The 114,467-nt window shown below is 68.3% G+C and carries 98 protein-coding genes (2 of these 98 running past the window's edge); 60 read left to right on the forward strand and 38 right to left on the reverse strand.

What is annotated here, in order from left to right:
• Positions 1–893 carry the 5' portion of a helicase HerA-like domain-containing protein gene (locus G369_RS0103040; protein WP_019652499.1) on the reverse strand. Its footprint begins 628 nt before the window's first position, so only the first 893 of its 1,521 coding nucleotides appear in the window; it begins with the start codon at positions 891–893; its stop codon lies off the left edge, out of view.
• 240 nt (positions 894–1,133) lie between these two features.
• Here G369_RS0103040 and G369_RS0103045 point away from each other — a divergent pair, with 240 nt between their 5' ends.
• Genes G369_RS0103045 through fabG form a run of 10 tightly spaced genes read left to right on the forward strand, consistent with a single transcriptional unit; the run spans position 1,134 to position 10,704 of the window.
• Positions 1,134–1,445 carry a phosphopantetheine-binding protein gene (locus G369_RS0103045; RefSeq protein WP_019652500.1) on the forward strand — a complete coding sequence of 104 codons (312 nt, stop codon included), beginning with the start codon at positions 1,134–1,136 and terminating at the stop codon, positions 1,443–1,445.
• 4 nt (positions 1,446–1,449) lie between these two features.
• The gene (locus G369_RS0103050) at positions 1,450–2,094 is read left to right on the forward strand and encodes a COG4648 family protein (protein ID WP_026346167.1); all 645 of its coding nucleotides are present in this window, start codon (positions 1,450–1,452) and stop codon (positions 2,092–2,094) included.
• Positions 2,095–2,110: 16 nt separating this feature from the next.
• Positions 2,111–3,826, forward strand: a complete 1,716-nt coding sequence (locus G369_RS0103055) for an ApeI family dehydratase (RefSeq protein WP_019652502.1) — start codon at positions 2,111–2,113, stop codon at positions 3,824–3,826.
• The gene (locus G369_RS0103060; RefSeq protein ID WP_019652503.1) at positions 3,823–4,854 is read left to right on the forward strand and encodes a lysophospholipid acyltransferase family protein; all 1,032 of its coding nucleotides are present in this window, start codon (positions 3,823–3,825) and stop codon (positions 4,852–4,854) included. Before G369_RS0103055 ends, G369_RS0103060 begins: the two co-directional genes overlap by 4 nt.
• Positions 4,826–5,470 (forward strand): LolA-related protein, encoded by a 645-nt coding sequence (locus G369_RS0103065; RefSeq protein WP_038113782.1) that lies wholly within the window; start codon positions 4,826–4,828, stop codon positions 5,468–5,470. Before G369_RS0103060 ends, G369_RS0103065 begins: the two co-directional genes overlap by 29 nt.
• Positions 5,467–7,881, forward strand: coding sequence for an MMPL family transporter (locus tag G369_RS0103070; RefSeq protein WP_019652505.1), 2,415 nt, complete (start codon positions 5,467–5,469; stop codon positions 7,879–7,881). Before G369_RS0103065 ends, G369_RS0103070 begins: the two co-directional genes overlap by 4 nt.
• Before the next feature lie 20 nt (positions 7,882–7,901).
• On the forward strand, positions 7,902–8,726 hold the full coding sequence (locus tag G369_RS0103075) for a polysaccharide deacetylase family protein (RefSeq protein WP_026346169.1): 825 nt from the start codon (positions 7,902–7,904) through the stop codon (positions 8,724–8,726).
• A gap of 8 nt (positions 8,727–8,734) precedes the next feature.
• Positions 8,735–9,493, forward strand: a complete 759-nt coding sequence (locus G369_RS0103080) for a class I SAM-dependent methyltransferase (RefSeq protein WP_038113988.1) — start codon at positions 8,735–8,737, stop codon at positions 9,491–9,493.
• Entirely contained in the window at positions 9,490–9,951 is a 462-nt protein-coding gene (locus G369_RS0103085) for a hotdog family protein (RefSeq protein ID WP_019652508.1), read from the forward strand. The genes G369_RS0103080 and G369_RS0103085 overlap by 4 nt, the downstream gene beginning before the upstream one ends.
• Positions 9,952–9,972: 21 nt before the next feature.
• The gene (gene fabG / locus G369_RS0103090; protein ID WP_019652509.1) at positions 9,973–10,704 is read left to right on the forward strand and encodes a 3-oxoacyl-ACP reductase FabG; all 732 of its coding nucleotides are present in this window, start codon (positions 9,973–9,975) and stop codon (positions 10,702–10,704) included.
• A gap of 17 nt (positions 10,705–10,721) precedes the next feature.
• Here the strand turns inward: fabG and G369_RS0103095 are convergent, their stop codons facing one another.
• Together G369_RS0103095 and G369_RS0103100 are read right to left on the reverse strand one after the other, a co-directional pair.
• Positions 10,722–11,414, reverse strand: coding sequence for a P-loop NTPase family protein (locus G369_RS0103095; RefSeq protein WP_019652510.1), 693 nt, complete (start codon positions 11,412–11,414; stop codon positions 10,722–10,724).
• Between the two features lie 128 nt (positions 11,415–11,542).
• Positions 11,543–12,325: a hypothetical protein gene (locus tag G369_RS0103100; RefSeq protein ID WP_019652511.1), complete on the reverse strand. Its 783-nt coding sequence runs from the start codon at positions 12,323–12,325 to the stop codon at positions 11,543–11,545.
• 114 nt (positions 12,326–12,439) lie between these two features.
• On the opposite strand from G369_RS0103100, the gene smc reads away from it, so the two are divergent.
• From smc to def, 5 genes are all read left to right on the forward strand, one after another.
• On the forward strand, positions 12,440–15,955 hold the full coding sequence (gene smc, locus G369_RS0103105; RefSeq protein WP_019652512.1) for a chromosome segregation protein SMC: 3,516 nt from the start codon (positions 12,440–12,442) through the stop codon (positions 15,953–15,955).
• A gap of 18 nt (positions 15,956–15,973) precedes the next feature.
• Positions 15,974–17,077 carry a cell division protein ZipA C-terminal FtsZ-binding domain-containing protein gene (locus G369_RS0103110; RefSeq protein WP_019652513.1) on the forward strand — a complete coding sequence of 368 codons (1,104 nt, stop codon included), beginning with the start codon at positions 15,974–15,976 and terminating at the stop codon, positions 17,075–17,077.
• A gap of 25 nt (positions 17,078–17,102) precedes the next feature.
• Positions 17,103–19,190, forward strand: coding sequence for an NAD-dependent DNA ligase LigA (gene ligA / locus G369_RS0103115; protein ID WP_019652514.1), 2,088 nt, complete (start codon positions 17,103–17,105; stop codon positions 19,188–19,190).
• Positions 19,191–19,316: 126 nt separating this feature from the next.
• Positions 19,317–19,721, forward strand: a complete 405-nt coding sequence (locus tag G369_RS37445) for a hypothetical protein (protein WP_019652515.1) — start codon at positions 19,317–19,319, stop codon at positions 19,719–19,721.
• 45 nt (positions 19,722–19,766) lie between these two features.
• Positions 19,767–20,306: a peptide deformylase gene (gene def, locus G369_RS0103125; protein WP_019652516.1), complete on the forward strand. Its 540-nt coding sequence runs from the start codon at positions 19,767–19,769 to the stop codon at positions 20,304–20,306.
• A gap of 10 nt (positions 20,307–20,316) precedes the next feature.
• Here the strand turns inward: def and G369_RS0103130 are convergent, their stop codons facing one another.
• Positions 20,317–20,712, reverse strand: coding sequence for a DoxX family protein (locus G369_RS0103130; RefSeq protein WP_019652517.1), 396 nt, complete (start codon positions 20,710–20,712; stop codon positions 20,317–20,319).
• A gap of 170 nt (positions 20,713–20,882) precedes the next feature.
• On the opposite strand from G369_RS0103130, the gene G369_RS0103135 reads away from it, so the two are divergent.
• The 4 genes from G369_RS0103135 to G369_RS0103150 all read left to right on the forward strand — a co-directional run bounded on the left by G369_RS0103135 (position 20,883) and on the right by G369_RS0103150 (position 25,731).
• Positions 20,883–21,917, forward strand: coding sequence for an amino acid ABC transporter substrate-binding protein (locus tag G369_RS0103135; protein WP_026346170.1), 1,035 nt, complete (start codon positions 20,883–20,885; stop codon positions 21,915–21,917).
• A 123-nt stretch (positions 21,918–22,040) separates the two neighbouring features.
• Complete coding sequence (locus G369_RS0103140) at positions 22,041–23,045, forward strand: amino acid ABC transporter permease (protein ID WP_019652519.1); 1,005 nt, start codon at positions 22,041–22,043, stop codon at positions 23,043–23,045.
• The gene (locus tag G369_RS0103145) at positions 23,042–24,097 is read left to right on the forward strand and encodes an amino acid ABC transporter permease (RefSeq protein WP_019652520.1); all 1,056 of its coding nucleotides are present in this window, start codon (positions 23,042–23,044) and stop codon (positions 24,095–24,097) included. Before G369_RS0103140 ends, G369_RS0103145 begins: the two co-directional genes overlap by 4 nt.
• 272 nt (positions 24,098–24,369) lie before the next feature.
• A complete protein-coding gene (locus G369_RS0103150; RefSeq protein WP_019652522.1) occupies positions 24,370–25,731 on the forward strand; it encodes a homoserine dehydrogenase in 1,362 nt (453 codons plus the stop codon).
• Positions 25,732–25,734: 3 nt separating this feature from the next.
• Here the strand turns inward: G369_RS0103150 and G369_RS0103155 are convergent, their stop codons facing one another.
• Genes G369_RS0103155 through G369_RS0103165 form a run of 3 tightly spaced genes read right to left on the reverse strand, consistent with a single transcriptional unit; the run spans position 25,735 to position 28,469 of the window.
• Complete coding sequence (locus G369_RS0103155) at positions 25,735–26,133, reverse strand: PPC domain-containing DNA-binding protein (RefSeq protein ID WP_019652523.1); 399 nt, start codon at positions 26,131–26,133, stop codon at positions 25,735–25,737.
• Between the two features lie 6 nt (positions 26,134–26,139).
• Entirely contained in the window at positions 26,140–27,795 is a 1,656-nt protein-coding gene (gene pgm, locus G369_RS0103160; protein WP_019652524.1) for a phosphoglucomutase (alpha-D-glucose-1,6-bisphosphate-dependent), read from the reverse strand.
• On the reverse strand, positions 27,792–28,469 hold the full coding sequence (locus G369_RS0103165) for an HAD family hydrolase (RefSeq protein WP_019652525.1): 678 nt from the start codon (positions 28,467–28,469) through the stop codon (positions 27,792–27,794). The genes pgm and G369_RS0103165 overlap by 4 nt, the downstream gene beginning before the upstream one ends.
• 194 nt (positions 28,470–28,663) lie before the next feature.
• Between G369_RS0103165 and G369_RS0103170 the strand changes: the two genes are divergently transcribed.
• Together G369_RS0103170 and G369_RS0103175 are read left to right on the forward strand one after the other, a co-directional pair.
• On the forward strand, positions 28,664–29,014 hold the full coding sequence (locus tag G369_RS0103170; protein WP_020722936.1) for a hypothetical protein: 351 nt from the start codon (positions 28,664–28,666) through the stop codon (positions 29,012–29,014).
• Positions 29,015–29,153: 139 nt separating this feature from the next.
• Entirely contained in the window at positions 29,154–30,524 is a 1,371-nt protein-coding gene (locus G369_RS0103175; RefSeq protein WP_019652527.1) for a putative bifunctional diguanylate cyclase/phosphodiesterase, read from the forward strand.
• Here the strand turns inward: G369_RS0103175 and G369_RS0103180 are convergent.
• The 10 genes from G369_RS0103180 to map all read right to left on the reverse strand — a co-directional run bounded on the left by G369_RS0103180 (position 30,506) and on the right by map (position 47,341).
• Positions 30,506–34,921 carry a cellulose biosynthesis protein BcsC gene (locus tag G369_RS0103180; protein ID WP_244164269.1) on the reverse strand — a complete coding sequence of 1,472 codons (4,416 nt, stop codon included), beginning with the start codon at positions 34,919–34,921 and terminating at the stop codon, positions 30,506–30,508. The genes G369_RS0103175 and G369_RS0103180 overlap by 19 nt on opposite strands.
• The gene (gene bcsZ, locus G369_RS0103185; RefSeq protein WP_063827399.1) at positions 34,894–36,171 is read right to left on the reverse strand and encodes a cellulose synthase complex periplasmic endoglucanase BcsZ; all 1,278 of its coding nucleotides are present in this window, start codon (positions 36,169–36,171) and stop codon (positions 34,894–34,896) included. Before bcsZ ends, G369_RS0103180 begins: the two co-directional genes overlap by 28 nt.
• A gap of 7 nt (positions 36,172–36,178) precedes the next feature.
• Positions 36,179–38,551, reverse strand: coding sequence for a cellulose biosynthesis cyclic di-GMP-binding regulatory protein BcsB (gene bcsB / locus G369_RS0103190; RefSeq protein ID WP_019652530.1), 2,373 nt, complete (start codon positions 38,549–38,551; stop codon positions 36,179–36,181).
• Positions 38,548–40,716 (reverse strand): UDP-forming cellulose synthase catalytic subunit, encoded by a 2,169-nt coding sequence (gene bcsA / locus G369_RS0103195; RefSeq protein ID WP_019652531.1) that lies wholly within the window; start codon positions 40,714–40,716, stop codon positions 38,548–38,550. The genes bcsB and bcsA overlap by 4 nt, the downstream gene beginning before the upstream one ends.
• Positions 40,717–40,724: 8 nt before the next feature.
• On the reverse strand, positions 40,725–41,525 hold the full coding sequence (gene bcsQ / locus G369_RS0103200) for a cellulose biosynthesis protein BcsQ (RefSeq protein WP_026346171.1): 801 nt from the start codon (positions 41,523–41,525) through the stop codon (positions 40,725–40,727).
• A 2-nt stretch (positions 41,526–41,527) separates the two neighbouring features.
• Positions 41,528–42,058, reverse strand: coding sequence for a hypothetical protein (locus tag G369_RS0103205; RefSeq protein ID WP_026346172.1), 531 nt, complete (start codon positions 42,056–42,058; stop codon positions 41,528–41,530).
• The gene (gene bcsD, locus G369_RS0103210; protein ID WP_038113785.1) at positions 42,055–42,525 is read right to left on the reverse strand and encodes a cellulose biosynthesis protein BcsD; all 471 of its coding nucleotides are present in this window, start codon (positions 42,523–42,525) and stop codon (positions 42,055–42,057) included. The genes G369_RS0103205 and bcsD overlap by 4 nt, the downstream gene beginning before the upstream one ends.
• Before the next feature lie 287 nt (positions 42,526–42,812).
• Positions 42,813–43,847 carry a GGDEF domain-containing protein gene (locus G369_RS0103215; protein WP_026346173.1) on the reverse strand — a complete coding sequence of 345 codons (1,035 nt, stop codon included), beginning with the start codon at positions 43,845–43,847 and terminating at the stop codon, positions 42,813–42,815.
• 28 nt (positions 43,848–43,875) lie between these two features.
• Positions 43,876–46,482, reverse strand: a complete 2,607-nt coding sequence (locus G369_RS0103220; RefSeq protein ID WP_019652535.1) for a [protein-PII] uridylyltransferase — start codon at positions 46,480–46,482, stop codon at positions 43,876–43,878.
• A gap of 34 nt (positions 46,483–46,516) precedes the next feature.
• A complete protein-coding gene (gene map, locus G369_RS0103225; protein ID WP_019652536.1) occupies positions 46,517–47,341 on the reverse strand; it encodes a type I methionyl aminopeptidase in 825 nt (274 codons plus the stop codon).
• A gap of 155 nt (positions 47,342–47,496) precedes the next feature.
• Between map and purL the strand changes: the two genes are divergently transcribed.
• A complete protein-coding gene (purL, locus tag G369_RS0103230) occupies positions 47,497–51,477 on the forward strand; it encodes a phosphoribosylformylglycinamidine synthase (protein ID WP_038113786.1) in 3,981 nt (1,326 codons plus the stop codon).
• A gap of 5 nt (positions 51,478–51,482) precedes the next feature.
• Entirely contained in the window at positions 51,483–51,794 is a 312-nt protein-coding gene (locus tag G369_RS0103235) for a hypothetical protein (RefSeq protein WP_019652538.1), read from the forward strand.
• A gap of 52 nt (positions 51,795–51,846) precedes the next feature.
• Here the strand turns inward: G369_RS0103235 and G369_RS0103240 are convergent, their stop codons facing one another.
• The 6 genes from G369_RS0103240 to G369_RS0103265 all read right to left on the reverse strand — a co-directional run bounded on the left by G369_RS0103240 (position 51,847) and on the right by G369_RS0103265 (position 56,590).
• The gene (locus tag G369_RS0103240; protein ID WP_019652539.1) at positions 51,847–52,632 is read right to left on the reverse strand and encodes a peptidylprolyl isomerase; all 786 of its coding nucleotides are present in this window, start codon (positions 52,630–52,632) and stop codon (positions 51,847–51,849) included.
• A gap of 127 nt (positions 52,633–52,759) precedes the next feature.
• Complete coding sequence (locus tag G369_RS0103245) at positions 52,760–53,038, reverse strand: BolA family protein (RefSeq protein WP_019652540.1); 279 nt, start codon at positions 53,036–53,038, stop codon at positions 52,760–52,762.
• The gene (locus G369_RS0103250; protein WP_019652541.1) at positions 53,035–53,580 is read right to left on the reverse strand and encodes a septation protein A; all 546 of its coding nucleotides are present in this window, start codon (positions 53,578–53,580) and stop codon (positions 53,035–53,037) included. Before G369_RS0103250 ends, G369_RS0103245 begins: the two co-directional genes overlap by 4 nt.
• A gap of 20 nt (positions 53,581–53,600) precedes the next feature.
• Positions 53,601–54,011, reverse strand: a complete 411-nt coding sequence (msrB, locus tag G369_RS0103255; protein WP_019652542.1) for a peptide-methionine (R)-S-oxide reductase MsrB — start codon at positions 54,009–54,011, stop codon at positions 53,601–53,603.
• Positions 54,008–55,489, reverse strand: coding sequence for a protein adenylyltransferase SelO (locus tag G369_RS0103260; RefSeq protein WP_019652543.1), 1,482 nt, complete (start codon positions 55,487–55,489; stop codon positions 54,008–54,010). The genes msrB and G369_RS0103260 overlap by 4 nt, the downstream gene beginning before the upstream one ends.
• A 63-nt stretch (positions 55,490–55,552) precedes the next feature.
• A complete protein-coding gene (locus G369_RS0103265) occupies positions 55,553–56,590 on the reverse strand; it encodes an AraC family transcriptional regulator (RefSeq protein WP_019652544.1) in 1,038 nt (345 codons plus the stop codon).
• 279 nt (positions 56,591–56,869) lie between these two features.
• Between G369_RS0103265 and G369_RS0103270 the strand changes: the two genes are divergently transcribed.
• From G369_RS0103270 to G369_RS0103370, 20 genes are all read left to right on the forward strand, one after another.
• Positions 56,870–58,630, forward strand: coding sequence for a carboxylesterase/lipase family protein (locus G369_RS0103270; RefSeq protein ID WP_019652545.1), 1,761 nt, complete (start codon positions 56,870–56,872; stop codon positions 58,628–58,630).
• A gap of 114 nt (positions 58,631–58,744) precedes the next feature.
• Positions 58,745–60,388 (forward strand): 3-(methylthio)propionyl-CoA ligase, encoded by a 1,644-nt coding sequence (locus G369_RS0103275; protein WP_020722940.1) that lies wholly within the window; start codon positions 58,745–58,747, stop codon positions 60,386–60,388.
• Positions 60,389–60,531: 143 nt separating this feature from the next.
• Positions 60,532–61,761: a branched-chain amino acid ABC transporter substrate-binding protein gene (locus G369_RS0103280; protein ID WP_019652547.1), complete on the forward strand. Its 1,230-nt coding sequence runs from the start codon at positions 60,532–60,534 to the stop codon at positions 61,759–61,761.
• A 198-nt stretch (positions 61,762–61,959) separates the two neighbouring features.
• Positions 61,960–63,192, forward strand: a complete 1,233-nt coding sequence (locus G369_RS0103285) for a branched-chain amino acid ABC transporter substrate-binding protein (RefSeq protein ID WP_019652548.1) — start codon at positions 61,960–61,962, stop codon at positions 63,190–63,192.
• A 152-nt stretch (positions 63,193–63,344) separates the two neighbouring features.
• Positions 63,345–64,298 carry a branched-chain amino acid ABC transporter permease gene (locus G369_RS0103290; protein ID WP_019652549.1) on the forward strand — a complete coding sequence of 318 codons (954 nt, stop codon included), beginning with the start codon at positions 63,345–63,347 and terminating at the stop codon, positions 64,296–64,298.
• Between the two features lie 4 nt (positions 64,299–64,302).
• Positions 64,303–65,622 (forward strand): branched-chain amino acid ABC transporter permease, encoded by a 1,320-nt coding sequence (locus G369_RS0103295; RefSeq protein WP_019652550.1) that lies wholly within the window; start codon positions 64,303–64,305, stop codon positions 65,620–65,622.
• Positions 65,619–66,392 carry an ABC transporter ATP-binding protein gene (locus G369_RS0103300; protein WP_019652551.1) on the forward strand — a complete coding sequence of 258 codons (774 nt, stop codon included), beginning with the start codon at positions 65,619–65,621 and terminating at the stop codon, positions 66,390–66,392. Before G369_RS0103295 ends, G369_RS0103300 begins: the two co-directional genes overlap by 4 nt.
• A gap of 1 nt (position 66,393) precedes the next feature.
• The gene (locus tag G369_RS0103305) at positions 66,394–67,089 is read left to right on the forward strand and encodes an ABC transporter ATP-binding protein (protein ID WP_019652552.1); all 696 of its coding nucleotides are present in this window, start codon (positions 66,394–66,396) and stop codon (positions 67,087–67,089) included.
• 276 nt (positions 67,090–67,365) lie between these two features.
• A complete protein-coding gene (locus tag G369_RS0103315; RefSeq protein WP_019652553.1) occupies positions 67,366–69,471 on the forward strand; it encodes a 3-hydroxyacyl-CoA dehydrogenase NAD-binding domain-containing protein in 2,106 nt (701 codons plus the stop codon).
• A gap of 38 nt (positions 69,472–69,509) precedes the next feature.
• Positions 69,510–70,985 (forward strand): M20 family peptidase, encoded by a 1,476-nt coding sequence (locus G369_RS0103320; protein WP_019652554.1) that lies wholly within the window; start codon positions 69,510–69,512, stop codon positions 70,983–70,985.
• 61 nt (positions 70,986–71,046) lie between these two features.
• Entirely contained in the window at positions 71,047–72,222 is a 1,176-nt protein-coding gene (locus G369_RS0103325) for an acetyl-CoA C-acyltransferase (RefSeq protein ID WP_019652555.1), read from the forward strand.
• A gap of 141 nt (positions 72,223–72,363) precedes the next feature.
• Positions 72,364–74,217, forward strand: a complete 1,854-nt coding sequence (locus tag G369_RS0103330) for an acyl-CoA dehydrogenase (protein WP_019652556.1) — start codon at positions 72,364–72,366, stop codon at positions 74,215–74,217.
• Positions 74,217–74,477, forward strand: coding sequence for a hypothetical protein (locus tag G369_RS0103335; protein ID WP_019652557.1), 261 nt, complete (start codon positions 74,217–74,219; stop codon positions 74,475–74,477). Before G369_RS0103330 ends, G369_RS0103335 begins: the two co-directional genes overlap by 1 nt.
• A gap of 11 nt (positions 74,478–74,488) precedes the next feature.
• A complete protein-coding gene (locus tag G369_RS0103340) occupies positions 74,489–74,791 on the forward strand; it encodes a Dabb family protein (RefSeq protein ID WP_019652558.1) in 303 nt (100 codons plus the stop codon).
• Positions 74,792–74,819: 28 nt separating this feature from the next.
• The gene (locus G369_RS0103345) at positions 74,820–75,617 is read left to right on the forward strand and encodes an SDR family oxidoreductase (protein WP_019652559.1); all 798 of its coding nucleotides are present in this window, start codon (positions 74,820–74,822) and stop codon (positions 75,615–75,617) included.
• A gap of 138 nt (positions 75,618–75,755) precedes the next feature.
• Positions 75,756–76,217, forward strand: a complete 462-nt coding sequence (locus G369_RS0103350) for a PaaI family thioesterase (protein ID WP_019652560.1) — start codon at positions 75,756–75,758, stop codon at positions 76,215–76,217.
• A 56-nt stretch (positions 76,218–76,273) separates the two neighbouring features.
• Complete coding sequence (locus tag G369_RS0103355; protein ID WP_019652561.1) at positions 76,274–77,290, forward strand: NADP-dependent oxidoreductase; 1,017 nt, start codon at positions 76,274–76,276, stop codon at positions 77,288–77,290.
• A gap of 107 nt (positions 77,291–77,397) precedes the next feature.
• Complete coding sequence (locus tag G369_RS0103360) at positions 77,398–79,041, forward strand: isovaleryl-CoA dehydrogenase (protein ID WP_019652562.1); 1,644 nt, start codon at positions 77,398–77,400, stop codon at positions 79,039–79,041.
• 37 nt (positions 79,042–79,078) lie between these two features.
• A complete protein-coding gene (locus G369_RS0103365) occupies positions 79,079–80,017 on the forward strand; it encodes a glutathione S-transferase family protein (RefSeq protein WP_019652563.1) in 939 nt (312 codons plus the stop codon).
• A gap of 81 nt (positions 80,018–80,098) precedes the next feature.
• Positions 80,099–81,004, forward strand: coding sequence for an SDR family oxidoreductase (locus G369_RS0103370; protein WP_019652564.1), 906 nt, complete (start codon positions 80,099–80,101; stop codon positions 81,002–81,004).
• 39 nt (positions 81,005–81,043) lie between these two features.
• Here the strand turns inward: G369_RS0103370 and G369_RS0103375 are convergent, their stop codons facing one another.
• The gene (locus G369_RS0103375) at positions 81,044–81,712 is read right to left on the reverse strand and encodes an FMN-dependent NADH-azoreductase (protein WP_026346175.1); all 669 of its coding nucleotides are present in this window, start codon (positions 81,710–81,712) and stop codon (positions 81,044–81,046) included.
• Between the two features lie 147 nt (positions 81,713–81,859).
• Between G369_RS0103375 and G369_RS0103380 the strand changes: the two genes are divergently transcribed.
• The 3 genes from G369_RS0103380 to G369_RS0103390 all read left to right on the forward strand — a co-directional run bounded on the left by G369_RS0103380 (position 81,860) and on the right by G369_RS0103390 (position 83,607).
• Entirely contained in the window at positions 81,860–82,762 is a 903-nt protein-coding gene (locus G369_RS0103380; protein ID WP_019652565.1) for a LysR substrate-binding domain-containing protein, read from the forward strand.
• 302 nt (positions 82,763–83,064) lie between these two features.
• Positions 83,065–83,313 (forward strand): hypothetical protein, encoded by a 249-nt coding sequence (locus G369_RS0103385; RefSeq protein WP_019652566.1) that lies wholly within the window; start codon positions 83,065–83,067, stop codon positions 83,311–83,313.
• Between the two features lie 21 nt (positions 83,314–83,334).
• On the forward strand, positions 83,335–83,607 hold the full coding sequence (locus G369_RS0103390) for a hypothetical protein (RefSeq protein ID WP_038113999.1): 273 nt from the start codon (positions 83,335–83,337) through the stop codon (positions 83,605–83,607).
• A gap of 10 nt (positions 83,608–83,617) precedes the next feature.
• On the opposite strand, the gene G369_RS0103395 is transcribed toward G369_RS0103390, so the two are convergent.
• Positions 83,618–84,349, reverse strand: coding sequence for a hypothetical protein (locus tag G369_RS0103395; RefSeq protein ID WP_026346176.1), 732 nt, complete (start codon positions 84,347–84,349; stop codon positions 83,618–83,620).
• Positions 84,350–84,446: 97 nt separating this feature from the next.
• On the opposite strand from G369_RS0103395, the gene G369_RS35365 reads away from it, so the two are divergent.
• The gene (locus tag G369_RS35365) at positions 84,447–84,983 is read left to right on the forward strand and encodes a GNAT family N-acetyltransferase (protein ID WP_019652569.1); all 537 of its coding nucleotides are present in this window, start codon (positions 84,447–84,449) and stop codon (positions 84,981–84,983) included.
• A gap of 101 nt (positions 84,984–85,084) precedes the next feature.
• Positions 85,085–85,285 carry a hypothetical protein gene (locus G369_RS0103405; protein WP_019652570.1) on the forward strand — a complete coding sequence of 67 codons (201 nt, stop codon included), beginning with the start codon at positions 85,085–85,087 and terminating at the stop codon, positions 85,283–85,285.
• Positions 85,286–85,350: 65 nt separating this feature from the next.
• Here the strand turns inward: G369_RS0103405 and G369_RS0103410 are convergent, their stop codons facing one another.
• Positions 85,351–86,844, reverse strand: a complete 1,494-nt coding sequence (locus tag G369_RS0103410; protein ID WP_244164270.1) for a serine hydrolase domain-containing protein — start codon at positions 86,842–86,844, stop codon at positions 85,351–85,353.
• A gap of 186 nt (positions 86,845–87,030) precedes the next feature.
• On the reverse strand, positions 87,031–87,957 hold the full coding sequence (locus G369_RS0103415) for a LysR substrate-binding domain-containing protein (protein WP_019652572.1): 927 nt from the start codon (positions 87,955–87,957) through the stop codon (positions 87,031–87,033).
• Positions 87,958–88,056: 99 nt separating this feature from the next.
• Here G369_RS0103415 and G369_RS0103420 point away from each other — a divergent pair, with 99 nt between their 5' ends.
• Both G369_RS0103420 and G369_RS0103425 read left to right on the forward strand, forming a co-directional pair.
• Entirely contained in the window at positions 88,057–88,809 is a 753-nt protein-coding gene (locus tag G369_RS0103420; RefSeq protein ID WP_019652573.1) for an FMN-dependent NADH-azoreductase, read from the forward strand.
• A gap of 252 nt (positions 88,810–89,061) precedes the next feature.
• Complete coding sequence (locus G369_RS0103425) at positions 89,062–91,827, forward strand: diguanylate cyclase domain-containing protein (RefSeq protein ID WP_019652574.1); 2,766 nt, start codon at positions 89,062–89,064, stop codon at positions 91,825–91,827.
• An 18-nt stretch (positions 91,828–91,845) separates the two neighbouring features.
• On the opposite strand, the gene G369_RS0103430 is transcribed toward G369_RS0103425, so the two are convergent.
• Together G369_RS0103430 and G369_RS0103435 are read right to left on the reverse strand one after the other, a co-directional pair.
• A complete protein-coding gene (locus G369_RS0103430; protein ID WP_019652575.1) occupies positions 91,846–92,304 on the reverse strand; it encodes a GNAT family N-acetyltransferase in 459 nt (152 codons plus the stop codon).
• 113 nt (positions 92,305–92,417) lie between these two features.
• Positions 92,418–93,608, reverse strand: a complete 1,191-nt coding sequence (locus G369_RS0103435; protein ID WP_019652576.1) for an MFS transporter — start codon at positions 93,606–93,608, stop codon at positions 92,418–92,420.
• A 93-nt stretch (positions 93,609–93,701) separates the two neighbouring features.
• Between G369_RS0103435 and G369_RS0103440 the strand changes: the two genes are divergently transcribed.
• Positions 93,702–94,664 (forward strand): LysR family transcriptional regulator, encoded by a 963-nt coding sequence (locus tag G369_RS0103440; RefSeq protein ID WP_019652577.1) that lies wholly within the window; start codon positions 93,702–93,704, stop codon positions 94,662–94,664.
• Here the strand turns inward: G369_RS0103440 and G369_RS0103445 are convergent.
• The 3 genes from G369_RS0103445 to G369_RS0103455 form a co-directional block, all read right to left on the reverse strand.
• Positions 94,613–95,383 carry a fumarylacetoacetate hydrolase family protein gene (locus tag G369_RS0103445; protein WP_019652578.1) on the reverse strand — a complete coding sequence of 257 codons (771 nt, stop codon included), beginning with the start codon at positions 95,381–95,383 and terminating at the stop codon, positions 94,613–94,615. The two genes, G369_RS0103440 and G369_RS0103445, sit on opposite strands and share 52 nt — an antisense overlap.
• A 152-nt stretch (positions 95,384–95,535) precedes the next feature.
• A complete protein-coding gene (locus G369_RS0103450) occupies positions 95,536–96,513 on the reverse strand; it encodes a Bug family tripartite tricarboxylate transporter substrate binding protein (RefSeq protein WP_026346180.1) in 978 nt (325 codons plus the stop codon).
• A 118-nt stretch (positions 96,514–96,631) separates the two neighbouring features.
• Entirely contained in the window at positions 96,632–97,873 is a 1,242-nt protein-coding gene (locus G369_RS0103455; protein WP_019652580.1) for a pyridoxal-phosphate-dependent aminotransferase family protein, read from the reverse strand.
• A 121-nt stretch (positions 97,874–97,994) separates the two neighbouring features.
• On the opposite strand from G369_RS0103455, the gene G369_RS0103460 reads away from it, so the two are divergent.
• From G369_RS0103460 to G369_RS0103475, 4 genes are all read left to right on the forward strand, one after another.
• On the forward strand, positions 97,995–98,714 hold the full coding sequence (locus G369_RS0103460; RefSeq protein WP_019652581.1) for a GntR family transcriptional regulator: 720 nt from the start codon (positions 97,995–97,997) through the stop codon (positions 98,712–98,714).
• 5 nt (positions 98,715–98,719) lie between these two features.
• Positions 98,720–101,797: an FAD-binding and (Fe-S)-binding domain-containing protein gene (locus G369_RS0103465; RefSeq protein ID WP_019652582.1), complete on the forward strand. Its 3,078-nt coding sequence runs from the start codon at positions 98,720–98,722 to the stop codon at positions 101,795–101,797.
• Between the two features lie 68 nt (positions 101,798–101,865).
• Positions 101,866–103,101, forward strand: a complete 1,236-nt coding sequence (locus G369_RS0103470; protein WP_019652583.1) for a YbfB/YjiJ family MFS transporter — start codon at positions 101,866–101,868, stop codon at positions 103,099–103,101.
• Entirely contained in the window at positions 103,098–103,634 is a 537-nt protein-coding gene (locus G369_RS0103475; RefSeq protein ID WP_019652584.1) for a methylated-DNA--[protein]-cysteine S-methyltransferase, read from the forward strand. The genes G369_RS0103470 and G369_RS0103475 overlap by 4 nt, the downstream gene beginning before the upstream one ends.
• A 20-nt stretch (positions 103,635–103,654) precedes the next feature.
• On the opposite strand, the gene G369_RS0103480 is transcribed toward G369_RS0103475, so the two are convergent.
• Positions 103,655–104,878, reverse strand: coding sequence for an MFS transporter (locus tag G369_RS0103480; RefSeq protein WP_026346182.1), 1,224 nt, complete (start codon positions 104,876–104,878; stop codon positions 103,655–103,657).
• A 63-nt stretch (positions 104,879–104,941) separates the two neighbouring features.
• Positions 104,942–105,880, reverse strand: a complete 939-nt coding sequence (locus G369_RS0103485; RefSeq protein WP_019652585.1) for a LysR family transcriptional regulator — start codon at positions 105,878–105,880, stop codon at positions 104,942–104,944.
• Between the two features lie 130 nt (positions 105,881–106,010).
• Here G369_RS0103485 and G369_RS0103490 point away from each other — a divergent pair, with 130 nt between their 5' ends.
• The gene (locus tag G369_RS0103490) at positions 106,011–106,877 is read left to right on the forward strand and encodes an NmrA family NAD(P)-binding protein (protein WP_019652586.1); all 867 of its coding nucleotides are present in this window, start codon (positions 106,011–106,013) and stop codon (positions 106,875–106,877) included.
• Here the strand turns inward: G369_RS0103490 and G369_RS0103495 are convergent.
• Complete coding sequence (locus tag G369_RS0103495; protein ID WP_026346183.1) at positions 106,874–107,761, reverse strand: LysR substrate-binding domain-containing protein; 888 nt, start codon at positions 107,759–107,761, stop codon at positions 106,874–106,876. The genes G369_RS0103490 and G369_RS0103495 overlap by 4 nt on opposite strands.
• Before the next feature lie 78 nt (positions 107,762–107,839).
• Here G369_RS0103495 and G369_RS0103500 point away from each other — a divergent pair, with 78 nt between their 5' ends.
• On the forward strand, positions 107,840–109,006 hold the full coding sequence (locus tag G369_RS0103500) for an MFS transporter (RefSeq protein ID WP_019652588.1): 1,167 nt from the start codon (positions 107,840–107,842) through the stop codon (positions 109,004–109,006).
• Positions 109,003–109,623 (forward strand): pyridoxamine 5'-phosphate oxidase family protein, encoded by a 621-nt coding sequence (locus tag G369_RS0103505; protein WP_019652589.1) that lies wholly within the window; start codon positions 109,003–109,005, stop codon positions 109,621–109,623. The genes G369_RS0103500 and G369_RS0103505 overlap by 4 nt, the downstream gene beginning before the upstream one ends.
• A gap of 138 nt (positions 109,624–109,761) precedes the next feature.
• Here G369_RS0103505 and G369_RS39030 read toward each other — a convergent pair whose 3' ends face one another.
• The 3 genes from G369_RS39030 to G369_RS0103520 form a co-directional block, all read right to left on the reverse strand.
• Entirely contained in the window at positions 109,762–109,923 is a 162-nt protein-coding gene (locus tag G369_RS39030; RefSeq protein ID WP_019652590.1) for an HHHH-motif protein, read from the reverse strand.
• Positions 109,924–110,096: 173 nt separating this feature from the next.
• The gene (locus tag G369_RS0103515; RefSeq protein ID WP_019652591.1) at positions 110,097–111,395 is read right to left on the reverse strand and encodes an MFS transporter; all 1,299 of its coding nucleotides are present in this window, start codon (positions 111,393–111,395) and stop codon (positions 110,097–110,099) included.
• Between the two features lie 78 nt (positions 111,396–111,473).
• Positions 111,474–113,342, reverse strand: coding sequence for a M48 family metallopeptidase (locus G369_RS0103520; RefSeq protein ID WP_019652592.1), 1,869 nt, complete (start codon positions 113,340–113,342; stop codon positions 111,474–111,476).
• 228 nt (positions 113,343–113,570) lie between these two features.
• Here G369_RS0103520 and G369_RS0103525 point away from each other — a divergent pair, with 228 nt between their 5' ends.
• Together G369_RS0103525 and G369_RS0103530 are read left to right on the forward strand one after the other, a co-directional pair.
• Positions 113,571–114,284 carry an SDR family NAD(P)-dependent oxidoreductase gene (locus G369_RS0103525; RefSeq protein ID WP_026346184.1) on the forward strand — a complete coding sequence of 238 codons (714 nt, stop codon included), beginning with the start codon at positions 113,571–113,573 and terminating at the stop codon, positions 114,282–114,284.
• A gap of 13 nt (positions 114,285–114,297) precedes the next feature.
• Positions 114,298–114,467 carry the start of a CmcJ/NvfI family oxidoreductase gene (locus G369_RS0103530; protein ID WP_019652594.1) on the forward strand. The gene runs 691 nt beyond the window's last position, so 170 of the gene's 861 nt are visible here — the first part of the coding sequence; it begins with the start codon at positions 114,298–114,300; the stop codon falls past the right edge of the window.

Consider the following 114,467-nt stretch of genomic DNA (forward strand, 5'->3'; position numbering starts at 1 on the left):
AAGTACACGCCGACGCCCTTGGAGCGCACCAGCCGCACGACCAGCTCGATGCGCTCCACCAGCGCCTTGGGCGCCTCGTTGAACAGCAGGTGGGCCTCGTCGAAGAAGAAGGCCAGCTTGGGCTGCTCGGGGTCGCCGACTTCGGGCAGCTGCTCGAAGAGCTCAGACAGCATCCACAGCAGGAAGGTGGCGTACAGGCGCGGCGAGTTCATGAGCTTGTCGGCCGCGAGCACGTTCACCACGCCCTTGCCGCCCACGGTCTGCATGAAGTCGGCGATGTTGAGCATGGGCTCGCCGAAGAACTTGTCGCCGCCCTGGGTCTCGATCTGCAGCAGTCCGCGCTGGATCGCGCCCACGCTGGCGGCGCTGATGTTCCCGTACTGCGTGGTGAACTGGCTGGAGTTCTCGCCCACGTACTGCAGCATCGCGCGCAGGTCCTTCAGGTCGAGCAGCAGCAGGCCGTTGTCGTCGGCGATCTTGAACACGAGGTTCAGCACACCCGCCTGGGTTTCGTTCACGTCGAGCATGCGGCCCAGCAGCAGGGGGCCCATGTCGGAGATGGTTGCGCGCACCGGATGGCCCTGTTCGCCGAAGACGTCCCACAGCGTGACGGGGCAGGCCGCGAGCTCGGGCAGATCGATGCCGCGTTCCTTCAGGGTGGCGGCCAGCTTGTCGCCGATATTGCCCTTCTGGCTGATGCCGGTCAGGTCGCCCTTGACGTCGGCCATGAACACCGGCACGCCGATGGAGGAGAGCTTCTGCGCGATGGTCTGCAGCGTGACGGTCTTGCCGGTGCCGGTGGCGCCGGTGATGAGGCCGTGGCGGTTGGCCAGGCCGGGCAGGAGGTTGCACTCGATCGTGTCGTGCCGTGCGATCAGAAGGGGGTCGGCCATGGGGCGCTCCGGGTCGTATCGAAGCGGGTAGTCTAGGGTGAATCTGCGCTCGTTCTTCCCTCCGGCACGGCCTGCTCCGGGTGCCGATTCGCCCCGCAGTCCGCACATGCTGTGCAACAAGGTGAAATAAGCAGAAAGAGTACGTACTGCGCCGCGGCAGGCTCCGCGTCCGGCCCTGGACGGCACTCCTATAATCCACGGCCCGCACGGTGGTTCAGGAATAAGTTTTAGGAGGTTTTTTTGTCATCGACTGCCCAGCCCCCCATTCCCGCCAACGGCGATGCCTCCGAACAGTCGCCGATCGAAAAAGAGCTGGCCGTGCTGCTCGTGAACGCGCTCAACCTCGAAATGGCTCCCGAGGACATCGTGCCGACCGAACCGCTGTACGGCGAAGGTCTCGGTCTCGACTCGATCGACATCCTTGAAGTCGCGCTCGAAGTCTCGCGCCGCTACGGCTTCCAGCTGCGTTCCGACGACGAACGCAACCAGCAGATCTTCCAGTCGCTGCGCACGCTCGCGGCTCACGTGGCCGAACACCGCGTCGCCACCTGATCCCATGTCCCGATGGCGAATAGCGCTCCTGCTGGTGGCCGGGGTCGCATATGCCGGCCTCTCCCACTGGATGACGCTGTTCCACGCGACTCAGCCGTGGGCAGTGGTGGTGCTGCTCGGCCCGCTCTGGCTCGCCGCGATAGGCCTGGCCGGCAGCTGGTTCGGCCGCTGGGGCGTCGCCATCGCGGTGGCGGTCGGCATCGCAGGCTTCGCGCTCGTCTTCCTGGGTGAGGCGGGCGACCCCAACCGGCTGTACGTGATGCAGCACGTGGCCATCAACGGCGCGCTGTGCGGCTGGTTCGGCTCCACGCTGCGCGGCAAGGGCCTGCCCCTGATCACGCAGTTCGCACAGCGCGTGCATCCGCTGCGCGGCCACATGCTGGCCTACACCACGCAGCTCACCCGCATCTGGACCGGCTTCTTCGCGGTGATGGTGACGGCCTCTATCGTCATCTACCTGACGCGGCCGTTCTCCGACTGGTCGCTGTTCGCCAACGTGCTGTCGCCCGTGATGGTGACGCTCCTCTTCGTGGGCGAACACCTGGTGCGCTACCGGCTGCATCCCGAATTCGAACGCACGCGCCTCGTGGACGCGGTGCGCGCGTTCTATGGCACGTCGTCGGTTGACACCAGCCCCGGCGGCCAATGACACAGGCCCCGCCCGCGTGACGACAGACGACACCCGCTTCCTGCCACTGCTCGCGAACCGCGACCTCGACGCCCCTCTCGCATGGCGCGCGGGCGTTCCAGTGAGCGCTCGCCAGTTCCTGGCCGACGTGGCCCGCTTCGCTCCCACGCTTCCGCCCGAGGGCGACGCCGTCAATCTCTGCGGCGACCGCTATGCCTTCGCGGTGAGCCTCGGTGCCGCGCTGGTGCGCGGCCGCGCGAGCATGCTGCCGCCCGATGCGCGGCCCGACACCATCGCGCGGCTGCTCGAATCCCGTGGTTCGCCGCTTTTCGCGCACACCGACGCCTCGCACATCCAGACGCCGGGCATCGAGCGGCTGCTGCTCGAAGGACTGGCCGGTCCCGCGGGAGATGCCCCCGTGGACGTGCCGCGCATCGACGCAGGCATGCACGCCGCCAGCCTGCTGACCTCGGGCTCCACCGGCGTCCCCCAGCCGCACGCGAAGACCTGGCGCACGCTGGTGGGCGACGTGGCCGTGGCGGTCAAGCGCCTGTGCCGGGTGCTGGAACGCCCGAGCCTGGAGGGACTGACGCTGGTCGCCACCGTGCCTGTGCAGCACAGCTACGGGCTGGAGTCTTCGGTGCTGCTGGCGATGCTGGGCGGCGCGATCTTCGAGAGCGGCCGGCCTTTCTTCCCGGCCGACGTCGCGAAGACGCTGGCCTCGGTGCCGCGTCCGCGCGCGCTGGTGACCACGCCTTTCCACCTCAAGACGCTGCTGCTCTCGGGCATCGAGCTGCCGCCGGTCGACCTGATCCTGTCGGCCACCGCGCCGCTGTCGCCGCAGCTCGCGCTGCAGGCCGAGCAGGCGATGGGCGGTGTGCTGCTCGAGATCTACGGCAGCACCGAGTCGGGCCAGGTCGCCACGCGCCGCACCACCGACAACGAGATCTGGGAGACCTTCGGCGAGATCCGCGTGCACGCCGAGCCCTCGGCCGACGGCGGCCCCGAGCGCTTCGTCTTCAGCGGCGACTTCATGCCCGAGCCCACGCCCATGGCCGACGTGCTCGAGCTGCTGGACGACCGCCGCTTCCGCCTTTTCGGCCGTGCCAACGACCTGATCCATGTGGCCGGCCGGCGCAGCTCGCTGGCGCACCTGAACTTCCACCTCAACAGCATTCCGGGCGTGGACGACGGCGCCTTCTGGCTGCCCGACGAGGTGGCCGACGGCGTGGTGCGGCCGGTGGCCTTCGTGGTCGCGCCCACGCTGTCGGCGGGGCAGATCATCGCCGCGCTGCGCCAGCGGCTGGAGCCGGTCTTCGTGCCGCGCCGCGTGGTGCAGGTGAAGTCCTTCCCGCGCGAAGGCACGGGCAAGCTCACCGTGCGGGCGCTGCGCGAATTCGCGCTGGCGCAGCTGGCCGAGGACGACACGCCGGTCCAGATGGCGCATGCGGTGCCAGACGACCACCCCGTGTTCGCCGGGCACTTTCCGGGCCAGCCGCTGCTGCCGGGCGCGCTCGTGCTGGCCGAGGTGATGGAGGCCATCCGCCGCGTGCCGGCGCTGGTCGCGCGGCTGGGCGAGCATCCGACGCTGGCGGCCGCCAAGTTCCTCGCGCCCGTGCGCCCCGGCGCCGTGCTGTCGATCGAGCTGAATCCCGAGACCGGAGCCTCGCGCGGCGTGCGATTCGACGTTCGCTGCGACGGCGTGGTGGCTGTCACCGGCCGCTGGACCGGCGTGCCAGAGTCCGGCCGATGAAACACACCGACGTCGAGACGCGCGCCGTCGACGAGGCGGCACGCAACGGCCATGCGGAGGCCAGGGCCGAGCGTGGGGAACGCGGCGAGAGCGGCGACTGGGCGCGCGCGCCCGAGCGCAGCAACATGCTCGCGCTGCGCTTCATCGTGATGATGGGGCTGGTGTTCGGGCGGCACGTCACGCGGCTGCTGCTGCCGCCCATCGCCCTGTACTTCCTGCTCTTCGCGCCTGCGCCGCGCCGGCACATCAAGCGCTATCTGTTCCGTGCCATCGGGCCCAAGGCCGGGTGGCTCGACGGCTTCCGCCTGCTGCACGCTTTCGCGTCGACGGTGCTCGACCGCGTCTACTTCCTGCGCGGCCGCATGGATCTCTTCGACGTGAAGATCTCCGGCAACGAGCCGCTCGACGTCGAGCTGGCCAACGGCCGCGGCGCCTTCCTGCTCGGCGCCCATGTCGGCAGCTTCGAGGCGCTGGGCGCCTGCAAGCAGCAGACGCACCAGCGCCATTTGCGCCTGGCGATGCTGATGTATCCCGACAATGCGCGGCGCATCACCGGCATCCTCAACGCCATCGCGGTGCCCGAGCTGCGCCCGCACGTCATCGCCCTGGGCCGCCCGCACTCGATGCTGGAGCTTCGCGACTGGCTCGACGGTGGCGGCATGGGCGGCATGCTGGCCGACCGCACGCTGCCCGGCGGCGAGGACCAGCCCGCGCACCAGCGCGGCAACAACATCGTGCTGCCGTTCCTCGGGCAGCCCGCCGTCTTCAACGACGGTCCCTTCCGCCTTGCAGCACTGCTGCGCCGCAAGGTGTTCTTCATGGCGGGTCTCTACGGCGGAGGCGCGCGCTACGACGTCCGGTTCGATCCGCTGGCCGACTTCGGCGAGCGGTCGTCCAGCCCCGCGGAGCGCGAGCAGCGCATCCGCGCGGCTGTCGAGGCCTACGTCGCGCGCCTGGAGGCGATGTGCCGTGCGTACCCCTACAACTGGTTCAATTTCCATGATTTCTGGCTCGAAGATGCGGCTTGACCGGCTTTGCAGGGCAATGGTGCTCGCGCTGGCCTTCTGCGCCGTGCCTGCATGGGCGGCATTCGACCTGCCCGAGCTGATGACGCTGCTGGCCCGGCAGAAAAGCGGCGAGGCCCGCTTCACGGAACAGCGCTTCGTGCACGGCCTCGAAGGCCCGCTCGATGCCAGCGGCACGCTGAGCTTCGACGCGCCCGACAAGCTGGTGCGCCGTACCTTGTCGCCGCGCGTCGAGACCATGGCGGTCGAAGGCAACACGCTCACGCTCTCGCGCGGCGGGCGCAACCGGACGCTGGCGCTCGACAGCATGCCCGAGCTGCTCGGCCTGGTCGAAGCCATGCGCGGCACGCTGACGGGCGACGGCGCCACGCTGCAGCGCTACTTCCGCAGCACCGTGTCCGGCTCGGCCGCCAAGTGGACGCTCGACCTCACGCCGCTGGACAGCCGCCTCGCCGCGCAGGTGCGCAGCATGCGCATCAGCGGCCGTGCGAGCGACGTGCTGGGCCTTGAAATGGAATTCGTCGGCGGCGACCGCTCGGTCATGAACATCACGCCGGGCGCCGCCGCCCCAGGGCCCGCATCCGCGCCAGCCGGCGCGCCCGGACGCACCGCGCCGTGACGCAGCCGGGGCAGCTGCAGCAGGCGGGCGGACCGCCGGGCAGGGGGCGGAGGGCGGCCGTGCTGCTGGCATGGCTGCTGGTGCTGCTGTGCGGCGTGGTGGTGATCGCGCGCACGCAGATCGGCGCCGATCTTTCGGCCTTCCTTCCCAAGAGCCCCGACATGCGCCAGCGCGTGCTGATCGAGCAGCTGCAAAGCGGTGTCGCCTCGCGCACGCTGATGATGGGTTTCGAGGGCGGCAGCGCGGCGCAGCGGGCTTCGGTGTCCCGCGCGGTCGCGAAGGAGATGCGCGAGAGCAAGCTCTTCGAACTGGTCCAGAACGGAGACGTCAGCGACTGGAGCGACACCGGAACCTGGGTATTCGACCACCGGTATCAGCTTTCGCCCGGCGTGAATCCGGGGCACTTCACTCCGGAGGGCCTGCGCGACGCTATCACCGAGACCTTGTCGATGCTCGGTACGCCGGCCGGCAACGCGATCAAGCCGCTCCTCGACCGCGACCCGACCGGCGAGACGCAGCGCATCGCCATGGAACTGGTGCCCGCAAGTTCGCCGCGCAGCGAGGACGGGGTGTGGATGTCGCGCACCGCGCCGCGCGCACTGATGATCGCCACCACGCGCGCCGCCGGCAGCGACCTCGACGCTCAGGCCGTGGCCATCGCCCGTGTGCATTCCGCCTACGAGGCCGCGACGCGTGCCATGGGCGCCGAGGCCCCGAAGCTCCTGCTGAGCGGTCCGCCGGTGTTCTCGGTGATGAGCCGCGACAAGATCAAGACCGAAGCCATCCACCTCGCGGTGGTGGGCGGCATCGTGATGGGCGGGCTGCTGCTGCTGGCCTTCGCGTCGCCGCGCGCGCTGGTCATCGCCTTCCTGCCGGTGGCGACCGGCGTGGTGATCGGCACCGCGAGCGTGAGCCTGGTGTTAGGCTCGGTGCACGGGCTGACGCTGGGCTTCGGCAGCACGCTGATCGGCGAGACGGTCGACTACGCCATCTATTACCTGATCCAGGCGCGCCAGGTCGGCGCGGGTGCGGTTCCCGGTACCGGCTGGCGTCGCTGGCTCGACCAGAACTGGCCGACCGTGCGGCTGGGGCTGCTGACCTCGGTGTGCGGCTTCGCGGCGCTCGTGTTCTCCGGCTTTCCGGGGCTGGCGCAGCTGGGCGTTTTCTCCATCGCGGGCCTCGTCTCGGCCGCGCTGGCCACGCGCTACGTGCTGCCCGTGCTGGCACCCGATGGCGCCACGGGCATGGGCATGCGCCGCTACATGGCGCAGCTTGCCGGGGCGCTGGTGCGCGGCCTGCCGCGCCTGCGCTGGCCGCTGGCCGCGCTCGGCGTGGCCGCGCTGGCGCTGGTGCTGTGGCAGGGCGGCCACCTGTGGCGCGCCGACCTTGGCGCCATGAGCCCGGTTCCCAAGGCCTCCCAGCAGCTCGACGAGATGCTGCGCAACGACATCGGCGCGAGCGACGGCGGCGTGCTGGTGGTGGCCTTCGGCGACGACGAGCAGGCCGCGCTGCGCCACACCGAGGCCGCCGCCGCGAAGCTCGACGCACTGGTCGACAGCGGCGATCTGGTCGGCTACGAGACCGTCACCCGCGTGCTGCCGAGCCTGGAGGTCCAGTCGGCACGCCTCGCCGGCCTGCCGGACGCGCAGACCCTGCGCTCCAACCTCGCGGAGGCCACGAAGGGGCTGCCGCTGCCGGCATCGCGGCTGGAGCCGTTCGTGGCCGATGTGGAGGCCGCGCGCAAGCTGTCGCCGATACAGCGCGCCGAGCTGGCCGACGGGCCGCTGGGCGCGGTCCTGAATACGCTCATGTACCAGCGCCCCGGCGGCGGCTGGGGCACGCTGCTGGTGCTGCACCCGGGCGCGAAGTTCGACCAGGCCCGGCTCGAGGCCGCGCTGTCGGGCCTGCCCGAGGTGCAGGTGGTCGACGTCGGGCGAGAGCTCGCGAGCCTGTACCAGCGCTATCTGCACGAGGCCTTCGTGCAGGTGCTGCTCGGCGCGCTGGCGGTGGTGGTGCTGCTGGGCATCTATCTGCGCTCGTGGCGCCGGCTGCTGGCTGTTTGCCAGCCGCTGCTCTTCGCGGTGGTGCTCACGCTGGGCGGCATGGCCGTGCTGCAGGCGGCGCTCGGCATCCTTCACCTGGTCGGCCTGCTGCTGATCGTGGCGGTGGGCTCGAACTACGCGCTCTTCTTCGACCAGTTGCGCACCACCGGCACGGCCGACGAGGACACGCTGGCCTCGCTGATGCTGGCCAACCTGACGACGGTGGTGTCCTTCGGGCTGATCGCGATCTCGGACATTCCGGCGCTGTCGTCGATCGGCCGGGTGGTCGCGCCCGGTGCGCTGCTGGCGCTGCTGCTGTCGGCGGCGTTCGCGCGCAGCGTGGGGCCATCGCGGCCCGGGCGCGGCTGATCGGGGGAAAATCCGGTTCCATGTCTTCCGCTTCCGCGTCCACCAACGAATCCTGGCCCTGGCCGCCGGCCATCCGTGCCAGCGCGGCATGGCATGCGGCCGCCATCGGCGCGGGCGTGCTGGTGCCGGGCGCCTTGCCCTGGGCCATTGGCGCGATCGTGCTGAACCACGCGCTGATCACCGGCGCCGGACTCACGCCGCGCAGCAGCCTGCTGGGGCCCAACGTCACCCGGCTGCCAGAGGCGGCGGCGGCGCGGCGCGAAGTCGCCATCACCATCGACGACGGCCCCGAGCCCGAAGTCACGCCGCGCGTGCTCGACCTGCTCGACGCGCACGGCCAGCGCGCCACCTTCTTCTGCATCGCCGAGCGGGTGCTCACGCAGCCCGCGCTGGCCCGGGAGATCGTCGCGCGCGGCCACAGCATCCAGAACCACACGGCGCAGCACCGGCACAACTTCTCGTTCCTCGGGCCGCGCGGTTTCGCGGCCGAGATCGCACGGGCGCAGGACATCCTCGCCGACGTGATCGGCCAGCGCCCGACCTGCTTTCGCGCGCCGGCCGGCCTGCGCAACCCTTTCCTCGAACCCGTGCTGCACCGCCTGGGCCTCTCGCTCGTGAGCTGGACGCGGCGCGGCTTCGACACCCGCGAGGGCGACGCCGCCAAGGTGATGGCGCGCCTGAGCCGAAACCTGCAGGCGCGCGACATCCTGTTGCTGCACGACGGCAACGCCGCGCGCACCGCTGCGGGACAACCTGTTTTGCTGGAGGTATTGCCCTTGTTGCTCGAACGCCTGCGCGCCGATGGACTGCGCTCCGTGACCCTGCCGGAAGGGCTGAAGCCATGAACGCGGCGATGTCGCCTTCACTCTCCACCGAGGCCGCCTGGCGCGAACTGCACGAGGCCGCCACCGTCCCGTACAAGAAGGGCGGCAACTTCGCCTGGCATTTCGCGCGCGGCAAGCTCGGGCGCGACCCGGTGTTCCGCGGGCTGCTCGAGCGCCGTCTGTTCGGCGAGCAGCACCAGCGCGTGGTCGACATCGGCTGCGGACAGGGCCTGTTCGCGAGCCTGCTGGCCTCGATGAGCGCGATGCAGAAGCAGGGCCGCTGGCCGTCGTCGTGGGCGGCCACGCCGCACGGCGCCGACTACACCGGCATCGAGCTCATGCCCAAGGACGTGGCGCGCGCCGAGGCTTCCATCGGCCACCTGGAGCCGGCACCCCGGCTGGTCTGCGCCGACATGTGCAAGGCCGATCTGCCCGACTGCGATCTCGTCGTGATCCTCGACGTGCTGCACTACGTGAACCTCGAGGCGCAGGAAGGCGTGCTGCTGCGCGTGCGCGATGCGCTGCGCCGCGGCGGCAACCCGCACGCGCGGCTGCTGCTGCGCGTGGGCGACGCCTCCAGCCGCCGCGGCTTCGCCATCAGCCAGTGGGTGGACCGCACCGTCACCCGCATCCGCGGCCACAAGGTCTCGCCGACCTGGGGCCGTCCTCTGGCCGAGTGGACGGCGGTGCTCGACCGCCTGGGCTTCCGCGTGCAGAGCATTCCGATGAGCGAGGGCACTCCCTTCGCCAATGTTCTGCTGGTGGCCGACCTGGAGCCGGCTGCTTGACCGCGCCGCAGACGCTCGATCGCGCGGGCATCGCCCTGCGCATTCCGCACAGCGGCAGCATGTGCCTGCTGGAGCGGCTCGAAGGCTGGGACGCCGAATCGATCCGTTGCACCACCACCACCCATTCGCAGGCCGACAACCCGCTTCGCACCGAAAGCGGCCTGCTGGCGCCGAACGCGATCGAGTACGCAGCGCAGGCGATGGCCCTGCACGGCGGCCTGCTGGCGGAAGAGGGCAGCGCGCCTTCGGCCGGCTTTCTCGCGAGTGCGCGCAACGTGAAGCTTGCGGTGGCGCGGCTGGACGACGTGGCCGGCGCCCTGCAGATCGCGGCCCGGCGCCTCTCGGGCGACGACCGGCAGATCCTCTATGAATTCACGGTGCAGGCCGAGGATGGCCGCATGCTGGCCGAAGGCCGCGCCGTGGTGGTCCTGAATACGCCGCTCGCCGCGGCAGCATAAGAAAGAAAGCACGTCGTCGCCATGAGTCTCGAAGGAAAACGCGCCCTGATCACCGGCGCCAGCGGAGCGCTCGGCGCAGCCATGGCACAGCGCCTGGCGCGCGACGGCGCCACCGTGCTGCTGCATGCCAACTCGCGGCCCGAGGCGGTCGAGCAGCTGGCGGCAACGATCGCGGCCGCGGGCGGCAAGGCCGAATGCCATGTGTTCGACCTGAGCAGCGACGAGGCTTGCGCTGCAGCATGCGCTCGCATCCTCGAAGGAGGGGCGGTGCAGATCCTGGTCAACAACGCCGGCGTGCACGACGACGCCGTGCTGCCCGGCATGCGCGCCGAACAGTGGCACAAGGTGATCGACGTGTCGCTCAACGGCTTCTTCCGCGTCACGCAGCCGCTGCTGCTGCCGATGATGCGCACGCGCTGGGGCCGAATCCTGAACATCTCGTCGGTGGCCGCCATTGCCGGCAACCGGGGGCAGGTCAACTACGCGGCCGCCAAGGGCGCTCTCAACAGCGCGACCAAGGCGCTGTCGCTCGAAGTGGCCTCGCGCGGCGTGACCGTGAACGCCATCGCACCGGGGATCATCGCGTCGCCGATGGCGGATGCGGTGTTCGACCCCGCCGTCATCAACCAGATGGTGCCGGTCAAGCGCGCCGGAACGCCGCAGGAAGTGGCGGCGCTGGCCTCGTTCCTCGCGAGCGAGGAGGCCGGCTACATCACGGGGCAGGTGATCTCGATCAACGGCGGGATGATCTGAAGGCCCGGCGAGGCCTCTTACAGAGGCAAGGTGTCGAAGGCTGCGTAGGCCGTCGCCAGCCACGACTTCACGCGCTGGCGCTCCAGCAGGCCCAGCGCATGCGGTCCCTCGCGGTCGTTCACGGCTTTCCAGAAGCTGGTGTTCTGCGCGTCGATCTTGCGCATGCTCGCGTCGTGCAGGCGGGGCAGGGCGATCACGCGGGCGCCGTTGGCCGTGGCCTTCGACAGCGACTGCGATGCGAGCAGCATGCCGAAGTCGCTGCCGCGTCCGTAGTTCTGCACCACGATGTAGTTGGGACGGTTGCCGAAGGTGTCGATCAGCGTGCCGAGCAGGTCGGTCGAGTCCTTGCCGTCGTCCAGCACATGCCAGAAGTTGACGGTGACGCCGATCTCGGCGAAAACGTCGAATAGGTCGGATTCCTTGATCCAGCGCGCCAATGGCGCCAGCGTCTGTGCCGCGAGGTCGACGATCACGCTCTGCTGCGGGTTCGTCTCGAAGCCGTTGACCACGGTGTCGAGGCCCTCGAAGCTGTCGACCACCACCGGAGAGGCGAAGCCTTCGTAGAAGCGGGTGAAGGAGCTGTGCGAGCGATCGGTGTCGAAGCCGGTGAAGGGCCGGCTGTGATCGATGAAGTACTGGGCCAGCACCCGAGCGGTGACCGACTTGCCTACGCCGCCTTTTTCGCCGCCGATGAAATTGATGGAGCTCATGAATTGCTGCTGCCTCGAATGGGTTGAGGAGGGGAGGGCCGGGCCATTCTAGGGGCCGGCTTTCTCCTTCGATTCGTCGCCACTTGCGATCGCGTAACGGCTTGCAGCAAGAGGCGCGCCCGGTGGGCTCACTTGGGCACGAGCGTGAACAGGGGCATGACCACCCCCATCACCCAGTTCTGGCCGAAGTCGAGCGCCGCCCGACGGTATTTCTCGTCGGCCTGCGCGGCCAGCAGGTCGAGGCGTGCCACCACCTTGGAGAGTTCGCGATCGGCCACGAGGTTGCGGCCGCGGTCGCTGATCTCGGTGGCCAGCAGCAGGGGCTGGCCGTCGGGGCCGGTCTTGGAGGAGATGAGCCACAGCGAGATCTCGAAGTTGCGCGCGGCCCGGAAGCTGTTCTCGGCGTTGATGCCGTCGAGCATGGTCTGGTCCCAGGTGTCGCCGTTGGCCTGCTTGAGCATGGTGGCCCAGCCGTAGACCAGCGCGGCCACGCGATCGCCCTGGTAGCCCTGTGGGGTGGTGTCGAAGGCCATGCGGATGGCGTCGATGCCGCTGGCGCCCTTGAGCTCGGGCAGCGGCGGGCCCTTGAGCACCGCGTCCCAGGCGCGCTGGGTGGCTTCCTCCATGCTGGCAGCCGACTTTCGCCATTCGCGCGGGTTGCGCTTGTAGAGCGTGCTCTGCACCCGGCGTATCGACTGCAGGTTGTCGCGCAGCGAAAGGTTGGCGATGCGGTTGGCGCCGGACTGCAGCCACTCCTGGTTGCTGTAGGGTTCGGCGCGCTGGGTGTCGCGCACCGACGAACAGCCTGCAATGCCGAGCAGGGCGGCGAGCAGGACGGCGAGCGAGCCTGCCCTGCGCGCCGTGCGGCGGGCCCGGCGCGCGGCAAGGGGTGAAACCGGGGAATCGTGCATGCCCTGACGTTATCATCCAAGGCTGGGGCGGCGGCCTGCTGCAAGCTGCGGGCCCGTGCAATTTTCCTTACAAATCAATACCTTGGCGCTACTGCCAAGGCAGGCCGACAAGTCGTGCGTCTTAATTCCATCAAGCTATCGGGCTTCAAGTCGTTCGCCGAACCCACCAACTTCATGCTGCCGGGCCAACTGGTGGGCGTTGTCGGGCCCAACGGTTGCGGCAAGTCGAACATCATGGATGCGGTGCGCTGGGTGCTCGGCGAATCGCGCGCCTCGGAGCTTCGCGGCGAGTCGATGCAGGACGTGATCTTCAACGGCACGACCACCCGAAAGCAGGCCAGCCGTTCGAGCGTGGAACTGGTGTTCGACAACGCCGACCACCGTGCCGGCGGCCAATGGAACCAGTTCGGCGAAATCGCGGTGCGGCGCGTGCTCACCCGCGACGGCACCAGCAGCTACTACATCAACAACCAGCCGGTGCGCCGCCGCGACGTCCAGGACGTGTTCCTGGGCACCGGCCTCGGCCCCCGCGCCTACGCCATCATCGGCCAGGGCACGATCAGCCGGATCATCGAATCCAAGCCCGAGGAGCTGCGCCTCTTCCTCGAAGAAGCCGCCGGCGTCTCCAAGTACAAGGAGCGCCGCCGCGAGACCGAGAACCGCCTGGGCGACACGCGCGAGAACCTCACGCGCGTCGAGGACATCCTTCGCGAACTCAACGCCAACCTCGAGAAGCTCGAGAAGCAGGCCGAGGTGGCCGCGCGCTACAACGCGCTGCAGGGCGACGCCACGAAGAAGCAGCACCAGCTGTGGTTCCTCAAGCGCAGCGAGAGCAATGCCGACCAGGCGAAGATCAAGGCCGATTCGGAGCGCGCCATCAACGACCTCGAATCGCGCATGGCCGACCTGCGCCACGTCGAGGCCGAGCTCGAGACCGTGCGGCAGGCCCACTACGGTGCCGGTGACCTGGTCAACCAGGCACAGGGCAAGCTCTACGAAGCCAGCGCCGAAGTCGGCCGGCTCGAGGGCGAGATCCGCTTCGTGGTCGAGGGCCGCCAGCGCGTCGAGCAGCGCCTCGTCCAGCTGCGCGAACAGATGGGCCAGTGGGGCCGCCGCCGCGAGGAGGCCGAAGCCGAGATCGAGACCCTGGCCGGCGCCGGCGTCGATGCCGAGGAGCAGGCCATCATGCTGGCCGCCCAGCTCGAGGAGCACGACGCGCGCATGCCCGAGCTCGAAGAGGCCGTGCAGCGCGCACAGGACGAGGCCAACACTCAGCGCACGACCGTGTCGCAGGTGCAGCAGCAGATCCAGGTGCTGGCCGCCGACCAGCGCAACATCGAGGAGCAGAGCCGCCAGCTGATGCAGCGCAGCGAACGCCTGCGCGCCGACCAGAACGCCCTGGCCGCGCCCGACGAAGCGCGCCTGCTCGACATGCAGGAGCAGTACGCCATGGCGCAGGAGGCGGCGAGCGAATCCGACGCGCGCCTGCAGGAACTGCTCGAAGCCGTGCCGCAGCTCGACGACGACCGCCGCACGAAGCAGCAGGCCGTCAACACCGAGGGCGCCCGCCATGCCGAGTTCTCAGCCCGCCTGGAGGCGTTGCGCGCCCTGCAGGAAAAGGTCAAGACCGACGGCAAGCTGGCCCCCTGGCTCGCCAAGCACGGCCTCGAAGGCCTGCAGGGCCTGTGGAGCCGCATCCACATCGAGCAGGGCTGGGAGAACGCGCTCGAGGCCGCGCTGCGCGAGCGCCTGGGCGCGCTCGAGGTCAGCCGGCTGGAGATGGTCCGCGCTTTCGGCAACGATGCGCCGCCTGCCAAGCTGGCCTTCTACAGCCCGCCGGCCGCAGGCGTGCCCGAGGGTTCGGCAACGCTGCCGCGCCTGTCGAGCCTGCTGCGCCTGAACGATGCCGGTCAGCAGGCGCTGCTGAGCGACTGGCTGCACGGCTGCTACACCGCCGCGAGCTTCGAGGAGGCGCTGGCCCAGCGTGGCTCGCTGCAGCCGGGCGAGGTCATTTACGTGCAGAGCGGCCATGCCGTCTCAGCGCACAGCGTCAACTTCTACGCACCCGATTCCGAGCAGGCTGGCCTGCTGGCGCGCCAGCAGGAAATGGAAAACCTGGAGCGCCAGCTGCGCGCCCAGACGCTCATCACCGAGGAAGCGCGCACCGCGCTGGTCCGTGCCGAAGCCGCCTATGCCGATGCTGCCTCGCGCCTCGTCACCGCCCGGCGCGAAGCGGCCGAAACCCAGTCGCGCGCGCACGAACTGCAGGTCGAGACGCTGCGCATGACGCAGCTGGCCGAGCAGACCCGTGCCCGCAGCCAGCAGCTGGCCGCCGACATCGGCGAAGTCGACGCACAACTCGAGGAACTGCAGGAACGGCGCATCGCCGCCGAGGGCCGCTTCGAGGAACTCGACATGCAGCTGGCCGATGCCCAGGAGCGCCACGCCGAGCTCGACGAACGCGTGATCGAGGCCAACCGTGCGCTGGCCGCAAGCCGCGAGCAGCACCGCAGTCTCGAACGCCAGGCGCAGGAAGCCACTTTCTCGCAGCGCACGCTCGAAGCCCGCCGCGCCGAACTCAACCGCTCCATCGAGACCGCCGCGCAGCAGACCGTGGCGCTGACCGACGAGGACGAGCGCGCCCGCGCGGAACTGGGCCGCCTGTCCGATGCGGCCGCGCAGGCCGGCCTGCAGGATGCGCTCGCGCTCAAGCTCGAACGCGAGACTGCGCTGGGCGCGGCGCGCAGCCAGTACGACGACCTCACGCTCAAGCTGCGCGCGAGCGACGAGCGACGCCTGCAGCTCGAGCGCGAGCTCGACCCGCTGCGCCAGCGCATCACCGAGTTCCAGCTCAAGGAGCAGGCAGCGCGCCTGGGCGTCGAGCAGTACCAGCAGCTGCTGGACGACGCCGGCGCCGACCTCGAGGCGATCGAGAAGTCGATCGAGACCGACAAGGTGCGGCTCACCGGCCTGCAAGGCGAGATCGACCGCCTCAACCGCGAGGTGGCGGCGCTCGGCGCGGTGAACCTGGCGGCCCTGGACGAACTCGCCATTGCCAGCGAGCGCAAGACCTTCCTCGACGCGCAGTCGGCCGACCTGAACGAAGCCATCGGCACGCTGGAAGACGCCATCCGCAAGATCGACGCCGAGACGCGCGACCTGCTTGGCGGCACCTTCAAGATCGTCAACGAGCACTTCAGCCGCATGTTCCCGGAGCTCTTCGGCGGCGGCAACGCCAAGCTCATGATGACCGGCGACGAAATTCTCGACTCCGGCGTGCAGGTGATGGCCCAGCCTCCCGGCAAGAAGAACCAGACCATCCACCTGCTGTCGGGCGGCGAGAAGGCGCTCACGGCCATCGCGCTCGTGTTCGCCATCTTCCAGCTGAACCCGGCGCCTTTCTGTTTGCTCGACGAAGTGGACGCGCCGCTGGACGACGCCAACACCGAGCGCTATGCCAAACTCGTCTCCGCCATGAGCCGCGAAACCCAGTTCCTCTTCATCAGCCACAACAAGATCGCCATGGAAATGGCCGAGCAGCTGATCGGCGTGACGATGCAGGAGCAGGGCGTCTCGCGCATCGTGGCGGTCGACATGGAGTCGGCTGTGTCCATGGTCGAAGCCGCATAAGCGGGGCGGCAACGATCCATGAGCAATCTCACACTCGCCCTGGCAATCTTCGGCGGCCTCGTTCTCGCGGCCGTCATCGGCTACGAGGCCATGATGTCGCGCCGCAATGCGCCGCGGCAACCCGATGCGGTCGACGTCGCGCTCGATGAAGCCGAGCGTGCGCTTGCCGCGGGCGGCGACGGCGTGGAGCCGGTGCTGAACGACGATCCGAACAAGGTGCAGGGCTCCGACCGGCACGAGCCGCTGTTCGACCCCGATCTTCCTGCGCCCAGCAGCGCGGCCGTGCCCCCGGTCGAGCGCCGGGGTGGGCTCGATCCGCTGATCGACGTGATCGCGCCGATCTCGCTGGATGGCCTGGCCTCGGGCGATGCCGCGCTCGCCGCGATGCCGCCCACGCGCCGTGCGGGCAGCAAGCCGGTGGCCATCGAGGGCCTGAACGAACACACCGGGCAATGGGAGCCGCCCGTGGCCGGCCAGCGCTACAGCGCCTTCCAGGTCGGCGTGCAGCTGGCCAACCGCACGGGCGCGCTCAACGAGATCGAGTACTCCGAGTTCGTGGTCAAGGCCCAGGCCTTTGCCGATGCAGTCAACGGAGCCCCGGAATTTCCCGAGATGCTCGACGAGGTGGCGCGGGCCCGCGAGCTCGACCAGTTCGCCAGCGCGCACGATGCGCAGCTGGGCTTCGTCCTGCGTGCGCTGCATGCGGCCTGGAGCCCGGGCTACGTGCAGCAGAACGCCGCGCGGCTGGGCTTCGTGGCGGGCATCATCCCGGGGCGCATGGTGCTACCGGCCAGCGAAGCCGGCCTGCCGCCGATCCTCGGCCTGGCCTTCGACACGCAGGCTGCGCTGGCCGACGACCCGGCCCAGTCGGCCATCCGCGAACTCAGCCTGAGCCTGGACGTGCCGCAGGTCGACCGTGCAGAGGAACCTTTCCGCCGCATGCGCGAAGCCGCCGCCACCCTGGCTCGCGAGATGGACGGCGTGGTCACCGACAGCGACGGCCAACTGCTGCGCGACGAGACCATGGACGTCATCGGCGCCGATCTCGAACAGCTCTACGACACGCTCGACGGGCGCGACCTTGCCGCGGGTTCCCCGCTGGCGCGGCGACTCTTCAGCTGATTTCGATTCCTCCTCGGGAGACACCATGACGACGCGCGACGAAGCGGCACGCGAAGCCGCCGCACTGAGCGAACAGCTCCACCGGCACGCCCATCTCTACTACGTGCTCGACGCGCCGGAGCTGCCGGATGCGGAGTACGACAAGCTCTTCCAGCGCCTGCAGGCCATCGAGGCCGAGTTTCCCGATCTGCGCACGCCCGATTCGCCGACCCAGCGCGTCGGCGGCAAGGTGCTCGAAGGCTTCGTCAAGGTGCGCCACAAGGTGCCGATGCTGTCGATCCGTACCGAGACCGACATCACGCCCGGCGGCGCGAGCGCCTTCGATGCGCGCGTGCGCCGCGAACTGGGCCTCGCCGAGGACGGCCCGCAGGTCGGCTACGTCTGCGAACTGAAGTTCGACGGCCTTGCCATGAACCTGCGCTACGAGAACGGCGTGCTGGTGCAGGCGGCCACGCGCGGCGACGGCGAGGTGGGCGAGGACGTCACGCAGAACATCCGCACGGTGCGCGAGATCCCGCTGCGCCTCAAGGGCAAGGCGCCGCCGGTGGTCGAGGTGCGCGGCGAGGTCTACATGAAGCGCGCGGACTTCGACGCGCTCAACGAGCGCCAGCGCCAGAAGATCGCGGACGGGCAGAAGAACGAGAAGGTGTTCGTCAATCCGCGCAACGCGGCGGCCGGCGCTGTGCGCCAGCTCGATCCCGCCATCGCCGCGGCGCGGCCGCTGAGCTTCTTTGCCTATGGGTTGGGCGAGGTGACGCCCGCCGCCGAAGGCGGGCCCGACTGGCCCACGCAGTTCGACTGGCTGCAGCAGTTCCACGAATGGGGCTTCCCGGTCGCCACGCAGACGGCCCGTGCCACAGGCGCTATCGAACTCATAGCGTTCCACGAGAACATCGGCCGCCAGCGAGATGCCTTGCCCTACGACATCGACGGCGTGGTCTACAAGGTCGACAGCATCGAGCTGCAGCGGCAGCTGGGCTTCGTCTCGCGCGAGCCGCGCTGGGCCGTGGCCCACAAGTACCCCGCCCAGGAGCAGCTGACCGAGGTGGTCGGCATCGAGATCCAGGTCGGGCGCACCGGCAAGCTCACGCCTGTGGCCAAGCTTGCGCCGGTGTTCGTCGGCGGGGTGACGGTGACGAACGCCACGCTGCACAACGAGGACGAGGCGCGCCGCAAGGACGTGCGCGTGGGCGACACGGTGATCGTGCGCCGCGCCGGAGACGTGATTCCCGAAGTGGTCGGCGTGGCGCCGGAGAGCCTGGCCAAGCCCGACGATCAGCGCGGCCCAGTCTTCACGATGCCGCGCAAGTGCCCGGTCTGCGGCTCAGAGGCGGTTCGCGAGGAGGGCGAGGTCGACTATCGCTGCACGGGAGGGCTGTTCTGCGCGGCGCAGCGCAAGGAGGCCATCCTGCATTTCGCGGCGCGTCGCGCGGTGGATGTCGACGGGCTCGGCGACAAGCTGGTCGAGCAGCTCGTGGATTCGAACCTGATCCGGACCTTGCCCGATCTCTACAAGCTGGGCTTTGCCACGCTGGCGGGCCTGGACCGCATGGCGGAGAAGTCGGCGAAGAACCTCGTCGATGCGCTGGAGGCCTCGAAGAAGACCACGCTGCCGCGCTTCCTGTTCGGGCTGGGCATCCGGCATGTGGGCGAGAGCACCGCAAAGGACCTGGCCAAGCACTTCGGCAAGCTGGACTCGATCATGGACGCGACCGAGGAGCAGCTGCTCGAGGTGAACGACGTAGGCCCGGTGGTGGCGCAGAGCCTGCGCACCTTCTTCGACCAGCCGCACAACCGCGAGGTGGTCGAGCAGCTGCGTGCCTGCGGCCTGACCTGGGAAGAGGGCGAGCCGGCCGCCCGGGCGCCGAAGCCGCTGGCGGGGCTGACCTTCGTCATCACCGGCACCCTTCCTACGCTGAGCCGCGACGAAGCAAAGGATAAATTGGAGGCGGCGGGCGCCAAGGTGTCCGGTTCGGTCAGCAAGAAGACCCACTACCTGGTGGCGGGCGAAGAGGCCGGGAGCAAGCTCGAGAAGGCGCGCGAGGCCGGTGTGGAGATCATCGACGAGGCGCGTATGCTGGAGATTCTTGCCAACGGCGTTCCGGCGGCTTGAGTCGTCGGGCGGCAGGGACGCCGACCGGCCTCTTTACCGGCCGTTACGCTGCTTCATCGCAGCGCAGTCAACAGGGTCTACAACCTGACGTTGAAAGCTAATTGAAGGCCACAAGGAGAGTCCCTCATGACCAAAATTCGAGTTCTCGGTGCCTGTGCCGCCATCGGTGGCGTTGCGCTGCTTACCGGCTGCGTCGGCGTTCCAGCCGATCCCTACTACGGCGGGGGCTATTCGTCGGGGCCTTACTACAGCGAGCCCGCGCCCGTGGTGGTGCCGGCGCCGGTCTACATCAACGGCGGCGGCTACTACGAGCGGCGTCCGCGCTATTACGACAGGCCCTATTACGACCGGCCGGCCTATCCGGTCCGCCCGCCTGCCTGGGGTGGTGGTGGCCGCCCAGTGGCTCCGCCTGTGGTGGTGCCGCCTCGTCCGCCCATCGCGGGTGGCGGCCCGGGCTCTATCCCGACCCCGCCTCGCGGCAACGCGCGACTCTGGACTTCGCCCGACTCGAAGAACCAGACCCCTCCCTGATCCCCTCCGGAGGATGGAGTTCGGAGCCATCGCGATAATCCCGCCATGGCCATCCGCGAAATCCTGAAAATGGGCGACCCCCGGCTGCTGCGCATCGCACAGCCGGTGGCCGCATTCGATACCGACGAACTGCACATGCTGGTGCGAGACATGTTCGAGACCATGCATGCGGTCAATGGAGCCGGTCTTGCCGCGCCGCAGATCGGCGTCGACCAGCAGCTCGTGATCTTCGGCACCGATGTCGTGAATCCGCGCTATCCCGATGCACCACCGGTGCCGCGCACCGTGCTGCTGAACCCTGTCATCACACCCTTGGGCGATGAAGAGGAAGAGGGCTGGGAAGGGTGCCTGTCGGTGCCGGGGCTGCGCGGCGTGGTGCCGCGCTTCGCCAGCATCCGCTATACGGGTTTCGACCCCTACGGTGAACCCATCGATCGGGTCGCCACGGGTTTTCATGCGCGCGTGGTGCAGCATGAGGTCGATCACCTGCTGGGCAAGCTCTACCCGATGCGGGTTCGCGATTTCTCGCGATTCGGCTACACCGAGGTCCTGTTTCCGGGCCTCGATGCTGCCGACGACGATTGAGCCCGCCGGCTCAGTTGTACTTGCTGCTCAGCGCGAAGCGGCCGCCGCCCATGAAGGCGAGGCCGAGCGCTGCGGCCAGGAACATGCCCTGCAGTTCCAGCGCCCATCCGCCTTGCTTGCCCAGTGCGCCCAGTTCCTTCGTGTGGACCAGCGCGATCGCCACCACCATGTTGATGGCAACGATCCAGGCTGCGGGCCGCGTGTAGAGGCCGACGATCAGCAGCACCGGCGCCACCACCTCCCCGATATAGACCAGATAGGCCAATGCGCCCGGCAGCCCGTGCTGGGCCAGCATGCCCGAGATGAAGCCGACGCCGCCTTGCAGCTTGGCGATGCCATGCAGGAGGATCAGCACGCCGAGAGAAACGCGCAGGATGAACTTGCCGGTGTCGTCGGATTTGACCATTGTGTGGATTCCCATTGAGTGGTTGGTGAAGGGCCGTATGGTAGTGACCCTGCGGCGCTTCCAGCCAGCCCGTCGAGGCGCATATGCATTCAACCCGGAGTTCTTTGGCAGAGTCAGCCGTCGGCCCGTACACTGCCTTTTGCTTACCGTTGTTGAGGAGAACACCAATGATGAACAAACCATTCCGGCCGGCGCTGCTCGCGGGCGCCTGCCTCGCAGCCCTGGCCTTTGCCGCCCCGGCCTTCGCCGGCAAGACGCTCGATGCAGTCAAGCAGCGCGGCACCGTCAAGTGCGGCGTGACCAACGGCGTTGCCGGCTTCTCGGCACCCGACACGCAGGGCAACTGGTCGGGCCTGGACGTCGACACCTGCCGCGCCATCGCGGCTGCCGTGCTCGGCGACGGCAAGAAGGTCGACTTCGTCCCGCTCAACTCGCAACAGCGCTTCTCGGCCCTGCAGGCCGGCGAGATCGACATCCTCGCGCGCAACACCACCTGGACGCTCACCCGCGACGCCTCGCTGGGCTTCAACTTCACCACCATCACCTACTACGACGGCCAGGGCTTCCTGGTGCCCAAGAAGCTCAAGGTGACGAGCGCCAAGCAGCTCAAGAACGCGACCATCTGCACCCAGTCGGGCACGACCAACGAGAAGAACGTGTCGGACTACTTCCGTGCGCAGGGCATTCCCGTGAAGACGGTGGTGTTCGAGAGCTTCGAGGCCTCGTTCAAGGCCTTCTTCTCGGGCCGCTGCCAGGCCTTCACGACGGACGCCTCGGCGCTGGCCGGCCTGCGCAACAAGGAAGCGACCAATCCCGACGACTACGTCATCCTGCCCGAACTGATCTCCAAGGAGCCGCTGGCGCCGCTGGTGCGCCGCGGCGACGACGAGTGGTTCGCCATCGCCAAGTGGGTGCCCAACGCGCTCATCGAGGCCGAGGAGTTCGGCATCACGCAGGCCAACGCGGACGAGCTCAAGGCCAGCAGCAAGGACCCGGCGCAGCAGCGCCTGCTCGGTTCCGGTGAAGACCTCGGCAAGCTGCTGGGCCTGGACAAGGACTGGTCGTTCCGCGCCATCAAGGCCGTGGGCAACTACGGCGAGATCTTCGAGCGCAACGTCGGCCCGAAGTCGGTCCTGAAGCTGCCGCGCGGCTCCAACAACCTGTGGAGCAAGGGCGGCCTGATCTACGCCCCCCCGGTGAGATAAGAGCTCTCCAGGCTTCGCGCACTTCGTGTCGCTTCGCCAATCCCGTCGCCGGGCGCAACACCAGCGGCCCGGCGCGGCCGGTTCCGCGGTGTTCCTGGCATTGGACCGCTTCTCCACCACGCAATGACTATCCGTAAAAGCGCTGCTCCTTCGTCATCGCGCGGGGTCTGGCTGGCATGGGCCGTCCAGGCCCTGCTGGTGCTGGCCGTGGTGGCCGGAGCGGTCTGGGTGGTTCACCATGCGCTCGAGGTGCTGCGCGCACGCGGCGTGCGTTCGGGCTTCGACTTTCTCACCGAGCCTGCCGGCTTCTCGATCAGCGAAGGCTGGCTCGACTTCGATGCCAGCCAGCCCTTCTGGCGCGCCTTCCTTGCGGGCCTGATCAATACGGTGCGCGCGGCAGTGCCCGCAGCCATCTTCTCTGTCGTGCTGGGCACGCTGATCGGCATCGGCCGGCTCGCGCCGCATGTGCTGCTGCGCGGCATCTGCACCGCTTATGTCGAGCTGGTGCGCAACGTGCCGCTGCTGGTCCAGCTGCTGATGCTGGCTTTCGCGATGGCAAACCTGTTGCCCGATCCGACGGAGCCGGTGCGGCTCCTGCCGGGTGTGTGGCTGAGCAAGGGCGGCCTCAGCGTGCCGTGGCCGATGATGGGCGAGGGCGGCCTGCATTTCGAGCTTCCCGAGCGCGGTGATTTCGGCGTGAGCGGCGGCGCGGCGCTCAGTCCCGAGTACGTGACCATCGTCGCCGGCCTGAGCCTGTATTCGGCCGCCTTCGTGGCCGAGATCGTGCGGGCGGGCATTCTTTCCGTACCGCAGGGGCAGGTGCTGGCCGGGCAGGCGCTGGGGCTCTCGCCGGTGCAGCAGCTGCGCATCGTGGTGCTGCCGCAGGCGCTTCGGGTGATCGTGCCGTCGCTCACCAACCAGTTGCTGAGCCTCACCAAGAACTCGTCGCTGGCGGTGGCCGTGGGCTATCCGGAACTGGTGTCGGTGGCCAACACCACGATCGGTACGAACGGCCGGGCCTTCGAGTGCATCGCGATCATCATGGCGGTCTACCTGCTGCTGTCGCTGCTGATCTCCTTCGGCATGAACCGCTACAACGCGCGCGTCGCATTGCGGGGCTGGCGATGAGGAACGCCGCGCAAGGGCCGATCGCATGGCGCAGCGAGCTCTGGGGTTCGCCGATGCGCGCGCTGGCGACGCTGCTGCTGCTGGCGCTCTTCGCGTGGATCGGCTTCCACGTCGTCGAATGGGGCATCGTGCACGCGGTGTTCCGGCCTGACGCCGAGGCCTGCCGCGCCGCGCAGCACGGCGCCTGCTGGGGCGTGGTGGCCGAGAAGTGGCGGCCGATGCTCTTCGGGCGCTTTCCGTACGAGGAGCAGTGGCGTCCCGCCGTCGCGGTGGTCGTGTTGTCGGCAGTGACCATGCTCAGCGCCTGGCCGCGCAGTTGGCGCTGGTGGCTGGTGCCGCTGTGGGTCGTTGCGCTGCTGCTCTTCGTGCTGCTGATGCGTGGCGGCGTACTGGGCCTGAGCCATGTGCCCACCGGGCGATGGGGCGGCCTGCCGCTGACCATCGGGCTCGCGGTGGTGGGGCTGGCGCTGGCCTTTCCGCTGGCACTGCTGCTGGCTCTGGGGCGGCGCTCCGGCTGGCCGGTGGTGCGCACCCTGTGCGCGAGCTACATCGAACTGGTGCGCGGCGTGCCGCTGATCTCGGTGCTGTTCATGGCCTCGTTCCTGCTGCCGCTGCTTTGGCCGGCCGGATGGCAGCCCGATGTGCTGGTGCGCGTGCTCGCGGGCCTCGCGCTCTTCGTGGCCGCCTATCTCGCGGAGATCATCCGGGGCGGCCTGCAGGCCGTGCCGCGCGGGCAGACCGAAGTGGCGATGGCGCTGGGCTTCGGCCGCTGGCCGGTGCAGCGCGACATCGTGCTGCCGCAGGCGCTGCGCCTCGTCGTGCCCGCGCTGACCAACAACGTGGTCGGCACGCTGAAGGACACCTCGCTGGTCACCGTGGTCGGCCTCTTCGAGCTGACGGGCGCGCTGGGGCTGGCGCTGGGCGGCGACCCGACCTGGCGGCCGTTCTACCTCGAGGGCTACCTTTTCGTGGCCGCGGTCTACTGGGTGCTGTGCTTCGGGCTCTCGCGCTACAGCGTATGGCTCGAAAAGCGGCTGTCGGCCGCACCCTGACCGGGACGCTGCCCGGGTCCTGTACACTCCGAGGCTTCATGTCGAGCCAACGCTTCCCCTTCGCATCCTTCGCAGCCCCCATGGGCCGCATGATGCCGCCTGCCTCCGCGCAGGCGATGGTCGTTGCTCGAATGATTACCACCATTACCACCGCGGCCACCTGAGCACGCGCAGGTGGCCGTTCCGGCAGCCACCTGGTGTATCGCTCTCTCCCCCGAACGAATGAACCCAGCTCTGGCAGCTGGGTTTTGTTTTTTCGTCAGGAGTTGTCCATGTACCGCGATCCCGTTGAATCCCTAGAGCCCTTGCACCACCGCCAGGCGGCCATCCGTACCCTGCGCGTCGGGATGATCGGCATCGGCACCGTCGGCTCGGGCACTTTCCGCGTGCTGGCGCGCAACCGTGCCGACATCGCGGCGCGGGCCGGCCGGTCCATCGAACTGGTGATGGTCGCCGCGCGCAACCTGGAGCGCGCGGCCGGCATCGTGGGAGACAGCGTCGCGCTGACGGCCGACGCGATGCACGTCGCCACGCATCCCGACGTCGACGTGGTGGTGGAAGTGGCCGGCGGCACCGGACCTGCGCGCGACTGGGTGCTGGCCGCCATTGCGCACGGCAAGCACGTGGTCACGGCCAACAAGGCGCTGCTGGCGGTACACGGCGCCGAAATCTTCGCGGCTGCGCGCGAGAAGGGCGTGATCGTGGCCTATGAAGGCGCGGTGGCCGTCAGCATCCCGATCATCAAGGCGCTGCGCGAAGGCCTTGCCGCCAACCGCATCGAATGGGTGGCCGGCATCATCAACGGCACCACCAATTTCATCCTGAGCAAGATGCGCGACGAGGGCCTGGACTTCGCCGCCGCACTCGCGCAGGCCCAGGCGCTGGGCTACGCCGAGGCCGACCCCAGCTTCGACATCGAGGGCATCGACGCGGCCCACAAGCTGACCCTGCTGGCCGCCAACGCCTTCGGCATGCCGCTTCGCTTCGCAGACGCGCAGGTCGAGGGCATCACCGCGCTGCAGGGCGTGGATGTGGCCTGCGCCGAGCAACTGGGCTACCGCATCAAGCTGCTGGGCGTCGCGCGCCGGCAGGCGGCCGGGGTCGAACTGCGCGTGCAGCCTGTGCTCGTGCCTGCCGCGCACCTGATGGCGCAGGTGAACGGTTCGATGAATGCCGTCATGGTGAAGAGCGACGCGGCCGGACTCACGATGTACTACGGCGCGGGCGCCGGCTCGGAACAGACCGCTTCTGCCGTGATCGCCGACCTTGTCGACGTGGCCCGGCTCGACGGTGTCCATGCCGCGCAGCATGTGCCGCACCTCGGCGTCCATGCGCATGCGACCAATGCGCTGGCCGTGCTGCCGCGCGCAGCCGTCTACACCTCGCACTACCTGCGCGTGCCGGTGCATGCGCTCGATCAGATCCAGGCGATCGCCGCCGGCCTCGCCGAGCGGAAAGTGCCGGTGCACCAGGTCGCGCTGGCGGCCGAACGGCCCGGGGTGGGACCTCAGGTGCTGGTGCTGACCGGCCCGGTGGAGCAGGGCGCGCTCGACCTGGCCGTGCATGCGCTGCAGGCGCGCGCCGAGGTGGCGGGGCCGGTCAGCACGCTGCGTGTGGAGTCGCTGGAAGGCTGAGCTTCAGGGCTTCCGGCGCGGGCTCAGTTCGGCATAGCCGGTGAGCGGATCGTGCGTTCGCGCGAACTGCCACTCCGGCAGCACGGCGACGAGGATCTCGGCCGTGGTCCGCACGACGCAGCCCGGCGCCGCGTGCCCGCCGAAGACGCGGCCCTCGGCGTCCGACACGCTGATGTGCAGGTGCGATCCGTCCGGCGACAGGCTGCCCGCCAGCGTGAGGATCTCCAGCTCGCCCTCGATGCGAGCCGGCGTCGGCGCCCCCGCGAAACGGATGCTCGCCCCGTTCAGGCTGCCGATGCCCGAGACGATGAATGCCGCTTCACTGCCGCTCGCAGCCAGGGCCGAGTCGAGCGACGCACGCAGGTCGTCGCCCGGGTTCAGCCGCAGCACCAGCGTCCGCATGCGGCTTCAGTTCCCCGCGAGCGCGCCGTCCACCACGTGCTGCGCTTCTTCGAGGATTTGCGCGAGATGCTCCTCGCCCTTGAAGCTCTCGCCGTAGATCTTGTAGATGTTCTCCGTGCCCGAGGGGCGCGCGGCGAACCAGCCATTCGCGGTGACAACCTTCACGCCGCCGATGGCCGCGCCGTTGCCCGGCGCATGGCTCAGCACCTCGACGATCCTGTCGCCCGCCAGCTCGGTCGACCGGATCTGCTGCGGCGACAGGCTCGACAGCCGCTTCTTCTGCTCGACCGTCGCCGGAGCGTCCACCCGGTTCGAGACCGGCCTGCCCAGCGCCTGCGTCAGCTCGGCATAGCGCTCGCCCGGGTCGCGTCCGGTGCGCGCGGCGATCTCGGCGGAGAGCAGGGCGGGCACCATGCCGTCCTTGTCGGTGGTCCACACCGAGCCGTCCTTGCGCAGGAAGGTCGCGCCTGCGCTTTCCTCGCCACCGAAGGCCAGCGAGGCATCGACCAGCCCGTCGACGAACCACTTGAAGCCCACCGGCACCTCGTGCAGCCTGCGTCCGAGCCGGCTGGCGACGCGGTCGATCATCTGGCTGCTCACCACCGTCTTGCCGATGGCCGCCTGCGCGGGCCAGTTCGGCCGGTGCGTGTAGAGGTAGTCGATCATCACCGCGAGGTAGCTGTTCGGCTGCATCAGGCCGGTGCTGCCGGCGACGACGCCGTGGCGGTCGTGGTCGGTGTCGCAGGCGAAGGCGATGCCGAAGCGGTCCTTCAGCTCGATCAGCTTGTGCATCGCGTCTGGCGACGACGGGTCCATGCGGATGCGGCCGTCCCAGTCGAGCGACATGAAGCGGAAGGTCGGGTCGACCTCGCGGCTGAGCACGTTCAGGCGCTTGAGCTTGTAGCGCTCGGCGATGGCCGGCCAGTAGCGCACGCCGGCGCCGCCGAGCGGGTCGACCCCCAGGTCGATGTTCACGTCGCGGATGGCATCCATGTCGAGCACCTGGGCCAGGTCCTCGACGTAGGTGTTCAGGTAGTCGTGGCGGTGCGTGGTCGAAGCGCGCAGCGCCTGCGCGAGCGGCATGCGCTTCACGCCTTCGAGGCCGTTCGCCAGCATTTTGTTGGCGGCTGCCTCGACGGCCGAGGTGATGTCGGTGCCGGCCGGGCCGCCGTTGGGCGGGTTGTACTTGAAGCCGCCGCTCTCGGGCGGGTTGTGCGAGGGGGTGATGACGATGCCGTCGGCCAGCCCCGTGGTGCGGCCGCGGTTGTAGACCAGGATCGCGTGCGACACGGCCGGCGTGGGCGTGTACTCGTCGTCCTTCGAGATCATCAGCTCCACGCCGTTGGCTGCCAGCACCTCGACCGCGCTGCCGAAGGCCGGCGTCGAAAGGGCGTGCGTGTCGATGCCGAGGAAGAGCGGCCCGTCGATGCCCTTCTGCCTGCGGTAGTCGCAGATGGCCTGGCTGATCGCCAGCACATGCCATTCGTTGAAGGCATCGTCGAAGGAGGAGCCCCGGTGCCCCGAGGTGCCGAAGGCCACGCGCTGCGCGGGCACCGCAGGGTCGGGCCGGCCTGTGTAGTAGGCCGAGACCAGGCGCGGCACGTCGACCAGCAGTTCGATGGGTGCGGGCTTGCCCGCCAGGGGATTGCTTGCTTGGCTCATGTCGATGGGAAGTCGAAGTTGATGAGATCCGAGATGCGCTCGACGGTGATGTCGGCGGGTGCGTAGGCTGCGTTGGCCGCGGTGTCGAGCGCATAGTGGCCCTGCCGCACGAAGACCGTTGTAAGACGCGGTCCCCAGATGGCTTTCATGGCCGAGAGGATGCGCAGCTTGTCGTCGATCATCACGTAGTGCCGCGCGGGATGGTGGTGCTCGACGACGTCGAGCATCTCTTCCTTGTGCACGTAGATCAGCACGCGGCCCTCCGTGGCCTCCCACAGGCCCGAGCGCTGCACCTTGCGCGGCTGCAGCACCACGTCGCCGTCCGAGAGGATCACCGTGGGGCCGTGGCGGCGCAGGTGCTTCAGCGTCTCGTGCACGCCGGGATAGAGCCTGTCGGCGAAGGGGTAGTCGGTGACGAATTCCGAGATCCGCAGCAGCCGCGCATCGCTCATGCCTTCGCGGCTTTCGCTGGTGCGAAAGAGCTGCAGCGCGCCGAGGTAGTCGACGTAGCCCAGGGAGTCGCGAAGCTGCTCGAAGCCGACCCAGTAGCGGCTCGCGCTTTCGGCGCCGAAGGCCTCGTCGAGGCGTGCGTGGAGGTCGGCGATGAAGCGGTCGTTGTCGAGCAGCGTGTTGTCGACGTCGATCAGGAAAACCGTGGCAGGAGGCTGTGTCATGGGGATGGGGCCGAGAGGGCTCGGCCGGGTACTGCACGCGTTGCTTTCAGCATAGCGCCCGAATGCGATGCCGGATCGCGGCCGCGTGATTTAGTTGATGGTTCGCTGCTCGCTGGCTTAACCTTTGACGCAGGGGCGCCCGGCAGCGGAATAAGCTCTCGAGGAACTTTGAACGCGAGGAAGGAGCACGAAAGATGCACATCACGAATGGTCGACGCCGGTCCGCGGCGGTCCTGGGTACCTTGGCTCTCTGCATGGGCCTGGCCGCCTGCCAGTCGCCTCCGGCCGACCGCCCCCTGACTTCGGAGGTGCCCGAGCCGCCGAGCTTCGTCACCCCGCCCGACACCTGCCAGGCGGCGTCGGTGCGATTCGGGCTGGGGCTTCGCATCACGCAGCAGCTGCTGGAGGAAATGCGCCAGCGCGCGGGTGCGAGGATGGCGCGCACCGTTCTCGCAACGGAGCCGGCCGATCCGGCGCAGGACATGATGCGGCTCAACGTGCAGGTCGAGCCCACCGGCCGCGTGGTCGGCGCGTACTGCGGATAGAGCGGCGTACTGGCCGACACCGCGTTGTATACGAAGGTGTTGTGGTGCGCACACGTGCCAGTAACAAATCTTCGCCGCAACGGGTGGATCGGTACGAATTGGGAGAACAATAGCCCGCGACTTCCGGAGTCCCAGTCTTTTGTCGAACCAGCAACCCACCGTTTCACTGCCGTCCTACTACGACGGATCGGCCCGCCTTCCGCCGGACGAGATCCTTCGTCCGCTGATGGCCGACTGGGCGCGCGCCGGCAAGCGGCTGGCGGCGGTGTGCTACGTCGACGTCGATCGCTTCGCCGAACTGAACACGCGCCTGGGCATGGTCGCGGGCAACGCAGCTCTGGAAGAGGTGGCCCGCCGCATCAAGGCCGAGCTGCCGCGTGAGAGCGTGATGGCGCGCGTGGGCGGCGACGAGTTCGCGGCGCTCTTCGCGGGCCTCGGCACCTCGCAATGCGCGCAGGTGCTCGAGCGCATACAGACGGCGCTCGCCGAACCCTGGGAATGGCGCGGCCAGACCGCCAGCATCGACGCGAGCATCGGCGCCATGCTGCTCGACAGCAACGGCCCGCCGCCCGAGACCGCGCTGCGCCAGGCGCAGCACGCGGCCTTCTTCGCCAAGCGCGCGGCCGACGGCAAGGTGCATTACTTCGACGCCCCGCAGGCACGCGCCGACGAGCAGGTGGTGCGCGAGCGCCAGCGCATCCAGGAGGGGCTGCTGCAGGGCGAGTTCTTCCTCGTCTACCAGCCCAAGGTCGACATGTCGCGCGGCGTGGTGGTCGGGGTCGAGGCACTGATCCGCTGGATGCACCCCGAGCGCGGGCTGATGCCCCCGGCGCAGTTCGTGCCGCTCATCGAAGACGATGCCCTGGTCGAGCAGGTCGGCGACTGGGCCATCGCCACCGCGCTGTGGCAGGCGCACCAGTGGCGCCTCGAGGGCCTGCAGATCTCGGTGAGCGTGAACGTGGCGCCGCGCCACATGATGCGCTGGGACTTCGTCGAGCGGCTGGCGCGCCACCTGGCCCAGTTTCCCAAGCAGGGCGAGGGCATGCTCGAGCTCGAGATCCTCGAGACCACCGCGATCAGCCAGTTCGCGAACGTCGCCTTGTTCGTCGAGGCTTGCAAGCTGCTGGGCGTGGGCGTGACCATCGACGACTTCGGCACCGGCTATTCGTCGCTGACCTACCTGCGCCAGCTGCCGGTGTCGACGGTGAAGATCGACCAGTCCTTCGTGCGCGGCATGGTCGACAACAGCCAGGACCGCGCCATCGTGCAGGGCATCATCGCGCTGCTCCACGCCCTGGGACTCACGGCGGTGGCCGAAGGCGTCGAGACGGTGAAGCAGGGCGAGGCGTTGCTGGCCATGGGCTGCACGCTGGGCCAGGGCTATGGCATCGCGAAGCCGATGGCGGCCAAGGAGGTCGGGCCCTGGGTCGCGCAGTATGAGCGCGCGCCGCTGTGGGGCCGCGACGGGAAGCCCGGCGCGGGCCTCCCCGATCAGAGCAGCGGCGTGTAGGGCGAAGTCATCGGGTTCAGCGTGGTGCCCGAGCCGGCGCCGGGCACGCCGATGCTGCTGGAGCCGCCGAACACGTAGCGCAGGTAGACGCTGCCTGTGAACTGCCGGTAGTTCTGCGCGTTGTTGAAGCCCAGGGCCCCGCCCAGGAACATCTTCGGAGCGAGCTGGTACTCCAGCACCGCGGCGAGGTTGTAGGCCAGGCCGGTTTTCGAACTGCTCGCGTAGGTGTTGTTGAAGTTGGAGCTGTTCAGCCCCAGGGCCAGCGCCTGGTAGGCCGCGTTGGATGCAGCCGAGTTGCGCGACGGGTCCGTGGGGAAGTAGGGCGAAGTCTTCTGGGTGAACGACTGCACGCCCAGCGAGGCGTTCAGCCGCCACGAGAGCCGGTCGCTGCGCCCGGTCCAGTCGACCGGGAACGCCACGCTCACGAAGCTCTGCGGGCTGAAGTAGCCGCCTTGCCCGAAGGTGTAGTAGCTCAGGTTCTTCTGGTAGCCCATCAGGCCGATGTTCATGCCCAGCGTGAGCTTGGAACTCGGGCTGTTCAGCAGGTGCAGATAGGCGCCGCCGCCGGTTTCCACGCGCGAATTGCTCTGCACGTTCCTGCCGGTGATGCCGTGCGCCGCGAGGTAGCTGTACACGCCGTAGGTGCCGTCGTCGTAGCCGATGTCGCCGCGCACGCCGGTGGCGACCACGCCGCCCCAGCGCTCGTTGGTGCGCTCGTCCTTCGCGCCGGCGAAGGACAGCACGCTGTCGGTCACGGCGCGGCGGGAGATGTCGGCCTTGTAGTTCCACGAGTCGCCGATGCTGCCCTTGAAGGTCACGTTGCCGACGACGTTGGTAGTGGGAAAGCCCAGCGGCGTGGTGCCGATGCCGGCATCGATGTTCTTGCCCTCGTAGCCCACGTTGAGTCCGACGCCGGCCGCGTTCTGCTGGCCGGGGCTGGCGCCGGTGCTCAGCGAGTTCAGCGCGGCGCTGGGGCCGCCGCCGAAACGGCTGCCGGTGCCGTAGTCGCTCGCGGGCGTGCCGGCATCGAGCACCGTGGGCGTCACGCCCACGACGATCTTGCCTTCGCCCACCGGGAAGCGCGCCTGTATCGGCAGCTGGAAGTCGGAGAGCCGGCTCAGGCCTGCCTCGCCGGCGCGGTTCCGGTACACCGTGCCCGCCGTGAGGCTGATGGCGCGCTGTGATTCGAGCTCCTGCAGCTCGGCTTCCACCGAACGGGGCGCGGGTGCGGTGCGCAGCGGCGCGTTCCAGCCGGATTCCGCACGCGGCGTGTTGGCCTGTGCATAGGCGGCGTTGGCCTGCGGGTAGCCCGGCGCCGGATAGCCGCCCTGCTGTGCCGGCGGAATGTAGACCGGCGCGACCTGCTGCGTGCCGGGTACCGGGTACTGCGGCAAGGGCTGTTGCATCGGCTGCGCGATATAGGCCGAGGCCTGCGGCACGTTGTTCGGGTTCGCCGCGGCATTGCGCGCCGTGCGGGTCGACGACGACTTGGCCGCCGTGGAGCGGCCCTTGGCGTTCGACGCCGGAGTGCCCGAGTTCCAGGGCAGTGCGCCGGGCGGGTAGGCATTCGGCGCCGCTGCTGCCGGATAGGCGGCGTTGGCAGGGTAGGCGGGATAGGCCTGCGCCACCGGGTATCCAGCCGCTGCCGCAGGCGCCTGGTACGAAGCCGGCTGCATCCGCGCCTGTGCGAATGGATTGCCGTTGGCCGGCGGATAGCCGGCCGGCACCGCCGCACCGGGCGCGCCGCCCGTCATGCCTGCGAAGGGGTTGGCCTGCGGCAGCGGCGATGCGGCCATGCCGCCGGGGGCGAAGCCGCCCGATGCCACCTGCCGCTCGGCCTCGACCGCCGCGCGCAGGTACTGCTCGGCCTTGCGGCTCTCGCCGGCGTTGCGGTAGACGCGCCCGGCCGCCGCGAGCACGCGCGACTGGTCGGGGGCCTGCTTGAGCGCGGCCATCACGTAGTTCTCGGCCGAGCTGTGGTCGCGCTGCGCGCTGGCGCTGGCAGCGGCGGCGAGCAGGGTGTCGAGATCGGTCGGGTTGCGCTGGAGCACGCGCTGGTAGAGCGCGAGCGCCTGGCCTTCGTCGCGCGCCGCCGAGTACAGCCGCGCCAGCGCAGCCAGCGCCTGTGGATCGTCCGGGCGCTCGGCGAGCACCGGCGCCATCGCGTTGTAGGCCGCTTCGAGGTTGCCCGCCTCGCGCAGCGAATCGGTCTGGCGCAGCGCGAAGGCCACGCGCAGGTTGTCGAAGTCGGCGCGCTGGCTGGCCGTCATGTTGGTGGCGGCCAGCTGGCGCAGCACAGCCGACAGCTCGATGTCCTGCTTCGTCTTGAGCAGCACCGAGGCGTAGAGCAGCCGGTCGCCCGTGCTCGGCGTGGGCGAGCGCGCCAGCAGCTGGCGGCTCATGGCCAGGGCGCGCGGTGCGTCGCCGATCTCGGCATAGGCGCCCGCGAGCTGGCCCCAGAGTTCTGCCGGCATGTCGCTGCTGAGCGCCGACTCGGCCTGTGCGAGCACGCCGCGCGCGGCGTCCACCTGGCCCTGGCGGGCCAGCGCCTGCGCGCGTGCCGCCTGCTGCTGTGCCCAGAGGCGGCGCTGCAGCGCGGCCATGTCGCGCGTGCGCGAACCCGCGGGAATGCGTTCGAGGTACTGGATGCCCGCTGCCGCGTCGCCGGTCTCGGAGGCGAGCAGGGCGCTCGCATAGAGCGCGTCGGGCATGTCGGGCTGCGACATCAGCAGGCCCTCCATCACGCCGCGCGCCTCGGACACCATGCCACGCTTGCGGTAGAGATTCGCGAGGTCCAGCCGCACCCAGGGGCTGTCGGGCGCGGCGAGCATCGCGTCTTCGAGCGTGCGCTGCGCGCCGGCCGCGTCGCCGGCATCGGCCTGCTGGCGGGCACGGTTGCGCGCCTGCTCGACCTGGATGTCGCGCAGCCCGCCCAGCTGGGTGGCCTGCTCGGGCGTGAGGCGGCGCGACAGGGCCACGGCCTCGTCGGGGCGGCCGGTCTGGCCGTAGACCGAGATCAGCCCGCGCAGCGCCTGCGTGTTCTGCGGATGGCTTTCGAGCACGCGCTTGTAGCCCTGCTCGGCCTGAGGGAAGTCGCCCGCGGCCGCGCGCAGGTCGGCCAGCGCGTTCTGGCCCACCGGCTCGCGCGGATCGATGCGCACGGCGCGCTCGTAGAGCGACTGCGCGCCGCGCAGGTCGTTCTTGCCCTGGGCGGCGCGGGCCTGTCCGACCAGCACCCAGTAGTTGGCGCTCTGCAGCGCCGAGTTCCACTTGCTGCCGCCAGCGCGCACCGCGCGCTCCAGCAGTTCCTGCGCCTCGGCGAAGCGCTCCTGGCGCAGGCGCACCAGGCCCAGTCCGCCCAACGCCTCGGTGTCGTCGGCCTTCGTGCGAAGCGCCTGCTGGAAGCGCTGCTCGGCAGTGCTCGCGTCGCCGCGGTCCAGCGCCTTGAAGCCTTCGCCCACCGGCACGCCGGGCGAGTTCGCGGCAGCGGCCTTGGCGCTGGTGAGGCTCTCGAGCCGAGCGGCCACGGCAGCGTCGGCCTGATTGGTGCTCAGGTATTCCTGGTAGAGGGCAACGTCGGGCTGGCGCGCGTCGAGCCAGATGAGCGCCTGGCGCCATGCGGCGCGGGCGGCATTGGCCACGGCCGGCTGCTTGGTCAGCTCGACCAGCTCGCGGATACCCGCGCGGCGGGTCGATTCGCTGTAGGTCTTCTGCTGCGCCAGCGCGAGCTTGTAGTTGGCGTTCTCCGGATGGTCCTTCACCAGCTGCTCGAGGCCGCGGCGGCCTTCATCGGCGCCCTGGGGCGTGCTGGCCAGCACCTGGTAGTACTCCAGCGCCAGCGCCTCGGGCGGCGGGCGGTTGTCGAACTGGCTGCGGTAGAGCTCCACTGCCTCGGCGGCGCGGCCGGCGCGAGCCGCGGCGCGGGCGCGCTGCAGAGTGCTCTGCGCACCGGCGGGCTGCTGCGCCTGCTGCTGCAGGCGTGCAAGGCGGCTGTCGTTCGGGTTCGCGGTCCGCAGGCGGGTGATCCAGGTGCGCGCGGCGTCGGAATTGCCGCGCGAGAGCTCGACCTGCGCCATGCCGTACATCGCGTCGGTCGACTGGGGCTGCACGCTCAGCAGCTTCTTCCAGCTTTCCTCGGCCAGGTCGGCGCGGCCCTGGGCCTGCCAGTAGTTGCCTTGCTCGATCAGCGCCGCGCTGGCGGCATCGGCCTGCGCATGGGCGGGGTTGGCGGCGTACAGGGCCACGAGCATGCCGAGGCAGGCCGTCCATTGCCGCGATTGGCGCGACGGCACGAAAGCACGCGGGCCGGTGGCGAGGCCGCGCGAGCGCTGCGGCATCAGGTCGGTCGTCAGGCCGGTCTTCATGCCGGTCATTGCGCCGGTCGATTGGGACGGCATAGCGTTCTCCATGAGGTTTGCAGCTGGCCGTGGCGGCCGAATTCATAACGGCCGTCGAGCCACGCCTGTCCGAAAAGCAACAGGCACTGCTCGTAGTACGGCAAGGGCGTCGGTGGCGGCGTGGTTGCGTTGGCGGCGGGAGGCGCCACGCGGCCGCCGGGCACGCGGGTGACCTGGTCGGCCAATGCATCGGTGGCGTCCAGCGCCTTGAGGTAGGGCAGCATCGCGCCCGAGAAGCCCAGCGGCGCCATGCCGCGGATCTGGCCGGTGACGGTGTCGACGTATTCGGGCACCGTGTGGTTCTCGGCCAGCGCCTGGCGCGGGCCGCGCAGGTTCAGCAGCAGCATCTTGCGCGCCGGGTCCTTCTCCGAAAGCATGCCCGCCCAGAGGTAGACGCGGATGGCGTCGTAGCTGCCGATGGCGCCCTTCTGCGGATCGGCGACGAAGCTGCGCGAATCCTGCGACCAGGCGCACCAGTCGGGCGCGAAGCCCTTTGGCGTGACGGCGCCGAACATGCGCAGCGTGTTGTCGATGACCTCGCCCCACGGGCCGGCCGCGTCGGTCTGCTGGAAGTAGCGCAGCAGCTGCAGAGGCATGTAGCTCGGGTTGAGGCGCCACAGCGGCCCGCTCGCCACCGACTTGGGCCAGGGCAGCAGCATGCGCCCGAGGCCGGGCACGTTGATGATCTCCTCGCGCACCGCCTGTGCGAGCACCTCGCGGCCGAGCGAGCGGTAGGCGGCGTCGTTCCAGAGGCGGCCGGCTTCCATCAGCGCATAGGCGATCCACAGGTCGGCGTCGGATGCGGCGTTGGCGTCGAGCACGCCCCAGCCGCCAGCGGGCTTGCGGCCCCATTGCCAGGCCGGCAGCTGCTTGGCGAGGCTGCCGCCCGCGAGATTGGCCTCGGTCCACGCCAGCACGCGCGAGAAGGTGGCGCGGTCGTTGTGGATCAGCGAGAAGAACAGGCCGTAGGACTGGCCCTCGGAAGTCGACTGCTGCTGCGGCGTGTTGAAGTCGATCACCCGCCCGTCGGGCTGGATGTGGCGCGCGGCGAAGGCGGCCCAGTCGGTGGCCGGGTGGCAGGCAGGTGCGGGTGCCGGCGAGGGCGAAGCCGGGGCGGGCGTCGCGGGGGGCGAGGCGGCCGGCGCGGCAGCGGCCAGCCTGGGCAGGGCCAGCACAAGCCCCGCTGCGCCCAGCAGGGCGCGCCGGCTCGAAGGCCGTTGCAGCAGGGGCACTGTTTTCGAACGTTGCATGTATTCCTTACTTACCCTTTGCCTTCACCGACAGCCGGCGGCGGGCGCGCAGCTGCAGGCCCGCGTACGACACGGCCGCGCCCAGCAGCGCCAGCACGATCACCAGCCCGGCCAGCATCAGCGGGCTGCGCGAGAGATTCCACTGCACCCAGGCGATGGGGGGCAGCCTCCCGACATAGTAGGTGTCTTGGCCCAGCACGCTGTTGACCTGCGTGTCGCGCACGATGGTCATGCTGCCCTGCACACTCTTGAGCAGGTCGGGCGTCATCAGCGCGTTGAGCAGCGCGTCCTTCGAGTCGCCGTTGGCGATGGCGGCGACCACGCTGCGGCCGCTGCGAAGCGGCGACTCGAAGCCGGCCAGCACCCCGTCGCGGCCGTCGGCGCTCACCGAGATCTGCATCGAGCCCGGCAGGTCTTCGCGGGTGCGCGCGCCGATCACGAAGTCGATGGCGCTGTCGATCCAGCTGGTGAGCTTGAACTCGGGCGCGTTGCCGTTGCGCTTGAGCGGCATCCTGTCGGCCCACTGGGTGAACAGGGGCTGGTTCTGCAGGTTGCCGATCACCAGCAGGTCCTTGTCGGCCCACTGCTGCGCTTCGGCCGAGCGGCCCACCTTCACGCGCAGCGCGGGGTAGCCGGTGGAGCGGCCGATCTGGCCGAGCAGGCCGAGGAACATCTCGGTGTCGCTGCTGCTGGGCTGGTCGGGCAGGATGACGGCGGTGTCGGACAGGTCGGCCATGCGCGAGAACGGGAAGCCGCCGTTGGCGTACGCGGCCAGTTCCGGCATCGCGATGAAATGCGGGAAGCCCGACACGTCGATCTTCGAGGTCGGGTCGATGGCGCCGCGCACGTTGTCCAGCTGCGGCACGCAGCGCCCGCCGACCGGCTCGAAGTAGTAGTGCAGCCGCAGCTGGCTGCGCGGACCCATGGCCAGCGGCGGCAGGATCACTTCCTTGCGCTCGGCCAGCGTGCCGTCGGGCATCAGCTTCACCGCCAGCGGGTTCCACCAGCGGTCGCCGGCCGGGTTGGCAGAGCGCAGCGGCAGGCCGCCTACGAAGTTCTCGTTGACGTTGACGTTGAGCGTCGACTGGTCGGGCCGCACGCGCGGCGTATAGCGGTATTGCAGGTCGAGCGGAATGCCGCGGCTGCGCCAGGTAAAGAGGTCGGGCGGCAGCTGCAGGTTCACTCGGACCACGTCGGGGTTGTAGCCCGTCACCGAGAGGTCGGCCGCCGTGGCCAGTTCGCCCAGCTGCAGCGGCCGGTCGCTCGGCACCCAGCGCGGCGCGTCATAGGGCTTGCGCGTGGGCGGCTCCTGGAAGGCGGTGATCGAGGCCGTGGCGCCCGCAAAGGCCTTGGCATTGAGCGCCAGCGCGGCTGCGGCGGTGCGCAGGTCGGCGGGCGTGCTGCCCATCACCAGCAGCAGCTTGCCGTTGGGGTCGCGCGGGTTGTCGACGATCGCGATGCCCGGCCCGCGGATGGCCGGCAGCGTGAGGCCCGGAATGCTTGAATCGGGCGTGACGAACACCACCGCGTGGCCCGTGGGCAGGTCGGCGCCCGACACCGGGAAGGTCGCGCCGCGGTAGTCGGCCAGCGCGCCGAACCACGACGAGACCACGCCCGCCGCCTCCAGCACCGGGCCCGAGGCGGCCGTGCCGAACACGAACGGAATGCGCGCGCGGCGCACGTCGCGGCGGTCGAAGAAGGGCTGCGGCAGGGCCGCGAGGTCGTTGACCAGCTTCAGCGGCGCCACCGTCAGCTTCAGCGTGCTGGAGGCGTCGACGCGCGCCCACAGGCTGGTGTGCGCCGGGTCCTCGCACTCGCGGGTGTAGTGGCCGATGAGCTCGACGTTGATGCGGTTGAATTCGGTGATCAGGCGCCGGTCGATCGGGATGTCGGCCGTCTGCGGACGGCCCGCGCCGGCGGTGGGCACCGGCAGCGTGGCCACCAGCACGTCGTTCACCGTGACCTTCAGGTGCGAGAGCTCCGGGATCAGCGAGGGCGAGTAGGCGTAGTTCAGCCTGAAGGAGGCGGCGGTCACCAGCTCGTCGGCGCGCACGTTGAACGGAATGCCGACCGTGCCGCTGATGCCGCGCAACTGCACCGCGTAGTCGATGCCCAGCTGCGTGAGGTTGAACTCGCGCACGGCGCCGCCGGCGGGCGCGGCTGCCGCCACGGCCTGCGGGGCAGCGGCGGCGACCGGGACCGCAGGAACGGCAGCCGGGGCCTGCGGTTCGGCGGTGCGGGTCTGGCCGAAGGCGGTGCCGGTGGCCACCAGGGCCACGGCCAGCGCCACGGCGCGGGAGACGAACGAGGACGAAGCCGCGCTGACTGGATGCTCGGCGCGGCGATGCGCGCGCTGGTGGGGCGTCACGTGGGTCGTCACGTGGATTCCTTCGCTTTGACGGGACGCAGCCGCGAGGCGGCCGCACGGTAGTAGTGGCTGAACATGTCTCTGAAGCCGGTGCCGCTGATGCTGATGATGTGGCCGAGCACGCGGTGGATCGGCACCCGCGGGTGGTTGCCCCAGCGCGCGGCCCAGATGTCGGCGCGGGCGGTGGTGCACTGGACCAGCGCACGCTCCTGCGCGAAGCTCATCGGCGCGAAGCGAAGGCCCAGGCGCTTGCCGTTGCTGAAGCGCACGCTGGAGGCGAAGCGCGACTCCTGGTCGTTGCGGTAGAGCGCCACCTCGACCGGCGTTTCTAGGTCGAGCTTCATGTCCTGCGGCAATTCGAGGCCCAGGCCGCCGCTGGAGAAGTCGAAGGTGTTGCAGCGCAGGGAGCGGCCGTCGGGGAAATACAGCGTGGCCGGCAGGTTCAGCTCCACGCGGTGCGAGCCGCGCAGCTGGCGCGACTCGTTGGCCGCGGCCACGCAGGCGCCCAGGATCATCAGGTTGTAGACCGTCCAGGCCAGGTTCAGCCACACGGTGGCGATGTGCTGCGAATCCACCCAGGTCAGGCGCCACACGCCCAGGCAAACGCCCACGAAGTTCAGCGCGAGCAGCACCAGGCTGGCCTTGGCGATGCTGCTGTCGAAATACTCCTGCTGGATCAGGCCGCCCTTGGCCGTCACGTTGAAGCTGCCCAGCTTGGGGTTGATGAGCGCCACCAGGGTCGGGCGGAAGATGTACCAGGCCAGCACCGCCTCGTAGACCTCGTTCCACAGCAGGTAGCGGAAGCGCCCCTGGATGCGGCTGTTGGTCAGGTTGGCGTGCAGGATATGCGGCAGCGCGAAGGCGAAGATCATCGAGGCCGAGGCGTGGATCACGCTCGCGCCGAAGTACAGGTAGGCCAGCGGCGCCGTCAGGTAGATGAGCCGCGGCAGCCCGTACAGGAAGTGCAGCATCGCGTTCACGTAGCACAGGCGCTGCGCCCAGTGCAGGCCGCGGCCGAACAGCGGGTTGTCGATGCGGAAGATCTGCGCCATGCCGCGCGCCCAGCGGATGCGCTGGCCCACGTGGCCCGAGAGGCTCTCGGTCGCCAGGCCCGCGGCCTGCGGCAGCGCGAGGTAGGCGGTGTTGTAGCCCAGGCGATGCATCTTCAGCGCGGTGTGGGCGTCTTCGGTGACGGTCTCGACCGCGATGCCGCCCACTTCTTCCACGATGGTCCGCCGCAGCACGGCGCAGGAGCCGCAGAAGAAGGTGGCGTTCCAGAGGTCGTTGCCGTCCTGGATCAGGCCGTAGAAGAGCTCGCCCTCGTTGGGCACCGTGCCGAAGGTGTCGAGGTTGCGCTCGAAGGGGTCGGCCGAGAAGAAGTAGTGGGGCAGCTGGACCATGCCCAGCTTGGGGTCGCGCCCGAACCAGCCCATGGCGATCTGCATGAACGAGCGCGTGGGGATGTGGTCGCAGTCGAAGATCGCGACGAACTCGCCCGTGGTGTTCTTCAGCGCGGCGTTGATGTTGCCGGCCTTGGCGTGGCGGTTGTTGTCGCGGATGACGTGGGTCACGCCGACCTGCTCGCAGAACACGCGGAATTCCTCGCGCCGGCCGTCGTCGAGCACGAAGATCTTGAGCTTGTCGCGCGGCCAGTCGATCAGCTGCGCGGCCAGCACGGTCTGGCGCACCACCGACAGCGACTCGTTGTAGGTCGGGATGAACAGGTCGACGGTGGGCCACTCGGCCGGGTCCTGCGGCAGCGGCACCGGCTTGCGCTCCAGCGGCCAGGCGGTCTGAACGTAGCCCAGCAGCAGCACCACGAAGGCGTAGAGCTCGGCCATCAGCAGGCCCACGCCCAGCACGAAGTCGAGCGGGTTGTCCATGAACATGGTCTCGGTCACCCGCCAGTAGGTGTAGCGCGAGGACACGACCACCGAAAGGAAGATCAAAACCAGGCTGGCGAAGCGGCCGCGGAAGCGGTTGGTGACCAGCGCCGCCACGAAAATGCCCACCGACAGCACGATCTGCTGCTCGAAGGTCATCGGCGCGATGATCAGCGCCGGCAGCATCGTGAGCGCCGCGATCCAGCCGAGGATGCGCACCGGCAGCAACCGAAGGATCGCCGGCGCCGGGCGGGGTTCGGGCTGGGGCGGCAGGGCGGACTGGGCGTGTTTCATCGGTTCGTCTACGTGGTCCGCAGGTTCGGGAAGGACGCCGCCTGGCGGACGGTGTCGATGCGTTCGAGCAGGCGTTCGGCGCAGGCGTCGATGTCCTGCGTCGCCTGGCTCATGGGCGCGTAGCGCTGCACGGGCGCGGCCGAGGCCAGCGCCTCGGGCACCGCCTGGTCCAGGTGCAGCATGCCCAGCAGCTCGGGGCGCAGCCGCTGGCGCAGCAGCTCGAAGACGTCGTGGTTGAGCCGCTTGCCGGGGTCGATCTGGTTCACCACGTAGCCGGTGCCGAGGTAGTCGGTGCGCGGGCGGGCGTACTTGTCGAGCATGCGCTCGACGATGGGCAGCGTTGCGAAGGAGCCTGCATCGGCCAGCACCGTGACCACGCCGAAGCTGGCCGCGCGCAATGCCTGCTGCAGGTACACCGATGGGCCGGGCGGGGTGTCGAGCACCACCAGCGTGTCGGCGGGCAGGCCGAAGCGCTCCAGCGTGTCACCCAGCCAGCCGGGGGCGCGGGCCAGCTGCTGCTCGAACGCGATCTGGCGCTCGTCGTCGACGTCGCCGAAGGGCAGCAGCATCACGCCGCCGTGCGCGGGTCGGATCACACGCGCCCACGGCATCAGGCCGGTGGCGGCCTCGACCAGGCCGCTGTCGCAGGTCTGCGGCTCGTTGGCGATGTGGAAGCGCAGCGCGTTCTGGGGATCGAGATCGATGGCCAGCACCCGCCGGCCGCGCTGGACGAGCGCGGTGCATAGATTGGCGGCAATCGTCGTCTTGCCTACGCCGCCCTTGGAAGAGATGACGGGGATGACAACCATCGTCACGTCGGCCTTCGCCAGCGTGACATGGGACCCGGCGGTGCCGCGGGCACCTGCGGCGCGGCCAGGCGTGCGAAGAGCTGCTCCAGGGGCGTCGGCGCGGCGCCCGGGCCGGAGGAGCCGATGGCGGTGGCCGGCGGCATCACCGGCGCGACCGGGGTCAGGGGCGGCTCGGGCGCGTACATGGCCGCGGGCGGCGGCGCGAAGACCTGCAGCGGCGGCACCGAGGCAGCCGGTGCATGAACGGGGGCCGCGGCGGGGGCGTGTACGGGTGCGTGGACTGGTGCATGAACCGGTGCGTGCGCCGTCATCGCGGCGCCGACCGGAACGGATGCCGGGGCAGGCGAGGGCGCCGGCGCGGGCGCGGGCGCAGCGACCGTCGGCGGATGGGCGATCTTCTCGCCGGTCAGCAAGGGCCACGCGCGCGGCGCCTCTGCGTCCGGCGGGGCGAACTCCCGGTAGCCGTTGCCGTTGCCGCCGAACTTGCCAAAGAGGCCGGCGATGTCCTCGGGCATGTGTTCCTCCGAGCTCATGGGTCGACCCTCGCCAGCCGCAGATCGACGCGCGGACCCGCATGGACTTCGGTCAAGGCGTGCACGCGCAAGTTCGCGGGCATGTGCTGCGCCTCGAACCAGGTCTGGTAGGCGCCCTCGAAGAAGCCGACGCTCCAGCCCGTCGATTCCGGCCCGAAGGCGGCCGCGACCGGGCTGCAGGCGTGGGAGATGGCGACGCCGTCGGCCTCTTCGTTCAGCACGGCGAAGCCCCAGTCGATGCCGTCCCAGCGGGCGTTGAACTCGTCCTGCAGTTCGCCCAGCGTGCGGCACGGGGGGATCGGCAGGGCATGCGCAAGACGCTGGCCGATGCGAAAGAAAAGCTGCTTCAGATCCTCAGGGGGCAATCCGGCGCTCAGTTCGGCGGCCATGCCGCGATTGAATTCCAGCCATTGCGCGCTGCAGGATTTCTTTTCGTAATAGTCAATCAACGACGAGCCAGTTTCCATGCCGAGGCATTCTCTTGGATCAGTTAACCATTGACAATGAATGTGAACTAATTAGTACGAAAGGACTGGGTTTGGGAGACCCAACTGTCTGAATTCGGGGACGAGTCCGCAGCGCGGACATGCAGGCCGAGCGATCCGCTTCGCGCCTGTACGGAGCACAGGCGCAAATGGATTCGTTTTTTTGGGGGGAGGGCGGTCGATCCCCTGCGGGGGAGCCGGAAGAAAGAGCGGGCGCTGCCGGCGCAGGGCTCGCGGGCTAAGGAGAGGGATCGACGGCCCGCGTGGGATCAGCCCGAGATGGCTTCGCCGGCCTGCTGGAACATCAGGCGGCGGGTGCGCTTGACCGCGTCCATGGCGGCATCTGCCTGCCGCAGGGCTTCCTCCGCGGAGGTGGTTCGCGGATCGACCGCCACCACCCCGACGCTGGCGCCCGCGTAGTCGATCGTCATGTTCCTGAGCCGCAGCTCGCCCTTGGTGTTCTCGGCCAGCCGATCGCCCAGCGCCATCGCGCCGGTGCGCGGCGATTCGCCCAGGCCCGGACCCAGGCCGATCACCACGAACTCGTCGGAACCGAAGCGCGCCAGCATGTCGCTCGCGCGCACGGAGCCCGACAGCTGCCTGGCCATGGCGGCGAGGAACTCGTCGCCGACTTCCTGGCCGTGCGTGTCGTTGATCTTCTTGAAGTCGTCCATGTCGATGAAGCCGACCAGCACGCTCTGGGCGCTGCGCGCGCCCTGGGCGAGCATGCGCTGCAGGGCATCGACGAGCGCCCGGCGGTTCGGCAGACCGGTGAGGGCGTCGGTCGCGGCATGGGTCAGCAGCTCGATCCCGGCCTTGTCGAGCTTGGCGATCATTCGTTCGCGCTCGACCTGCTGGCCGATCAGGCTGGCGAACAGGCGCAGCAGCGGCTGCACCACGGCCGGCAGGGGCGTCTGCCCGGCACCGGCGACGCACAGCGCGCCATGGAGGCCGCCATCGACCCGGACCGGCGCGGCGGCGCAGCTCCTGATGCCCAGTTCGCGTGCGGCATCGGCATCGCCCCAGCAGCCGCCCGCGTCGTCGGCGTAGATGCGGTTTTCCTCGAGGGCGTGGCGGCACAGCGTGTCGCCCCAGGGCAGGTAGTCCCCTTCGGGAATGGTGATCTCGCCCGCGTTGTGGGCGAAGAGGATGTGCTGGCGGGCCTTGTCGGGCTCGATGATGGCGAGATAGGCCGATTCCAGGCCGGTTGCCGCCTCCAGCATTTCGAGCATCGGGCGCGCCAGGTCTTCCAGCGTCGTGGCCGAGGAGACGGTTTCGGATAGCTGTTCGATCAGAAATTCCATGGCCGACATTCTGAGGGTTCCCGGGGTGTCAGGAGGCCAGTGCTTCCATCAATTCGGTTTCGATGGCCAGCTGTGTCTTCTGTCCCTGGAGCTCCGGGCCGCTGATCAGGAAGGTGTCTTCCACCCGCTCGCCCAGGGTCGTGACCTTGGCGAGCTGCAGGTTCAGGTGATGGCGCGCCAGCACCCGGGCCACCGAATACAGGAGGCCGGCGCGGTCGCTGGCGGAGATGCTGAGCAGCCAGCGCTGGGCCTTGTCGTCCGGCAGCAGGCTGATGCGCGGCTTGATCGGAAAGCTGCGCACCCGCCGCGACACCCGGCCCATGCTTGGCGCAGGCAGCGCGCCCGCTTCGGTCAGCGTCTGCGCCAGGCCCGCCTCGACCATGCTGATCAGGTCGCGGTAATGGTCGGGCAGGAAGGTGGTCACCACCTGGAAGGTGTCGAGCGCGTAGCCGTTGCTCGTGGTGTGCACCTTGGCGTCCAGGATGCTGAAGGAAGCCTGGTCGAAATAGCCGCAGATGCGCGCGAAGAGGTCGGGCTGGTCGGGCGTGTACACCGCCACCTGCAGGCCTTCGCCCACGGGAGACAGGCGCGCCCGGACCACCGGCGGCGCCTTCGGGTCGACCGGTACGTCGGGCGGCGGCACGAAGCGCGAGAGCTGCTTGGCATGCCAGGCGATCTCGCCGGCATCGTGGCGCATGAAGTAGCCCACGTCGAGCGTGTCCCACAGGGCCTTGTGCGCCTCGAAGCGCTGGGCGTGCAGGGCGAGCTGCACCAGGGCCTCGCGCTTGCGGGCCTCGACCTCCGCGTCGGGGTCGGGCATGCGGCCGCCCAGTGCGCGCAGGGTGTAGCGGTACAGGTCTTCCAGCAGCTTGCCCTTCCAGGCGTTCCACACGCGCGGCGAGGTGCCGCGGATGTCGGCCACCGTCAGCAGGTAGAGCGCGGTCAGGTAGCGCTCGTTGCCCACGCGCCTGGCGAAGGCGCCGATCACCTCCGGATCGCTCAGGTCCTGCTTCTGGGCGACCTGGCTCATCACCAGGTGCTCGGCCACGAGGAATTCGATGAGCTTGGCGTCTTCCCGGGCGATGCCGTGCTGCTTGCAGAAGCGCTGCACGTCGCGCGCGCCCAGCGTGGAGTGGTCGCCGCCGCGGCCCTTGGCGATGTCGTGGAAGAGGGCGGCCACGTACAGGATCCAGGGCTTGTCCCAGCCGGCCGCGAGCTGCGAGCAGAACGGGTACTCGTGCGCGTGCTCGGCGATGAAGAAGCGACGCACGTTGCGCAGCACCATCAGGATGTGCTGGTCCACCGTGTAGACGTGGAACAGGTCGTGCTGCATCTGCCCGACGATGCTGCGGAACACGCGCAGGTAGCGCCCGAGCACCGAGGTCTGGTTCATCAGCCTGAAGGCATGCGTGATGCCGTAGGGCTGCTGGATGATCCGCATGAAGGTCTCGTGGTTGACCGGGTCGTTGCGGAACTTGCTGTCCATCACGTGGCGAGCGTTGTAGAGCGCGCGCAGCGTGCGCGCCGACAGGCCCTTCACGCCGATGGTCTTCTGGTAGAGCAGGAAGGTCTCGAGCACCGCGTGAGGCTCGCGCTCGTACAGGTCGTCGCTCGCGATCTCGATCAGCCCGGCGCGCTCGTAGAAGCGCTCGTTGATCGGCGTGGGCTGCTCCTCGCTGGGCTGCAGCCGCTCGGAAATGTTGAGCAGCAGGATCTGGTTGAGCTGCGACACCGCCTTGGCGGCCCAGTAGTAGCGCCGCATGAGCGCCTCGCTCGACTTGCGCTGCGATTCGCTTTCGTAGCCGAAGGTCGCGGCCACGGCGGTCTGCAGGTCGAACACCAGCCGGTCCTCGCGCCGGTTGGCGATCACGTGCAGCCGGGCGCGGATCAGCGAGAGCAGCGCCTCGTTGCGCTTGATCTGCTGGGCCTCGAAGGAGGTGGCCAGGCCGTTCTTGGCCAGGTCGTCCCAGCGGCTGCCGTAACCCGCGGCCTTGGTCATCCAGAGGATGGTCTGCAGGTCGCGCAGGCCGCCGGGCGACTCCTTGCAGTTGGGCTCCAGCGCATAGGGCGTGTTGTCGAACTTCTGGTGGCGGTGCCGCATCTCCTGCGACTTGGCCACGAAGAAGGCCTGAGGGTCGATGGCGCGCGAGAAGCGGCGGCGGAAGGCCGTGAACAGCTTCTTGTTGCCGGCGATCAGGCGCGCCTCGAGCAGCGAGGTCTGGACGGTGACGTCCTTCTCGGCCTCCGCCAGGCATTCTTCGACCGTGCGCACGCTGGAGCCGATCTCCAGTCCGGCGTCCCAGCACTGGCCGATGAAGGCCTCGATGCGGGCCGGCTCGATGCTGCCGGCCTCGCCCTCGGGCGGCAGCAGCAGCAGCACGTCGACGTCGGAATAGGGGAAGAGTTCGCCGCGCCCGAAGCCGCCCACGGCCGCCAGCGTGAGCGATTCGCCGAAGCCGGCCTCGCGCCACAGGGTGCACAGGGTTTCGTCGGCCAGCGCCGAGAGCTGGCGCAGCACCGTGTGGACGCTGCGGGTGGGAGCGCGCGCGAAGCGCAGGGTGTCGAACAGGGCGAGCTTCTTTGCGCGATAGGCTTCGCGCAGCGTCGCCACGTCGATGTTGGCTGCTTCGATCACGGGCGGAAAGGCGATGGAACGCGGCGCTGCCGCGTCAGGTCTTGGTGGCGGTGACGAAGGAGGGCAGCGGCGGGCTGCCGGCCGACAGGGTCAGCACCTCGTAGCCGGTCTCGGTGACGAGCACGGTGTGCTCCCACTGGGCCGACAGCGAATGGTCGCGCGTGACGATGGTCCAGCCGTCGTACTGGCCGCCCTTGAAGTCTTCCTTCACGTCGCGCTTGCCGGCGTTGATCATCGGCTCGATGGTGAAGATCATGCCGGGCTTGAGCTCTTCCATGGTGCCCGGGCGGCCGTAGTGCAGCACCTGGGGTTCTTCATGGAAGCGCTGGCCCACGCCGTGGCCGCAGAACTCGCGCACCACCGAGAACCCGTGGCCTTCGGCGAACTTCTGGATCGCATGGCCCACGTCGCCCAGGTGCGCGCCGGGGCGCACCTGCAGGATGCCGTGCCACATCGCCTCGAAGGTGATCTGGCACAGGCGCTTGGCGGCGATCGACGCGTCGCCGATCACGTACATGCGGCTGTTGTCGCCGAACCAGCCGTCCTTGATGACGGTCACATCGACGTTCATGATGTCGCCCTTCTTCAGGGGCTTGTCGTTCGGAATGCCGTGGCACACCACATGGTTCACCGAGGTGCACAGCGACTTCGGGAACGGGACGCTGCTCGCGCCCATGTAGCCCACCGTGGCCGAGGTGGTGCCCTGCTTGACCATGTACTCGGCGGCGAGCCGGTCGATTTCGTTGGTCGTGATGCCGGGCTTGATGAAGGGGGTGAGGTAGTCCAGCACCTCGGAGGCCAGGCGGCAGGCGACCCGCATGGCTTCGATGCCTGCAGCGTCTTTGTAGTTAATGCTCATGGCCGAATTATCCCATTCGGCAAGCTAAAATTCCGGGTTAACGCGGATGACCCCAGTCAGCGGCCATCCGCCTCGATTCCTTGATTCCCAACGCGGCCCCCGAGGCCCCATCGACCGTGACGCAGCCCGCACCTAAAGCCCTTCCTGTCGTAACCATGTTCGAGGGCGGCAGCGCGCTCAGCGACTTCCGCGCGCGGCAGCTGCTGCCGAAGCTGCAGGCCATCGAACCGCGCATCGAGGGCATTTCGGCCCGTTTCGTGCACCTCGTGGTGACCGATGCGGCGCTCGACGCGGCGGACCGCGAGCGCTTCGCCGCGCTGCTCACCTACGGCGACCCCTTCGAGGCCCCGGCCAAGGCCGGCGCCAGCGTCACGGTCACGCCGCGCCTGGGCACCGTGTCGCCCTGGGCCTCCAAGGCCACCGACATCGCTCACAACTGCGGGCTGGCCCTGCGGCGCGTGGAGCGCGTCACCCAATACCACCTGAAGCTCAAGGCACCCCTGATCGGCAAGGCGCCCGTGCTCGAAGGCGACGCGCTGGCCGCCGTGGCCGGCCCGCTGCACGACCGCATGACCGAGTCGGTGCTGGCCACCGTCGAGCAGGCCGCCAGCCTCTTCAGCGAACTGCCGGCCCAGCCGATGGCGCAGGTCGACGTGCAGGGTGGGGGCCGCGCCGCGCTGGTGGCGGCCAACACCGGCTTCGGCCTGGCCCTGGCCGAGGACGAGATCGACTACCTCGTCGACGCCTTCACCCGCCTGGGCCGCAACCCCAGCGACGTCGAGCTCATGATGTTCGCGCAGGCCAACAGCGAGCACTGCCGCCACAAGATCTTCAACGCCAACTTCACCATCGACGGCCAGGCCCAGTCGCAGAGCCTGTTCTCGATGATCCGCAACACCGAGAAGCTGAACCCGCAGCACACCGTGGTGGCCTACGCGGACAACGCCTCGATCATGGAGGGCACGACCATCGAGCGCTTCGTGCCGGCCCACGGCTCGCAGAGCTATCAAAAAGATAGCGCCCTGAGCCATGTGCTGATGAAGGTCGAGACGCACAACCATCCCACGGCCATCTCGCCGTTCCCGGGCGCCTCGACCGGCGCGGGCGGCGAGATCCGCGACGAGGGCGCCACCGGCCGTGGTTCCAAGCCCAAGGCCGGCCTGACCGGCTTCACCGTCTCGAAGCTCTGGCCGGAAGAGGGCAGCTATGGCAAGCCAGAGCACATCGCCAGCCCGCTGCAGATCATGACCGAGGGCCCGCTGGGCGGCGCCGCGTTCAACAACGAATTCGGCCGTCCCAACCTGCTGGGCTACTTCCGCGAGTATGAGCAGACCGTGGCCAGCGACGTCGACACCGTCCAGCGCGGCTACCACAAGCCCATCATGATCGCGGGTGGCCTCGGCAGCATCGATGCGGCGCAGACCAAGAAGATCCAGTTCCCCGCCGGCTCGCTGCTGATCCAGCTCGGCGGCCCCGGCATGCGCATCGGCATGGGCGGCAGCGCCGCCAGCTCGATGGCCACCGGCGCCAACGCGGCCGAGCTCGACTTCGACTCGGTGCAGCGCGGCAACCCCGAGATCGAGCGCCGCGCGCAGGAGGTCATCAACCACTGCTGGCAGCAGGGCGCGGCCAACCCCATCCTCGCGATCCACGACGTGGGCGCGGGCGGACTGAGCAACGCCTTCCCCGAACTCACCAACGACGCCGGCCGCGGCGCGCGCTTCGACCTGCGCTCGGTGCCTCTCGAGGAGTCGGGCATGGCGCCGAAGGAAATCTGGTGCAACGAAAGCCAGGAGCGCTACGTGCTGGCCATCGCGCCCGATTCGCTCGAACAGTTCAAGGCCTTCTGCGAGCGCGAGCGCTGCCCGTTCTCGGTGGTCGGCGTGGCTACCGAGGAGCGCCAGCTGCTGGTGGCCGACGAAGGCGCCGAGGTGCAGCCCGTCGACATGCCGATGGACGTGCTGCTCGGCAAGCCGCCGAAGATGCATCGCGACGTCAAGACCGTGGCGCGCAGCTTCAAGCCGCTCGACCTCACCGGTGTCGACCTGCAGAAGGCGGCCATCGACGTGCTCTCGCATCCGACCGTGGCTTCCAAGCGCTTCCTCGTGACGATCGGCGACCGCACCGTGGGCGGCCTGAGCCATCGCGACCAGATGGTCGGCCCATGGCAGGTGCCGGTGGCCGACTGCGCCGTGACGCTGGCCGACTACAAGGGCTTTGCCGGCGAGGCCATGAGCATGGGCGAGCGCACGCCGCTGGCCGCGCTCGACGCGCCGGCCTCGGGCCGCATGGCGGTGGCGGAGGCCATCACCAACCTGCTGGCAGCGCCCATCGAACTCTCGCGCGTGAAGCTCTCGGCCAACTGGATGGCCGCCTGCGGCGAGCCCGGCGAGGACGCCGCGCTGTATGAGACCGTGAAGGCTGTCGGCATGGAACTGTGCCCGGCGCTGGGCGTGTCGATTCCGGTCGGCAAGGATTCGCTGTCGATGCGTACCCAGTGGAAGGACGGCGCCGAAGCGAAGAAGGTCACGTCGCCCGTGAGCCTGATCGTCAGCGCCTTCGCCACGCTGCCCGACGTGCGCGGCACGCTCACCCCGCAGCTCGATGCCGAGGAGCCCGACACCACGCTGGTGCTGATCGACCTGGGCCAGGGCAAGCACCGCATGGCCGGCAGCATCCTCGCGCAGACGCTCGACCAGAGCGGCGACACGGTGCCCGACCTCGACGATCCGGCGCAGCTCGTCGCGCTGGTCAATGCCGTGAACGCGCTGCGCGCCGACGGCAAGATCCTCGCGATGCACGACCGCAGCGACGGCGGCCTGTTCGCCACCGCCTGCGAGATGGCCTTTGCCGGCCACGTCGGCGTGGCGCTGAACGTCGACATGCTCGTCACGGAGGGCGACGGCATCTCCGACAGCCGCATGGAGACCGGCGACGCCAAGAACTGGGCGCAGCAGGTCAGCGCGCGCCGCGAGGAGCTCACGCTCAAGGCGCTGTTCAATGAGGAACTGGGCATGGTGCTGCAGGTGCGCACCGCCGAGCGCAACGACGTCATGCAGGTGCTGCGCGCCCACGGCCTGAGCACCCACAGCCATTTCGTCGGCAAGACGCGCCCCGCCAGCTCGCCGATGGACGCGGGCAAGGGCAAGGTCGAAGTCTGGCGCGATGCCAAGTCCGTGTTCAGCGCCAGCCTGCACGACCTGCAGCAGGTGTGGGACTCGGTCAGCTGGAAGATCGCCCGCGAGCGCGACAACCCGGCCTGCGCCGATGCCGAACACGCGGCGGCTGGCGATCCGGCCGATCCGGGCATGCACGTTTTCCTGCCGAACGCGCAGCAGGCTGCCGCGCCGGTTGCCCCGGCCCTCCTGCAGTCGCGGCCGAAGGTCGCGATCCTGCGAGAGCAGGGCGTCAACTCGCACGTCGAGATGGCCTACGCCTTCACCGAGGCCGGCTTCGAGGCCTTCGACGTCCACATGACCGACCTGCAGTCGGGCAGGGCGGACCTTGCCAGCTTCAAGGGCGTGGTCGCCTGCGGCGGCTTCAGCTACGGCGACACGCTGGGCGCCGGCATCGGCTGGGCGCGCAGCATCACCTTCAATCCGAAGCTGGCCGAGCAGTTCAAGACCTTCTTCGGCCGTGCCGACACCTTCGGCCTGGGCGTGTGCAACGGCTGCCAGATGTTCGCCGAGCTGGCCGACATCATCCCGGGCGCCGAAGCCTGGCCGCGCTTCACCACCAACCAGAGCGAGCGCTTCGAGGCACGCCTGTCGATGGTCGAGGTGCTCGAATCGCCCAGCATCTTCTTCGCGGGCATGGCCGGCAGCCGTCTGCCGATCGCGGTGGCGCACGGCGAGGGCTACGCCAACTTCAAGTACCGCGGCGACGCCGACAAGGCCATCGCGGCGATGCGCTTCGTCGACAACCACGGCAAGGCGACCGAGCAGTACCCGTTCAACCCCAACGGCAGCGCCGGCGGCCTGACCTCGGTGACCACGCCCGACGGCCGCTTCACCGCCGTGATGCCGCACCCCGAGCGCGTGTTCCGCAACATCCAGATGAGCTGGACCTCGGGCGACAAGAGCGAGCTGAGCCCCTGGATGCAGATCTGGCGCAATGCGCGCCGCTGGGTGGGCTGAGACTGATGCTCGACCTCGATCACCCGCGAAGCCGGCATGTGCTGGAAGCGGCGCGGATCGAGGACTTGATCCGCAAGCAGTTGCTCGCGTGGCGCGCGGACGAGGCGGCGGCTTCGTCGGCACGCATCGAGATCCTGCGTACGCTGCTGCCGCAGCTCGAGGCGCTCAATGCCGCGCACTTCGGCGCATCGAAGAAGATCCATCGCACGCTCGATGCGCTGGGCCGGGCGGTGCAGGGCGCGGATGCCGGCGCGGCCTGGCAGGTGTTCGGGGCACTCGACGGCCCGGGCGACAACTTCGGCACCTGGGCGATCTGAGCGCCCATGAAAAAAGCGGCCCTGAGGCCGCTTTTTTCTTGCTCGGGGTCGATTACTCGACCTTTGCCTTGGCGCGCAGGTCTTCCTGGTACTTCTGCAGGCGCTGCTGCTGCAGCTGCTGCGTGATCTGCGGCTTGACTTCTTCCAGCTTCGGCAGCTGAGCCTGGCGGATGTCGTCGACGCGGATGATGTGCCAACCGAACTGGGTCTTGATCGGGGCGGGGGTGGTCTCGCCCTTCTTGAGCTTGATCATGGCTTCCGAGAACTCGGGCACGAAGCTCGCGGGGTTGGCCCAGTCGAGGTCGCCGCCATTGGCGCCCGAACCCGGGTCCTTGCTCTGCTTCTTGGCGATGTCCTCGAACTTGGCGCCCTTCTTCAGGTCGGCCATGATCTTCTTGGCCTGGTCTTCGGTCTCGACGAGGATGTGGCGCGCCTTGTATTCCTTGCCGCCATTGGCCGCGACGAACTTGTCGTACTCGGCCTTCACGTCGGCGTCCGAGACCGGGTTGGTCTTGCGGTAGTTCTCGAACAGCGCGCGGATCAGGATGGCCTGGCGGGCGAGTTCGAGCTGGTTCTTGTAGTCCTCGGTGGCGTCCAGGCCCTGCTTCTGGGCTTCCTGCATGAACACTTCGCGAGCCACGATCTCCTCGCGCAGCTGGCCCTGCATCTCGGGCGTCACCGGGCGGCCGGCGGCTGCCAGCTGCTGGGCCAGGACGTCCATGCGGGCCTTGGGCACCGGCTTGCCGTTCACGATGGCTGCGTTCTGCGCCAGGGCCGCCATGGGGATGGCACCGAGCAGCGCTGCGGCCGCGACGGCCTGCATGATGTGTTTTTTCATGGAATGAATATCGAGCTGGGAGGGAAATGCGCGTGTAGGAAAAGGCGCGGGGAAGAAAGCAGGAATTGGAGGGGAAGAGGAGCAGCGGCCGGTGCAAGCGCGGCGTTCGGTCCGTTGGACGACTGACTCAGAGCACCTCGATGGCGATGGCGTGCAGACCCTGTGCGATAAAAACCTGGAGGGCATCATACACAAGCCGATGCCGCGCCACGCGGGGCTTCCCCTCGAACAGGGGGGAGGCGATGCGCACCCGGAAATGGGTGCCCCGGCCCTCGGCGTTGGCACCCGCGTGGCCCGCGTGGGCCGCGCTTTCGTCGATCACTTCGAGGGCCGTGGGCGCGAGCGCCTTGCGCAGCGCCGCCTCGAGTCCGGCTGTGGTGGGAAGGGGGGCGGTCGTGCTCGTCATGCCGCGGGCTTGTCTTCTTCGTTCTTCAGGTGCGGCGCGATGTACAGGCCCTGCGCCACCAGGAAGACGATGGGGAACACGTAGCCCCAGAGCTTGAAGTTGACCCAGGCCTCGGTGGTGAAGTACGCCGCCACGTAGCCGTTGATGACGGCCATGAAGACGCAATAGCCGATCCACGCCACGTTGAGCCGGCCCCAGATGCGGTCGGGCAGCTCCAACTGCGAGCCCAGCAGCATCTTCAGGAAGTTCTTCTTGAGTGCCCAGAGCGCCACCGCGAGCGCCAGCGCCATAGCGCCATACAGCACCGTCGGCTTCCACTTGATGAAGCGATCGTCGTGCAGCGCCAGCGTGAGCGTGCCGAACAGCAGGATCAGCACCAGCGTGGCCTTCTGCATCGCCTGCAGCTTGCGCTCGGTGGCGTAGATGATCGCCATCTGCACCACCGTGGCGGCCATGAGCACGCCGGTGGCGGTGTAGATGTTGCCCATCTTGTAGGCAATGAAGAAGAGCAGGATCGGGAAGAAGTCGAGGATCAGTTTCATCGAGCGGGCCGCTTTTTCTCTTATTTCTTCTGGAAGTCGAGCGACGCCGAGTTCATGCAGTAGCGCAGGCCGGTTTCGGTCGGGCCGTCCGGGAAGACGTGGCCCAGGTGGGCGCCGCAGTTGGCGCAGACGTTCTCGGTGCGAACCATGCCGTGCGAGCGGTCGATGATGTTGCGGATGGCGCCCGGCACCGCCTCCTGCGAGAAGCTGGGCCAGCCGCAGCCGGCGTCGAACTTGGTGCTCGACTCGAACAGCTTGGCGCCGCAGCAGATGCAGTGGTAGGTGCCGTCTTCCCAGTGCGCCTCGTACTTGCCGGTGAAGGGGCGTTCGGTGGCCGCGTGGCGGGTCACCTCGAAGGCCGCGGGTTCGGCGCCTTTCTCAGCGAGCAGGGCTTTCCATTCGGCGTCGGTTTTCTGTACGGGAGTGGTCATGATGAGCAGCTGATTTCGATCGTGGAAGCCCAGTCGGGCGGGAACCCGGCATACGCGTCGGCGCCGGGATGTTCTTCAAATGGGGTCTGCAGCAGAGCCAGCAAGGTTGCCACACCCGAGTGGTCCTTTTGCTGACTTGCTTCGATGGCCTGCTGTCCCAGGTGGTTCCGCAGCACGAACTTGGGGTTGGAGCGACGCATCAGTTCGGCGGCCAGCGCCCTGTCGGTGCCGGCATGGCGCTGCGAAAACGATAGCAGCCAGGCGTCGAAGCCCGCACGGTCCAGGAACAGGTCGCGCACCGGCTCCACGTTGCCGTCGGCCATGTAGCCGGAAAGCCGGCGCCAGAAGATCGTGTAGTCGACCTTGCCCGCGGCCAGCAGCTTGAGCACGCCTTCGATCAGCGGTCGGTCGCCTTCGGCAGCCTCCGTCAGGCCCAGCTTGGCGCGCATGCGGCCCTCGAATTCGTTCGGGAACACCGTCTTGTACGACTCCAGCGCAGCCACCGCGACTTCCTGGTCGTCGATCAGCGGCAGCAGTGCCTGCGCCAGGCAGAAGAGGTTCCAGTAGGCCACGTTGGGCTGCTGGTTGAAGGCGTAGCGCCCCTGAGTGTCGCTGTGGTTGCAGATATGGCGCGGGTCGAAGCCGTCGAGGAACTGGAACGGCCCGTAGTCGATGGTGAGCCCGAGGATGCTCATGTTGTCGGTGTTCATCACCCCGTGGCAGAAGCCCACGGACTGCCACTGGGCGAGCAGGGCCGCGGTGCGCTCGCTCACGGCCTCGAGGAAGGCTGCATAGGCGTTGCCGTCGAAGCGGTCGGTGGTTCGGCAGGCCGGGTAGTAGCGGTCGATGACGTAGTCGGCCAGGGCGCGCAGTTCCTCGTCGCGCTGGTTGGCCGCGAAATGCTCGAAGTGGCCGAAGCGCACGAAGCTGGGCGCCACGCGGGTGACCACGGCGGCGCTTTCGATCTCCTCACGGTATACGGGGGCATCGGAGCCGGTCACGCACAGCGCGCGGGTGGTCGGAATGCCCAGGCCGTGCATGGCCTCGCTGCAAAGGAATTCGCGGATGCTGGAGCGCAGCACCGCGCGGCCGTCGCCGCCGCGCGAGTAGGGCGTGCGCCCCGCACCCTTGAGCTGCACCTCGAGGCCGCCCTCGGTCTCGCCGAGCATGATGGCGCGCCCGTCGCCGAGCTGTCCGGCCCACACGCCGAACTGGTGGCCGCTGTAGACGGTGGCGATGGGGCGGGCGCCGGCCACCGGCATGCTGCCGGTCAGCGCCGCCAGCGTGGCCTTCGATTCGTGCCAGTCGGTCGGTAGCCCGAGTTCGCGGGCGACGGCTTCGCTGCGGCCCACCCAGTAGGGACCGGGCAGGGGCGTGGGGCGCAGTTCGGTGAAAAAGGCCGGTCCCAGGGCGGCAAACCCCGGTTTCCAGCGCAAGCCCAGGTCCGCGGCCTCGGTGTCTTCAGCAAGCAAGCTCATGCCCGGATTGTCCGGCACGGCGCGTAACCCCTGGCCGGGCGGGCCATCGAGGGGCGTGGAGGGTCAGGCCGCGAGGGCGGCCGGCGTGTCCCAGATGCGGGCCCGGTACTGCGCCGGCGGCACGCCGAACCAGCGCTTGCAGGCCCGGAAGAAGTTGCTGCTGTCGACGAAGCCCAGCATGTCGGCCACGTCGGTCAGTGTGTGGCGGTCTTCGGCCAGGTATTGCTTCGCCAGTTCACGGCGGGTGCGGTCGAGCAGCGCCTGGAAGGACACCGATTCCTCCTGCAGCCGCCGCTGCAGCGTGCGCTCGGCCAGGCCGAGTCCCGAGGCCACGTCCTGCCGGCGCGGCTCGCCGTGCTGCAGCCGGCGTGCGATCTCGGCGCACACCAGCGTGCTGGTGGTGGTCTGGCCCAAAAGGTCGAGCTGCTCCTCGAGCAGGTGCTCCTGCATCTCCCCGAGCGTTTCGTGGAAGGTGGGAAGGGGCGTGGCAAGGTCGGCGGCCGACAGCAGCAGGCGGTTGGCCTCGGAGTTGAACCGCACCTCGCAGCCGAAGGCCTCGCGGTGCAGGCGGTCGTCGGCCGGGGATGGGTAGACGAACTCCATGGCCAGCGGCTGCAGGTCGCGCCGGGTGAGCCACTGGCACTGCATGAGCACGGTCAGCAGGGCGTATTCGACGCGCTGGCGCGGAATGGGCAGGCTGCCGCCGGTGTGTCGCATCACCATCCAGCAGCCGCGCGGATCGGGCTGCAGCGAGAACGCGGTCGCGTCCGAGATCACCGGCATGTAGCGCGTGAGCCGCACGAGCGCCGCTTCGAGGCTGGAGCTGCACGACATCGCATGCCCGACCGTGCCCAGCTTGCTGTGCGTGGAAGCCAGGTCGCGGTGCAGGCCCAGCGTGGGCCGGCCGGCGCGGGCCACCGCGAGCTGCCAGAGCACGGAGATCTCGTCGACCGGGATGCGGGCGTTCTGCCGGTGCAGCGAGTCGGGGTCGAAGCCGGCTTCGCGCAGCAGCGAGGGCACATCCAGCCCCTCGGCCTCGAACATCGACAGGACGCCCTCGAGCCATGCGGCCGAGCTGGTGCGCAGCTCCGGCTGCGGCATGCAGCCCGCCCGGCGTTGGGGGCTGCGCTGGCGCAGCGGCGTGGAGGCTCCTGAAGTCATTCGTTTGGCTTTGTTGCGATAGCGATGAAAACCGTGCCGGTTCCTAGAATTTTTTTACGTGTTCGGCGGCCCCGGAGTATGGGCGCGGCGCGTCAAGCCAGGAATTCCGATTAACCCGGTGTGGAGACAAGAAACATGGAGACAGAGGCAAACGCCCGAGCGCCGAAGGGCCCGGCAGCAGCAGGAAAGACGGCCACGGCCAGGGCTGCTGCCCTGGCGATGGCAGCGGCCGCCCTTGCGGCGCCTTCGGCCTGTGGAGGCGGCGGTTCCGATTCGTCGGGCTTCGTCTTCCTGCCCAGCGCGCCGCCGCCCGCACCGGCTCCCGCCCCGGCGCCGCCCGCGGCCGACGGCCCCATGGTCCGACAGACCACCGCCGGCAAGGTCGAGGGCGTGGACGACAGCGCCAGGACCGGCACCTGGTTCTGGAAGGGCATTCCCTTCGCCAAGCCGCCGGTCGGTGCGCTGCGCTGGCGCGCGCCCGCGGCGCCCGAGCCCTGGACCGGCATCCGCCAGGCCAGCAAGTTCGGCAATGCCTGCCTGCAGATCGGCCGCATCTTCAGTCCCGGCGCCAACAACACCTACGACGAGACCATCGGCACCATGCTGGGCAAGCCCTCGGGCAGCGAGGACTGCCTGTTCGTCAACATCTGGCGCCCGGCCACGGAAGAGAAGAACCTGCCGGTGCTGCTCTTCATCCATGGCGGCAGCAACATCTCGGGCTATACGGCGGACCCGCTGTACGACAGTGCCGCGCTGGCCAAGGCCGCCAATGCGGTGGTCATCACCGCCAGCTACCGGCTGGGCATCCTGGGCTTCCTGAACGTGCCGCAGCTGCGTCCGGGCGGGACGGAAGGCGACGACTCGGGCAACTTCGCGCTGCTGGACAACATGGCGGCGCTGCGCTTCATCCGCGACAACGCGGCCAGCTTCGGCGGCGACCCGGGCAACGTCACGCTCTCGGGCGAATCGGCCGGCGCCACCAACCTGCTGTCGGTGATGACCTCGCCGATGGCCAAGGGCCTCTTCCACAAGGCCTTCGAGATGAGCGGCGGCATCTCGCTGGCGAGCAACCTGCCGGCGGGCACGCTGCCTTCGCTGTCGCCGGCCTCGGTCTCGCTGGCGCAGGGCGAGGCCATCCTGGAGAAGCTGCTCGTCGCCGACGGCACCGTCGCCGACGCCACGGCCGCCAAGGCCTACATCGCCGGTCGCACGCCGGCGCAGATCGCCGACTACCTGCGCGCGCAGGACGGCGGCAAGATGCTCACCACCGTGGTCGCGGCCGGCCTCGGCGCGGTCGGCCCCATTCCCGACGGCACGGTGATCCCGACCGACCCCATCGGCGCCATCGCCGCCGATCAGTACGTGAAGGTGCCGATGCTCTCGGGCAACACGCGCGACGAGGGCAAGCTGTTCGCATCGCTGCTGGGCACCATCGGCTTCCCGAAGTCGGGCTGGATCGTCTCCGATGCCCAGCGCTTCTCGATGATGTTCAACTTCAACCCCGATGCGGCGCCCACGCTCAAGGTGGAAGACATCATCGACCCGTTCTACCTTCCGGTAGACAAGCCCGGCACCGGCTACGACGCGGCGACGGCCCTCATCACCAAAGGGCTGTTCGAGGCCAACCGCGACAACCTGCTCGACACGATGAAGACGCGCCAGTCGAACATCTGGCACTACCGACTCGACTGGGCCCAGCAGGCCGCGCCCTGGAACGACGTGTACGGCGCCGCGCACGCCTTCGACCTGCCTTTCGTGTTCGGCAATTTCGGCCCCTCGGTGCTGTCTAACGTGATACGCGGCAAGGCCAACGAGAAGGGGAGGCTGGCGCTGTCGAACGCGGTCATGGCCAGCGTGGGCGCCTTCATGCGAAAGGGCGATCCGAACACGCCCGAACTTGGTGCAACCTGGGCGCCGTGGCCCTCGCAGCTGCTGCTCGACGCCACACCCGCCGCCACCCAGATCACGCTCAAGCAATGAGCCGCTTCGTTCAATCGTGCAGTGCGGGTTTGTGTCATTGTGCAAATGGCCGAAGCTTGCGTGAATGCGTTGTTCCCGAGCTTTGAAGAAGTCATTTCACATAGGAGTCCGTAGATGCTGGGTTTGATGCAAGACCAACCGCTTCTGATCTCGTCGCTGATCGAGTTCGCCGAGCGCCACAACGGCGACGGCGAGATCGTCTCGCGCCGTGTCGAAGGCGATATCCACCGCTGCACGTGGCGCGACATCGCATCGCGCGCCAGGCAGGTGGCCAACGCGCTGGACGGCGAGCAGCTGCTGTTCAGCGACCGCATCGCCACCCTGGCCTGGAACGGCTATCGCCACCTGGAGCTGTACTACGGCGTGAGCGGCAGCGGCCGCGTGCTGCACACCATCAACCCGCGCCTGCACCCCGACCAGATCGCGTGGATCGCCAACCATGCCGAAGACCAGATCCTGTGCTTCGACCTCACGTTCCTGCCGCTGGTGCAGGCGGTGCACGCGCGCTGTCCCACGATCCGGAAATGGGTTGCACTGTGTGATGCCGACAGGCTCCCCGCCGACAGCGGCGTGCCCAATCTCGTGAGCTACGAGACCTGGATGGGCACGCAGTCCACCGAGTACGAGTGGCCCACCTTCGACGAGAACTCCGCCTCCAGCATGTGCTACACGAGCGGCACCACGGGCAACCCCAAGGCCGCGCTCTACAGCCATCGCTCGACCATGCTGCATGCGTATGCCGCCGCGCTGCCCGACGTGATGCGCCTGTCGGCGCGCGACTCTGTGCTGCCGGTGGTGCCCATGTTCCACGTCAACGCATGGGGCATCCCGTACTCGGCCGCGCTGGTCGGCTGCAAGCTGGTGTTTCCGGGCGCGGCGCTCGACGGCAAGTCGGTGTACGAGCTGATCGAGTCGGAAGGCGTGACCTTCGCAGCCGGCGTGCCCACCGTGTGGCAGATGCTGCTGGGCCACATGCAGGCCGGCGGCCTGAAGTTCAGCAAGCTCAATCGCACGGTGATCGGCGGCTCGGCATGTCCGCCGGCCATGATCAAGGCGTTCCAGGAGCTCTACGGGGTGGAAGTGCTGCACGCCTGGGGCATGACCGAGATGAGCCCGCTGGGCACACTGTGCACGCTCAAGAACAAGCACCTGTCGCTGCCGCCCGATGCGCAGCTGCAGATCCGCATGAAGCAGGGCCGCGCCATCTTCGGCGTCGACATGAAGATCGTCGACGGCGACGGCAAGGAACTGCCCTGGGACGGCAAGGCCTATGGCGACCTGCTGGTCAAGGGTCCGTGGATCGTCAAGGAGTACTTCAAGGGCGAGGGTGGCGATCCGCTCATTCCCGACGAACGCAACCGCGGCTGGTTCCCCACCGGCGACGTGGCCACCATCGACGCCGAGGGCTACCTGCAGATCACCGACCGCAGCAAGGACGTGATCAAGTCCGGCGGCGAATGGATCAGCTCCATCGACATCGAGAACATCGCCGTCGCGCATCCGGCCGTGGCCATGGCCGCGTGCATCGGCGTGTTTCATCCGAAGTGGGACGAGCGGCCGATCATCGCCGTCGCGAAGAAGCCCAATGCGGAGGTCACGCGCGAGGAGCTGCTGAAGTTCTACGAGGGCAAGACCGCCAAGTGGCAGATCCCGGACGACGTGGTGTTCGTCGACGCCATCCCGCTGGGCGCCACCGGAAAGATCCTCAAGACGAAGCTGCGGGAGCTGCTCAAGGACTACAAGCTGCCCACGGCTTGACCGCCGGGGCTGCCGCGGGCGCCGCGCTGTCGCATACGCGATAGCAAGGCGGCCCCGGCGGCCTTGCTTGCGGGCAATCCCTGTGCGGCGGAAAAAGGGCCGCTTGTACGCTGGCGTTCCGCCTTTCACATTGGAGACTCTTCATGCAAGTTGCCATCAAGTCCGTAGCTGCCTGTGCAATGTTGGCGAGTGCTGCCGCCGCGTTCGCGCAGAAGGGCGAGACAGTCAAGATCGCCTGGCTCGACCCGCTTTCGGGCCTGATGGCTGCGGTGGGCACCAACCAGCTGAAGACCACGCAGTTCCTCGCCGAAGAGTTCAACAAGAAGAACCAGTCGGGCGTGAAGTTCGAGATCATCGCGCTGGACAACAAGCTCAGCCCGCAGGAGACCACCGCGGCGCTGCGTTCCGCGCAGGACCAGGGTGCGCGCTACATCATGCAGGGCAACGGCTCGGGCCCCGCGCTCGCGATCATCGACGCGATCGAGAAGAACAACGCGCGCAACCCGGGCAAGGAGCTGCTGTACATGAACTACGCAGCCGTCGACCCCGACCTGACCAACAGCAAGTGCAGCTACTGGCACTTCCGGCTCGACGCCGACACGTCGATGAAGATGGAGGCGCTGACCACCTGGATGAAGGACCAGCCCGACATCAAGAAGGTCTACATCCTCGGGCAGAACTATGCGCACGGCGTGCAGGTGTCGAAGTACGCCAAGGAAGACCTGAAGGTGAAGCGCCCCGACATCCAGATCGTGGGCGACGACCTCCATCCGCTCGCGCAGGTGCGCGACTTCTCGCCCTACATCGCGAAGATCAAGGCATCGGGCGCCGACACCGTCATCACCGGCAACTGGGGCTCCGACCTGTCGCTGCTCATCAAGGCAGCGAACGACTCCGGCCTGGACGTCAAGTTCCTCACCTACTATGCGCCGGGCGCCGGCACGCCCACCGCGATGGGCGCGACCTCCGCGGGCAAGGTCTACACCGTCGCCTACGCCCACTACAACATGGGCGGCGAGATCCAGCAGCTGCTCGCAGGCTACAAGAAGCGCATGAACGACGACCTCACGCAGTCGTCGATCTACCACGTGTTCGCGCTGCTCGATGCGGCCTTCACCAAGACGAAGTCGACCGACCCGGTGAAGGTGGCGGCCGCACTGGAAGGCATGAAGATCAAGAGCTTCAACGGCGAGGTCGAGATGCGCAAGTCCGACCACCAGTTGCAGCAGGGCCTCTACATCGCGCGGTGGGAGAAGGCGAGCGCAAAGTACCCCTACGACGCGGAGAACACCGGCTACACCAACGTTCCCGTGAAGTACTTCGAATCGTACGTGGCGAGCACGCCCACGTCGTGCCAGATGAAGCGTCCCTAGGCGCTTTGTGAACGCGTTTCCTACCCGGCGGTAGCAGGTGCCTACCGGCGGGTAGCAAATTGGAGAAACGCGGTGTCGCATGCGCGATAGAAACGGGCCTTTGCGGCGCCCCTCTTACGGGCATTCCCTGAGGGGAGGGGCTGCAAACGCTTGTACTCTCGTGCGGCGTTTTGAATCGGTTTGACCAGGAGATATAGATTGAACTTCGCTCTGAAAATCGCCGCCGCAGCCGTCATCGCTGCCACCGCCACCGGTGCCTTTGCCCAGAAGGGTGAAACCGTCAAGATCGCATGGCTCGACCCGCTGTCGGGCCTGATGGCCGCGGTCGGGACGAACCAGCTCAAGACCTTCCAGTTCTTCGCCGAGGAGTTCAACAAGAAGAATGCGGCGGGCGTGAAGTTCGAGATCATCGGCATCGACAACAAGCTCAGCCCGCAGGAGACCACCAGCGCGCTGCGCTCGGCCCTCGACCAGGGCGCGCGCTACATCGTGCAGGGCAACGGCTCGGGCCCGGCCCTGGCCATCATCGACGCGCTCGAGAAGAACAACGCGCGCAACCCCGGCAAGGAAGCGCTGTACCTGAACTACGCGGCCGTCGACCCCGACCTGACCAACAGCAAGTGCAGCTACTGGCAGTACCGCTTCGACGCCGACACGTCGATGAAGATGGAGGCGCTGACCACCTACATGAAGGACCAGCCGGAGATCAAGAAGGTCTACCTGCTGAACCAGAACTACGCGCACGGCCAGCAGGTCTCGAAGTTCGCGAAGGACAACCTCAAGACCAAGCGCCCCGACGTGCAGATCGTCGGCGACGACCTGCATCCGCTCGCGCAGGTGCGCGACTTCTCGCCCTACATCGCGAAGATCAAGGCATCGGGTGCCGACACCGTCATCACCGGCAACTGGGGCTCCGACCTGGCGCTGCTGATCAAGGCCGCCAACGACTCGGGCCTGAACGTCAAGTTCTACACCTACTACGCGGTGACCACCGGCACGCCGACGGCCATGGGCGCGGCTTCCGACGGCAAGGTCTACCAGGTCGGCTACGCCCACTACAACATGGGCGGCGACATGCAGAAGTACGCCGACGACTTCAAGAAGAAGTTCAACGACGACCTCTACACCACCGACATCTACACGGTGTTCCAGGCTCTCACCGAAGCCTTCGTGAAGACCAAGTCGACCGACCCGGTGAAGGTGGCGGCCGCGATGGAAGGCATGAAGTTCAAGAGCTTCAACGGCGAGATCGAGCTGCGCAAGACCGACCACCAGGCACAGCAGGGCCTGTACATCGCCAAGTGGGAGAAGGCCAGCGCCAAGTATCCGTACAGCCCCGAGAACACCGGCTACACGCTGGTGCCGGTGAAGTACTACGACGCGTACGTGGCGAGCACGCCCACCTCGTGCCAGATGAAGCGTCCGGGATGACGTTCGCTCCCAGGCTGCGCGCACTGCGTGTCGCTCATGCAGCCTGTGCCGTGCAACGCACGGCGAGGGACTGAGCCCGGCAGCCTGCTTGTTGGTCGAGGCCCGACTTCAACACTCGGGCCTCTTTCTTTTTCAACTGACACGAAAGACCGATGAACGTCGAATTCTTCGTCATCTCGCTGCTCAACGGCGTGAGCTACGGCTTGCTGCTGTTCATGCTGAGCTCCGGCCTCACGCTGATCTTCAGCATGATGGGCGTGCTCAACTTCGCGCACGCGAGCTTCTACATGCTGGGTGCCTACTTCGCCTACACGCTGTCGGGCATTCTCGGCTTCTGGCCGGCGCTCTTCATCGCGCCGCTGCTGGTGTTCGCACTGGGCGCCGCCTTCGAGCGCTACTGCCTGCGCCGCGTCCACAAGTTCGGCCACGTGCCCGAGCTGCTGGTGACCTTCGGCCTTTCGTACCTGATCCTCGAAGTCGTGCAGCTGGTGTGGGGCCGCTCCACGGTGCCCTACGGCCTGCCGTCGGCGCTGCAGGGACCGCTCTTCACGCTCTACGGCACGCAGTTCCCCAAGTCGCGCTCCTTCATCATGCTGGTGGCGGTGCTGATGCTGGTGTCGGTGTGGCTGCTGCTCACGCGCACGCGCATCGGCCTGGTGATCCAGGCGGCGCTCAAGCACCCCGAGATGGTCGAGGCGCTGGGCCACAACGTGCCGCGCGTCTTCATGCTGGTCTTCGGCGGCGGCGCCGCGCTGGCGGGACTGGCCGGCGTGGTCGGCGGCAACACCTACGTCACCGAGCCGGCGATGGCTGCGTCGGTCGGCTCCATCATCTTCGTGGTGGTGGTGGTCGGCGGCATGGGCTCGCTGGCGGGCGCCTTCCTGGCCTCGCTGATCATCGGCGTGGTGCAGACCTTCGCCGTGGCCATGGACCAGTCGCTGGCCACCGGACTGCAGGCCTTCGGCGTGGCGGTGACCGACCAGACCTTCGGCTACGAGCTGCTCAAGCTGACGATCTCGCAGGTCGCGCCGATCCTTCCGTACCTCTTCCTGGTGCTGATCCTCATCTTCAGGCCCAAGGGTCTTCTCGGAACCCGGGAGGACTGAAGCGATGAATACCGCAACCACGACAAACAACCCCGTCCAGTACTACCGGTTCAAGCCGCTGAACATCGGCCGCATCCTGATCTGGAGCTTCTTCGCGCTGCTGCTGATCGTGGCGCCGATGGTCTTCACCAGCAGCCTGGCGCTGACCATGCTGTCGCAGATCGGCTATCTCATCATCATCTGCCTGAGCTACAACATGCTGCTGGGGCAGGGCGGCATGCTCAGCTTCGGGCATGCGGTGTACGTAGGCATGGGCTCGTTCATCGCGATCCATGCGATGAACCTGGCCAGCGCCGGCAAGCTGCCGGTTCCGCTGGTGCTCATTCCCATCGTCGGCGGCCTGGGCGGCATGTTCTTCGCCGCGCTCTTCGGCTATGTGTCTACCAAGAAGTCGGGCACGACCTTCGCGATGATCACGCTGGGCCTGGGCGAGCTGGTGGCAGCGATGGCGCTGATGTTCCCCAGCTTCTTCGGCGGCGAGGGCGGCATCACCACCAACCGGGTGTACGGCGCCTCCTTCTTCGGGCTCAACTTCGGTCCGCAGAAGCAGGTGTACTACCTGATCGCCGTCTACTGCTTCATCTGCACCGGGCTGATGTTCGCCTTCACCGGCACGCCGCTCGGTCGCATGCTGAACGCGGTGCGCGACAACCCGGAGCGCGTGGAGTTCATCGGCTACAACACGCAGCGCGTGCGCTACTACGCCTTCATCATCGCCGGCTTCTTCGCGGGCATCGGCGGCGGACTGGCGGCCATCAACTTCGAGATCGTGAACGCGGCCGACAGCCTCAACGGGCTGCGCTCGGGCAGCTACCTGCTGTTCACCTTCCTCGGCGGCGCGACCTTCTTCTTCGGGCCGATCATCGGCGCGGCGCTGCTGGTGTTCGCACTGGTGCTGCTGTCCGAGCTCAGCAAGGCCTGGCTGCTCTATGTGGGCCTGGTGTTCCTGCTGATGGTGATGTTCGCGCCCGGCGGCGTGGCCAGCCTGATCATGATGAACGTGCGCGTGGCGCTGTTCGGCAAGATCAAGCGCTTCTACCTGCTGTACGTCGGGCTGCTGGTCGGCGCGGCCATCATGCTCGCGGGCGCGGCGGCCATCGTCGAGATGATCTATCACATGCAGCTCAACGCGGCGCTCGGCCCGATGGTGCCGTTCGCGGGGCTGCAGCTCGACACCTCCTCGGCCACGAGCTGGATCGTCGCAATTGCGCTGTTCGCGGTGGGCCTGGGCGTGTTCGAGGTGGTGCGCAGACGCTTCACCAGGGCCTGGGGGCATGCGCAGGAGGAAATCGAAGCCGAGATCAAGCGGCGGGAGACGGCATGACCACTTATTCACTCGAACTCAGGAACCTGCGCAAGAGCTTCGGCAAGACCGACATCATCCGCGGCGTGGACCTGGCCGTGACGGCCGGCGAACGCGTGGCCATCATCGGTCCGAACGGCGCGGGCAAGTCGACGCTCTTCAACCTCATCAGCGGCCGGCTCGCGCCGACCAGCGGCGAGGTGCTGCTCAACGGCACGCGCATCGACGGCATGAAGCCGTACGAGATCAACCGCATGGGGCTGTCGCGCAGCTTCCAGATCACCAATATCTTCCCGAAGCTCAGCGTCTTCGAGAACCTGCGCTGCGGCGTGCTGTGGAGCCTGGGCTACAAGTACACCTTCCTGCGCTTCCTCTCGAACCTGGACGATGCCAACGAGCGCACGGAAGAGCTCATCCGGCAGATCGGGCTGGAGAAGAAGCGCGACGTGCACGCGATGAACCTCACCTATGCCGAGCAGCGCGCGCTGGAGATCGGCGTGACGATTGCGGGCGGCGCCAGCGTGATCCTGCTGGACGAGCCCACGGCCGGCATGAGCAAGACCGAGACCTCGCACTTCATCTCGCTCATCAAGCACGTCACCGTCGGCAAGACGCTCCTGACGGTGGAGCACGACATGGGCGTGGTCTTCGGGCTTGCCGACAAGATCGCGGTGGTGGTCTACGGCGAGGTCATCGCCTTCGACACGCCCGCCGCCGTTCGCGCCAACGCGCGCGTGCAGGAGGCCTATCTGGGCTCTTCCGTTGCCGACGCGCAGGGAGCGGGACACTGAAATGCTGAAGCTCCAAGACATCCACGCCTACTACGGCAAGAGCCATGTGCTGCATGGCGTTTCCTTCGAGGTGAGCCCGGGCGAGATCGTCGCGCTGCTGGGCCGCAACGGCTCGGGCCGCTCGACCACCGCCAAGGCGATCATGGGCCTAGTGCATGCGGAAGGCGGCCTGCACTGGAAGGGGCAGGACATCCTGCGCCGCAAGGCCTACGAGATCGCGCACTTCGGCATCGGCTACGTGCCGGAGAACCGCGACATCTTCCCCAAGCTCACGGTGCATCAGAACCTGCTGCTGGGGCAGAAGGGGTCGGGCAAGGGCAGCCGCTGGTCCTTCGACGACATGTACGGCATGTTCCCGCGCCTGAAGGAGCGCCAGCACACCGAGGCCGGCGTGCTCTCCGGCGGCGAGCAGCAGATGCTCACGCTGTGCCGCACGCTGATGGGCGACCCCGACCTGATCATCATCGACGAGCCCACGGAGGGCCTTGCGCCGAAGATCGTCGAGCTGGTGGGGCAGTACCTCCGCACCCTCAAGGACAAGGGCATCTCGGTGCTGCTGATCGAGCAGAAGCTCACCATCGCGATGGAAATCTCCGACCGCGCGCTCGTGATGGGCCACGGCAGCATCGTCTTCGACGGCACCCCCGCCGGCCTGCGCGCCGACGCCACCATCCGCAAGGAGTGGCTGGAGGTCTAGGCCTCCGATTGCGGGTTTGCGAGCGAAGAGGACGCAGAGGGCGCGAAGATCACGCGAAGGGCGCGAAAGAGAAGGCAGATCATTTTTTCTGACTTTCCTTTGCGTCCTCCGCGAAACCTCCGCGTCTTCTGCGTCCGGTATCCGTTCACCGCATCCCCGGCCCTTGTCTCTACAGCGACTGCGTGCCATTGTTGGGCCGCGCGAAACGCCTAGAATCCCCCGAAAAAGAACACTCGTGCTTTTTCTTCTTTTTCTTCACACACCAAGGAACGCAGCATGACGGCTGAATACAAAGTGCTCGGCGATATCGCCGTGATCACACTGACCAACCCTCCGGTCAACGGTCTCGGTTTCTCGACGCGCATCGGCATCACCGACGGCCTGTCGAAGGCCAACGCCGATGACGCCGTCAAGGCCATCGTCATCACCGGCGCCGGCAAGGCGTTCTCGGGCGGCGCGGACATCAAGGAGTTCGGCACGCCCAAGGCGCTGCAGGAGCCCAACCTGCTGAGCGTGATCCTCGCGCTGGAAGCCTCTCCCAAGCCCATCGTCGCTGCCATCCACTCGGTGTGCATGGGCGGCGGCCTCGAACTGGCCCTGGGCTGCCATTACCGCGTGGCCGCTCCCGGCACCAGCGTCGCGCTGCCCGAAGTCAAGCTGGGCCTGATTCCCGGCGCAGGCGGCACGCAGCGCCTGCCGCGCGTTCTGGGCGTCGAGACGGCCCTGAACATGATCGTCAGCGGCGAGCCGGTCAAGAGCGAGCTGCTCGCATCGGTGCCCGGCCAGAAGCTGTTCGACAAGCTGGCCGCATCGGCCGAATCGGTGCTCGACGAGGCCGTGGCCTTCGCCAAGAGCGTGGCCGGCAAGACGGGCGAGGAGCTGCCGCTGGTGCGCAACCTGCCGTGCAAGCACCCGCAGGGCGATGCCTACTTCCAGTTCGCGAAGAACATGGTCGGCGGCATGTCGAAGAACTACCCCGCGCCGCTGCAGTGCGTCGATGCCGTGCAGGCAGCCACCAAGCTGAAGTTCGACGCGGGCATGGCCGAAGAGCGCCGCATCTTCACCTCGCTGATGTTCACGCCCGAATCGCTGGCGCTGCGCCACCTGTTCATGGCCGAGCGCGCCGCGAGCAAGATACCCGACGTGCCGGAAGACACCCCCAAGCGCGAGATCAAGTCGGTCGGCGTGATCGGCGCCGGCACCATGGGCGGCGGCATCTCGATGAACTTCCTGAACGCGGGCATCCCCGTGACCATCCTCGAGATGAAGCAGGAGGCGCTCGACCGCGGCATCGCCACCATCAAGAAGAACTACGAAGCCCAGGTCAAGAAGGGCAAGCTCAAGCAGGACAAGTACGAGCAGCGCATGGCCCTGCTGAGCACCACGCTGAGCTACGACGACCTGAAGGACGCCGACCTCATCATCGAGGCCGTGTTCGAGGAAATCGGCGTGAAGGAGAAGGTGTTCAAGGAACTCGACCGCGTCGCCAAGAAGGGCGCGATCCTGGCATCGAACACCTCGACGCTGGACGTCGACAAGATCGCCTCGTTCACCGAGCGTCCGCAGGACGTGGTCGGCATGCACTTCTTCAGCCCCGCCAACGTGATGAAGCTGCTGGAAGTGGTGCGCGGCAAGGCCACCGCGAAGGACGTGCTGGCCACCGTCATGGCCATCGGGAAGAAGATCAAGAAGACGGCCGTGGTCTCGGGCGTGTGCGACGGCTTCATCGGCAACCGCATGATCGAGCAGTACAGCCGCCAGGCCGGCTTCCTGCTGGACGAAGGCGCGACGCCGCAGCAGGTGGACAAGGCCATCGAGAAGTTCGGCTTCGCCATGGGCCCGTTCCGCATGGGCGACCTGGCCGGCAACGACATCGGCTGGGCGATCCGCAAGCGCCGCGCCGTGGAGCGCGCCGACATGAAGTACAGCCGCACGGCAGACAAGCTCTGCGAACTGGGCCGCTTCGGCCAGAAGACCGGGGCAGGGTGGTACGACTACCAGGCCGGCAAGCGCGACGCCATCCCGTCGGAACTGGTCAACAAGATGATCGAGGACCATCGCAAGGAACTGGGCATCACGCCGCGCAAGATTTCCGACGAGGAGATCGTGCAGCGCCTGGTGTACGCGCTGGTCAACGAGGGCGCGCACATCCTGGAAGACGGCATCGCCTCGAAGTCGGGCGACATCGACATGGTGTACCTCACCGGCTACGGCTTCCCGATCTATCGCGGTGGCCCGATGCACTACGCGTCGCAGGTCGGCCTGTACAACGTGGCCGAGACGATGAAGCGCTTCGCGAAGAACCCGCGCGACGACGCCGAGTTCTGGCAGCCCGCGCCGCTGATCCAGAAGCTGGTGGCCGAAGGCAAGTCCTTCGGCTGATGGCCGACGCGTAACCTGGGCCGGAACCAAGACCGCCAATGTTGAAACGCATCTTCCTCGGGCTGCTGCTGGCAGTAGTGCTGCTGGCAGCCGTCCTGGCGGTCAAGACCTGGACCACGCCGTCGCGCCAGCTGGCGGTGGCGCCCGCGCCCAAGCTGGACATCGACCTGCAGGCGGCCGCACGGCGGCTGTCCACGGCGATCACGTTCCGCACGGTGTCGGGGCTGGACGACCCGGCTGCCAACGCGGCCGAGTTCGACAAGCTGCACGCCTACCTGGAGCAGCAGTTCCCGAAGGTGCACGCCACCCTGAAGAAGGAAGTGGTGGGCAACAAGGCGCTGCTCTACACCTGGACCGGCACCGACCCGCAGGCCAAGCCCGTCGCACTGATGGCGCACCAGGACATGGTGCCCATCGCGCCTGGCACCGAGAAGGCCTGGACGGTCGATCCCTTCTCCGGCGAGATCAAGGACGGCTTCATCTGGGGCCGCGGCACGCTCGACAACAAGAGCAACCTGTTCGCGCAGATGGAAGCCATCGAGCTGCTCATCGGCAGCGGCTTCAAGCCGAGGCAGACGGTCTACCTCGTGATGGGCGACGACGAGGAGGTGAGCGGCCTGCGCGGCGCGCTGCCCATCGCCGAACTGCTCAAGTCGCGCAACGTGCGCCTGGACTGGGTGCTCGACGAGGGCCTGCTGGTGCTCGACGGCGTGATGCCCGGCCTGAAGCAGCCGGCTGCGCTCATCGGCCTGGCGGAGAAGGGCTACGCCACCTTCTTCCTCTCGCTCGACACCGCGCCCGGCCATTCGTCGATGCCGCCGCAGCACAGCGCCATCGGCAGCATGAGCGCGGCGCTGGCATGGCTCGAGGCCAACCCGATGCCCGGCGGCATCAAGGGCGTGGCGGGCCAGATGTTCGGCGCGCTCGCGCCCGAGATGAGCGGCGTCAACCGCGTGATGCTCTCCAACCTGTGGCTCACCGAGCCGCTGGTGCGCGGCATCCTCGAGAAGAGCCCGAGCAGCAATGCCATGCTGCGCACCACCACCGCGCTGACCATCGTTCGTGCGGGCAACAAGGACAACGTGCTGCCCGGCCGCGCCGAGGCCGCCGTCAACTTCCGCATCCTGCCGGGCGACACCATCGCCAGCACCGAGGCGCACCTGCGCAAGGCCCTGGGCAACGACGACATCAAGATCAAGGCCTACCCGGGCAACTCCGAGCCGTCGCCCGTGTCGTCGACCGACAGCACCGGCTACCGCGCGATCGAACAGGCCGTGCGCCAGAGCTTTCCCGATGCGGTGGTGGCCCCGGGCCTCATGACCGCTGCCACCGACTCGCGCCACTTCAGCGTCGTGAGCGACGCCGTCTTCCGCTTCTCGCCGTTCCGCATGAAGAACGAAGACCTGGCGCGCTTCCACGGCAACAACGAACGCCTGGCCATCTCGAACTACGGCGAGATGATCGGCTTCTACCGCCAGCTCCTGAGCAACGCCAACGCTGCTCCGGCGCAATGACGACAACCACTGCAGCCCTCTCTTTTCCCTTCCAACTGCTTCAAAGCCAAAGGACCTCACCATGACCAGCGCCGTCATCGTTTCCACTGCCCGCACGCCGCTCGCGAAGAGCTGGAAGGGTGCCTTCAACATGACGCACGGCGCCACGCTGGGCGGCCACGCGGTGCAGCACGCGGTGCAGCGCGCCGGCATCGACCCCGCATCGGTCGACGACGTCATCATGGGCTGCGCAACGCCCGAAGGCGCCACCGGCTCCAACATCGCGCGCCAGATCGCGCTGCGCGCCGGCCTGCCCATCACCACCTCGGGCATGACCATCAACCGCTTCTGCTCCTCGGGCCTGCAGACCATCGCCACCGCCGCCCAGCGCATCGTCGCGGGCGAGGGCGAGGTCTACGTGGCCGGCGGCGTCGAGAGCATCTCTTGCGTGCAGAACGAAGCCAACAAGCACATGCTGGCCGACCCCTGGCTGGTGAAGAACAAGCCCGAGATCTACTGGAACATGCTGCAGACGGCCGAGCAGGTCGCCAAGCGCTACAACATCGGCCGCGACGCCATGGACGAATACGGCGCCGCCAGCCAGCAGCGCGCCACCGCCGCGCTGGAAGCCGGCAAGTTCAAGGACGAGATCGCCCCCATCACCGTGCTGGCCGGCGTGGCCGACCCCGTGCTGGGCCTGCGCACCAAGGAAGTCACCGTCGAGAACGACGAAGGCATCCGCCCCGGCACCACCAAGGAAGGCATCAGCGGCATCCGCTCGGCGCTGCCCGGCGGCCTGATCTCGGCCGGCAACGCCAGCCAGTTCTCCGACGGCGCCGGCGCCTGCGTGGTGGTCGACGAGAAGTACGCCGAGCAGAAGGGCCTGAAGCCCATGGGCCGCTTCCTCGGCTTCGCCGTGGCAGGCTGCGAGCCCGACGAGATGGGCATCGGCCCCGTCTTCGCGGTGCCCAAGGTGCTCAAGCGCCTGGGCCTGACGGTCAACGACATCGACCTGTGGGAGCTGAACGAGGCCTTCGCCGTGCAGGTGATCTACTGCCGCGACAAGCTGGGCATCCCGGGCGACCGCCTGAACGTGAACGGCGGCGCCATCGCCGTGGGCCACCCCTATGGCGTGAGCGGCCAGCGCCTGACGGGCCACGCGCTCATCGAAGGCAAGCGCCGCGGCGCGAAGAAGGTCGTGGTCACGATGTGCATCGGCGGCGGCATGGGCGCCGCGGGCGTGTTCGAAGTTCTCTGACTCTCCCCCAGTCCGCGGCGCACTGCGCGTCGCCTTCGCCAACCCCCTTCCGGGGGCAACACCGGCGGCCCGGCGAAGCCGGTTCCGCGGTGTTCCTGAGAAGGAACGCCGCGGTCTCATGACACCCACGGAAATTCGACCATGAGCCTTCGTTCCACCCTCGACTTCCTGCTCTACGACTGGCTCGACGCCGAAGCCCTCAACCAGCGCGAGCGCTTCGCCGATCATTCGCGCGAGACCTTCGATGCCGTGCTCGACACCTGCGAGCGCATCGCGCGCGAGAAGTACGCGCCGTTCAACCGCATCGTCGACACCCAGGAGCCGCACTTCGACGGCGAGAAGGTCGTGCTGCCGCAGGCCACGCACGATGCGCACAAGGCCTTCGTCGAGTCGGGAATGATGAGCGCAGCGCAGGACTACGACATCGGCGGCATGCAGCTGCCCTACACGCTGCAGGCGGCGGCCAACAGCTTCTTCGCGATGGCCTCGGTGAGCATCGGCTCGAACATGCTCACCAGCGGCAACGCCAACCTGCTGATGGTGCACGGCACCGAGATGCAGAAGGAGGTCTTCGCCAAGAACGAGTTCTCCGGCCGCTGGGCCGGCACCATGTGCCTGTCGGAGCCGCAGGCCGGCTCCTCGCTGAGCGACGTGGCCACCCGCGCGGTGCCCGACGGCGACGGCTTCCAGAACGATCCGCTGGGTCCGCGCTACCGGCTCACGGGCAACAAGATGTGGATCTCGGCAGGCGACCACGAGCTGACCGAGAACATCGTGCACATCGTGCTGGCCAAGATTCCCGACGAGAACGGCAAGCTGGTGCCAGGCACGCGCGGCATTTCGCTGTTCATCGTGCCCAAGCGCATGGTCGATACCGAGGGCCGGCTCACCGGCCAGCGCAACGACGTGGCGCTCGCAGGCCTCAACCACAAGCTGGGCTGGCGCGGCACCACCAACACGCTGCTGAACTTCGGCGAGGGCAGGTACCCGGTCGACGGCAAGGCTGGCGCGGTGGGCTATCTGGTCGGTGCGCCCGGCAAGGGCCTGCACTGCATGTTCCACATGATGAACGAGGCGCGCATCGGCGTCGGAACGGCCGCCACCATGCTCGGCATGGCGGGCTACCACGCCTCGCTCGAGTATGCGAAGAGCCGCCCCCAGGGCCGGCTGGTGAAGAAGCCCGATGCCGCCGGTGCGGCCGTGGCCAAGGATTCGGCGGCGCCTCAGGTGCGCATCATCGAGCACGCCGACGTGCGCCGCATGCTGCTGGCCCAGAAGGCGTACTGCGAGGGCGCCCTGGCGCTGGAGCTGTACTGCGCCCGGCTGGTCGACGAGCAGAAGACCGGCGACGCCCAGGCCGCCGACGACGCGCGGCTGCTGCTGGAGGTGCTCACGCCCATCGCCAAGAGCTGGCCCAGCGAGTGGTGCCTGGAGGCGAATTCGCTGGCCATCCAGGTGCACGGCGGCTACGGCTACACGCGCGATTTCCCGGTGGAGCAGTACTGGCGCGACAACCGCCTGAACATGATCCACGAGGGCACCCACGGCATCCAGGCGGCCGACCTGCTGGGCCGCAAAGTGCTGATGGAAAAGGGCCGCGGCCTGCAGCTGCTGGCCGGGCGCATGACCGCCACCATCGGCCGCGCAGCCAAGGTGCCGGCGCTGGCGGCCCATGCCAAGGCGCTGGGAGCCGCGCTGCAGCGCATCGGCAGCGCCACCGAGGCCGCCTGGTCCACGGGCGATCCGGCCCAGGCGCTGGCCAACGCGGTGCCGTACATGCAGGCCTTCGGCCACACCGTGCTGGCCTGGATCTGGCTGGACGTGGCCCAAAGGGCCCTGGAAAACGATGGAGAAAAGGCGAGGGCGGTAACAGCTGGCAAGATCGGCGCCACGGACTATTTCTTCCACTACGAGCTGCCGAAAATCGGCGCATGGCTCAACGTGGTCGAAACCCGCGACCCGACCTGTACAGCTTTGCCCGAGGACGCCTTTTGATGGCCACGACCGATTCGCCGAACACCAACCCCAACACCCCCGTCGCCGCCAAGCCGCCGAAGCCGCACGCCCGGCTCGAGAAATGGATCTGGATCCTGATCTACGGCGGCCTCTTCGGCGTGATCCTCGGCATAGCCACCGGCCGCACCGATGCAGCGCTGGGCTGGTCCATCGCCGTGCCCGGCGGCGTCGTGGCGCTGGTCGGCTTCGTGCTGATCTACGTGCGCTCCCGCCTGTCCAACACGCCTTCGAGCAAGTAAGGAGGCCCGCCATGCTCAAGCACATCGTGATGTGGAAGTTCAAGGAGCACGCCGAGGGCGCCGACAAGGCGACCAACCTGCTCAAGGCCAAGGCGCTGCTCGATGCCTGCGCGAAGCTCTCGCCCGGCACGCTGCGCTTCGAGGTGGCCATCGCCCAGCCCGGGCTGGAAGCCACCTACGACCTGGTCCTGTACTCGGAATTCACCGATGCCGCCGCGCTGGCTGCCTACGCCGACCACCCGCAGCACGTGGCGCTGAAGCCGTTCATCGGCGCCGTGCGCGAAGCCCGCCAGTGCATGGACTACACGATCTGAACCACTACCCGAACCCCGGAGACAACCCATGACCGCACGAACCGTCCAGAAACTCTTCGACCTCACCGGCAAGACCGCCCTCGTCACCGGCGGCTCGCGCGGCCTGGGGCTGCAGATGGCCCATGCACTGGGCGAGGCGGGCGCGAAGATCATGCTGAGTTCGCGCAAGGCCGACGACCTGGAGCAGGCCGCCGCCGAACTGCAGGCCGCCGGCATCGACGCGCGCTGGATCGCCGCCGACTGCTCGAAGGAGGAAGACACCCGCCGCCTGGCCGACGAGACGCTGCAGCGCATGGGCGCGGTCGACATCCTCGTGAACAACGCGGGCGCCAGCTGGGGCGCGCCGGCCGAGAACCACCCGGTCGAGGCCTGGGACAAGGTGATGAACCTCAACGTACGGGGCTACTTCATCCTGTCGCAGCAGATCGCCAACGGCTACATGATCCCGAAGAAGTCGGGCCGCATCATCAACATCGCCTCCATCGCCGGCCTCAACGGCAACCCGCCCGAGATGCAGACGCTGGCCTACAACACCTCCAAGACCGCAGTCATCGGCTTCACCCGCACGCTGGCAGCCGAATGGGGCAAGTACAACATCAACGTGAACGCGATCTGCCCCGGCTTCTTCATGACGAAGATGGCCGCCGGCCTCATCAAGTCGCTGGGCGAGGAGAAGATGGCCGCGCAGGCGCCGCTGGGCCGCCTGGGCGACGAGGAAGACCTGAAGGGCCTGACGCTGCTGTTCGCGAGCGATGCCGGCAAGCACGTCACCGGCCAGTGGCTGGCGGTGGATGGCGGTGTCAGCGTCGTGCTCGGCGCAGCTTGAAATGACCACCCCCAGCCTCGCCCACTTCGTGTGGCTCGGACACCCCCTCGAGGGGGCGCACCCTGCGGCCCGGCGAAGCCGCTTCCGCGGGAGCCCGCGAAGGGGCCGTGCCATCGTGTCGGCCATTGGCAGACTGAAATGACCACTCAAGACGAAGACATCAATTTCCGCTCGTACACGAGCCGCATCCCGTTCGCGCGCCACCTGGGCTTCGAACTCACGAAGTTCGAGAACGGCGAATCCGAGATCCTCTACACCGCCAAGCCCGAGCACCTGAACACCTTCGACGTGACGCACGGCGGTGCCTGCATGACCTTGCTCGACATCACCATGGCCGCTGCCGCGCGCAGCATCGCGCCCGAGACGGGCGTGGTCACCATCGAGATGAAGACCAGCTTCATGCAGCCCTCCGTGGGCCCGCTGCATGCGCGCGGCACGCTCATTCACAGGACGGCGACGCTGGCTTTCACCGAGGCCAGAATCTACGACGAGCAGGAGCGCGTGTGCGCCCATGCCACCGGCACCTTCAAGTACGTGAAGCGCCGGCTGCCGACGGGGCCGGCCAGCGCCAACGAGATGCGTCCGCCGTCCACCGACTGAGCTGACTTGACGACCTGAACGAACAGCAGATCGACCGAATTTCCCTGGAGTCTTCCATGCCCACCAACAAGCAGATCCATCTCGACAACCGCCCCGAGGGCGAGGCCGTCGCCAGCAACTTCAAGCTCGTCACCGCCGAAACCCCCGCGCTCAAGGACAACCAGGTCCTGGTGCGCCACCACTACCTGAGCCTGGACCCCTACATGCGCGGCCGCATGAACGACTCGAAGAGCTATGCACAGCCGCAGCCGCTGGGCCAGACCATGCAGGGCGGCACCGTCGGCGAAGTGGTCGAGAGCAAGCACCCCAAGTACGCTGTGGGCGACAAGGTGGTCGGCTTCGGCGGCTGGCAGGAATACAGCGTGGTCGATGCCTCGCAGCCCGGCGCGCTGAAGAAGGTCGACACCGCGCACGTGCCGCTGTCGCATTACCTCGGTGCGGTCGGCATGCCGGGCGTGACCGCCTGGTACGGGCTGGTGAAGATCATCGCGCCCAAGGCCGGTGAAACCGTGGTCATCACCGCCGCCAGCGGCGCGGTGGGCAGCGCCTTCGGCGCGCTGGCCAAGGCGCGCGGCTGCCGCGTGGTGGGCATTGCCGGCGGCGCCGAGAAGTGCAAGTACGTGACCGACGAACTGGGCTTCGACGCCTGCATCGACTACCGCCAGCACACCGACGTCAAGTCGATGAGCGCCGCGCTCAAGGAAGCCTGCCCGAACGGCATCGACGGCTACTTCGAGAACGTCGGAGGCTACATCTTCGACGCGGTGCTGCTGCGCGCCAACGCCTTCGCCCGCGTGGCGCTGTGCGGAATGATCGCGGGCTACGACGGCCAGCCGCTGCCCCTGGCCAACCCGGCGCTGATCCTCATCAACCGCATGAAGATCGAAGGCTTCATCGTCAGCGAGCACATGGAAGTGTGGCCGGAGGCGTTGACCGAGCTGGGCACGCTGGTGGCCACCGGCAAGCTCAAGCCGCGCGAGTCGATCGCGCAGGGCATCGAGTCGGCTCCCGAGGCCTTCCTGGGCCTGCTCAAGGGCCGCAACTTCGGCAAGCAACTGGTCAAGCTCGTCTGATTGATGCGCCGATGAGCTGAACGCACGGCAAGGAGGCCGGTCATGCGCGCCGCGCCGGGCCGCCCCAAGCAAGCGAGCACCGCGGTGCAGAGCACGGAGGTATTCGAATGAACTCGACGCACGAGGTCTTCAACCAGCCCGAGCCGCTGGTCGACTACAACCTCTTCGACACCAACCGGCCGCTGCGCGATGCACTGAAGTTCAACGCGCCCACGCTGCAGACCACGCAACTGCACGAACTGGGCGCCACCCTCGGCTCGGCCGGCATGCAGGCGCATGCGCGGCTCGCCAATGTCCACACGCCCGAGCTTCACACGCACGATCGCTTCGGGCGGCGCATCGACGAGGTGGAATTCCACCCCAGCTATCACGCACTGATGAGCGCCGCCGTGGGCGCCGGCCTGCACGGCACGCCGTGGACCGGCACCTCCGCCTCGCCGCACGTGCTGCGCGCGGCCGGCTTCATGCTCTTCACCGAGCTGGAGCCGTCGATCCTTTGCCCCATCTCCATGACCTACGCCGTCACGCCTGCGCTGCGCGGCAACGCGGCGGTGCATGCCGACTGGGCACCGAAGCTCGGCAGCCTCTGGTACGACCCGACGCTCAAGCCCTTCGGCGACAAGCCCGGCGTGACCATGGGCATGGGCATGACCGAGAAGCAGGGCGGCTCCGACGTGCGGGCCAACACTTCCCAGGCGGTTCGCGAAGGCGGCAGCGATGCCTGGGGCGAGCGCTACGCCATCACCGGCCACAAATGGTTCTTCTCGGCACCGATGTGCGATGCCTTCCTGGTGCTCGCGCAGGCGCCCGCCGGGCTTTCGTGCTTCTTCCTGCCGCGCGTGCTGCCGGATGGCTCGCGCAACGCGATCCGCATCCAGCGGCTGAAGGACAAGCTGGGCAACAAGGCCAACGCGAGCTCCGAGGTCGAGTTTCACGGCGCAACCGCGTGGCTCGTGGGCGATGAGGGCCGCGGCATTCCGCAGATCCTCGAGATGGGCACGATGACGCGGCTCGACTGCGCGCTGGGCACCAGCGGCCTGATGCGCCAGGCACTGGCGATCGCGCTCAACCACGCCAGCCAGCGCATGGCCTTCGGCAAGCCGCTGATCGACCAGCCGCTGATGAAGAACGTGCTGGCCGACCTTGCGCTGGAGAGCGAGGCTGCAACCGCGCTTGCCATCCGCCTCGCGCGGGCCTTCGACCACCAGTCCGACGAGCACGAACGCCTGATGGCCCGGCTGCTCACACCGGTCGCCAAGTTCTGGATCTGCAAGCGCGGCAGCGCCTTCGCTCAGGAAGCCATGGAGTGCCTCGGCGGCAACGGCTATGTGGAGGAGGGCGGCGAGGGCATCATGGCCCGCATCTACCGCGAGATCCCGCTCAACTCCATCTGGGAGGGCGCGGGAAACATCATGGCGCTCGACCTGCTGCGCGGGCTGCGCAAGGGCGATGCGGTGGCCGCGCTCGAGAAGGAGCTGGCGCCCGCGAGGGGGCGGCATGCCGCGCTCGACCGCCTCGCCGACGCACTGCCGGCGCGCATCGAGGCGATGGCTTCCGAGGCCGAGGCCCGCCGCCTTGCGCAGGATGTCGCACTGGCCGTGCAGGCCGCGCTGCTCGTGCAGACTGCCCCGCCTGCAGTGGCGCACGCCTTCTGCGCATCGCGCCTTGCCGGCGACTGGGGCCATGCCTTCGGCACCCTGGCCGCAGGCACCGATTTCGATTCGATCATCCAGCGCGCCCAGCCCCGCTGAAGCGCGCCAACATCACAACGCTAGAAAGCCCACGAACATGGCCGACCTGATCCTTCATCACTACCTCACCTCGCCGTTCTCGGAGAAGGTGCGCCTGATCCTCGGCGCCAAGAAGCTGCCGTGGAAGTCGGTCTTCATCCCGCCGATCATGCCCAAGCCCGACGTGGAGGTGCTCACCGGCGGCTACCGCAAGACGCCGTTCCTGCAGATCGGTGCCGACATCTACTGCGACAGCGCGCTCATCGCCGACGTGCTGGAGCACCTGCAGCCCACGCCCACGCTCTACCCCGAGCCCGAGAAGGGCATGTCGCGCATCCTCGCGCAATGGGCCGACACCACGCTCTTCTGGGCCGCCATGGCATGGAACCTCCAGCCCAGGGGCGCGGCCGAGGTGTTCGCCAAGGCCCCGCCGGAAGCGGCCAAGGCCTTCGGCGAGGACCGCGGCAAGATGAGCGCCGGCAACATGACCCGCCTGCGCCCGGCCGATGCCACCAGCGCCTACAAGTCGTATCTGCGCCGGCTCTCCGACATGCTCGACGAGAAGCCCTACCTGCTCGGCGAGGTGCCCAGCATCGCCGACTTCTCGGCCTACCACCCGCTGTGGTACACGCGGCGCATCGAGTCGGTCCGCACCATCCTCGACCTCACGCCCGCGGTGGTCGACTGGATGGACCGCATGGCCGCCATCGGCCACGACGTGCCCGAGAAGTTCACGAGCGCAGAAGCCATCGCGGTCGCCAAGGCCTCCACGCCGCACTCGCTGCTGACCGACAGCACCTTCCAGGACGACCACGGCATCCCGCTGGGCAGCGCCGTCACCATCCGCGCCGAGAGCTTCGGCCTCGAAGAGACGCCCGGCACGCTGGTCGCCGCCACGCGCACGCACTACACGCTGGAGCGCAGCAGCGAGCAAGTGGGCACGGTGCATGTGCACTTTCCCCGCATCGGGTATGTGCTGAAAAAGGCGGAAGGCTGATTCGGGTCACGCGAACGACAGTCGATCTCTGCGCGAAGCGGTCCAATAGACGGCGCAGAGACAACCAAAGGAAAGCACCCAATGATTCAGGACTTCAAGGGCAAGACCGCAGTTCTCACTGGCGCGGGTTCGGGCTTCGGCCTGGAATGCGCGCGCATCGGCGCCGCCCGCGGCATGAACCTCGTGCTGGTCGACGTGCAGCAGGACGCGCTCGACAAGGCTGCGGCGGAGATGGAAGTGGCCGGCGTTCAGGTGCTGGCGCGCAAGGTCGACGTGTCGGACGCCGCGCAGATGGAGGCGTTGGCCGCTGCGGTGAAGGAGCGCTTCGGCGCGCCGCACTTCGTGTTCAACAACGCGGGCGTGGGTGCCGGCGGGCTGGTGTGGGAGAACACGGTCGCCGACTGGGAGTGGGTGCTGGGCGTGGACCTTTGGGGCGTGATCCACGGCGTGCGCCTGTTCGTGCCGATGATGCTGGAAGCTGCCGCGAAAGACCCGTCCTACCGCGGCCACGTGACCAACACCGCCAGCATGGCCGGCCTGCTCACGCCGCCCAACATGGGCATCTACAACGCCGCGAAGGCCGCGGTGGTAAGCCTCACCGAGACGATGTACCAGGACCTGAACCTCGTCACCGACCAGATCGGTGCGAGCCTGCTGTGCCCGTACTTCGTGCCCACGGGCATCACCAGCAGCGAGCGCAACCGCCCGAATGCACCGAAGGAAAGCGAGCTCACCAAGAGCCAGCTGATCGGCCAGGCGATGAGCAACAAGGCGGTGAGCAGCGGCAAGATCACCGCCGCCGAAGTGGCCGCCAAGGTGTTCGAGGCCATCAGCGACAACCAGTTCTACGTGTTCAGCCATCCGAAGGCGCTGGGCAACGTGCGCAGCCGCATGGAGAACATTGTCTCCATCACCAATCCGGCCGACCCTTTCCTGGAGCGGCCCGAGATCGGCCAGAAGCTGCGCGAGCAGCTGCGCTCGGCCTGAACGAAGGGCCGGAAAAGTTGATGAAGGGCAGGCCGGCGATCACACGGCCTGCAGTTCGGCGACCAGTGCCTCCACGCGCGCGAGCGCATTCGAGATGGAGCGCTCCAGCAGATCGCCGTGGTCCTCCGCGTGCTCGATCGCGAAGCTGTGGACTTCGTTCAATCCCAGCAGCGCCAGCGGGTTCGTGACGCCCGGTGTGAGCAGGTCCATCTGCGCCTGGAAGCCGCCCGGCCCGTAGCCGCTGCTGCCGCACGAGGTGAGCAGCACCGTGCGGCGATGGCGCTCGGCCAGCAGCGGCACGTACGGGTTGTCGCGGGAGGGGTCGAAGTCGAAGGTGGAGCCGATGCGCACGATGTTGTCGATCCATGACTTCAGCGGGGCGGGCATTCCGAAGTTGTACATGGGCACGCCGATCACCAGCACGTCGGCGCGGCGGACCTCGGCGATCAGCGCGTCGCTTTCGGCGAGCACCGCGTGCATCCACGGCTCGCGCTGCCCGGCCGGCGTGTAGCCGGAAGCGATCCATTCGCCGGTGACGTGGCCGGGCGGCGTGGCGCCGACGTCGCGGTAGATCACTTCGTCATCGGGCCGCGCTGCGCGCCAGGTCGTGACGAAGTGATGGCTGAGGCGGCGCGAATGCGAGCCGTGGACGTGCGTGCCCGAGCGGCCGGGGCGGGCGCTGGCGTCGATGTGGAGCAGTGTGGTCATGGAGCGGTCCTCTTTGACATGAAGATTTGGATGAAGAGAATTCAGCTGTCTGCCTGGCATGAAGTGAAATCTACCGATGCACTGATGCGGCGACAAACGACGATTTCTTTGCGCTGCTGAAAAATTAATTCATCCATTCGCCCATCCATGGCCAACCTTCGCCAACTCCCTGCGCTGGCGGCGCTGCGCGCCTTCGAGGCCGCCGCGCGGCACTGCAGCGCCAAGCTCGCGGCCAATGAGCTGTCGGTGACGCCCACGGCCATCAGCCACCAGGTGCGCCAGCTCGAGGATTCGCTTGGCGTGGCGCTCTTCATCCGGCAGCCGAGGCAACTGGTGCTCACGCCGCAGGGCAGGGAACTGCAGGCGGTGCTCGGCGAATCGTTCAATGCCATGGCGAATGCGGTCGCGCGGCTGCGTGCGCCGCCCGAGCGGACCGCCATCACGCTGTCGACCACGCCGGCTGTCGCGGCGCGATGGCTGCTGCCGCGCGTGAGCACGCTGCGCGCGCTGCATCCGAGGCTCGACCTGCGCATCCACGCGTCGCACGACGCGGTGCCGCTCGACGGCGTCACCGCCGACATCGCGATCCGCTATGGGCGCGGGGCGTGGCCCGGCATGGTGTCGCAGAAGCTGTTCGACAACGTCTTCGCGCCGGCGTGCAGCCCCGCGCTCAAGCTGCGCCGCCCCGGCGAACTGGTGCGGCATACGCTGCTGCACTTCGAGGTGCCGGGCAGCAAGACCCAGCCGGGCACGTGGACCGCGTGGCAGCAGGAGGCGCAGGTGCCGGGTCTCGACGTGTCGGCCGGCCCGGTGTTCTCCGATGAGACGCACACCGTGTCGGCAGCGCTGCAGGGACAGGGCGTCGCCCTGATGAGCCTTGCGTTGATCGCCGACGAACTGCGCGCGGGCAATCTCGTCCAGCCCTTCGGTCCGCAACTGCCGGGCTTGCCGTTCCATCTCGTCTGCCCGAAGGAGCGACGCGACGAGCCCGCCGTGGCGGCGGTTTTCGACTGGGTGAGGGCGCTGCAGCCGCCCGGCGACAACGCCTGACTCCGCCTGCAGTGACTTTCGGCACTGGTGGCTGCCGGCTCGCGCCCCTAGAGTCCGCGCGAGGATCAGGCGGCGCCTTGCTGTTCACCGGTTGTTAACTATTGCGCAGGCCGTCGAGCTTTGTTCGCCGCGCCTCTTCTCATCCGCAAGGTTCGCGCAGTAATCCCTTAGCCCGGCCGGATCCTTTCCTTAACCTTCAGTCACTTTCTTTGAGGAAGCTCAGAAAAGGTTGCCCCGAAGCAGCCGGCCTTCTTCAGCGGACCCATGCATACACGCGAGATATCGCGAAGAGGAGGACATTCATGCGAACCCCGTTCCTGCGAGAAGGCAGCCCGGACGAACCACCCTTGGTGCCCGGGCGCGGCGCGGCGCTCAGGGCGCTGCTGCCGGTTGTGATGTGCTTCGTCGCCGCGGTGGGGTTCGTGATGATGGCTCTGTTCGTCCAGAACATCGTGGCGGCATCGGTGTTGACCACGGCCGCCATCGTTTCCCTCGGGATCGGACTGATCCTCGGCCTGAGCATGTGGGGCTTTCCGGGCCTGCCGCGCTAGATGTCCGCGCATGAAGAAGGCATGGCCGGCAAGCCTGCCGCGGCCCCCGTACTTCGCATCGGCAACTGGCGCCTGACCTTGATCGGCGCGGCGATCGGGCTGCTGATCGTGCTGGCGGTGCTCATGAAATGGATCGTCGAGCTGCAGGTGGAGGCGGCGCAGGAGCGGCGCCTGAGCGAAGCCGTCGCGCGCGAGGCCGCTGCACGCTGCCATGAGAAGACGCCGCTTCAGGCGGTCAGGGAATGCCTGGCGGAGCTTGCCGCCGGCGTTGCGGCTCGTTCACAGGAGCGCTGAGCGAAATCGGTCAGCCATCGCGCATCCACTGGCCGGAAGCCGGGTTCACGACGGCAGGCTTGCCGCCCAGCATGAGCGACTCCTCGTCAGGATGTGCAGCGTTCGCTGCGGCGACGTCGAACTCGATCCGCAGTGCTTTCGCCACGGAGGCGTCCTCGATGGGGAGCTCCCAGGTCAGGAAGACCAGGTTGCAGTCGCTGCCATGCGCGAAGTCGGCTGCATCGAAGCCGCTGCTGCCGCGCCGGATCACCGCGTGAGGCTGGCCGGTGTCGAAGATCGCCATGGTCCCGCGCTTGAGCGGAATGCGCCGGCCTGCGGCGGGAAAGTGCAGGTCCAGCCCCTTGTCCTCGCTCATGAAGAGATTGCAGAACGCCGCGAAGCCGTACTGCATGCCGTCGTGGTGGTACTTCGCACCGCGGCAGGCCATCAGGGCGACGTCGCTGGAAGCGAGCACCCCGGGCAGGTCCTGCGCCTGCGCCCAGTCGAACGCAGCCTGGACGCACAGCCGGTAGTCCGGCCAGCGCGCGCGGGCCCGTGCGAGGGGCAGGGGCTCCACGTCTCCGGGTTCCAGTGCGAGCTGCGAGGAGATCTCGCGTTCCCAGTCGGCGAGCAGGCGAGTGGGAGGCATGGGAACGTCCACCGTGCCGGTCAGCACCACGTCGCTCACGCGGCGGCTGCGCAGCATTTCGCCGCTTCGGAAGAAGGCGGTTGGCGAGGGATGCGATGGGGCGGGGTGGTTCATCGCAGGGCAGTGTAGTGAGGGTGCGGTGCGGGCTGCCCCTCCAACCGTGCCTTGATAGCATCGCCGCCTTTGGCCGTGGGCCTGCCTGGGACTTCCAATGCGCGTTGACCTTGTCTCCGAAGCACAGCACGAGTCGCTGGTCGACCTGCTGTCCGAGCTGCATGCCTATTACAACGACGGCGCCGAGGTCGCCCGAGAGCTGGTGAGAGAGCATCTGACCGCGAACCTGCTGGCCCCCGGGTCGTTCCAGCGCCTTGTCGTGGCGCAGGACGAAAGCGGGACGGTGATCGGCCTCGCAGCCATCTCGCTGGTGTATTCGCTGGTCGATTTCTCTCCCGATCAGCGCAGGCACTGCCAGTTGAAGGAGCTCTACGTTCGCTCGTCGCACCGGAGCCACGGGGCCGGCAGGGCGTTGATGGCTTGGGTCGCCCGGTACGCCACAAGGCACGGGTGCGCCCGCATCGACTGGCCGGTAAAGGCGTTCAACCTGAGGGGCATCGCTTTCTACGAGAGCCTGGGTGCGAAGCGAGTCATGGAAAGGCTGGGCTACAGGCTTTCCGAGCCTGGATTGAGCCAGCTTGCCGGTTGCGCCGAGCACGACGAGACGCTTCAATCTTCGAAATCACAGGCCTGAGGACAGTCCGCGCTGTTGGCGCTCGGAAGATACCCTTAGAGATGTTGAGTACCTACGGGTTAACATTTGGAACCACATCCGGTAAAACAGTTCGCGACCCCATGGAGACGTATCCCACCCTCAGGCAGGCCACGGGCGTGGCCCGCACGCTGAGCAGGCACTCGTCCTGCACCATGGTGGTCTACCGCGTGACCGAGGAGAAGTTCGTGACGGCGCATCCCTCCGACCACGTCAATGGGACCATCGAGGCCGTCTTCCGCGACGGCTATCTGGTGCAGACCCTGCTGAGCAAGACACGCTGAGCCGGCGCCGGACGGCGCTTCGCAAGGCAGGCCTCCTTCGGGAGGCCTTTCTTCATTTCCACGAACTACGACGACGCGGGCACCGCCTGCATCAGCAGCGTCAGCGCCTTGCGAAGGCTCGTGACCGACGAGCTTTCGCCCTTGTCGAAGCCCATCCGCACCACCACGAGGTCGTGGGACGGAACGATCAGCACCACCTGCCCGCCGGCACCAAGCATGTAGTAGGCCGTGGTCGGCACGGGCCACGTGCTCGTGCCGTTGAGCCAGAAGAAGCCGCCGTAGATCGGCCGCTTGTCGGCGGCCCAGGCCGGTGCGAGCGTGCTGACGAACTTGACGAAGCCTTCGGGCAGGATGCGCTCGCCGTTCCACACGCCGTCCTGCAGGTAGAGATTGGCCAGCCGCGCCCAGTCGCGGGCCGACATGAAGTCGTAGCCCTGTCCCATGAAGTTGCCGTACGGGTCGGTCTCCAGCGTCATCGTGCGGATGCCGATCTTGTCGAACAGGTTTCTCTGCGGGAACGACAGGTACTCCTCGCCGCGTTTCTCCACGGCCAGCCTGATCAGGTAGTTCGCCAGTACCGGATCGGTGTTGCGGTAGCGGCCGATGGTGTTCGGCGGCCATTGCTGTGGCCGCGTGGCCGCATAGTTGAAGATGTTGATGCGGCCCGTGTAGAAGTAGACGTGGTCGGGATAGGTGCCGTTGGGGTTGAAGTCCGGATCGTCCGGCGCCTTGATGCGAAGGCCGCTCGACATGTGCAGGATGTCGGAGATCCTGATCTCCTTGCGCTTGTCGTCCGCCCCTTGCCATTCCGGAATGGGCGCGCGCTGGTCGAGCTGGTATTCGCCCTGCTTCATGAGCACGCCGAGCATGGTCGCCGTCACGCTCTTGCCCATCGACCACGATTCCAGCGGTGTGCTCGGCGTGATGCCGTTCATGTAGCGCTCGCCGACGATGCGGCCCTTGTGCGTGACCACGAAAGCGGCGGTGTAGGCCTCGGGCAGTTCGAAGGCCGCGTCGACTGCCTGGCTCACCTTGGCGGTGTCGATGCCGGGTGGGATGCCGCCCGGCATGACGTCGCCCATGGGCCACGCCTGCGTCGCAGGATCGGGCAGGGCGCTATTGACCGTCACCGGGGCGAAGAAGACGTCGTCCCTGCCCGGCGGCAGCGTGATGCAGCCTTGCGAACCGTAGTAGCGGGCCGTCAACGTGGGGCCGCTGGGGATGGTGATGCGGACTTCTTTTTTCGTACGGTCGACGACCGGAGCGCCGACCTTCTTGCGTTGGGCGTAGGGGCCGGTGAAATAGCCCACGCTCTCGGCTGCGACGACGGGATCGAGCCCGGTGATGAAGGCTGCCGAGCACATCGTCTTGGCGAAGCCCGAGGTGTTGTGCTCGAGCGGATCGCCCGGCGGCGGCACGTATGGCGTGTCGAGTTCGTAGCTCCTGGCGCGGGCGATGAGGGCGTCGCGCGCCGGAAGTTCGGGGGTGTTCGCAGCCGGTGGCGTGGTGGTGGGAGGCGTGGTCCCACCCGTGCCCAGGCCAATGCCGATTCCTCCCACTGCGCCGCCACCGCCGCCTCCGCCCCCACCTCCGCATGAGGTTAAAACCATTACAAGAAGCGCGCCTGTCGCGATGGCAACGGGCGCGTCGGCAAACCTCTTCATGGGGACTCCTCGCTCGGTTGTTGTTGCCGGAGTCTCAGCGAAACCGGTAACAAGCCGCAAGTCCGATCGTCGGATGAATTTTCAGCCTGCCGAAGCCTGCGACGCGATCCACTCCCACACGGCGCGTACCCCCGGCTCGTCCTCCCTGCCATTGGCGACGGCGAGGAAGTAGCTGCCGGTGTCCAGCGCGGGCCCGAAGGGCTGCACGAGCGCGCCGCTGCGGAGTTCCTCGGCCGACAGCGTGAGGCTCAACAGGGCCACGCCATGGCCGGCGAGCGCGGCCAGCATGGCGTGCGTCTCGTCGGAGAACGACAGGCCCGATGCCTTCATCGCTCGCCCCCTCGGCGGCGCGATGCCGGCTTCGCGGAACCATCGCGGCCATACGGCGGGCGCGAGCGCCTGCGGCTGCCAGTCACAGTGGATCAGCCGGTGCTTCGGCAGGTCTGCCGCGTCGTTCAGGCCCAGCATCGGGCTGCACAGCGGCGCGTAGCGCTCGCGCATCAGCTCGCGCGACACCAAGCCGGGCCAGTTGCCGTTGCCCGAGCGCACGGCGATGTCGGCCTCGCCGCGCGCCAGGTCGACCAGGGTGTCGCTCGCATGCAGCCGCAGTTCGACGCCGGGGCAGGCCTTGCGAAATGCCTCGATGCGCGGCAGCACCCAGCGCGCGGCGAAGGCGGTGTTGGTGCTCAGGGTCACGGCTTGCGAGGCGGGCGGGCGGCGCAGCTTGTCGACGCCGGCTTCCAGCAGGTCGAAGCCGGTGCGCAGGTCGTCGAAGAGCCGCTGCCCCGCTGGCGTCAGCGCGAGTTGTCGAGTGAGCCTGCGAAAAAGCGGCTGGCCGAGCGACTCCTCGAGCGCGCGCACCTGGTGGCTGATGGCCGACGGCGTCACCGAAAGCTCCTGCGCCGCCCGCTGGAAGCTCAGGTGGGCCGCCGCCGCCTCGAAGGCTCGCAGCGCGAGCAGCGGGGGCAGCCTGCGCGACGTGCGTACAGATGAGCCAATCTCTTTCATGCGTGGAGAAATGATCGTTTGTGAAGCCGGCCTTTGAATCCTAGATTCGAAGCCAGCGCCCCATTCTGGCAGCGCGATACGAAAGAAGGAAACTCATCCATGAAGAACGCGACCATCAATATCCTCCACATCGACGCCAGCGCCCGGCCGGGCCGCTCCGACACCGACCTGCACGGCTCCCATACCCGCCGGCTCTCCGCGCGTTTCGTCGAGCGCTGGCGGAAGGCGCGGCCCGCCGACCGCGTCGACTACCTCGACGTCGGCCAGCAGCCGCCGGCACCCGTCGACGGGCGCTGGATCCACGCCGCCTTCACGCCCCCCGCCGCGCGCGAACCGTGGATGGCCGAGGTGCTCGCCGAGAGCGACAGGCTGGTCGACCAACTGCTCGCGGCCGACCTGATCGTGGTCGGCCTGCCCATGTACAACTTCAGCGCGCCGGCACAGTTCAAGGCCTGGATCGACAACATCGTGCGCGTGGGCCGGACCTTCGGTTTCGACCGCTCGCGCGGCGCGGTGCCGTACTGGCCGATGCTGGCGGACGCGGGCAAGCGCGCGGTGCTGCTGGGTGCGCGCGGCGATCACGGCTACGACCCGGGCGGGCGCATCGCTCACCTCAACCACACCGAGAGCAGCGTGCGCAGCGCGCTCGGCTACATCGGCATCACGGAGGTGCACGAGGCGGCGGTGGAGTCCGACGAGTTCGGCGGCGAGCAGCTCGCGCAGTCGATCCGGCGCGCGGAGCGGCGTGTGGACGCACTGGTCGACGCGCTGCTCGAGCCCGCCGAAGCTTCGATGCCGATGGCAGCTTCGAAGGCGACCGTCGCCCTGAGCGCATCGGGAGAGGTGCTGTAGAAATCGGCGGCGCCGGATTGGAGGGCTCGGGCTCCTCCGGCGGGTCGGGTGGTACGACGCAGTCTCGCTGCCGGGAGCGAGGCGCGTCCCGCGGGCGCTGAATCCGCCCGCGTCTGCACGGCGTAAATCCTGCATCTTCCGCGGCAACCCGAACCCACCGATACTCGGAGGGCGGGAAACCCGCCGCCGGCAACGTACCGGCCCCGAGCAAGTTCAATGAATCAAACAGGTCCCTCGAAATTCCGGTTCGGATTGCACACACGCCTGAGTCTGGGCGTGGCGGCGGTGGTCCTGTTGGCCACCTTCGCGATCGCCACCTTCGCGCTACATCTGGTCAAGAGCAGCATGCGCGCCTCGATCGCGGCCGAGGAGTTCGCCCGGGTGGACGCCATCGCCGATGCGATCGACCAGAAATTCGGCAGCCGCCGCATCCTTCTGCAGACCTTCAGCGGCAGCGTGGAGGCGCAGGACTTCCAGGGCACCGCGGCGCTGCAGGCCTTCGTCGAGAAGCATGCCGCGCTGCGCCAGGCCTTCGACAACGTCGCCTTCCTCGACATGGACGGCAACCTGGTGGCCAACCTCAACGGTGCGCAGGCGATCGGCAAGGTGAACGTCAAGGACCGGCCGTACTTCCAGCAGACGGTCGCCTCCAGGGCCGGCCTGGTGTCCGAGCCGTACCGCAACCGGCTCAACGGACTGGCGCAGGTGGCCATCACCGAGCCGGTATTCGACGGTACCGGGCAGGTGCGCTTCGTGATCTCAGGCGCCATCAACCTGAAAGATCGCAGCGTGCTGGGCACGCTTGCCGACGTGAAGTTCGGCAAGACCGGCTACCTGTTCGTGACCACGGTGGACGGCATCATGGTCGACCATCCGAACGTCTCGCGCATCCTGAACCAGGTCCAGGCCAACGGCAGCGGCGGCGACGCGCAGATCCTGCGGGCGATGGCGGGCTTCCAGGGCTCCAGCGAGGGCATCAATGAAGCCGGAGTCCCCAGCCTCTACGCCTTCGACCGGATGGTGCAGGCGAACTGGATCGTCGGCGCCATGTATCCGCGCAGCGAGGCCTTCGCGAGCATCAATGCCATCGAGCGCGGCGCCTGGTTCGGCGCTTTCGCGCTCGCCTTGTGCGCCGGTGCGTTGACGCTTGTGGTGGTGCGCCGGCAGCTGACGCCGCTGGCGGTACTGCACCGCCACATGCAGTCGACCCAGCAGGCGCCTTCCCGGGTCGACGACGACACGCCGGTGGCGGAGCGCACCTATGTGGCCGACGAGATCGGCGACCTGGCGCGCACCTTCGACGAGCTGATGGAGCAGCGGCGCGCCATCGAACGCAGCCTCGCGCACAGTGAGGCCCAGGTCCGCGTGATCGCCGACAGCATTCCGGCGATGGTGTCGCACGTCGACGCATCGCTGCGCTACACCTTCGTCAACGCGCACGTGCGGGCGCTGCACAGCGGCAACGGTCCGCTGGTCGGCCGCCTGATGCCGGAGGTGCGCGGGCCGGCCGACTTCGCTCTGGTGGAGCCGCACATCATGCGGGCACTGGCCGGCGAGACGGTGATCCTCGAGAAGTCCGGCGACCCGGCGCTGGGCATCGGCGACCGCATCTTCAAGGCCCACTACATCCCCGACTTCGACGCCGAGGGCAAGGTGAGCGGCGTGTTCTCGATGACTTTCGACATCACCGAGGAGGTCAACATACGCCGCGCGCTGAGCGAACAGGAAACGCGCCTGCGCGACGTGACCGACAGCATTCCGGCGCTGGTGGGCTACTTCGACCGCCAGCAGAACTGCCTGTTCGCGAACATCCGCGCGCGCCAGATGGCGGGCCTGGGCGAGAAGGCGCCGCTGCAGGGAACGACGCTGCACTCGGCGCTGGGCGGCACGGTCTACACCCAGCTCAAACCGTACCTTCCGGTCATGTTCTCGGGCAAGAAGGTCCGCTTTCCGGTGCGCGCGCCGCTGCACGGCCGCCAGGGCTACTTCCAGGTGAACCTGATTCCCGACAAGAACCTGCGCGGCGAGGTGGTGGGCTTCTACCTGATGTCCTTCAACATCACGGCGCTGAAGGAAGCCGAGCTGCGCCAGGCCGAGAGCGAGCTGCGCCTGCGCGCCATCACCGACAACATGCCGGCGCTCATCACCTACATCGACCGCGACGAGAAGATCACCTTCGCCAACGCCACCAGCCGCGAGTGGCTCGGGCTCGATCCGGCGCAGGTGCTCGGTCGCCACGTGCAGGAGGTGTCGGGCCGCGAGGTGTACGAGTCGCGCCGGCCGATGCTCGCGCGGGCGCTGTCCGGCGAGCGCGTGGAGTTCGAGGCGCGCATGCAGCGCGGCGGTAGCGAGCGCGTCACCCAGGTCATCTACGTGCCCGACGTGCGCACCGACGGCGTGACGCACGGCATCTTCTCCCTGGCGCTGGACATCACCGCGCTGAAGGTGGTGGAGCACAAGCTCATCGAGCTGGCGCGCCTGGACACGCTCACTGGCCTGCCCAACAGGCTGGCCTTCAACGAATACCTGCCCGCCGCGGTGCTGCGCAGCCAGCTCACCGGCCATGCGATGGCGCTGATGTTCCTCGACATCGACCACTTCAAGGCCATCAACGACACCATGGGCCATGCAGTGGGCGACGCGGTGCTGACCGAATACGCACGGCGGCTGCAGGGCTGCGTGCGCGGCACCGACATGGTCGCGCGGCTGGCCGGCGACGAGTTCGTGCTGGTGCTGGAAGGGCTGAGCACGCCGGACGCGGCTGGCGTGGTCGCCGAGAAGATCGTGGACCGCGTCCACACGCCGCCCTTCGTGGTGGATGGCCAGCGCGTCGACGTCACCACCAGCATCGGCATCGCCTTCCACCGCGCGACCGGCTCGTCGGCCACCGCCGAAGAACTGTTGGCACGCGCCGACGTGGCCCTCTACAACGCCAAGGCCGCAGGACGCGACAGGTTCGCGTTCTTCATGCAGTCCGGTGGCTCGCGCAGCGATCTGCCGACGCGGCTGGAGTATTGAGCGGGCAGGCCCGAACGTTCAGCAGATGCCCAGCACGTGGTTTTCGTGACGGGCGTCGCCCAGCGTGAACCAGGCGGTGCCCGTGCGCACGAAACCGTGCTTCCCGTAGAAGGCGCAGGCGCGCAGGTTCAGGACGTTGACCGTGAGCCAGAGCGCGTCGCTGCCCGTGCGGCTGCGTACCGCGGCACGGGCCTCGTGCAAGAGGACGGAACCCACGCCGGCTTGGGTGAAGGGCGCCTGCACGTAGAGGGTGCATAGCTCGGTGTCGGCGGCAGGGAAGAGCTTCTGCGATGCGCCGAAGCGCAGCCGGGCATAGCCCGCCAAGAGGCCGCCGGCCTCGGCGACGAATACTGCGGTGCTCGGATCGCTGATCCGCGATACGAACGCGGCGGGCGTGAACTCGTCCAGCACGTAGCGCGGAATCAGATCGCTGACGCCTTCGGTCGCGTAGGTGTCGAGCCAGACCTGGATGGACAACGCCGCCAGCGCGGGAGCGTCGGCGGCGATGGCAGGGCGGATGTGGAGAGGAGCGCGGGAGATGGGCCGCGCGATTGTGCTCCCGCCCCGCGCGTCAGAAGCCAGGGCAAGGCTCAGGCTCGAGCCGAAGCGCAGTCGGCCAGCGCATTGCCTGGATCGCGCCGGTCGAGCGCGCGGCTCCAAAGTGCGATGGCCAGGCCCAGCAGGGTGATCGCCGCGGCCACCCAGCCCAGGGCGCGCAGCCCGGGACCATGGTCGATCACCACGCCGCCGACCCAGGCGCCGAGGGCGTTGCCCAGGTTGAAGGCCGCGATGTTGAGGCTGGACGCGAGGTTCTGGCCGGAGCCGGAAGCCTTTTCGAGCACCCGCAGCTGCATCGGTGCGACGGTGGCGAAGGAGGCGATCCCGAGCAGTCCGACGAACACCACGGCCGTGAACGGCGTGCCGATGGTGAACTGCATCGCGCCGAGCACCACCGCCAGCGCCACCAGCGTGCCGAACACGGCAGCCATCGGCGCGCGGTCTGCCAGCTTGCCGCCGAGCAGGTTGCCGACGGCGAGGCCGCCGCCGAACACCAGCAGGATCGGCGACACCGCCGATTCAGAGAGACCCGTGACCTGCGTGAGCAGCGGCTGGATGTAGGTGTAGACCACGAACACGCCGGCGAAGCCGAGCACCGTCATCGCCAGGCCGAGCAGCACCTGCGGACGCGCCAGTACGCCCAGTTCCTCGCGCAGCGGCGCGGGCTTGGCCGAGTCCTTGACGCGGGGGACGAAGACCGAGAGCACCGCGAAGGCCAGCACGCCGATCAGCGTCACGGCCCAGAAGGTCGAGCGCCAGCCGAAATGCAGGCCCAGCCAGGCGCCGGCCGGCACGCCGAGCAGCGTGGCTGCGGTCAGGCCGGTGAACATGATCGCGATGGCCGAGGCGCGGCGCTCCGGGGGCACCAGGCCGGTGGCGACCACCGAGCCGACGCCGAAGAAGGTGCCGTGCGCCAGCGAGGTGATGACGCGCGCGGCCATCAGCATCTCGTAGTTGGGTGCCAGGGCACAGGCGAGGTTGCCGAGCGTGAAGATCGCCATCAGCGCGAGCAGCACCGTCTTGCGCGGCAGCTTGCGGGTGGCGATGGTGAGCACCGGCGCGCCCACCGCCACCCCGAGCGCATAGCCCGAGATCAGCAGGCCGGCGGCCGTGATGGAGACGTGAAGGTCCGTCGAGACCTGCATCAGCAGGCCCATGATGACGAACTCGGTGGTGCCTATTCCGAAGGCACCGGCGGTGAGGGCAAGTAGAGCGATTGGCATGATGCCCCGTACTGTGGGGACGAATGCCATCGATGACTAGAATGCCGCTGGTACACAGACTTGTGAGTTGAAATCACAGATTGAAGGGGCACCATGCCGCGCATCGACGTCAACCGCTCCGGGGAGATGGAGGCCTTCGTGCAGGTGGTCGAGTCGGGCGGCTTCTCGTCCGCTTCGCGCCTGCTGGGCATGACGCCCTCCGCTGTGAGCAAGCTGGTGGCACGGCTCGAGCTGCGCCTGGGCATCCAGCTGGTGCACCGCTCCACGCGCAAGCTGCAGCTCACGCCGGAGGGCACCGAGTTCTACGAGCGCAGCCTGCGCGTGCTGGCCGACATGGACGAGGCCGAGCGCTGCGCCGCGGCCGGCGCCGCGCCGCGCGGTCGGGTGAGCATCAACGCCAGCGTCTCTTTCGGCCACCACAAGCTGGTGCCGCTGGTGCCGCGCCTGCTGGAGATGCATCCGCAGATCACGCTCGACATCGCGCTGACCGACCGCATCGTCGACCTGATGGACGAGCGCGCCGATATCGCGATCCGCTGGGGCCAACTGCCGGCGTCCGACCTCGTGGCGCGGCGCCTGGGCGAGACCAGCCAGGCCATCGTCGCCGCACCCGCCTACCTGGAGAAATACGGCACGCCGCGCACGCTGCAGGAGCTGGAGGCGCACAACCGCCTTGGCTGGAGCTATCGCCGCAACACGCCCGACTGGCCGCTGCGCGTGGACGGCCGCATGCAGTGGCTGCCGGTGGCCGGGCCGGTGCGCGCGGGCGACGGTGAAACACTGCGCCAGCTGGCGATCGCGGGGGCGGGCGTGGCGCGGCTGTCGCTGTACCACATACAGCACGACATCGACGCGGGCCGGCTGGTGCCGCTGATGGAGGAATTCAATCCGGCCGAGGTGGAGCCGATCCACGCGGTCTACATCGGCAAGGCCGGCACGCTGCCCGCGCGGGTGCGGGCGGTGCTCGACTTCCTGGTCGCCTGCTCGGGCGTGGGAGGCGGGCGCTACACGATCAAGCGCACGGCGCCGATGCCGGGGAACTCGGCCGTCACCTGATCGCCGCGCCGGCAGGGCAGCACGCCGACCCACGAGCCGGTGGTGACGACGGTGCCGGCTGGCGCCGTCTGCCCGCTGCGCGTGATGTGTCGCAGCCAGATCGGCAGCAGCCACGCCGGATCGGCCAGCGGATGCGTGCCTTCGCGCACCAACACTTCGGCATTGCCGATCTTCGTCTCGCAGCGCTGCGAGGCCCAGTCGATGGCGGCGCAGGGCGTCCATTCGCCGATCGCGAGCGCACCGTGCACCTGCGAGTCGGCCAGCCGCAGCAGGGCGGGCGTGGAGGGCAGGTCCTGCCAGCGCGCATCGACGATCTCCACGGAAACCGCCATGGCGTCGATGAGCGATGCGGCGCTGTCGTGATCGAGCTTCGCGGCCTGCGCAGGCGTCACGTCCTGGCCGAGCCGCAAGGCGATCTCGGCCTCGATGCCGGGGGTGTGGAACACGAGGTCGCTGAAATCGGCCGGGCCCTGCCGCACGCCTGCAGGCGGCAGCGGCGCATGCGTGAGCGTCGCGCTGCGCGAGCCGCCGCCGGACTTCCATGCGCGAGGCACGGGCTGGCTGTCGAACCAGCCGAGTGCCGCCGCGACGGCGTCCTGCACTTCATAGGCTTGCGCCGCTTCTTCGAGGGTGTCGAGCCACGGTGTGGCGTCGAGGGTGCGGTTGCCGCGGCGCGCGGCCACGAGTGCGTCGGTGAGGGCGGTCTGGGATGGAGTCATCTTCCCGATCTTCTCAGCAAAAGCCTGGCCGGTAGTGGCGATCCTTCCGGGAACACGGAGGAACCGGCTTTGCCGGGCTTCAGGTGTTGCCCCCGGAAGGGGGGTGGCGTAGCGACACGAAGTGCGCGAAGCCTGGGGGTGAGCCAGGTTCTTCAGGTTTCCACGTGCACGTTCCCGTCCTTCACCACCTTCGCCCACTTCGCGATCTCGGTGCCGATGAACTGCCTGAACTTGTCCTGCGAGCCGCCGCCGTCCTCCGCGCCGTAGGTATCGAGCCGCTCCTGCACGTCGGGCATCGCCAGCACGGTGTTCACGTCGCGGTTCACCTTCTGCGCGATGGAGGCCGGCAGCTTGCCCGGCCCGGCGAGGCCGTACCAAGTGGTGGCCTCGAAGCCCTGGAAGCCTTGCTCCTGCATGGTCGGCACGTTGGGATGGCCCTTGGCGCGCTTGGTGCGCGTCTGCGCCACGGCGAGCACGCGGCCGTTCTTCACGTGCGGCGTGGCGGCGGTCATGGTCTCGAAGCTGTACTCGATCTGCCCGCCCATCAGGTCGGCCAGCAGCGGGCCGCTGCCCTTGTAGGGCACGTGCAGTGCATCGACGCCGCCCTGCAGCTTGAACATCTCCAGCGCGAGGTGCTGCGCCGAGCCCGCGCCGGCCGAGCCGAAGCTCAGCGTGCCGGGCGCGGCCTTGCAGGCGGCGACGATGTCCTTCACCGACAGCGCCTTCTGCGCGGGGTTGGCGATCAGCAGGTTGGGCGTGACGCCCACCAGCACGATGGGCACGAAGTCGCGCTCCACGTTGTAGCGCAGCTTGGGCTGCAGGCTCGGCGCGAGCGCGTGGCTGTTGATGTGGGCCATCAGCAGCGTGCTGCCGTCGCTGGGCTGCTGCGCCACGTAGTCGGCCGCGAGCACGCCGGCCACGCCGCCCTTGTTCTCGACGATCACCTGCTGGCCCCACATGGTGGTCAGCTTCTGCGCGACCACGCGGGCCAGCGCGTCGGTGCCGCCGCCGGGCGGGAAACCGACCACGATGCGCACCGGCCCGGTCGGCCATTCCTGCGCGAAGAGCCGGGGCACGCCCAGCGTGGCGGCTGCGGCGCCCGCGGCCTGGATCAACGAACGTCTCTGCATCTTCCTTGTCTCCGTCGTGGGTTGGGAATCCGATGCGCGCCATCCGCGCCTTGACACCTGTGCAGTGCCGGTGGCGCCGCGTGCCTGTGCAGCGCCGATGGCGCTGCGAGCCTGTTGTCTATGCGGCTTTCTGCAGCGCGGCCGGTGCCGTGTGGCTCGAGAAGTGGTCCATCGCGGCCTGAACGCCGCTGCCGGCCAGCTTGATGCCCGCGAGCTTCATGCCCATCTCGACGCCGGCGACCATGGCCACCAGCGTCAGGTCGTTGCTGTCGCCCAGATGGCCCATGCGGAACATGCGGCCCTTGAGCTTGCCCAGGCCGGTGCCGAGCGAAAGATCGAAGCGCTGGTGGATCAGCCGGCGCAGCGCGTCGGCATCCACGCCCTCGGGCGTGATCACGCCGGTGAGCACGGGCGAGTACACGGCCGGGTCGGCGCACTGGATCGGCAGGCCCCAGGCATCGACGGCGGCGCGCACGCCGGCGGCCCAGCGCTGGTGGCGCGCGAACACGTTGTCCAGCCCTTCGCCAAGGATCATGTCCAGCGACTCCGAGAGGCCGTAGAGCAGGTTGGTGTTGGGCGTGTAGGGCCAGTAGCCGTCCTTGTTCATCTCGACGATCTCGTCCCAGGCCCAGAAGGCCTTGGGCAGCTTCGCGGTCTTCGAGACCTCGAGCGCGCGCGGCGAAAGTGCGTTGAAGCTGATGCCCGGCGGCAGCATCAGGCCCTTCTGCGAGCCGCTGACGCACACGTCCACGCCCCATTCGTCATGGCGGTAGTCGGCGCTGGCCAGGCCCGAGATGCTGTCGACCATCAGCAGGGCAGGGTGACCCGCCGCGTCGATGGCCTTGCGCACCGAGGCGATGTCGGAGGTGACGCCGGTGGAGGTCTCGTTGTGCACCACGCACACGGCCTTGATCTTCCTTTCCGTGTCCTTGCGCACGCGGGCCTCGATGAGGTCGGCCTGCACGCCGCGGCGCCAGCTCGGGGCGTGGGGCAGTTGTGCGTCGGCGCCCTGCCAGGCGAGGAATTCGGTCGAGAGGCCCAGGCGCGTGGCCATCTTCTGCCACAGCGAGGCGAAATGGCCGGTCTCGTACATGAGCACGTGATCACCGGGGCTCATCGTGTTGGCGAGCGCGGCCTCCCAGGCGCCGGTGCCCGAAGCGGGATAGATGGCGACAGGGTGCTTCGTCTTGAAGATCTGCCGGATGCCGCCCAGCACCTTCAGGCCCAGCGTGCCGAACTCGGGCCCGCGGTGGTCGATGGTGGGCAGGCTCATGGCCCGCAGGATGCGGTCGGGCACCGGGCTGGGACCGGGAATCTGGAGGAAGTGGCGGCCGGTGGGATGGATGTCGAGTTGCAGCATGGACTCTCCTTTCACATTCAGTTTTGCATTCAAAATGCATTCTTGTTTGATGGTTTACCCTGAATAGCCAGGGTTGTATGCCTGATTTTTTGCATTCAAAATGCGTTCAAGGGACAAAACCATGACAGCTGAAATCATCGAAATCTCCAGGCTCGCACTGCACGACCAGGTGGCCGCGCGCCTGCGGACCATGCTGGTCGAAGGGCTCATCGCGCCCGGTGCCAAGCTCAACGAACGCGAGCTGTGCCTGAAGCTGAACGTGTCGCGCACGCCGCTGCGCGAAGCCATCAAGCTGCTTGCGGCCGAAGGGCTGGTCGACCTGCTGCCCAATCGCGGCGCGGTGGCCGTGAAGCTCACCGAGGCCGACGTGCTCGACACCTTCGAGGTGCTCGCCATGCTCGAGGGCATGTCGGGCGAGCTGGCCGCCAGGCGCATCACCGACGAGGAACTCGCCGAGGTGCGCGCGCTGCACTACGAGATGCTGGCCTGCTTCTCGCGGCGCGATCTCTCGGGCTACTACCGGCTCAATGCGCGCATCCACACCGCGATCAACGAGGCTGCGGCGAACCCGGTGCTGTCGAACACCTACCGCTCCATCAACGCCCGCGTGCAGTCGCTGCGCTTTCGCACCAACCAGAACGAGGCGAAGTGGAAGCACGCGGTGGAGGAGCACGAGCAGATGATCGACGCGCTCTCGAAGCGCGACGCCGAGGCCATGCGCAAGGTGCTGGTGTCGCACGTGCTGCGCAAGCGCGACACCGTGCTGGAGCTGCTGCGCGCAGGCGAGATCTATCCACCCACCAAGCCGGCCAGATCGGCCAAGCCTGCCAAAGCGACCTGATCACCATGCGCATCGACCCCGCCAGCCACATGCAGCCAGCCGGAACCGTTCTTCCGCCCAACGACACCTGCGAGCTGCTCGCGCGCCGCCTGCGCTCGCAGACTCAGGGCGAGGTGCTGTTCGACGAAGCCTCGCGGGGCCGCTACGCCACCGACGCGTCGATCTACCAGATCACACCCGTCGGCGCCTTCGTGCCCACGAGCGAGCGCGACATCGCGACCGCCATCGACATCGCCCGCGACCTGAAGGTGCCCGTGCTCGCGCGCGGCGGCGGCACGAGCCAGTGCGGGCAGACCACCGGTGCCGCGCTGGTCATCGACAACAGCAAGCACTTTCGCCGCGTGCTCGACGTGAACGTGGAGGAGGGCACGGCCACCGTCGAGCCCGGCCTGGTGCTCGACCACCTGAACGCGCAGCTCAAGCCGCACGGGCTCTGGTATCCGGTGGACGTGTCGACCAGCGCGCAGGCCACGCTGGGCGGCATGGCGGGCAACAACTCCTGCGGCTCGCGCTCCATCGCCTACGGGAACATGGTGCACAACGTGCTGGGCGCCAGCGCGTGGCTGTCGAACGGCGAGCTGGTCGAGTTCGGCACCGTCGGCTCGCTGGGCGTGCGCGCTGCAGGCATCGCGCAGTTCGTGCGCAGCCTCGCGCGGCAGCACCGGGAGGCGATCGCCGAGCACTGGCCCAAGGTCATGCGCCGCGTGGCGGGCTACAACCTCGACATCTTCGACAACCAGAGCGAGCGGCCCTACACGGCCGACGGCAGCGTGAACCTCGCGCACCTGCTGATCGGCTCCGAGGGCACGCTGGCCTACACCCGCAGTCTGAAGCTCAAGCTCGCGGCGCTGCCCCGCGCCAAGGTGCTGGGCATCGTCAACTTCCCGACCTTCCATGCGGCCATGGACTCGGCCCAGCACATCGTCAGGCTCGGGCCCACGGCGGTGGAACTGGTCGACCGCACGATGATCGAGCTGAGCCTGGCCAACCCTGCCTTCAAGCCGACGGTGGAGACAGCGCTGATCGGCAAGCCGGCGGCCATCCTGCTGGTGGAGTTCTCGGGCGCAGACAAGGCCTTGCTGCTTGCGCAGCTGAAGCAGCTCGTCGAACTGATGGGCGACCTCGGCCTGCCCGGCAGCGTGGTCGAGATGCCCGACGAGGCGCGGCAGAAGAACCTCTGGGAAGTGCGCAAGGCCGGCCTCAACATCATGATGAGCCTCAAGGGCGACGGAAAACCCGTGAGCTTCATCGAGGACTGCGCCGTGCCGCTGGAGCATCTGGCCGAGTACACCGACGCGCTGACCGAAGTGTTCGCCAAGTACGGCAGCCGCGGCACCTGGTACGCGCATGCATCGGTGGGCACCCTGCACGTGCGGCCGATCCTCGACATGCGCACCGACGGCGCCGCGAAGATGCGCGCCATCGCCGAGGAGGCGAGCGAGCTGGTGCGCAGGTACAAGGGCGCATTCAGCGGCGAGCACGGCGACGGCCTGTGCCGCGGCGAGTGGATCGAATGGCAGTTCGGCCCCGCGCTCAACGAGGCCTTCCGCGCGATCAAGCGCAAGCTCGACCCCATCGATCTTTTCAATCCCGGCAAGATCATCGACCCGCCGCGCATGGACGACGGCGCGCTGTTCCGCTTCGCGCCGCCCACGGCGCCCAAGCCGTACCGGCGCATCGAGCTCAAGCCGGTGCTCGACTGGTCGGCCTGGAACGTCAACGCCGACCCGGTGACGGAAGTGACCACCGCGCCCGGCAGCGGTGGCGACAGCACGGGCGGCCTGGCCAAGGCGGTGGAGATGTGCAACAACAACGGCCATTGCCGCAAGTTCGACACCGGCACCATGTGCCCGAGCTATCGCGTGACGCGCGACGAGCAGCACCTGACGCGCGGGCGCGCCAACACGCTGCGGCTGGCACTGTCGGGCCAGTTGGGCCCCGATGCCTTCACCAGCGAGGCCATGCACGAGACCATGGACCTGTGCGTGGGCTGCAAGGGCTGCAGGCGCGACTGCCCGACCGGCGTTGACATGGCGAAGATGAAGGTCGAGTTCCTCGACCACTACAAGAAGCGCCACGGCCACACGCTGAAAGACAGGCTGGTGGCGAACCTGCCCGACTACGCCCACAGGGCCAGCCGCTTTCCCTGGCTGCTGAACCTGCGCAACAGCGTGCCCGGCGCCGCATGGCTGGGCGAGAAGCTGCTGGGCTTCTCGGCGAAGCGCTCGCTGCCCGAATGGCGCGGCGACACCTTCTGGCGCGGCAAGGCCGGCGAGCCTGGCCTGTTCGTCGAGCGCGAGGTGGTGCTGTCGATCGCGCGGCGCGGCGGCAAGACGGCGGTGCTCTTCGTCGACACCTTCAATGGCACCTTCGAGAGCGAGAACGCATTCGCTGCCGCGCGCGTGCTGCAGGCGGCGGGCTATGTGCTGCACACGGTGGAGAAGAGCGGCGGCCACCACTGCTGCGGCCGCACCTTCCTGGCCAGCGGCATGGTCGACGAGGCGAAGAAGAAGGCAGAGGCGCTGATCGACGCGCTCTTGCCGCTGGCGCGCGCCGGCGTGCCCATCGTCGGGCTGGAGCCTTCGTGCCTGCTCACGCTGCGCGACGAGGCGCTGGTCATGGGTTTCGGCGAGAAGGCCGAACTGGTGGCCAGGCACGCGCTGCTGTTCGAGGAGTTCATCGCGCGCGAGCTGAAGCAAGGGCGCTTCGAGTTGCCCCTGAAGCCCGCCGAAGCGCCCATCCTCCTGCACGGCCACTGCCACCAGAAGGCCTTCGGCGCGGTGAGCCCGGTGATGGACGTGCTGAAGCTGATCCCGGGCGCACAGCCCGAGCTCATCGAAAGCTCGTGCTGCGGCATGGCCGGCAGCTTCGGCTACGAGGCCAGCCATTTCGACGTGTCGATGAAGATGGCCGAGGCCAGCCTGCTGCCCGCCATCCGCGCGAAGCCCGGCGCCATCGTGGTGGCGGACGGCACCAGCTGCCGCCACCAGATCGGCGACGGTGCGCAGCGCGAGGCGGTGCACGTGGCCGTGCTGCTGGAGCGGCATCTGCTGCACGCCGACCCGGTGGCCGAAGCGGGTTGAGCGGGCGGGCTCCTGCAGGCCGGCGGCGGCTGCCGCAGAATAGGCTTCGCCTGCCGCCCGCCACCGCAATGCCGACGACGCTCGCCTCTCCAACCTCCATCTCCGCCCAGCCCACGCTGCGGCTGGCTTTCGCGCTCTCGATGGGCGCCGCTGTGTCGCTGGGCATCACGCGCTTCGCCTACGCGCTGCTGCTGCCGCCGATGCGCGCCGACCTGGGCTGGAGCTACGCGCTGGCAGGCGGCATGAACACGGCCAACGCGGTCGGCTATCTCGTCGGTGCGCTGGGCACGCCGGCGCTGATGCGGCGCTTCGGCGCGACGCGGCTGCTGGTGTTCGGCGCGGTGCTCGCCAGCGTGTTCATGGCGGGCAGCGGCTTCGTCACCGATGCATCGGCCTTGCTGCTGCAGCGCCTGCTGGCGGGCGTGGCCAGCGCGTGGGTGTTCGTGGCGGGCGGGCTGCTGGCGGCCCGGCTCAGCGAAGCCGGATCGGCGCGAGGCGGCCTGCTGCTGGGCATCTACTACGGCGGCACCGGCTTCGGCATCCTGCTGTCGGCATTGCTCGTGCCGCAGGTGCTGCGAGCGGCCGCGGGCGTGCCCCACGGATGGGCCTGGGCGTGGTGGGCGCTGGCGGTGGCAAGCGCGGCGGCCACCTGCCTGCTGGCATGGGCGGGGCGTGCGATGCCGCAGCAGACGGCCGCGCCGGCGGCACCTGTCGCAGCACCGGGTTCGGCACCGCCGGTCGCACTGCACCGCTTCGGCTGGGCGCTCGCGGGCTATGCCCTGTTCGGCATGGGCTACATCGGCTACATGACCTTCGTGATCGCGCTGCTGCGCGAGCAGGGTGCCAGTGCCGGCTTCGTCACGCTGTTCTATGCATTGCTCGGCATCGCCTGCGTGGCGTCCTCGCGGCTGTGGGCGGGGCTGCTCGACCGGTATCGCGGCGGGCAGCCGCAGGCATTGCTCAACGGGCTGCTCGGCGTGGCGACGTTGCTGCCGGTGCTGAGTTCGGCGGCGCCGGTGGCGCTGATCTCCGGCGTGCTCTTCGGCGCGGTGTTCCTGTCGGTGGTGGCATCGACCACCGCGCTGGTGCGCCACAACCTGCCGCCATCGCGCTGGGCACAAGGCATCAGCGCCTTCACCATCATCTTCGCGCTGGGGCAGATCGTCGGGCCGACCGTCACGGGCTGGATCTCCGATGGCCCGGGCGGACTTGCGCGCGGGCTCGTGGCCTCGGCGATGGCCCTGTGGCTCGGCGCGGTGCTCGCATCGCGCCAGCATTCGCTGCAACGGGAGGCATCGCAATGAGCGGCTTTGCATTGTTCGAAACCTCCATCGGCATGTGCGCGCTGGCATGGGGCCCGCGAGGGCTGGTCGGCGTGCAGTTGCCTGCCGACAACGGCGAGGCCGCCACGCGAGCGCGCATGCGCCAGCGTTTTCCTGACCTGCAGGAAGGCCCTCCGAACGAGATGGCGCAGCGCGCCGTCGAGGCCATCCAGGGCCTGCTTCGCGGCGGACGCGACGACCTGGGCCACATCGAGCTCGACATGAGCGGCGTGTCCGAATTCCACCAGCGCATCTATGCGATCGCGCGGCGCATTCCGCCGGGCCAGACCCGCACCTATGGCGAGATCGCCGAGGAGCTGGGCGACAAGGGCCTGTCGCGCGCCGTAGGGCAGGCCATGGGCCACAACCCGTTCGCGCCCGTGGTGCCATGCCATCGCGTGCTCGCCGCGGGCAACAAACCGGGTGGTTTTTCGGCGGGCGGCGGCGCGCTGACCAAGCTGCGCATGCTGGACATCGAGGATGCGCGGCCGAATGGGATGGCGTCGCTTTTCTAGACCGCTGGATCATCAGATTGCTAGATGGCAGGCACCGGCAGCCGGTGCAGCGTCGCAATGCGCGACGCGAAGATGATCGCCGCCTGCAGCCCGAAGCCCGCGAGCGCCAGCAGCAGGCAGGCCGGTTCGCCCCATGCCGCGCCGACCATGCCGCCTAGCGCGGCGCCGATGGGGCGCGCACCCGCGTTGATCGTGAGAAACACGGCCGACACCCGGCCCAGCATCGTGGCCGCAGTCACGCTCTGGCGCAGCGTGGTCGACGTGATGACCCAGACCATCGGCCCCGCGCCGAACAGGAAGAACGAGAGCGCTGCCAGCGTCGCGGTCGGCACGACGAGCGTGGCGGCCATCGCCGCAGCGGCCAGAACGGCGACCGAAGGGCCGACCTGTATCGCGCGGCCGAATGGCAGGCGAGCCACCACGCGAGGCGTGAGCAGCGCACCGACGACCATTCCTGCGCCGTACATCGCCAGCGTGAAGCCGACCGCCTGAGCACCGAGGCCGAGCACTCGCACCGCATAGGGCACGTAGCCGGCCTGCAGCACGAACCAGGATATGTTGAAGACCGCACCGGTCGTCAGCATGGGACGCAACATCTCGTGCTGCCAGACGAAGCGCGCACCGTCGCGCACTTCCAGCAGCGGATGACGGCCGGCGGAGGGCTCGCGTGTCGCCTCGCTCAGTCGCAGCAGCAGGGCCACCGCTGCCGCCGACAGCACTGCGGCCAGGACGAACGCAGCGGATGCGCCGGCCCATGCGACCAGTGCGCCCGCCAGTGCAGGCCCGGCGGTGAAGGCCGCGCTGCGCGCCAGTTCCAGCCGGCCGTTGGCCGCCGCCAACGCGTCGCGCGGCACGAGTGCCGGCACCAGCGCAGGTGCCGCAACGCTGAAACCCACCGTGCCGACGGCTCCCAGGAACCCCAGCACGGCGAGCAAGCCGATGCTGAGCTTCGACGCGAACACCATCGCCAGCAGCACGATCAGCGACACCGCCCGCAGGCCCTCGGCCCAGACCATCAGTCGCCGGCGCGACATGCGGTCCGCGAGCAGACCCATGGGCATGGAGACCAGCAGGAAGGGCAGCGTCTGCACGGCCGCAAGAAAGCCGATCTCGCCGGGGCCGGCGCCGAGCGCCAGCACCGCGACCAGCGGCACGGCCGCAAGGCTCAGCTGTTCTGCGGACTGCGCGGCGAGGTTGGACCACGCGAGGTCGCGGAAGGAACGGGGCAGGGGAGTTGGAGTCATGCCCGCATCGTGCGGGCGGGAGGCGTTGTTGGCTGGCCGTTTCCGGACAAGCGAGCGTCAGCGCTACGGCTTTTGCATCGGCTTCGGCATCGGCTTGGATGCTGGCGACACCACCTCCATCACGAAGTCGATGAAGGCACGCACCTTCGCCGCCGGCAGGTGGCGTGACGGATAGAGCGCATGGAGCGGGAGCCGCTCATCCGCCCAGTCGGGAAACAGGTCGACCAGTTCGCCGCTGTCGAGCTGCGGCTGGATGCCCACCGCCTTGATCTGCGCCACACAGATGCCGGAGAGGACCGTCTCCAGCACGGTCCCCGGATCGGTGAGCAGCAGCCGCCCCGTGGTCGGCACCTCGACGAGCTTGTGGCCGCGCTGGAACTCCCACGTGTACGGCTGTCCGGTGGCGGGGTTGCGCACCTGCAGGCAGGCGTGGCCGGCGAGGTCGGCCGGCTTCGCAGGGCGGCCGTGCCGCGCGATATAAGCCGGCGCCGCCACTGTGACCACGCGCGAATCCATCAGCTTGCGGGACACGAGCGACGACGAAGGCGGCTCGCCGAAGCGCACCGCGATGTCGAAGCCCTCGGCCACGAGGTCGCCCAGCTGGTCGCGTGCGATCAGCTCCAGCGTGAGCTCCGGGTACTGCGCGAGAAAGCGCGGAAGGTGCCGCGCCAGGAGCAGGCGCGAGGTGAAGGCGTCGGTATTCACGCGCAGGCGCCCGCGCACCGCGCCCGATGCGCCAGCGGCGATCGTGACTGCGTCCTCGATGCCGAGCACCAGCGGATTGATGTTGGCGTAGAGCTGCCGGCCTTCGTCGGTGAGGCTCAGCGAGCGGGTCGTGCGATCGAACAGCCGTATGCCGATGCGGCCTTCGAGTCGGGCGATGGCGCGGCTCACGCCGGAGGGCGTCAGGCCCAGTGCATTGGCGGCGCTGGCGAAGCTGCCGCCTTCGACCACTGCGGCCAGCACGCTGACGTTGGAGAGGAGGCGTCCGTCGAGGGGCATATTTCTATTCGTGATCAGATGTCATGAATGATATGCCGCACGGTCGCTTTACTCAAAGATGAGCCGTTCCTACGATTCGTCCCGTCGCATGCGTCATCACATCGAATCAAGTCAGGAACAAGGAACTTTCATGTACGCAATCACCGGAATCACGGGCCAGGTCGGCGGCGCAGTCGCGCGCGCCCTGCTGGCCGAAGGGCAGCCGGTTCGCGCGGTCGTCCGCGATGAAGGCAAGGGCCGCCCATGGGCCGCACTCGGCTGCGAGGTGGCTGTTGCCGAGATGGACGACGCCCAGGCGTTGACGCGCGCTTTCTCGGGCGCGGCCGGCGTCTTCGTCCTGCCGCCACCGAACTTCGACCCCGAGCCGGGCTTTCCCGAAGTGAGGGCGGAGAACGCCGCGCTGCGCCAGGCGCTCGACACCGCCCGGCCGCGGCGCGTGGTGTGCCTGTCGACGGTCGGCGCGCAGGCGGCCCAGCCCAATCTGCTGAGCCAGCGCACGTTGTTGGAAGAGGCGCTGCGCACGCTGCCCTTCGCGATCACTTTCCTGCGGCCCGCCTGGTTCCTGGAGAACCTGCGCTGGGACATCGCGCAGGCCCGCGAACACGGTGTGTTGTCCAGCTACCTCCAGCCGCTCGACCGCGCGGTGCCGATGGTGGCCACGGCCGACATCGGCCGCCTCGCTGCCGAACTCCTGCTGCACGAGGGCGAACTGCCGCGCGTCGTCGAGCTCGAGGGGCCGCAGCGGCAGACGCAGCACGACATTGCCGAGGCGCTCTCGCAAGTGCTGGGACGCCCGGTGCGCGCCGAGGCGGTGCCGCGCGAGAACTGGGGCGCGATCTTCCGCGCCCAAGGCATGCGAGACCCGGTGCCGCGCATCCAGATGCTCGACGGCTTCAACGAAGGATGGATCCGCTTCGAGGGCGACGATGCGAGCGTGCGCAAGGGCCGCGTGAGCGTGGCGGAGGTGATCCGCTCGCTGGTTGGCGAAGCCGCCTAGGCGCCCCGGGCCTGCATCTGCTCGAACCACTCGACCACGTACGAGGCCTCCGGCGCGGCGTCCGGCGCCAGCCCGTAGTAGTAGCGCTCCAGTGTCATGCGCAGTTCGGGCAGCGGCGACTGCAGGCGGCCCGAGGCGAGGTCGTGCGACACCAGCGAGGTCGGCGCGAGCGCGATGCCCAGTCCGTCGACCGCGGCCTGCAGCACGAAGTGCAGGTGGTCGAACTGCAGCCGCCCCGCCGGCCGGGCACGCGGAGCGCCGACCTGCTTCTTCCAGTCGTCCCAGTCGTCCTTGCGGGTGCGGGCCGACAGCAGCACGTGCGAAGCCAGCGCGCGCAGGTCGGGCAGGGGATGCGTCCTGAAAAGAGCGGGCGCGCCGACCACCAGCACCTCGTCCTCGAGAAAGGGCCGCACCTCCACCGACGAAGGCCAGCCTTCGAGGCCGCGGCGCACCGCGATGTCGAAGCTGCCGACGGCTTCCTCTGGCATGACGGTGCTGGTGACGACCTGCGGCTCGATCTCCGGAAAGCGCTCGACGAAGGAGGGCAGGCGCGGAATGAGCCAGCGGACCGCGAAGGATGGCCGCACGTTGATGCGAACCGCGTGCGCCGGCCCCTGCGACTGCAGCGACCGCGCTGCGGAGTTGATCTGTGCGAGCGCGGGCTGTACCTCGGCGAAGAACTGCTGGCCCTCGGCGGTGAGTGCGACCTGGCGCACGCGCCGCTCGAACAGCGCGACGCCGAGGACCTCCTCCAGGCCCTTGATCTGCCGGCTCACGGCGCTGTGCGTGACGTGCAGCTCGAGCGCCGCGCGCGTGAAGCTGAGGTGGCGCGCCGCGGCGGCGAAGGCGCGCACGGCGTTCAAGGGAGGCTCACGAAGCGGCATGCGTGCGATTTTCTCACGCATGAAGGGCGTTAATGTCGTTTGTCGCCAGGGCATGTGGCGGCGCACCATCGAGGCTCGATGTCACGCACCGCACCCGCTTCTCCAACATCCCCCACCGACCTGAACTCCCGCCACGCGGCGATGGCCCTGGGCCTCTCGCTGCCGGCCGACGTGGTGCTCTACCTGCTGCTGCCGATGTACGCGAGCCAGTTCGGCGTGACGCTCGCAGAGGCCGGCATGCTGCTCGCGGCCAACCGGCTGGTGCGGATCGCCGGCTACGGCTTCGTGGCCCGCTTCTATGCCCGCAACGGCGACCGGCTGACCTGCACCATCGCCGTGGTGGCGGCGGCCGCATGCGGGCTGGGCTACGCCACGCTCTCGGGCTTCTGGGCGCTGCTGCCGCTGCGGCTGATGTGGGGGCTGTGCTTCGCGGCGCTGAACCTGTCTACTCAGGCGCTGGCCACTGCCGACCCCGTGGGCGCGGCGCGGCGCAACGGTCGTTCGCGCGCCTTCATCGCGATGGGGCCGGTGCTCGCGCTGCCGCTGGGCGCACTGCTGGCGCACTGGACGGGGCCGCGCACGATCTTCGCGATCCTTGCGGTGTTCTCGCTGCTGGCGTGCTTCGTCACGCGGCGGCTGCCCGAGGCGCCGCATCCGGTGACCAGGCCGACCAGGCGCTTCAAGCTGCCCAACAGCCTGGACAGCTGGTCGTTCATGGAAGGGCTGGCGCTCGACGGGCTCTTCATCGTCGGCCTTTCCTATCTAGGCAAGGACCTGCTGCCCGGCGGCGCGGTGATCGTCGCCGGCGTGCTGATGGCACTGCGCTACCTCGCGGAGATCCTGCTGAGCCCGGTCGGCGGCCGCATGGCCGAGCACTTCGGCGCCGAGCGCCTGCTGGTGAGCCTCTCGCTCATTACCGCCATCGCGCTCGTGGGCTTCGGCTTCGGATGGCTGTGGAGCTGCGCGGCGCTGATCGTGGTGCTGCGAGCCCTGCAACTGCCGCTGCTGCCGCCGATCGTCGCCCGCCGCACGCCGGGGCCCGAGCGCGTGCAGGCGCTGGCGGCGCGCTCGGTGTGGCGCGACATCGGCGCGGGAACAGGGCCGCTCATTGCGGGGCTGCTGCTGCCGGTCGCGTCGCCACCATGGATCTACGGCGTGGCCGCCTTGCTGCTCGCACTGGCCGCGCTGGCCTGCGGCTGGGGCGCCTCGCCACAATCGACCAGCATCCAGCAGGAAAGCACATGACGACCTCCCACACCATCGAAACCGTCGCCCAGCTCGAAGCCCTGTTCGGGCTGCCCGGCGAGGCATCCCTCAAGAAGGAGGTGCCGTACCTGCACCCGAGCTACCAGGCGCTGATCGCCGCGTCGCCCTTCGCGGTGCTCGCCACCATCGGCCCGGGCGGGCTGGACGCCTCGCCGCGCGGCGATCCGCCGGGCTTCGTCGCGGTGCAGGACGAGAAGACGCTGCTGATGCCCGAGCGGCGCGGCAACAACCGCATCGACAGCCTGCGCAACATCGTGGCCGACCCGCGCGTGGCGCTGCTTTTCCTTATCCCTGGCGTGGGCGAGACGCTGCGGGTCAACGGCCGGGCGCAGATCTCGGTCGACCCGGCGCTGCTGGAGCGCTTCGCCATGGAAGGCAAGCCGCCGAAGTGCGTGATCAGCATCGCGGTGGAGACGGTGTTCTTCCAGTGCGCCCGGGCGATCCAGCGCTCGAAGCTGTGGGCGCCGCTGCCGGCGGACGCGAAGCCCGCGGTGCCGACGCCCGGTGCCATCCTGTCGGCGCTGACCGAGTCGGCCTTCGACGGCGAGACATACGACCGGGAGCTGCCTGCCCGGCAGCGCGCCACGCTGTACTGAGCCGGGCGTGGCCCATGAACGAAAAAAGCCCGCTGACGCGGGCTTTCTCGTTTTCTTCCTGCGGTCCGCGGACCGGCGTGCCTGTCGGCCTGCCGGCCCCGGGCCCGATCAGCGCACCCTGGATCAGCGCACCCTGGATCAGCGCACCCAGTGGCAGACGCGGTGGTGATGGCGCGCATCCCACTTGCACACCTTGTGCTTGTGGTGGTGGCGCGGTGCCGCCGAGGCGATGCTGGGAGCCAGCATGGCGAGACCGGCGAAGGCGAGGACGCTGGAGAGGATGAGTTGCTTGGTCTTCATGGCGTTCTTTCTGAGCAAAGACATCGATCGAGGAATTGCGTCGTTCAACGAGCGCTCCTGTAGAACGTTCTGATCAACATTCAGATGACACTTGTTGCATATTGATTGCGAGATACCGCGATCGCGGTTTCCGGAATACATGGAATGGCGGGAATGGCGATTACCCGGGGCCCTCAGGCCTGCCCCGCAGAAGGCGCCTGCTCCGTGCGCGCATCGTGTCCGATGATCAGCACCAGCCCGATGGCCACCGCCGACAGCATCGCCAGGAAGAGCACCGCGTAGAAGTCGTTGCCCATCTTGTCCTTGAGCGTGCCGAAGATGGTCGGGCCGATGTAGCCGCCCAGGTTGCCGATGGAGTTGATCCACGCGATGCCCGCCGCCGCAGCGGTGCCGCTGAGGATGGCGGTGGGCAGCGTCCAGAAGGTGGGCAGGGCGCTGAAGATGCCGAAGGCGGCCAGCGTCACGGCGGCCATCTTGGGCACCGGCGCGGAGGTCTGGGCAGCCAGCACCAGGCCCAGGAAGATGCAGGCCAGAGGAATCAGCAGGAACCACTTGCGCTCCTTGCGCGCGTCGGAAGCCCGCGTCCAGAACAGCATGGCGATGGCGCCCACGAGGTAGGGGAAGGCGTTGATGAAGCCGATCTCCACGTTGCCCAGTCCGCCGAAGCCCTTGATGATCTGCGGCAGGAAGAAGCTCAGGCCGTACAGCGGCACCGTGATGCCCATGTAGACGAAGCCCAGGCCGATCACGCGCGGGTTCAGCAGCGACTGCTTCCACGAGATCTTGTTGATCGACTCGCGGTTGGCGCGCTCGGCGTCCAGCGTGCGCTGCAGCCAGCTGCGCTCCTCGTCGGTCAGCCACCTGGCGTCCTTCGGGCCGTCGGGCAGGTACATCAGCACGAAGAAGGTCAGGATCAGCGAGGGCACGGCTTCCAGGATGAACAGCCACTGCCAGCCGTGCATGCCGCCGATGCCGTCCATGTTGAGGATGTAGCCCGAGATGGGCGAGCCGATCACGGTCGAGATCGGGATGGCGAACATGAACCAGCCCACGATGCGTGCCCGGTACGCCGCCGGAAACCACAGCGTGATGTAGAAGATTACGCCCGGGAAGAAGCCGGCCTCGGCGATGCCCAGCAGGAAGCGCACGATGTTGAAGCTGGTCGAGCCGCCGACCCAGGCCTGTGCGGCCGAGAGGACGCCCCAGCTGAACATGATGCGGGCGATCCAGCGGCGCGCGCCGAAGCGTTCCAGCGCCATGTTGCTCGGCACCTCGAAGAGGAAGTAGGCCAGGAAGAAGATGCCGGCCGCGCTGCCGAACACGGCGGCGGTGAAGCCCAGGTCCTTGGACATGGCCGCGCCGGCGAAGCCGAGGTTCACGCGGTCGAGGTAGGCGATGAAATAGCTGACCATCAGAAGCGGCAGCAGTCGCCAGCTGATCTTCGAGATGGTTCTCTGTTCTACGGGGTTCATGGTTGCTTGTCTCCGGTGTTGGATGGTTTTGTGGAGGCTGGTTGGGGAAACGGGGGAGGGCGGCCGACGCCGCCGGTGTCACTGCTGTTGTTGCTGCTGTTGTTGAGCCCTCATGATCTGGTGGCGCCGCCAGTAATGGCCGACGACGCCCTTGAAGTTCTCCTTCTGCTTGCCGAGGCCCGCGAGCTTCACCTTGGTGGTCCGCGCGCCCAGCATGCCCTTGTCGTGGTGGGTGACGATGAGCGTGTCGCCGAAGCTGCCGTCCTTGTAGGTCAGGCTCTTGACCTCGTCCCACGGGATGGCCGAGCCACCGTCGGCAGCATTGGCACTGGGGTGCATGCCCGCGTAGCTGATGTCGACGCGCTCGCCGTTCTTCAGCTCGAAGCCCACCGGCGGAAAGTGGCGCAGCACCACGGCGCGCTCCTCCTCGGTCGCAGGTTCGTAGCGGTAGGCCAGGCTCAGCTCGTGGTTCTGCACGAATCGCTGCTCGTACTCGCTCCAGAGGCGCTGCTCGATGTCGTGGGCGGTCTCGATCTCGTCGGCCCATGAGGCCTGCGGCGCGGTCGCGACGATGCCGCCATAGGCGCTCTCGGGCACGTGATGGCCCACGTTGCGCATGCGCTCGAGCAGCGGTGGATGGCTGTCGTAGGGGTGCGGCACGCCGGCCGTCTTCATGGCCTCGATGAAAGCCGGCGAGCCGGCATAGGGCGGCAGGCCGTCGGCGACGAAGCGGGCGATGCCGAGGGCACCGTCATGCTCGCGATCCTGTTCGAAGAGCTTGCGCTCCACGTCGTTGCGGTAGCTCGCATAGGCCGAGATCTTGATGAGCGACTGCACGATCGCATGCGGCGCGGTGAGCCCTGCTGCAACGCGGTCAGCCTTGTACTCGCGCTCCCGGCTGTCGCGGGCCAGAGCGAAGGCGAAGATCATGCGGTAGAGCCGCAGCAGGTAGTGGGCCACGATGGTGAGTCCGCCGCTTCGCATCTTCCAGGTGTACTGGTCGAACTGCAGCAGCTTGGGGCCGAGCGCGGCGCTGCTGCGGGTGTCGCCGCCGCCCAGGTGGGCGAGCTCGTGCGCGAGCACGGCGTCGGCCTCGGCCTGGTCGAGCACGCGCAGGAGCGGCAGGCTCACGAACAGCGTGCGCCCTTGCAGGGTGCGGCCCTTGACCTCGCAGGGCGCCTCGGTCACGAAGAAGTTGGTGTCGATGCCGGCCACGATGTGGTCGGGTGGCGCCGTCTTCACGCGGGCGGCGAGCTGGCGGATGCGCTCCCACAGGCGCGGCGCATCGGCCTGCGAGACCAGCTCGCCCTCGATCTCGTTGCCCGAGGGCAGCTTCTTGAACAGCGTGTAGATCGCGTAGAACACCGCCGCGCCGGCCGCGATGCCCGCCAGCGCGATGAGCTTGATGTAGTAGCTGTGCCAGAAGTACGCAGTGAGCCAGAACGACAGCCACACCAGCATCGCGCTCTGCAGCACGACCTCGACCGCGCACGACACCGTCATGAGCCGCCAGCCCGCGACGAAGCTCGCGTAGCGCAGGCCCCGGTTGGCGAAGGCCAGCGCCCCCAGCACCAGCGCCGCTGCGAGCAGCGCGGCGCCGAGCACGATGGTCCAGATGGCGGCGCGGTCGGCCCAGTGGAACTGCCACTGCATCGAATAGGGGCTGCACACCTTGTCGTGGAAGTTCCTGTCCTCGGGCGCGGTGGCGTCGCAGGCCTTGGAGAGCTGGTGGCTGCGGTAGAAGCCGGTCGCCTCGGCCTTCTCGGCGGGCGTGAGGCGGCTGTCGTTGGCGATGCGCTTCTCGATCGCCTGCAGGAACTCGGCGTCCTGCGAGCGCAGCGCGTATTCGGTGAAGGCGAGCGTCGCGGCCGGAATGGCGAACAGCGAGACGAGGGTGAGGAGGAACACGCGAAAGAGGTCGGCGTGAACCGTGCGGGCCAGAGCCATGGGCGATCTTCTCCTGGATGACGATTGCTGCGAGTTGTTATGAACGGTCCGGGAAGCCCATAGCGTAGCGGCCGCGGCGCGTGCGGTGAAGCTGGGGTGTCGTCAAGCGGTGCAGGGCACCGACCTGCCGCCGAATAAGGTTATCCCTTTTGCATCGTTCCGCACCGCGGGGCGCAGGTATAGCCTTCGTGCTCATCCATGGCTGCCACCTCCAACACCTCATCTTCGTTGCCCTCTGGTTCCGGGCCGTCGCCCGTCGCGTGGATCGCCGGTGTCGGCGCCAGCGCCGGTTTGGGCGCGGCGCTCGCGCGGCGCTTCGCGGCCGAAGGCTTCATCGTCGCGCTGACCGGCCGGACGCAGGCCCAGCTCGATGCGGTGGCCGGCGAAATCGTCTCGGCCGGCGGCCGGGCCCATGCATTTGCGGGCGACGTGGCGAGCGAGGCCGAGATTCATGGCATTGCGCAGAAGGCGAGGGCGCTGGGCCCGCTCACGGTGGCCATCTTCAACGCCGCGAGCGCGGTGCGCGCGCCGACGCTGGAGCTCTCGGTCGAGCATTTCACGCAGGCCTGGCGCACCAGCGCGCTGGGCGGCTTCATCTTCGGGCATGAGGCCTTGCGCGGCCTGCTGGCCAATCCTTTCGAGGCGGGCGGACAGCACGCGCGCGGCACCTTGCTGTTCACCGGTGCCACTGCGGCGCTGCGCGGCAAGCCGCCTTTTGCGGCCTTCGCCGCGGCCAAGGCCGCGTTGCGTTCGCTGAGCCAGAGCCTGGCGCGCGAATTCGGTCCGCAGGGTGTTCACGTGGCGCATGTGGTCATCGATGGCGGCATCGACGGCCTGCTGCAACTCGAAGCCATCGCTGAAAGCTACTGGCAGCTGCACGTGCAGCACCGCAGCGCATGGACGCAGGAGCTGGATCTGCGGCCGTTCAAGGAACCGTTTTGAGGAGTCACGCTACATGAGCGTCGGATCGAATGGCCAGATGTTGACCGCCACGCTGCCCTCGGTGGAAGCGGAGCTGAACTACCTGAAGGCGGGGCAGGGGCGGCCCGTGACTTACACATTCGAGCCGCCGCCCGGCACGCCCTGGGTGACCGGCGAACTGGAGCCGCGCCGCGTGGCGATCCG

The sequence above is a fragment of the Variovorax atrisoli 110B genome (assembly GCF_000382045.1).
Classification (GTDB): domain Bacteria; phylum Pseudomonadota; class Gammaproteobacteria; order Burkholderiales; family Burkholderiaceae_C; genus Variovorax; species Variovorax atrisoli.

Excerpts from the sequence above, each read along its gene's own strand:
- G369_RS0103050 (WP_026346167.1), top strand. The coding sequence starts at position 1,450 with ATGTCCCGATGGCGAATAGCGCTCCTGCTGGTGGCCGGGGTCGCATAT.
- G369_RS0103060 (WP_019652503.1), top strand. The coding sequence starts at position 3,823 with ATGAAACACACCGACGTCGAGACGCGCGCCGTCGACGAGGCGGCACGC.
- G369_RS0103065 (WP_038113782.1), top strand. The coding sequence starts at position 4,826 with ATGATTTCTGGCTCGAAGATGCGGCTTGACCGGCTTTGCAGGGCAATG.
- G369_RS0103075 (WP_026346169.1), top strand. The coding sequence starts at position 7,902 with ATGTCTTCCGCTTCCGCGTCCACCAACGAATCCTGGCCCTGGCCGCCG.
- G369_RS0103080 (WP_038113988.1), top strand. The coding sequence starts at position 8,735 with ATGTCGCCTTCACTCTCCACCGAGGCCGCCTGGCGCGAACTGCACGAG.
- fabG (WP_019652509.1), top strand. The coding sequence starts at position 9,973 with ATGAGTCTCGAAGGAAAACGCGCCCTGATCACCGGCGCCAGCGGAGCG.
- G369_RS0103095 (WP_019652510.1), bottom strand. The coding sequence starts at position 11,414 with ATGAGCTCCATCAATTTCATCGGCGGCGAAAAAGGCGGCGTAGGCAAG.
- G369_RS0103100 (WP_019652511.1), bottom strand. The coding sequence starts at position 12,325 with ATGCACGATTCCCCGGTTTCACCCCTTGCCGCGCGCCGGGCCCGCCGC.
- G369_RS0103110 (WP_019652513.1), top strand. The coding sequence starts at position 15,974 with ATGAGCAATCTCACACTCGCCCTGGCAATCTTCGGCGGCCTCGTTCTC.
- ligA (WP_019652514.1), top strand. The coding sequence starts at position 17,103 with ATGACGACGCGCGACGAAGCGGCACGCGAAGCCGCCGCACTGAGCGAA.
- G369_RS37445 (WP_019652515.1), top strand. The coding sequence starts at position 19,317 with ATGACCAAAATTCGAGTTCTCGGTGCCTGTGCCGCCATCGGTGGCGTT.
- def (WP_019652516.1), top strand. The coding sequence starts at position 19,767 with ATGGCCATCCGCGAAATCCTGAAAATGGGCGACCCCCGGCTGCTGCGC.
- G369_RS0103130 (WP_019652517.1), bottom strand. The coding sequence starts at position 20,712 with ATGGTCAAATCCGACGACACCGGCAAGTTCATCCTGCGCGTTTCTCTC.
- G369_RS0103135 (WP_026346170.1), top strand. The coding sequence starts at position 20,883 with ATGAACAAACCATTCCGGCCGGCGCTGCTCGCGGGCGCCTGCCTCGCA.
- G369_RS0103140 (WP_019652519.1), top strand. The coding sequence starts at position 22,041 with ATGACTATCCGTAAAAGCGCTGCTCCTTCGTCATCGCGCGGGGTCTGG.
- G369_RS0103145 (WP_019652520.1), top strand. The coding sequence starts at position 23,042 with ATGAGGAACGCCGCGCAAGGGCCGATCGCATGGCGCAGCGAGCTCTGG.
- G369_RS0103150 (WP_019652522.1), top strand. The coding sequence starts at position 24,370 with ATGTACCGCGATCCCGTTGAATCCCTAGAGCCCTTGCACCACCGCCAG.
- G369_RS0103155 (WP_019652523.1), bottom strand. The coding sequence starts at position 26,133 with ATGCGGACGCTGGTGCTGCGGCTGAACCCGGGCGACGACCTGCGTGCG.
- pgm (WP_019652524.1), bottom strand. The coding sequence starts at position 27,795 with ATGAGCCAAGCAAGCAATCCCCTGGCGGGCAAGCCCGCACCCATCGAA.
- G369_RS0103165 (WP_019652525.1), bottom strand. The coding sequence starts at position 28,469 with ATGACACAGCCTCCTGCCACGGTTTTCCTGATCGACGTCGACAACACG.
- G369_RS0103170 (WP_020722936.1), top strand. The coding sequence starts at position 28,664 with ATGCACATCACGAATGGTCGACGCCGGTCCGCGGCGGTCCTGGGTACC.
- G369_RS0103180 (WP_244164269.1), bottom strand. The coding sequence starts at position 34,921 with ATGCCGTCCCAATCGACCGGCGCAATGACCGGCATGAAGACCGGCCTG.
- bcsZ (WP_063827399.1), bottom strand. The coding sequence starts at position 36,171 with ATGCAACGTTCGAAAACAGTGCCCCTGCTGCAACGGCCTTCGAGCCGG.
- bcsA (WP_019652531.1), bottom strand. The coding sequence starts at position 40,716 with ATGAAACACGCCCAGTCCGCCCTGCCGCCCCAGCCCGAACCCCGCCCG.
- bcsQ (WP_026346171.1), bottom strand. The coding sequence starts at position 41,525 with ATGGTTGTCATCCCCGTCATCTCTTCCAAGGGCGGCGTAGGCAAGACG.
- G369_RS0103205 (WP_026346172.1), bottom strand. The coding sequence starts at position 42,058 with ATGAGCTCGGAGGAACACATGCCCGAGGACATCGCCGGCCTCTTTGGC.
- bcsD (WP_038113785.1), bottom strand. The coding sequence starts at position 42,525 with ATGGAAACTGGCTCGTCGTTGATTGACTATTACGAAAAGAAATCCTGC.
- G369_RS0103215 (WP_026346173.1), bottom strand. The coding sequence starts at position 43,847 with ATGGAATTTCTGATCGAACAGCTATCCGAAACCGTCTCCTCGGCCACG.
- map (WP_019652536.1), bottom strand. The coding sequence starts at position 47,341 with ATGAGCATTAACTACAAAGACGCTGCAGGCATCGAAGCCATGCGGGTC.
- purL (WP_038113786.1), top strand. The coding sequence starts at position 47,497 with ATGTTCGAGGGCGGCAGCGCGCTCAGCGACTTCCGCGCGCGGCAGCTG.
- G369_RS0103235 (WP_019652538.1), top strand. The coding sequence starts at position 51,483 with ATGCTCGACCTCGATCACCCGCGAAGCCGGCATGTGCTGGAAGCGGCG.
- G369_RS0103240 (WP_019652539.1), bottom strand. The coding sequence starts at position 52,632 with ATGAAAAAACACATCATGCAGGCCGTCGCGGCCGCAGCGCTGCTCGGT.
- G369_RS0103245 (WP_019652540.1), bottom strand. The coding sequence starts at position 53,038 with ATGACGAGCACGACCGCCCCCCTTCCCACCACAGCCGGACTCGAGGCG.
- G369_RS0103250 (WP_019652541.1), bottom strand. The coding sequence starts at position 53,580 with ATGAAACTGATCCTCGACTTCTTCCCGATCCTGCTCTTCTTCATTGCC.
- msrB (WP_019652542.1), bottom strand. The coding sequence starts at position 54,011 with ATGACCACTCCCGTACAGAAAACCGACGCCGAATGGAAAGCCCTGCTC.
- G369_RS0103260 (WP_019652543.1), bottom strand. The coding sequence starts at position 55,489 with ATGAGCTTGCTTGCTGAAGACACCGAGGCCGCGGACCTGGGCTTGCGC.
- G369_RS0103265 (WP_019652544.1), bottom strand. The coding sequence starts at position 56,590 with ATGCCGCAGCCGGAGCTGCGCACCAGCTCGGCCGCATGGCTCGAGGGC.
- G369_RS0103270 (WP_019652545.1), top strand. The coding sequence starts at position 56,870 with ATGGCAGCGGCCGCCCTTGCGGCGCCTTCGGCCTGTGGAGGCGGCGGT.
- G369_RS0103275 (WP_020722940.1), top strand. The coding sequence starts at position 58,745 with ATGCTGGGTTTGATGCAAGACCAACCGCTTCTGATCTCGTCGCTGATC.
- G369_RS0103280 (WP_019652547.1), top strand. The coding sequence starts at position 60,532 with ATGCAAGTTGCCATCAAGTCCGTAGCTGCCTGTGCAATGTTGGCGAGT.
- G369_RS0103290 (WP_019652549.1), top strand. The coding sequence starts at position 63,345 with ATGAACGTCGAATTCTTCGTCATCTCGCTGCTCAACGGCGTGAGCTAC.
- G369_RS0103295 (WP_019652550.1), top strand. The coding sequence starts at position 64,303 with ATGAATACCGCAACCACGACAAACAACCCCGTCCAGTACTACCGGTTC.
- G369_RS0103300 (WP_019652551.1), top strand. The coding sequence starts at position 65,619 with ATGACCACTTATTCACTCGAACTCAGGAACCTGCGCAAGAGCTTCGGC.
- G369_RS0103305 (WP_019652552.1), top strand. The coding sequence starts at position 66,394 with ATGCTGAAGCTCCAAGACATCCACGCCTACTACGGCAAGAGCCATGTG.
- G369_RS0103315 (WP_019652553.1), top strand. The coding sequence starts at position 67,366 with ATGACGGCTGAATACAAAGTGCTCGGCGATATCGCCGTGATCACACTG.
- G369_RS0103320 (WP_019652554.1), top strand. The coding sequence starts at position 69,510 with ATGTTGAAACGCATCTTCCTCGGGCTGCTGCTGGCAGTAGTGCTGCTG.
- G369_RS0103325 (WP_019652555.1), top strand. The coding sequence starts at position 71,047 with ATGACCAGCGCCGTCATCGTTTCCACTGCCCGCACGCCGCTCGCGAAG.
- G369_RS0103330 (WP_019652556.1), top strand. The coding sequence starts at position 72,364 with ATGAGCCTTCGTTCCACCCTCGACTTCCTGCTCTACGACTGGCTCGAC.
- G369_RS0103335 (WP_019652557.1), top strand. The coding sequence starts at position 74,217 with ATGGCCACGACCGATTCGCCGAACACCAACCCCAACACCCCCGTCGCC.
- G369_RS0103340 (WP_019652558.1), top strand. The coding sequence starts at position 74,489 with ATGCTCAAGCACATCGTGATGTGGAAGTTCAAGGAGCACGCCGAGGGC.
- G369_RS0103345 (WP_019652559.1), top strand. The coding sequence starts at position 74,820 with ATGACCGCACGAACCGTCCAGAAACTCTTCGACCTCACCGGCAAGACC.
- G369_RS0103350 (WP_019652560.1), top strand. The coding sequence starts at position 75,756 with ATGACCACTCAAGACGAAGACATCAATTTCCGCTCGTACACGAGCCGC.
- G369_RS0103355 (WP_019652561.1), top strand. The coding sequence starts at position 76,274 with ATGCCCACCAACAAGCAGATCCATCTCGACAACCGCCCCGAGGGCGAG.
- G369_RS0103360 (WP_019652562.1), top strand. The coding sequence starts at position 77,398 with ATGAACTCGACGCACGAGGTCTTCAACCAGCCCGAGCCGCTGGTCGAC.
- G369_RS0103365 (WP_019652563.1), top strand. The coding sequence starts at position 79,079 with ATGGCCGACCTGATCCTTCATCACTACCTCACCTCGCCGTTCTCGGAG.
- G369_RS0103370 (WP_019652564.1), top strand. The coding sequence starts at position 80,099 with ATGATTCAGGACTTCAAGGGCAAGACCGCAGTTCTCACTGGCGCGGGT.
- G369_RS0103375 (WP_026346175.1), bottom strand. The coding sequence starts at position 81,712 with ATGACCACACTGCTCCACATCGACGCCAGCGCCCGCCCCGGCCGCTCG.
- G369_RS0103380 (WP_019652565.1), top strand. The coding sequence starts at position 81,860 with ATGGCCAACCTTCGCCAACTCCCTGCGCTGGCGGCGCTGCGCGCCTTC.
- G369_RS0103385 (WP_019652566.1), top strand. The coding sequence starts at position 83,065 with ATGCGAACCCCGTTCCTGCGAGAAGGCAGCCCGGACGAACCACCCTTG.
- G369_RS0103390 (WP_038113999.1), top strand. The coding sequence starts at position 83,335 with ATGGCCGGCAAGCCTGCCGCGGCCCCCGTACTTCGCATCGGCAACTGG.
- G369_RS0103395 (WP_026346176.1), bottom strand. The coding sequence starts at position 84,349 with ATGAACCACCCCGCCCCATCGCATCCCTCGCCAACCGCCTTCTTCCGA.
- G369_RS35365 (WP_019652569.1), top strand. The coding sequence starts at position 84,447 with ATGCGCGTTGACCTTGTCTCCGAAGCACAGCACGAGTCGCTGGTCGAC.
- G369_RS0103405 (WP_019652570.1), top strand. The coding sequence starts at position 85,085 with ATGGAGACGTATCCCACCCTCAGGCAGGCCACGGGCGTGGCCCGCACG.
- G369_RS0103415 (WP_019652572.1), bottom strand. The coding sequence starts at position 87,957 with ATGAAAGAGATTGGCTCATCTGTACGCACGTCGCGCAGGCTGCCCCCG.
- G369_RS0103420 (WP_019652573.1), top strand. The coding sequence starts at position 88,057 with ATGAAGAACGCGACCATCAATATCCTCCACATCGACGCCAGCGCCCGG.
- G369_RS0103435 (WP_019652576.1), bottom strand. The coding sequence starts at position 93,608 with ATGCCAATCGCTCTACTTGCCCTCACCGCCGGTGCCTTCGGAATAGGC.
- G369_RS0103440 (WP_019652577.1), top strand. The coding sequence starts at position 93,702 with ATGCCGCGCATCGACGTCAACCGCTCCGGGGAGATGGAGGCCTTCGTG.
- G369_RS0103445 (WP_019652578.1), bottom strand. The coding sequence starts at position 95,383 with ATGACTCCATCCCAGACCGCCCTCACCGACGCACTCGTGGCCGCGCGC.
- G369_RS0103450 (WP_026346180.1), bottom strand. The coding sequence starts at position 96,513 with ATGCAGAGACGTTCGTTGATCCAGGCCGCGGGCGCCGCAGCCGCCACG.
- G369_RS0103455 (WP_019652580.1), bottom strand. The coding sequence starts at position 97,873 with ATGCTGCAACTCGACATCCATCCCACCGGCCGCCACTTCCTCCAGATT.
- G369_RS0103460 (WP_019652581.1), top strand. The coding sequence starts at position 97,995 with ATGACAGCTGAAATCATCGAAATCTCCAGGCTCGCACTGCACGACCAG.
- G369_RS0103465 (WP_019652582.1), top strand. The coding sequence starts at position 98,720 with ATGCGCATCGACCCCGCCAGCCACATGCAGCCAGCCGGAACCGTTCTT.
- G369_RS0103470 (WP_019652583.1), top strand. The coding sequence starts at position 101,866 with ATGCCGACGACGCTCGCCTCTCCAACCTCCATCTCCGCCCAGCCCACG.
- G369_RS0103475 (WP_019652584.1), top strand. The coding sequence starts at position 103,098 with ATGAGCGGCTTTGCATTGTTCGAAACCTCCATCGGCATGTGCGCGCTG.
- G369_RS0103480 (WP_026346182.1), bottom strand. The coding sequence starts at position 104,878 with ATGACTCCAACTCCCCTGCCCCGTTCCTTCCGCGACCTCGCGTGGTCC.
- G369_RS0103485 (WP_019652585.1), bottom strand. The coding sequence starts at position 105,880 with ATGCCCCTCGACGGACGCCTCCTCTCCAACGTCAGCGTGCTGGCCGCA.
- G369_RS0103490 (WP_019652586.1), top strand. The coding sequence starts at position 106,011 with ATGTACGCAATCACCGGAATCACGGGCCAGGTCGGCGGCGCAGTCGCG.
- G369_RS0103495 (WP_026346183.1), bottom strand. The coding sequence starts at position 107,761 with ATGCCGCTTCGTGAGCCTCCCTTGAACGCCGTGCGCGCCTTCGCCGCC.
- G369_RS0103500 (WP_019652588.1), top strand. The coding sequence starts at position 107,840 with ATGTCACGCACCGCACCCGCTTCTCCAACATCCCCCACCGACCTGAAC.
- G369_RS0103505 (WP_019652589.1), top strand. The coding sequence starts at position 109,003 with ATGACGACCTCCCACACCATCGAAACCGTCGCCCAGCTCGAAGCCCTG.
- G369_RS39030 (WP_019652590.1), bottom strand. The coding sequence starts at position 109,923 with ATGAAGACCAAGCAACTCATCCTCTCCAGCGTCCTCGCCTTCGCCGGT.
- G369_RS0103515 (WP_019652591.1), bottom strand. The coding sequence starts at position 111,395 with ATGAACCCCGTAGAACAGAGAACCATCTCGAAGATCAGCTGGCGACTG.
- G369_RS0103520 (WP_019652592.1), bottom strand. The coding sequence starts at position 113,342 with ATGGCTCTGGCCCGCACGGTTCACGCCGACCTCTTTCGCGTGTTCCTC.